Source organism: Dysgonomonas sp. 37-18 (genome assembly GCF_001899125.1).
Classification (GTDB): domain Bacteria; phylum Bacteroidota; class Bacteroidia; order Bacteroidales; family Dysgonomonadaceae; genus Dysgonomonas.
Genome location: NZ_MKVC01000004.1, coordinates 115343 through 207635, shown reverse-complemented (window position 1 = coordinate 207635; position 92293 = coordinate 115343). Strand labels below are relative to the sequence as shown.

Sequence of the window (92293 nt, the reverse complement as noted above, 5' to 3'; positions counted from 1 at the left end):
TGCTCCAAAGTCGAGCTTGCTTTGAGCCATCTTGTCTTTGTCGAGCATGACTTTCACTTGTCGGCTTTGTCCACCTACAATATTCACTTGTGCTACATCAGGTATTTTTTTTATCTCGTTGCCAACTACTTCTGCTACCTGGTGTATTTGGTAATCACCCATTTTATCACTCCAAAAAGTGAAAGCTAATGCAGGCACATCATCTATGGCTCGTGATTTTACCAATGGCATAGTAGCACCTTGTGGCATACGATCCATATTCTTCATCATTTCGTTGTAAAGTTTTACTAACGAACGTTCCACATCTTCGCCCACATAAAATTGTACGGTGAGCATACCCATACCATTCATAGACGTAGAATAAACATGCTCTACACCTTTGATATTCGATATGATTTTTTCGATAGGTTGTACAACACCCGATTCTACTTCCTGGGGTGTTGCTCCGGGATAACCAATCATGATGTCCGCCATAGGAACTTCAATCTGAGGTTCTTCTTCGCGGGGTATGAAATATATGCTGAACAGACCTAAGAGCATAAAAGCTAGCATGAGTAGGATACTCAATTTAGACTTGATAAACGCTCCGGCTATTTTTCCTGAAATTCCGTTTTCCATAATTTTATTTATTTACAGATACTTTTACTCCGTTATATAATTTGCCTTCGGCTTTGGATACAATTTTGTCGTTTTGGCTCAAGCCCGAAAGAATTTCTACCTGATTGCCGATTGTCTTGCCTAAACGTATCCAGCGAAGATTAGCTTGACTTTGGTCGTCTATCACATATACTCCCGTAAGCTGATCACGGTATACAATAGAGCTTTTGTCCAGCATAATTTTAGATGTAATATTCTCACCTGTTTTATTCGGTATCAATATATTTACATACATCCCCGGGCGTATATTTTCTTTATCTTTGGTGTCAATAGCCAACTTCATCGAGTATTGTCCTCCTGTGCGGAATGCCGACGGACTGAGTTCGGATACTTTTCCATCGATCGTTATCCCTAATGATTTCAATTCCATTTTGGCTACATCGCCTACTTTTACATACTGTATATAGTTTTCGGGGATAGATGCTATAACTTGCAATTCACCATTCTGCTCAATCGTCAAAATAGGCATTCCCGGATTTGCCATGCTCCCTTCGTCCACCATTTTTTGTGTTACGACTCCCGAAAATGGAGCACGTATATTGGTGTATGAAAGCATCGCATTCACTTCGTTCATCTGTTGACGAGCCATTTGTACTCTGACATTCATTGAAGTATTCTGCAAAGCCACATTTTCGAGTTCCTTATCAGATACGCTGTTTTGGTTGCGTAGTGTTTTGAAACGCTCATAATCACGTTGGGCATTTTTTGCTGCTGCTTCAGCTTCCGTGATCATAGCTTGTATCTGAGCCTTTTTTGCCAGAATATCATCACTGCTGATTGATACGAGAAGCTGTCCTGATGCTACCTTGTCACCTGGTTTTACATATATCTTGTTTATATAGCCCATCATTCGGGTGCTGATATTAGCTGTTTGCTTGGCTGTTATCTCACCGCTAAGGTAAAATCCTTCGTTTGTAGATTGGGCCGGAGAGTAAGCTTCTACTTTTACTATAGTCTTATCTTTATCCTCTAATTTATCAGAAGAAGAGCAGGAGTAAAGGGTTGATATTCCCACTATTCCTAAAAATGCATTTCTTAAAGTTTTCATATCTATTTATCGATTTTATTTGTTATTTAGTTTTTGATAAAAAATTGAGGTATGCATCTGTTATATTATACGACATAATAGATTGAGATAGCATAAGTTTTTGTTGAAAGAATTGAGCTTGTGCCATCAATAGATCTGTGGTACTCGCTAAACCTTCTCGGTGACGATTGGTTAGGATGCGTAATGCTTCATCAGCTTGTTCCACGCTGGCCTTTTGCTTGTTGATCTCGATTTGGGAATCGTTCAGATCACGTTTGGCTTTATTTAGCTCTAGTTCTTCTTTTTTGATATGCAGGTTGAGCTCTTCTTGCACTTTATCTCGTTGGAATTGTGCCGATTTCATCTTACTCCGATTTTGATTTCCTGAAAATATTGTCCAGCTTAGATTTATACCAACGAGGTAAGAATCATTCCCAAATTTGAAAGCCTTCGAATCATTTAAGCTATATGAACCAAAAGCATTGATACGTGGCAGAAATGCCATTTTTGAAGATTTTACCATCATATTTGTCGCATCTATAGCTTTGTTTAGCGCCATGATATCGGAACGATAAGACGAAAGCTCTCTATCTTGATACAGGCTTATCTCTTGCGACAATGAATCTGTTGTATATACATCGCTATTGGTTTCTAATCCCATCAGAAGACGCAGTCCGTCTGAGGCATTCTGTATATTACTTTCGGCTTTTGCCAATGCTGTTTCAATTGTATTGACTTGCACCTGAGCATTTAATACATCCGATTTTTGAACTAATCCTTGATTATAGAAATTGGAAACTGATTGATGTATTTGTTTTACATCTGCTAACGATTTTTGAAGGATGTTTCGAGCCTGATACGACATTTGTAATTGAGTATATGCTTTTCGCACTTCAAATTCGATGTATTCTTTGGCTCGTTCGGTTTTGTATTTGTAAACTTCCTCTTGTACTTTTGCTCCTTTGCGAGCATAGATCATATCCATATTCAGCAAAGGCATCTTGGCTTCTACCTGAGCACTATAGTTTTGTCTTGCTCCGGGGTTATTTAGTTTAGCAGGATCGAAGTCCATCGCAGTAACTGATTCTTGCTGCAATAGAAAGCCGAATGCATTTAATGGGTTATTTGTACTTAAAGCTGTATATCCAACCGTCACTTGTGGGAGAAAAACGGCATCCGTTTGATGATAATTTGCATTCGCTACTTTTTCATCCAATTCAGAGATCTTTACATTGTTGTTATTTTTCACTGCAATCTCTACAGCATCTTCCATTGAAATATGCCGGAGATTCTGCGCCTGCGTTAGGAAACTAACCAGAATAGCACTAATAAGAATAATAGCCTTTTTCATTTTATATATTTAATGTAATTTATTCCAATAAATGTCTATTGGATATAATATCCTGTGGAAATATATTGCAAAGTAAAATATAAATTTCCAAAGAAACAAATTTCCAGTGGAAAATATTCAATATTTATATATTTGAATCTTTAGTAGAATATACTATGTCTATGAGTAGAACTTTGTATTATATCTATTTTCTCTAACTGCTCGATATTCTGAAAAATCTTATTAGTTTTGTGTAGAAGATTTTTACCACTCTATATGTTTTTATGAGAGCTTTAATTTTTTTGCTTTGTTTTGTTCTGTCTTTGAACGCCTTTTCTGAAAATGAAATAGATTCTTTGTTAAAAGTACTGGACAGAACAACACAAAACCGTTCGATATATATAGCCGAAAAGGAAGCTAAAATCAAAAGATTAATTTCCCAATTGGATAGCCGGAAAACTTTGGGCGATGAATATAATATTAATGAAAGTATTATATCAGAATACAAATCCTTCCAGTGCGATTCTGCTATAAAGTATATAAATGAAAATATAATAATAGCCGAAAAATTAGGGAATAAAGACTATCTAAATCAGAATAAGCTGGATTTATCATTCATCTTGTGTATATCCGGATTATTTACTCAAGCTTTGGAAACACTTAAGGCAATTGAATATGATGAATTACCTACCTATCTTAAATTGTCGTATTGTTGGACATATATCAGGTATTACGAAAATTTAATAAAATACACAGATGATTCGCAATATGAGAGCCTTTATCTGAAAGAAAAGGAAAATTATCGAGAGAGACTTACTTCTCTATTAAGCGAAGGCTCGGATATGTATATCAAAGAAATGGCATTCAAACTTCAAGATGAAGGGCAATATAAAAAAACCTGTGAGATTCTTCTAAAAATATTTAACAAACAAGAACCTTCAACACATGGGTATGCTATGGATGCTATGAGCCTGGCTAAGATATATAAATATATGGGGAATAGCTTAATGGAAGAAAAATATATGATTCTGGCAGCTATAACCGATACCCAGTTAGCAGTCAAGGAGAATGAGGCTCTCCTTGCTTTGGCTATTTATTTGTATGACAAAGGAGATATGAATAGGGCATATAATTATATAAGGATTGCTTTGGATGATGCAAATTTTTTTAATTCTCGTTTTAGAAATACAATTATAGCACGTGTGTATCCTATCATTGAAGATACTTATTTATATCGTATTGAGCAGCAAAAGCAGAATCTCAGAATTTATTCTATTCTCACAAGTTGCTTTGTTGTTGTGTTGGGTATTGTTTTATATTTTATTTACCGACAAATTAAGATTGTATCAAGAGCAAAGAAAAATCTGAAAGCTGCGAATGAACAATTAGCGAGTGTAAATAAGAAGCTAGACGAAGTTAGTTTGATAAAAGAGAGGTATATCGGTATTTTCATGAATCAATGTGCTATTTACATCGATAAGTTGGATGATTTTAGAAAAAATGTAAATAGAAAGATAAAAGCCGGAAAGGTGGAAGAACTACTCAAGCAGACTTCATCTTCGCGCGATTTAGAAAAAGAGGTGGAAGATTTATACACAACCTTCGACAGAGCTTTTTTTAAGATATATCCCAATTTTGTAGAAGAGTTTAATAATCTGTTGAAAGAAGACGAACGTTACAGATTGGGAAAAAATCAGCTAAATACTGAATTACGTATTTTTGCACTTATCCGTCTTGGGATAAATGATATGGATCAAGTAGCTACATTTCTCCGTTACTCTATTCAAACCATCTACAATTATAAGAGTAAAGTAATAAGAAGTAAAGCGATCACGAGTGAAAATTTTGAAGATGAGGTGAAAAAAATAGGAAATTTATCATAAAAAAGCCTTCTAAAATACTTACCAAAACTCTATGTCTTTTTTTTTATATCTGTCTTATAAACAGTGTATACACGTTTTTATTCTGCCCAAAAGACCTACTTAAAAGCTTACTTACATAAACAAATAGGGTCTATCTGCTCATATATTTGCATATATAGTTTTTGAGGTATTTCATAACTATGAAAAATCTTTATTCTATATATGGCTAATAAGCCGCCATTAAAAGTTCAATCTATTTTTATTTTTAATCTAATACATGAAAATGAAAAATCTAATTCTATTTTATCTGCTCTTTTTGAGTGCATCCGTTACGATAGCTCAGGAAATAACTCCTTTCAAGAATGGCGACAGGGTTGTTTTTCTAGGTAATAGTATTACTGATGGAGGTCATTATCATTCATATATATGGCTTTATTATATGACACGCTTTCCTGAAATGAGATTAACTATTATGAATGCAGGAATAGGAGGGGATCAGGCTATAGACATGGTTCGGAGACTCGATGGAGACGTATTCAGTAAAAGACCAACCGTTCTCATTACAACTTTTGGTATGAATGATTCGGGATATCTTGAATACAATGGTGACCAGCCTGAAAAATTTGCAGATGAGAAAGTAAAAGCATCTTATGATGCTTATAAACAGATGGAGGCGAGATACAAGAATCTTGTTAATACTAAAATTGTATTGATGGGTAGCTCTCCTTACGATGAAACTGCAAAAATAGAAGGAAATACACCTTTTCGGAATAAAAATAAAGCGATGCTTCGAATTGTTGATTTTCAAAGAGAATCGGCAAAGGCTAATGGCTGGCAGTTTTTTGATCTTAATCAACCAATGACCGCACTTAATAGTCAGTTTCAGCAAAAAGATCCAACATTCACCCTTTGTGGAAAAGACCGTATTCATCCTGATAATGATGGACATATGGTTATGGCTTATCTGATATTGAAAGCTCAGGGATTTGCAGGTAAGGAAGTGGCTGAAATAAGTATAGATGCTTCCAATACTTCTATAATTTCTTCTTCAAATTGTGAAATAACAGATATTAAAAAGACTTCTACAGGTTTAAGTTTCAATTACCTAGCAAAAGCTTTACCATATCCTATGGACACGATTGCTCGGGGATGGGAACAGAAAAAGAGTCAGGCTGAAGCTATAAAAACAGTGCCTTTTATCGATGAGATGAATAAAGAGATGTTGACAGTGAAAGGGCTGAAGGGCAACTACTGTCTTCAGATAGACGGAGAAAATATAGGAACTTGGTCTTCTGCCGAATTTGCCAAAGGCATCAATCTGGCAACTCTTAATACACCACAGTATAAACAAGCGCTAAAGGTTATGTTTTTGAATGAAGAGCGATGGGAGATAGAAAAACGCTTCCGTGAATATGCGTGGGTACAATTCAATTTTTTCTTGCCAAAAGGTATAACAGATCCTAATACTGAGGAAGCTGTTAAAATTCTGGATGAAAATAAAAGCTCGAATGTCTGGATAAATATTAGGCGTGACCTGTATAGCAAAGCAAGATATCCTGAAGTAAGAAAGGTATGGCAAGATGAGATGGACTTGCTTCTATCTACTATATATAATATAAATACGCCTATTAAGAGAATAATAACCTTAGTGAAAGTTAAATAAGCGATTGTGTGATTATGTTGAAAACAGGCGTTGTTACTATCCTTGCAGTTTTTTCTTTTTATGGTAATCTTTTTTCGCAGCAGAAGGCATATTTTGTAGACGGCTATCATGGTGGAGTTTACGGGCATTATCCGGTTTGGGTTACTCAATTTATGGTCGATAAGCTTACCGAGCATCCCGACTGGCAGCTCGGACTCGAAATAGAACCTGAGACATGGGATACTGTAAAAGTAAAAGACCCCGTAGCCTATAATAATTTTAAAAATATTGCGACAGATAAAAGAGTCGAATTTACAAATCCGGCTTATGCTCAACCTTATTGTTACAATATATCAGGGGAAAGTATTATACGCCAGTTTGAATATGGTATAAAAAAGATACACCAACATTTTCCCGATGTTGCTTTCACTACTTATTCGGTAGAGGAACCTTGTTTCACAAGTAGCCTCCCTCAGATATTAAGATTGTTTGGTTTCAAATATGCAGTGTTGAAATGCCCTAATACCTGTTGGGGCGGATATACTGCCCCTTATGGAGGGCAGTTGGTGAACTGGATCGGTACTGATGGAACTGCTATACTCACAGTGCCTCGTTATGCCAGTGAAGAACTTGAAGATAATTCGACATGGCAGACCAAAGCATGGAATAATTCCGAAGCATATCTTGAGACTTCTTTCAATCAAGGCATAGAAAATCCAGTTGGGATGTGTTATCAGGATGCCGGATGGAAAAATGGTCCCTGGTTAGGCTATGGAGCAAATGTCAAAAATAAATCTATATATACTACTTGGAGAAATTATTTCGAGAATATTTCGGACAAAAAAACGAATAATAATTATTACTTCTCACAAGAAGATATACATGTAAATCTTATGTGGGGCAGTCAGGTGCTACAGAAAATTGCTCAAGAAGTTCGTGTTTCGGAGAATAAAATAATAATGGCTGAGAAAATGGCAGCTATGGCAAATCTTGATAATAAATATAATCCTGCTCAGGAGAGAATCGATGAAGCTTGGCGTACACTGATGATGGCACAGCATCATGATTCGTGGATAGTGCCTTACAACCGTCTGAAAAAAGATCGTACATGGGCTCAGGAAATCACTCTGTGGACAAATAATACGAATGAAATATCCGAAAAAGTGATTGACGAAGCTGTCGATTCTTACAATACAAGTATTAGTCGGAATACTGAAAATAGGGCATATATCAGAGTATATAATACTCTAGGTGTAAAACGTACTGAGCTCGTTAAAGCGCTAATTCCTTCTAATAAGGAAGGGGAAGTTGTGGTATATAATTCAAAAAATGAACTATTATCATCTTATTCTCAACAGATAGGAGATTCCTCTTACATATCCTTTCAGGCAGAAGTTCCGGCTTTCGGTTATGCTACATTTCTTGTTTCGCATAAAAAGGTTGTGATCAATAAGAAAACTTCTGTACACGTTGATACCGATGGAAATTATATCCTCGAAAGCAATATGTATAGGATAACTCTAAATCCTTCCAAAGGAGGTACAATCAAAAGCCTTATAGCAAAAATGGAAGATAGTAAAGAATATGTAGATAAAGATAACGAATTCAATTTTGGGGAACTCAGAGGACATTTCTATGACGAAAATAAATTTTATTCGACAACCGATGCTCGGGCAAAAATAACAGTATTAGAGGATAATTTCCTTCGCACAAGCGTCAAAATAGAAGGCGAAATAGCCTCACATCCTTTTGTTCAGATAATAACATTAACCAACGGGCAAAAGCGTATAGACTTTGATCTGACCGTTAATTGGAAAAATAATGTTGGGATAGGGGAGTACAAGCAGGGACTAAATTGGCGAGATAACAGACGAGCTTTTACTGACGACAGATTTAAGTTGAATGTACTGTTTCCTGTAGCCCTGTCTTTTTCCACTCTATATAAAAATGCCCCATTTGATGTATGTGAAAGTAAACTCGAAAATACTTTTTTCAATACATGGGACGGAATTAAACATAACATTATACTGAATTGGGTAGACCTTGTACAAAAAGATCAGAAATATGGATTTGCTATATTTTCTGACCATACCACTTCCTATTCACATGGAAAAGATTTTCCACTAGCACTCACAGCCCAATATTCGGGTATTGGTTTATGGGGACCCGATTATAAAATTACCCATCCTTTGAAGATGAAATATGCAATAGTTCCACACAGCGGAAAATGGGATCAAGCGAATATATCGATAGAAAATAATAAATGGAATGAACCTCTAATAACATCTTCTCATAAAAATATACCGTTGGCTGATAAATCATTTATAAATATAGACAAGTCCGGCTATGAAATAAGTGCTTTTAAAGTCAAGGATGACAATATTCTAATTCGTTTATTCAATGCAGAAGGAGACGGATCGATAAGAAGAATTGCATTCGGATTTCCGGTTGCTGATATAAAAGAAGTTGATTTAAACGGAAATGCTATTTCAAAAAAGGTAATAGATAAAAACAAAGTATCTATATCTATGCCTCGTTTCGGTCTAAAAACATTATTACTAAAGAAAGCAAACTAAATAATTAAAGAATATAACCACTTATTATGTATAGATCTATAATAGCCTCTATGGCCGGTTTGTGCCTGATAGTAGCAAGCTGTGCTTCAGATGTTAAACCCTTAGAAGATTTTGCCCCTTCCGATTATGTTAATCCTTTTATCGGTGCTAGTACCAGTGTCGGAGCAGCCGGAGTTTATCACGGCTTAGGAAAAACTTTTCCGGGAGCAACTACTCCTTATGGTATGGTTCAGGTCAGTCCGAATACAATTACCGGAGGAGACAACAGCCCCGGCTACAGTTACGAACACAAAACTATCGAAGGGTTTGCATTTACTCAAATGAGTGGTGTGGGATGGTATGGCGATTTAGGCAATTTTCTAGTTATGCCTACTATCGGCACATTAAAGACGATAGCCGGTAAGGAAGATGGAAGCATCAGAGGATATCGTTCTTCGTACAATAAAGATACAGAAACTGCTGAAGCCGGTTATTATTCGGCACAGCTTACCGATTATAATATAAAAGTAGAAGCTACAGCAGCTCCTCATAGCGGAATGTTAAGGTTCACATTTCCTGCAAATAAGCAATCTAGGATACAAATTGATTTGGCTCGCAGAGTAGGAGGAACGTCTGTATACCAATATGTAAAAGTTCTGAACGATAGCACTATCCAAGGATGGATGAGATGTACTCCCGATGGTGGAGGTTGGGGCAATGGAGAAGGTAATGCTGACTATACTGTATACTTTCATGCTCAATTTAGTAAACCACTAAATAATTATGGTTTTTGGAGTGCAGATATTCCTGATAACTGGAAGAGAAAAAGAGAAGAGGTTATCAGTATTCCCTATCTGCAAAGAGTCTCTGAAGCTCCGATTATCAGAGATAAGAAAGAAATAGAGGGAAAACACCTTGGTTTTTTTACCGAATTTGAAACTCATAAAGGAGAAGAAGTTACATTGAAGGTAGGAATTTCCTTTGTAGACATAGATGGTGCAGAAAAAAATCTCAAAGCGGACATAGGAAATAAAAACTTCGATAATATTCGTGCTGAAGCAAAAAAACTATGGAATAATGAACTGAGCCGTATAAAGATAGAAGGAGGGACTAAAGACGAGAAAATAATATTCTATACCTCGCTTTATCATACAATGATAGATCCACGCATCTTTACAGATGTAGATGGGCGATATATAGGAGGAGATAAAAAGATTCATCAAGCATCAGCCTTCAAAAAACGCACAATCTTCAGCGGTTGGGACGTATTTCGCAGTCAATTTCCACTTCAAACAATTATTAACCCCGCACTGGTCAATGATCAGCTAAACTCATTGATCACACTGGCCGACGAGAGCGGACGAGAGTATTACGAACGTTGGGAAATAATGAATGCATATTCAGGTTGTATGATCGGTAATCCGGCGTTGTCTGTTTTAACCGATGCTTACATGAAGGGTATTCGCAATTATGATATCGACAAAGCATATAAATACGCGATCAATACTTCACAAAAATTTGGTAACGATAAATTAGGTTATACAGGGCCTCCTTTAGGTATTTCTCAAACATTGGAATATGCATATACCGATTGGTGTATCTCTCGTTTGGCAAAAGAGTTAGGAAAAACTGAGGATGAAAAGATATTTTATCAAAAAGGACAAGCTTATAGGAATATTTTTGATAAAGAGAAAGGTTGGTTTCGCCCTAGACTTGAAGATGGATCATGGGAAAAATGGCCCGAAAATGCCCGTAGCAAAGAATGGTATGGATGTGTGGAATCTAATTCATATCAGCAGGGATGGTTTGTTCCGCATGACGTGCCGGGAATGGTAGAACTAATGGGTGGACGTGATAAAGTAGTGGCAGATCTTACTAGCTTTTTTGAAAAGACACCTGATAATCTCTTGTGGAATGATTATTACAATCATGCCAATGAGCCTGTACATCATGTTCCTTTTCTTTTCAACCGTTTAGGAGCACCATGGCTTACTCAAAAGTGGGTGCGTCATATTTGCAGCAATGCCTATGCAAACAAAGTAGAGGGCATTGTAGGAAACGAAGATGTTGGTCAAATGTCTGCTTGGTATGTGCTTGCGGCATCAGGTATACACCCGGTATGTCCGGGAGATACCCGCTTCGAAATCAGCAGTCCGGTATTTGATAAAATAGAGATTAAGCTCGATCAGGAATACTTCAAAGGAGATAAGTTTACAATCGTAACTCATAATAACTCTCCTAAGAATGTATATATACAGAAAGCTGTGCTGAATGGAACAAATTATAATAAATGTTATATCGACTTTAAAGACATTGAGAATGGTGGATTATTGGAACTTTATATGGGTGATAAACCCAATGAGAAATGGGGCATGTAGATAAATTATAAACCTACTTAATTTAATATCTTATGTATATGAAAAACATTTTCTATTCATTATTTATAATAATGATACTGTATGGAAATTTTTCCTGTAGCGACACCAGTTTCCTCGACGAAACTGTGACCACAGACCTTGATTACAATAAGGTTTTCTCTGACAGTGCGCTGACCGAGGGCTTTCTGAACGAAATCTATCGTGATATAGGATTCGATACCAGAGGCAATCGTTTCAGTAAAAACAATTCTACTCTAGGTGGTCTTCAAACAGCATCTGACGAAGCCGAGTTCAGAACCTCGTCCGAGGTAACGGCCGATTTGCAGTTTGCCATGGGGACTGTCAATCCTGTGGTTATAACTGATGATGCTTGGCGTATACCTTATCAGAACATCAGAAGGGTAAACTTATTCTTCAAAGGGCTAGAGCAAGCTCCTTTGCAAAATAGCAGAAAGTTGCGCCTTAAGGCAGAGGCTCGTTTCTTACGTGCATGGTATTACCATATTCTGATGAAGCATTATGGGGGGGTACCTCTGATTGGCGATACGATTTATGCAGAGGGTGACAAACCTAAAGACATACGTGATACATACGATGCCTGTTTGAAGTATATCGTTGAAGAGTGTAAAACGGCAGAAAAAGATCTGAATGTGAAACCTTCAGGTACATATTATGGACGTGCAGGGGGAGGTGCTTGTAAGGCTTTGATTGCACGTATGAAGATGTATGCAGCCAGCCCTTTATTCAACGGAAACAGTGACCTTGTTGCCGGAACCAATGTCCCGGCAGAGCTTATCGGTTATCCCGAATATGATAAGGAGCGTTGGAAGGAAGCGATGGATGCAGCTTATAGTTTTTTAGCACTAGGTAGATATCAATTGTATGTACTGAATACAGATCCTAAAAATAATAATGCAGCCGATCCCGGACATGGATTTTATGCTCTGTTTATGTCATCGGATGCTGCATACCGACCGGGATCTCTTGTCGAATCTATTTTCGAAGATCGTAGCTTAGGACGTGTAGCAAGAGAAACTTGGTTTCAACCACCATCACGAGGTGCGGCAAATAGCGGATTTATATATCAAAATCTGGTTGATGCATTTCCGATGAAGAATGGAAAACCCATTACCGATCCTACATCTGGTTACGACCCAAATGATCCTTATAAGGGACGTGACCCACGTTTTTACAATACAGTAGTTCATGATCAGACTGTTCTCATGATTGGAAACGACGCTTATGCTCCGGTAAATACCTATCTTAATGTAGATGGATCGTCTTCGGGTAAAGATGCTGTACATCAAGGAACACCTACCGGATATTATATCAATAAAATGGTAAATAGACATCTGGCAGCAAACTCTGTTCATGGAGGTCCCGAAGAAACACCTCTTATGCGATTTGCCGAAATATATATGGATTATGCCGAAGCCATGAACGAATATAAGATGGCAAACAGTGGTGAATCTGATCTAGTTCCTGCAAGCGAAGAAACATATACAATTCTGAAAGATATCAGAGCCAGAGGAGGAATTGATGCCGGAGAAGATGGGATGTATGGGTTGAAACCAAATATGACTCGCTTAGAGATGCGTGAAGCTCTTAGGAATGAGAGACGTATAGAGTTTGCAATCGAGGGGATGCGGTTCTTTGATGTGCGACGTTGGAAAATTGCAGAACAAACAGACAATCAGATGATGACGGGTATGGAGGTACAATTGAAAGCAGGAGGAGGTAAGACCTATAAACGTTTTGATGTAAGGCAACGCTCTTTCAGAAAGGCAATGTATTTCTGGCCGATACCATATTCGGAAACATCCAAATCTCCGAACTTGATACAGAATCCTAATTATTAGTAAAGAATACACTTTATTCTAATTCCGTAAACAAAGATTTATCATGAAAAAACTAGCTATAAAAAAGTATTTTATACTTTTTATTATGGTACAACTATTCATTTCCTGCGATAAGTTCAAAGACTCTACCGATTATACAGGGGATGAACCAGTTAAAGAAATTGCAGGCACTTGGTACATAACCAAGGCAACAAGAAATGGTTTGGACATAACCAAAATTATGGATTTCAGTAACTTTAGAATCAATCTAAAGGATGACAATACCTATACCATAGATAATTACCTTCCTTTCTTGGTGCGCCAAGGAGGTACTTGGGATGTAAATGATCCTCAATATCCTACAAAATTAATATTCAAGGAAGAAGCTTCAGCAGAATCGAATACCTCTGCATTCGAATATCAGACTGTAGGTGGAGAACGACAGATAACCCTTTCTTTCTCTCCGGGCTGCTACAGTAATATTTATTCTTATGTTCTTAAAAAAGTGCCTAATAATTAAAATTGAAAGCCATGAAACTAAAATTGAAGAACAGAATATTGATATATAAAATACTCGGCTGCCTGTTGGTTCTTGTTATATTTATTTCTTGTGGTATAGCATGGTATGAAAACCACGGAGATGTATTTAAGGATGAATATCAGGACAATAATTCGCCGATTATCTATAAAACAAATTCAGTGAAAGCTGGCGAATATGCCGAATATATCATGTATGTAAAATGTGCATCAAATTATGATAATGAAACTCATCGGCTAATTGTAGCTCTTAATGTGCCAAAAGCATGGACAGAAGCTAAGTCTGCAATATTGACATGGGAAAATAATGAAGATTTGGGCACCGAATATAAAATGTCACCAATACCCGAAGGTACTTCTCCGAAAAGCCAACCCGGTCTGACTTGGAGTCAAGCGCTTCTTAATGCTGTGGGGGGACGTAATCCGAATATTTTGGATGATACCCAATGGGTTGCATTTCAGGCTGATGATCCGTGGACAATTTTCAATGGATCAAATGCATACACCTTATTTGTAAAAGTAAGGATAAAAATAAAGACAGGATCTGACAATTTAAGAGCTAAAATAGGATTCTTTGTCAATTATGACGGAGACGGTATGGGAACAGATGAAGATCGTTGGAAGGTAATGTGGGGAGACTGCTTTGACGTAACCGACGGAGAAGGTGCTGAACCTATCGATTTTTGCCAATATCATTTTTATCAGGCAACGCCGGGTAATGCTACTCAAAACGATATTTTAACATTCAAGTATATCGGTGATTATTATAATAACCCTCTGATAGATGAAACAGATATATACCTCAATGCCAAAGCATATACAGCAGAAGGGAATATGTACACTGTGGATGAGATTTCCGATAAAACAAAATTGGTAAAAGACTCTCAATGGGGAGTTATGTGGAGCAGGACAGTATGGCCCGAAGGGTATTTTAGTGTTCTGTCCAACGAGACAATTACGCGTATCGAATACTATTTCACAAACAAAGATGGAAGCCTCTATGTGTCCAAATATGATGACAAGGTGGCGGGAGCTATGGAGCCGGGTTATGAGGAAGAGTTGGTACGTCCCAGAAGGCCGATAGAGCCATTCATATACTACTTTGTTTGCAAGTGAGATTAATGTATAAAATTAAAAACAAGAATTTATGTATAATTCAATATATAAAAAAGTAAGCAGGAGTTGCTTTCTGCTTATGGTAGTATTGTTGTTTTGCGGATATGAGGCTGTTTATGCCCAAGAGCCTGTGGCAGCGAATACCGGTACTTCAGGTTTTTCGGGCGTCGTAGTAGATTTATATGGGAAACCTGTGTCAGGCGTAGAAGTATCAGTTAAATCTAGTGTTGGAAAGGCAACTAGCGATGAAACCGGAACATTCACTATCAATGCCGGTACAGGTACTACGCTTATCCTTACACATCCGGCTTATCTGGTGAAAGAAATTAAAATTTCTAAGGATATGCCAAAAGATAAGGTACTAAAAATAGGCATGGAAGAAAAGAAATTGAAAAATCCTGAAAATTTGGATATTCCTTACGGAAAGACAGTTTCTAAACAAAGTTATCTGGGTGCAGCTTCTACTATATATACAGATGAGATAACACCTACATTATCCGCTAATATTTTAGGGGCATTAGCCGGAAGGCTTCCGGGATTGTATGTTTCTCAAACCAGAGGATATCGGAATACGTTTACCGATCCGAGTGTAATAACAAACAATTTCATAGGAGCTTTGGCTGATGATTCCAAAGTCGGATACAATGATAATACACAATACAGTTTTATTATGCGAGGAGCAAATTCTCCAGTTGTCATAGTAGATGGATTTCAGAGCGAATTATTTAATCTCGATATGGAGAGTGTCGAATCAGTATCTATACAGAAAGATGCTTTATCATCTATGTTTTTAGGAGGACGAAGTTCGCGTGGAGTATTATATGTGACAACGAAGAAACCAGTGGGTGATGGGTTTAAAATTTCATTTACGGGCAGATATGGTGTTCAGGAGCCGATAAAAACACTAAAACCCCTTCCATCTTACCAATGGGCATATCTGTTGAACGAAGCCCTTGTGAATGATGGAAAGAAAGGGCTTTACTTGGCAAGTGATATAGAATCTTTCCGTAATGGAAGCAATCCAACAGCATATCCAAACGTAAATTGGAACGACCAGATATTAAAGAGTAGTTCGAATATACAATCCTATAATCTGAATGCTACCGGAGGAAATAAAACAGCTCAGTATTTTGTCAGCTTAGGGTATTTTGGTGAGGATGGGTTACTTCGTGAAGATTCTAAAAACAGTTACAATACCAATCTTTCGTACGAACGTTATATGGTGACTTCCAAAATCAATGTGAATGTCTTGAATAACCTGAAAATGAGTGCTACCATAATAGGGCGTATAGAAGAAGGAAATCAGCCCGGAGCCGGATTGAGCAGCATAATGAATGATGTATACAGTCTTCCCGGTGGAGTTTACCCGATCTATAACCCGAACGGATCTTATGGCGGTAACAATAACTATCAGAATAATCTGATGACGAAAACCATAAGTTCAGGTTATATAAAAGATATGATGCGTGACGGATATGGTAATATTGTCATTGATCACGATATGTCTTGGCTTGCTGAAGGCTTATCGGCTACAGCCGTTGGAAATGTTTCTTCTCAAAGCCGTAGTGCTTTGTTTCGTAACAAGCAAGAACCGGTTTATCAATATATTCCATATTCCGACGGATCTGGAGGTGATTATGAACGTTTTGGTTCTATTGCAACTCAGAAAAATGACTTTGTAGGAGTATCTAATTTTCAACATTTTTTCGGTCAGGTTGCTCTCAATTATAAAAAGAAGATAAATACAGTGCACTCTATAGAGGGTAATGTATCAGCCGATATAAAACAAGTATTGGATAATTATCAATTACCCGAAGTACCTGCTAATATCAATGGTGAATTTAAATATAATTATGGAGATAAATATTTTGCTCAGGCAGCAATATCACAGAGTTACCTCAACAGGTATGCACCGGGTAAAAGATGGGGTACTTTCTATGCCTTTGGCCTAGGCTGGGATATTAGCAAGGAAACATTTATGGAATCTGTTGAATGGGTTAATAAACTAAAGCTACGTGGAGTATTCGGTGAAACCGGAAACAGTATAGGCCGTAGTAATTATTATACATGGAGGCAACAATATGACACTGACATAAATGCAGTAGCAAGTGCTTCTTATCCTCAAGGATCGAGCTATACTTCATGGTATTCAGATCCGGCACTTGGGCTTATCGAAACCAATAATAGTTTGGCTAATCCGAATCTGACATGGGAAAGAGCCTATAAATTGAATCTGGGACTGGATGCCAGCTTGTTTAATAACAAATTGCAGATTACGGGTGACTTTTATAGTGATAAGTATTTTGATTTATTGATGACCAGAGGAAAAAGTATTGAGCTGATAGGTTTGAACTATCCTAGCGAAAATATAGGAAAAGTCCGTTATCAGGGTGTCGATTTGTCTGTAACTTATCAGAATAACATCGGTGACTTCAATTATTATGTCACCGGAAATTGGAGTATTACTCAGTCCAAGATCCTATTTATGGACGAACAAAATGTTCCTTACGATTATATGCGCAGAACAGGCAATTCAGTGGGTACACGTTACGGACTTATTTCCGAGGGCTTTTTCCAAACACGTGAGGAAGTAGCGAATAGCCCTGTCATATCGGGGTATAAGATCGTTCCCGGCGACTTGAAATATAAAGACATGAATGGAGACGGAGAAATCAATGAATATGATCAGACTGTGATTGGCGGTAATAAACCTTTATCTTTTTTCGGATTGAATCTGGGATTCGAATATAAAGGATTTGAACTATCGGCTTTGTTTCAAGGTGCTTATAATCGCGAGATATATTTCCCGGACGCAGGATGGGAATATGCTACAGGCTTCATTGCTTGGGGTAATACTTATAGTCAGGCATATGAGCATACTCTGAGACGCTGGACTCCCGAAACGGCAGAAACAGCTCTTTTCCCAAGACTTTCTACCAGCCCTAATTATAATGTAGCTCCAAGTGGTATGAGTAATTCATTCTGGCTGAAGTCGGGAAATTATATACGATTAAAAAATCTGAATGTAGCCTACACTTTTCCTGATTCATTTTCGAGAAACTATCTGGGGGGAGTAAAAGTCAAAATCTTTGTCAGTGGACAAAATCTATGGACAAAATCGGCTTTCGGGTTGGTTGATCCTGAAGTTATCGACTTTAGAAGCTACCCTGCATTACGTGGCTTCAATACAGGAATTAATATTAAATTCTAATATTTTCTAAAAATGAAAGACATGAATATACGGATCAAAAACAAATTATATATTGTGCTGATAGGTCTATCGCTCACATTGTGGTCATGTAACGATTATGAGGATGTTCCTGTGGAAAAACTCACTCTCGAATATGTATTTTCTTCTACAGACTCATTGGGAGTAAATGCGAAGAAATATTTGAATGACGTTTATAGTGTTTTACGATATGGGCATAATGCCATCGAGGGAGACTATCTTGATGCTGCATCCGATGATGCTATTACGTCATCTTTTTCCGAAAATCAGATATACCAGTTGCAAATAGGGCGTTACTCGGCTTTTACTCGTCTTGCTGATATGGGATGGGCTAACTATTACAGAGGTATTCGTCGGGCAAATACATTTATCAACAATATAGATGTGGTACCTTTCCTACAAACATATAATAACCATGTAGCAACAAATGTACCATTAAACAGAGCCCTAAAGGCAGAAGCACGTTTTCTAAAAGCTTATTATTATTTCGAACTAGTAAAACGCTATGGAGGTGTGCCTTTGGTTGGTGATATACCATACGAATTGGGCGAACCGATGGAGTTGCCGAGAAATACGTTTGATGAGTGCATCGAATATATTGTAAGCGAACTTGATAATGTTAAGGATAGTTTACGTTCAGTTCCTATTGCCAATATTGGAGCCGATGGTCATGTGGTAACGGCAGGAGCAGCTATGGCTCTCAAGGCAAGGGTACTGTTGTATGCGGCTAGTCCATTATTTAACGAAGCTCCGGTTCAGGCTGCTAATCCATACGTAGGTTATGATACATATGATCCGGCTCGTTGGGCTAGAGCTGCGGAGGCTGCAGAAGATTTTATCAACGATTGGGGGCCTTCAGGACGTTATGGCGGATATGGGTTGATGGATAATTTCAAAGATGTGTTCCTTAATTATTACGGACCGGTAACAAACGAAGTCATCTTCCATGTGCAAGGAGCCCTTGATAAGCGAGATGTGGAGCAGAATAATGGACCTGTAGGATTTTCAAGCAATGCTAAAGGAAACGGTCGTACCAGTCCTACTCAAAATCTGGTGGACGCTTTCCCTATGAAAGATGGGAAACCAATAGGACAAAGTACTAAATACGTTTATTCTGAGCAGTGGATGTATGACAATCGTGATCCTCGCCTCGATTATACTGTGTTGCATAATGGCTCTCAGTGGCTGAGTACAACATTGCATACATATATCGGAGGGCGAAGCAATCCGACCGGATCAACCGATGCTACAACCAAAACGAGTTATTACCTGCGTAAATTTATGGGAAATTATGAGGATAAAACAGAATATACAGGGCTTCTTCGCAACTGGGTATTATTCCGTTATGCCGAAATACTTCTCAATTATGCCGAAGCAAAGAATGAATATGACCTTGCATCTTCAAAAACTACAGTTGATGCCAAAGTAATCGAATACATAAGGAGTATAAGAAAAAGAGCCGGTATTGATGGCGATGATGGTACTTATGGTATATCCGACAATGTAACTTGTTTGGAGATGAGAGAAATTATTCGTAACGAAAGAAGAATTGAAATGGCATTTGAAGAACACCGCTTTTATGATATTCGCCGTTGGAAAATAGCTGAAGATATATTTAATCAACCACTCAAAGGATTGGCCTTGGTGATGAAGGCAGGAAATATACTGACAGAACATATTAATGTTCTTGATGCTAAATTCGATCCTAAAAGGTATTTATATCCGATACCATATAGCGAAGTAAACAAAAACAGTAATATGGTTCAAAACCCGGGCTGGTAACAAAGCCGTGTTTATCAATTCTTAATACATAAATTGATATGAAAAGACTGACTTTATTATTTATAAGTATACAAATCTTTGCTTTTGCTTTTGGTCAACAACAGTTCCAATTGAAAGGTAAAGTATCATCAACAGACGGGGAGCTTTTGACAGGTGTTAGTGTTACTGTTGATGGAACAACAAATGGTACGATGACCGATGTAGACGGTAATTATATATTAACCGTGAAATCAGGTGATCAGGTATCGTTCTCTTTTATCGGATTCGCAAAAAGAGTAGTTAAGATAACGAATCAAAAGGTCGTTGATATCGTACTCGAATCAGATCAGAAAACTTTGGACGAAGTAGTGGTAGTTGGTTATGGTAAAGTAAAGAAAATTACGCTCACCGGATCGGTAAGTGCCGTGTCGGCTGACGAAATACGTGCCGTGCCAACATCGAGTGTGCAAAATGCTTTGACCGGTAAATTACCCGGCTTCTTTTCGCAGCAACGTTCCGGACAGCCGGGGAAAGATGCTTCTGACTTTTTTATCCGTGGAGCCAGCTCATTAAACTCGGATGGAAATCGTCCGTTGATTATTGTGGATGATGTACAATATACTTACGATCAGCTACAACAGATCAATGTAAATGAGATAGAGAGTATTTCTGTTCTGAAAGATGCTTCTACTACAGCTATTTACGGTATCAAAGGAGCCAATGGCGTTTTGGTTGTCAAAACCCGTCGGGGTGAAGAAGGACGTCCGCATATAAATGTACGAGCAGAGGGTGGATTAACCATGCCTATTCGTAAACCTAAATTCTTGAACGCATATCAGGCAGCATCATTGACGAATGAAGCTTTCGAAAACGATGGGCTTGGAAACAGTAAGCCTTTTACAGATGCCGATCTTGAACACTTCAGATTGGGAGACGATCCATACGGGCATCCGGATGTAGATTGGTATAAAACAATATTCAAAGATGTTGCAACACAGCAAAATGTGAATATGGATATTTCGGGAGGTTCAAAAAGGTTACGATACTTTGTTACAGGAGGTTTCTTTTCTCAAAACGGTTTAACCCGTAATTTCAAAGATCCGAAAGAAGAAGTGAACACCGATTATTTTTATCGCAGGTTTAACTTTCGTAGCAATCTTGACTTCGATGTTACTTCTACGACAAAAGTGCGGTTAGATATGTCATCACGGTTTATGAATATTAATGAACCGAATAGTCTGAACGCGGTGGGTGAAATCTATAATTTCCGCAAAATGACTCCGTTCTCAGCTCCTTTTATGAATCCGAATGGAACATATGCTTATCATAATTACTTCTTGACCGACAGTAAAGATCCTACATTGAATGCACGTCTGGCAAATGAAGGTTATACTCGGACTAGGCGCTTCGACTCAAATATACTGTTTGATATTTCACAAGATCTGAGTTTCATAACTAAAGGACTTTCTACAATGGCTCGCGTGGCATATTCGAGTATAGATGAGAACTACAGGGCTATGAGGAGAGATAGTAAGATGTATCCTACTTACCACTATAACAGTGCGACAGATACTTATACGATCAATCCGACAGCCAATTCGTATGCTTATGAAAATTATATACTCAATGCCGGAACAAACAAAGCCATTAGAAATTTGAATATACAGGCCTTTGTTAATTACGAACGTACCTTTAACGAAGATCATACAATTAAAGGGATGATATTATACAATAGGGAAAGTAGTACTACAGACAAAAATGGACTTGCTAGTGCCGAAGTGCCTGCAAAGTTTCAGGGATATACAGGACAGATCAACTATAATTATAAGAACCGGTATATGTTTGACTTTAATACGGCTTACAACGGAACTGACCGTTTTGGTCAAAACAATCGTTTCGGCTTCTTCCCTGCTGTTGCTTTGGGGTGGAATATTGGAGAAGAACCTTTTTTCCAGAAAAGATTTAACGATAAAATTGATATGTTGAAGATAAGAACTTCTTACGGACTTGTGGGATCTGATATAACACCCGGTAACCGTTATTTATACAAGCAAGTATATGAGCCGGGATATGGTTATTCCTTTGGAGAAACTCCGGTTGGAGTGGCATCATACAGAGAAGGTTCTTTAGGAAATGAATATGTAACATGGGAAAAAGCTCGTAAATTTGACGTAGGTATAGATGCCAGTATGTTCCGTAACAAATTATCATTTACAATAGATTATTTTTATGATTACCGTTACGACCAGTTAGTAGAAAGAAGCGACGTTTCGTTGCTGCTGGGTATAGGTTTGCCTCGTACAAATGTAGGAGAAACGACAAATCACGGTTTTGATGGACAAATCTCATACAATGATAAGTTTGGCGATTTTAATTTCTCTACCAACTTTGTATTCTCTTATGCGAAGAATAAGGTAAAATATAAAGCTGAGGCTCAGCAGAGATATTCATGGCTGTCGGAGACCGGTAAGCCTATTGGGCAACCATTCGGCTATACATGGGTAGGATATTATACACCGAGCGATATCTCAGAAATCAATGCAGGCAATCCGAATAAGATCCCTGTACCGAATATCCCTGTATCGGCCGGAGACCTTAAATATGCAGACTTGAATGATGATGGTATCATCGACGACTTTGACAAGGGAGCTATTGGCAAGCCTAACTTACCTACTACTACATTGGGTTGGACTATAGGCGGATCATACAAAGGATTCTCTATCAGTCTATTGTTTCAAGGATCATTCGATTACAGTTTCAGCGTAGTAGGAACAGGTATTGAATCTTTCAAGAGCCAGTTTCAGCCAATCCACGAGAAACGTTGGACTGCCGAAAAATATGAGAACGGAGGAGATATCCAATTCCCTCGTTTAACAACCAATCTTTCTACTATTAGTAGTAGTGAGGCGTATATGTCTAATTTCTGGTTGGTAAATGCATGGTATATTCGTCTCAAAACAATCGATTTAGGTTATGAATTACCAAAAAGTGTATTGCCTAAAGGAATACAAAGCACACGCTTTTATGTGAATGCGTATAATATGTTCACTAAAACAAATTATGATAAATATCAGCAAGACCCCGAAATACAAACAAACTCGGCCGGTGATGCTTATATGAATCAACGTGTTATCAATTTTGGTGTTTTGATGTCCTTTTAGGGATGGGTATCAAAAGAATAGCTTTTAGTATAAGCCGGGCTAAATAGTATTTTGATACTATAAGAAGCGAAGTTCTTGTCTCTCTTATTAATGGTTGGGAGTAGGCTAAAAAGAATCTTCGCTTCTCTCGGCGCTAAAAGGTAAATATTCAGTCTTGATTCGTTTTACTTATAAATACAATATAATATGAAAGTACGGAAAGCCTTATTTATTGCCGCTGCGCTATTGCAAACAATATCTATAGGAGCGCAATTAAAAGATTTGGTACAGTATGTGAATACACTACAGGGAACCGATTCTCATTTCGGTCTTAGTTATGGCAATACATATGCCACCACTGCTATGCCTTATGCGATGCATACGTGGTCGGCGCAGACCGGGGCCAATGGAGAAGGATGGAAGTACCAGTATTCTGTAGATAAAATACGTGGATTCCAACAGGCGCATCAGTGTAGCCCGTGGGTAAGCGATTATGCGGTATATTCATTTATGCCGATGGAAGGTGCATTGGAGGTGAATCAGGAAAAAAGAGCCTCGAAGTTTAGCCATAGTAATGAAATAGCCAAACCTCACTATTACAAAGTTACGTTGGATAATGGTATTACTACCGAGATGGCGCCAACCACACGAGGTGTACACCTCCGATTCTCATTTCCCGGAAACGGTGATGCTTATCTTGTACTTGATGGTTATACCGATATGAGTGAGGTTAAGATAGATCCGCAAAAAAGACAGATAACCGGCTGGGTAAATAATCAACGTTTTGTAAATCATGCTGAGAATTTCCGTAGTTATTTTGTCGTTCAATTCGATAAGCCTTTCGAAGCTTATGGAACATGGGAAAATCAGAATGATAAGACATTTCCTGCGGAAATTTACCGCCAAGGAAAAGGATCAGGTGCATATCTAAAGTTCAAAAAAGGAGCAAAGGTGCAGGCGAAAGCAGCTTCGTCTTACATCAGTCGACAACAAGCTATACTTACATTAAATAGGGAATTAGGAAGCGATAAGAACCTTGAACAGACAAAAGCTCGAGGAGCAGAAACTTGGAACAAATTATTAAACAGAGTAATTGTTGAAGGAGGAACCGACGAACAGATCAAGACATTTTACTCCTGTCTTTTCCGTGCAAACCTTTTTTCACGCAAATTTTACGAGCGTAATGAAAATAATGAGCCATACTATTACAGCCCTTACGATGGCAAGATATACAACGGCTATATGTATACCGACAATGGATTTTGGGATACTTTCCGCACTCAGTTCCCTCTGACCAATATCCTTCATCCTACCATGCAGGGGCGGTATATGAATGCTTTGCTTGATGCTCAAGATCAATGTGGTTGGTTACCATCGTGGTCGCAACCGGGAGAAACAGGTGGTATGATCGGCAATCATGCAATCTCGCTTCTTGTTGATGCATGGGCAAAAGGCATTCGCACTTTTGATCCTGATCGTGCGCTAAAAGCTTATGCGCATGAGGCAATGAATAAAGGCCCATGGGGAGGAGCTAACGGTCGTATTTTTTGGAAAGAATATTTTCAGTTGGGATATGTGCCTTATCCGGAGTCGTCGGGATCTACAGCACAAACATTGGAATATGCCTATGATGACTGGTGTGGGTATGAATTGGCACGAATGACAGGAAATAAATTCTATATGGATGTTTTTGAAAGACAGATGTACAACTATCGGAATGTCTTTGATCCTACAGTTGGTTTTATGAGAGGTAAAGACAAAGATGGTAAGTGGCAAGAACCATTCGATCCTTTTGTTTGGGGTGGTCCTTACTGCGAAGGGAATGCATGGCATTATACTTGGTCTGTTTTTCACGATGTGCAGGGACTGATCGACTTGTTTGGCGGTGCAGAAAATATGGTCTCGAAAATGGATTCGGTATTTACTGTACCTAATATTATAAAACCCGGTACATACGGTGGCATTATCCACGAAATGAAAGAGATGGAACTTGCAGGCATGGGACAATATGCACAAGGTAATCAGCCTATTCAGCATATGATCTATATGTATTCGTATGCAGGACAACCTTGGAAAACCCAATACTGGGCTCGCCAAATTATGGATAGACTATATAATTCTACAGAAAAAGGTTATCCGGGTGATGAGGATCAAGGAGGTATGGCTTCGTGGTATGTACTGAGCGCCCTTGGTATCTATTCTGTTTGTCCGGGTACGGATGAATATGTATTGGGTAGTCCGCTATTCAAAAAAGCTACAATTACGATGGAAGACGGAAAGAAGTTTGTTATAGAAGCAAATAATAACAATAAGGATAATATATATATCCAATCCGTTAAGCTCAATGGCAATTCGTTAAATAAGAATTACATTACTTACAAAGATATCGTAAATGGAGGAACTATTGAATATAGAATGGGAAGCCAGCCGAATAAAGGAAGAGGAATTACAAAAGACGCTGCTCCATTTTCCCTGTCTACAAACTAAACAGATATAAATCCAAATAATGAATAGAAATACGATAATATTAATTTTTGCTTGTTTTTTTATATTCAGTCAGCTTTTAAATGCTCAGGAGACTAAAATATCTCTTAATAGCGATGCGAATATTATTAATTGGAAGATTAAAGCTGAAGCTGAGGTTCAGGATCGCAAGCAAATGATGGCATCGGATTATGATGTCTCGAGTTGGGTTTCAGCAGTTGTTCCCGGAACTGTTTTCGGTTCGTATGTGGAAGCCGGCTTGGAGAAAGATCCCAATTTCGGGGATAATATCTACAAGGTAGATAAACCAAAATATGATAGAAATTTCTGGTATCGAGGCGAATTTGATACGCCAGTTTTGTCGGAAGGAGAACATTTGTGGCTCAATTTTGAAGGCATAAATAGGAAAGGTGAAATTTTTCTGAATGGGCATCGATTAGGTTTTCTCGATGGTTTTATGAACAGGGGGAAATTTGATATTACGGACTATTTGAATAAGAATGGAAAAAATGTGTTGGCTGTATTGGCTCATTGGGTAGGCTTGCCTGTTCCTAATTATGCGAGTCCAACTTATATTTCCAGTGCCAGCTGGGATTGGATGCCTTACGTACCAGGATTGCTGAGTGGTATTACTGATGATGTATTTCTAACAAGTTCGGGAGCTGTTACTATCGTAGATCCTTGGATTAGAACTAAAGTTCCGGACAACGATAAGGCCTTTTTGAAATTGCAGATTGAATTAAGTAATCATACGACAACAGAATGTACAGGGCTGTTGAAAGGCGTTATTCAACCCGGAAATATTGAATTTTCGAAAGAAATAGTTCTTGGTGCAGGTCAACAGAAACCATTTATATTCGATGCTAAGGATTTTAAACAATTAGAAATTAATAACCCTAAATTATGGTGGCCCAATGGATATGGCGAACCAAACTTGTATACATGTGATTTGACATATAGCATAAACGGAAAAGAATCAGACAGTAAAAGGATAACGTTCGGAATTAAAGAATACAGCTATGAGAAAGTAGACGATGTTTTTCGTATAAAAATAAATGGAGAACCTCTCTATATAAAAGGCGGAAACTGGGGCATGAGCGAATACATGCTGCGTTGCCGGGGTGAAGAGTATGACCTGAAAGTAAAACTTCATCAGGAGATGAATTATAATATGATCCGTAACTGGATAGGATCGGTAACCGATGAAGAATTTTATGAGGCATGTGATAAGTACGGCATCATGGTCTGGGATGATTTCTGGTTAAACTCTCATCCCAATCTGCCGGATGATGTACAGGCGTTTAATAATAATGCAATAGAGAAAATCAAACGATTACGAAATCATCCTTCTATTGCCGTATGGTGTGGCGATAATGAAGGAACACCACTTCCTCCGCTGAATGAATGGTTAGCAGGAAATGTGAAATATTTTGATGGCGGTGATCGCTGGTATCAGCCTATTTCCAATAATGATGGATTATCCGGTAGCGGGCCATGGGCAAATGCTCATCCAAGCTGGTATTTTACTAAATATCCTATGATGTTTGGATTTAAAGGAAAAGCAAGCTGGGGTTTCCGTACAGAGATAGGTACGGCAGTCTTCACTACATTCGAAAGTTTTAAGAAATTTATCCCTAAAGAATCCTGGTGGCCTCGTAACGAAATGTGGGATTTGCATTTCTTTGGATCTAAAGCAGCTAATGCCGCTCCTGACAAGTATTTTAACACTGTAGCTGAAAATTACGGAATGCCTAAGGGGATAGAAGACTTTTGTCGTAAAGCCCAATTACTCAATATGGAATCCAATAAAGCGATGTACGAAGGATGGCAACATCATATGTGGAATGATGCTACAGGAATAATGACGTGGATGAGCCAATCTGCATATCCTTCTTTTGTCTGGCAAACCTATGACTATTACTACGATCTTACAGGAGCATATTGGGGCATAAAAAAAGCATGTGAGCCTATTCATATACAATGGAGCTATGCCGATAATTCAGTAAAGGTTATAAATGCAACATTGAGCGATAAGGATAACCTTACCGCAAAGGCTACTATCTATAATCTGGATGGTAAAGAGATGTCTAGATATACTCAAATAAAGAAAATAGATGCGAAAGCGAATCAGACTACACATTCTTTTTATATGGATTTCACGAATGATAATATGGCCTACAATAAAAATGTGGTTGCGTCCTCCGTTTCGCATGATGCCGGAGATGCAAGCGCTGTAGCTGATGGAAGTGATGGTAGCCGTTGGGCGAGTAATTATACAGATAATGAATGGATATATGTTGATTTCGGAGAACCAAAAGAAGTAGGAAATATTACATTGAAATGGGAGAATGCTCATGCAAAATCTTACAAAATTCAGGTATCAGACGATGCTGCTAATTGGAAAGATATATATGAAGACAATAATTCTAAAGGCGGAAATGAAGAGATTAAAATTAAACCTGTAGTGACCCGTTATGTAAAGGTAGCAGGATTAAAGCGTGCGACCGAATGGGGATATTCTCTTTACGAAATTGAATTGTATGGCAAGAAGAAAGTAAAAACAGATCTTTCTCCTGTTCATTTTCTCAAATTGCAATTGACAGATGATAATGGAAATATACTTTCCGATAATTTTTATTGGAGATCAAACGTTTTGGGAGACTATACGGCATTAAATAAATTAGGTAAAGCAAAATTGAATGTTGCTTCACACATAGAGACAAAAGGGAATAAAAAGGTTATAAAAGCTACTATAAAAAATACAGGCTCATCTGTTGCTTTTGCTATACATGTGCAACCGTACAGAACTTCTGACGGCGAACGTATTTTGCCTATTATAATGAATGATAATTATTTTACCCTCAGACAAGGGGAAAGTAAGAATTTAGAAATAGAATTTGGAGCCTCACTTTTACCTGAAAATGTCTATAAACTGGAAGTAATTCCATATAATAATAAATAAACTGTATGAAAAATAGACTGTTGCTCTTATCCTTCTTTCTTATTATACCCTTTATTGTAAACTCTCAAACGACAGGAATAGATTATGCAAGTAGGGTGAACACCCTTATCGGAAACAAAGGTGTGGGGTTGGCATCCGGATATATGTATCCCGGAGCAACTTCCCCTTTTGGAATGGTGCAATTTACCCCAACTTATTTTTCCAAGCAATCCGGTTTTGTTATTAATCAATTAAGCGGTGGTGGATGCGAACACATGGGAAATTTCCCTACTTTTCCGGTAAAAGGAAAGTTGCGAATGTCACCTGATGATATTATCAGCTATAGGATAAACCTATCAGAAGAGAAAGGATATGCCGGTTATTATCAAGCTAAGGTGCAGGATGATATTAAGGCCGAACTTACTGTGACCGAGAGAACAGGAATGGCTCGTTATGAATACCAGTCGAATGAAAGCTTTGGTACTATTATAATAGGGGCAGGAGTGGCTGCTACAAATACAGAAAACGCAACAGTTGTAATTACCGGTGCGAATACTTGCGAAGGATATGCCCAAGGAGGTACTTTTTGTGGATATCCAACACCTTATAAAGTTTACTTTGTAGCCGAATTTGATACGAATGCTATTGAGGTAGGAACATGGAAAGATGATAAAATAAGAGAGAAGTCTGTTTTTGCAGAAGGTAAGAACTCAGGAGTATTCTTCACTTTCGATGTGAGTAAGAATAAAGTGATACAATATAAAATAGGTGTTTCGTATGTATCGGTTGAGAATGCAAGAGAAAATCTAAGGACTGAGAATTCAGCATGGAATTTTGATGCCATTAAGAATCAGGCCGAAACAAAATGGAATAAATATTTGGGTAAGATAGAAGTTGAGGGTACAAACCCCGAGCGCATTACTCAGTTTTACACGCATCTATATAGAGCTCTTATTCATCCCAATGTATGTAGTGATGCAAATGGAGAATATATGGGTGCTGACTTTAAGGTACATAAAAGTAAATCGAAGCATTATACATCTTTTAGCAACTGGGATACATACCGTACTCAGATACAGTTGCTTGCTGTGCTCGATCCCGATGTGGCATCCGATGTTGTGATTTCTCACCAGTTGTTTGCCGAACAAACAGGTGGCGAAGGTTTTCCCCGTTGGGTGATGGCAAATGTGGAAACCGGTATCATGCAAGGTGACCCTAGTCCTATACTAATTTCGAATGCTTGGGCTTTTGGTGCAAGGAATTATAACCCGAAGCCTATTTTTAAAATAATGCAGCATGGAGCAGAGGTTTCGGGCTCTATGTCTCAGAAGGTAAAAGTGCGTCCCGGATTGAAACAGTATCTTGATAAAGGATACTATAATGCATCGGAGCAACTGGAGTATACTTCTGCTGATTTTGCTATAGCCCGGTTTGCTCTATATGCCTGTGGTGATGAGTTTGCCAGTTGGCGGTATTTCCATTTTGCCGGTTCGTGGAAAAATCTATATAATCCTGCAACAGGGTGGTTGCAATCACGTAATGCAGACGGTTCGTGGAAGTCATTAGGGGATGATTTCCGTGAGTCTACATATAAAAACTATTTTTGGATGGTCCCGTATGATCTTGGTGGACTCGTAGAGTTGATAGGAGGGAAAACGAATGCTGTAGCTCGTCTCGATGATTTGTTTAGACGATTGGATGCAGGCTATAATGATGATTGGTTTGCTTCGGGCAACGAACCGAGTTTTCATATTCCTTGGATATACAACTGGGCCGGACGCCCTGACAAAACCCAGAAAGTAGTAAACCGTATTTTGAATGAGCAATACTTCAATCAGATAGATGGACTTCCCGGTAATGATGATTTGGGAACGATGGGGGCATGGTATGTTTTTGCATGTATAGGATTGTATCCGGAAATCCCAGGTGTTGGGGGCTTTTCAATTAATACGCCGATTTTTAAATCGATAAAAGTACACCTCAGAAAAGGAGATTTATTGATAAAAGGTGGTTCAGAAAAAGATATTTATATTCGTTCTTTGAACTTCGATGGTAAACCTTATGATAATACATGGATAAATTGGGATGATATATCTAACGGAGGTACACTTGAATATTCTACTTCGGATAAGCCCAATTTGCAATGGGGGACTAAGGTAGACGCTCCTTCGTTTCCATAGAGATTTGAGTCGTATATAGCGAAAAATAAGGTGACAGAGACCTTCGTATTGACTAAATATGATTGTAACTTTATTTCTTTTTATTTATCTATATAGTGCAGATAATAAGAGTTTTATGCTTAAAGGAAATAACAGTTTAAATATATGCTTTAAATCTGTCACTTTTGTCACCTTTTGGGGGTTATATGTTTGATTATGATGTTGATGTGTGCTTTTGGATGGTGTCACTTTTTAAGCGTATGTAAATCTCATATTTTTGATTCATGCAAATAGAAAAATAATTAAAATATAAATCAATGAAAAACAGTATTTTTAAAGTAATTCTCTTTGTAGCAGTGATTACATTGATCTCTTGTAAAGAGAAAAAATTTTCGGAAAAGGTTGTGGCGTTTCCTGATTGGGCATGGACTGATTTTCAGCGTCCTGAAGGTATTAATCCGATTATCTCACCTGATAGTACAACCCGTTTTTATTGTCCGATAACAAAAGACTCTGTTGATTGGGAATCGAATGATACCTTCAATCCCGCAGCAACTATCTACGATGGTAAAATAGTAGTACTTTACCGTGCAGAAGATAAGTCGGGGCAGAGAATAGGTGGACGTACATCCCGCTTAGGATATGCTTGGTCAGAAGATGGGCTTCATTTTCAACGAAAGTCTACACCTGTATTCTACCCTGACAATGATAGCCAAAAAGAGCTAGAGTGGCCCGGTGGTTGTGAAGATCCGCGTTTGGCAATGACTGAAGATGGTATGTATGTTATGTTTTATACGCAATGGAATAGAAAACAAGCTCGTTTAGCGGTGGCTACTACCCGAGATTTACATACATGGGAGAAACATGGACCGGTATTTACAAAAGCTTATAATGGGAGATTTAAAGATGATTTTTCGAAATCAGCATCAATTGTTACCAAACTAGTAAGCGGAAAACAGGTGATTGCTAAAATTGATGGAAAATATTGGATGTACTGGGGCGAGAAATTTGTAAATGTAGCAACATCTGAAGACCTGATAAACTGGACTCCTTTATTAACTGAAAGCGGAGATTTTCTGAAAGTAATAGAGACTCGTAAAGGAAAGTTCGATAGCTCGCTTACCGAATGTGGTCCACCGGCTGTAATGACAGACAAGGGAATCTTATTGCTATATAATGGTAAGAATGCAACAGGGATTGAAGGTGATACCTTGTATACTGCAAATTCTTATTGCGCAGGGCAAGCTTTATTTGATTCGAAAGATCCCACTAAGCTACTCGGGCAACTGGATAAGCCTTTCTATACACCCCAAGCCGATTTTGAAAAAAGCGGACAATATCCTGCCGGAACGGTGTTTATTGAAGGGTTAGTGTTTTATGGTAAAAAATGGTATTTATACTATGGATGTGCCGATTCGCGCGTGGCTGTAGCTGTATATGATCCCGAAAAGGAAAAAGAATAAATATTTTAATCATGGGAAAATCATACTATCATATTTTTTTGATAATTATATCGATGCTTATACACCCGATCTGTAATGCCCGCTCTTTGATAGGTATTACAGACCTGAGGTGTGAGAATCTGATAAATCCGAATGCTATAGATAATGTAAATCCTCATTTTAGTTGGAAGATAGTATATTCCAAAGGACAAATGCAACAACGGTTTTACGAAATACAAGTAGCATCGGACAGTATTGCTCTTTTGAATAATAAAGCTAATTTGTGGAATCAGGGAAAAGTGCGTTCCTCCTCGTCGGTAATGGTCTCTTATAATGGACGTCCTTTATCATCAAGATTGTTATGCTATTGGCGGGTTCGTATATGGAATGATAAAGGTGAGGTTTCTGATTGGAGCGGTATTGCAGGGTTTGGAATCGGAATAGTGGGTAATGATAAAATGCAAGGCAGCTATATCGGCTTGCCTGTGGGTGTAGGAAACACACAAACCCCTTTGTTAAGGAAAAAGTTCAGAATTGAGAATACAGGGACTTCGTTTTTACATATCAATTCATTAGGCTATCACGAAGTATATATCAATGGAACGAAAGTAAGTGATGATGTCCTTTCTCCCGCAGTTTCGCAATTGAATAAAAGATCACTTATTGTAACATACGATGTAAGCAACTATTTGAAGAAAGGAGAAAACGAATTGGTTATCTGGCTTGGTAGCGGCTGGTATAAGAAGACAACATTCGGCACCGATCATGATGGCCCGCTTGTAAAGGCTCAGTTGGATATTTTATATAACAAAAACTGGAATACCATATTGACTACAAATTCTTCGTGGCTAGGTTCTCAGAGTGGATATATGGATACAGGTACATGGCAAGCCTTACAATTCAAAGGCGAACGTCTGGATCGTAAACTTATTCCGATTGATTTATCACCAAGTACGCTCAATCGTATGACATGGTCTAAGGTAGTAGAAGTCGATTTGCCAGGACACAAGGCTTCGCCCGAAATGACTCAGCCAAACAAAATACAAGAAATATTCATACCTAAAAATATAAAGCAGCTGGGTGATAGTACATGGCTTGTGGATATGGGAAAAGCTTTGAACGGTTGGTTTGAAATTCATTTTCCAAAATTACCTGAAGGGCATGAAATTCTACTCGAATATACTGATTTTTTGGATAAAGGTGGCAATTTTCTAGATCAGGGACAAAGTGATATTTATATCGCTGCCGGTGAGGGTAAAGAAGTGTTCAAAAATAAATTTAATCATCATGCTTTTCAGTATGTAAGAGTTTCGCATTTGAGGGAAAAACCTGTAAAAGAAGATATAAAGGCATGTCTTATACATACCGACTATCGAGACAGGTCATCTTTTGAATGCTCCGATCCCGACCTGAATGCGATTCATAATATGATTAAATACACGATGCGTTGCCTTACTTTCTCTGGTTATATGGTGGATTGTCCCCATTTAGAGCGAGCCGGATATGGCGGGGACGGTAATTCGTCGTTGGAGACACTTCAAACAATGTATGATGTATCGCCTCTGTTTATGAACTGGCTGCAAGCTTGGGATGACTCTATGCGCGAAGGTGGAAGTCTGCCCCATGTTGCCCCTAATCCCGGAGCGGGTGGAGGTGGCCCGTATTGGTGTGGATTTTTTATCGTTGCACCGTGGAGAATTTACGTCAACTATAATGATTCCAGACTAATAGAGCAATATTACCCTGCGATGAAGGAATGGTTGAAATATGTAGAAAAATATACAGTAGATGGTCTACTGAAGCGTTGGCCGGATACACCTTACCGCGATTGGTTTTTAGGCGATTGGCTAGCTCCGATAGGTGTCGATTCGGGGTCGGAATTATCTATAAATCTCGTGAACAATTGTTTTGTAAGTGATTGCTTCGGTATAATGGAAAAAATAGCCACAGTGCTGAATAAACGTGATGAAGCAAAAGATTTTGCTCAGCGAAAAGTCATTTTAGATCAGCTACTGCATAAAACGTTTTTTAATGCTGATAAGAACATGTACTCTACAGGTTCACAGCTCGATATGTCGTATCCAATGCTTGTAGGAGTAACGCCTTCGGACGTTTATGATAAAGTGAAAGATCAACTGTTCAGAGAAACAAAAGAGAAATACAATGATCATATAGCAGTAGGATTGGTGGGTGTTTCTATTCTGACCAGATGGGCTATAGAAAACAAATCGGCAGACTTTATGTATTCCATGTTGAAAAAGCGTGACTACCCGGGCTATCTGCATATGATAGATAATGGAGCTTCTACCACATGGGAATACTGGAGCGGTGAGAGAAGCCGTATTCATAATTGTTATAACGCTATAGGTTCTTGGTTCTATCAGGCATTGGGCGGTATTCGTACTGATGAGAAAAATCCGGGTTACAAGCATGTATATATTGAACCTCAGATTCCTGAAGGTGTTACGTGGGCAAAAACATCAGTAGACTCACCGTATGGAAAAGTATCGGTTGATTGGTGGCTGGAAGGTGCTGTGTTGAAAATAAATGTTGCACTTCCTGTAGGATGCAGCGCAACGGTTATCGTACCAGCTAATGCTCATAAGAGTAAAGTAAATGGGCGTGATTTGGATAAAACAAAATCTTCTATTGAGATTGGAAATGGCGTGTCTGAACTAACCTTTTCTTTGATTTAGATTACGAATAAATACTTGTTAAGTTATTGTATAAGAGTTTATTTTGCTGTAAATAAAATTGTTGAGTTCAGAAGAAAACCTCAGTATACTTTATTGAGCTATACTGAGGTTTTACTTATAAAGGGGCTTTTATCTAGTGATCATGATCATGGTCATCATCTTCTCCGTCGTGACTTAATACAATATTACGTGCAACATACGATTCGTTTCCAGCGGCGTCTGTACAATATACCATCAAGTGATAATTACCAGGGGTTGCATTTTCCGGTATGATTATTTCATGATGATGTATTTTTGCTGTTTTTTGTCCGGCTACACTCCATGTTTTCTGAAAAGCAAATGCGGTAGTACCATCTTCGGCTTTTAACGATTTTGTATGGTTATGACCATCGAAGTTGTTATGTATCTCTACTTTATAGGAAGATAACATTTCATTGTCGGATAATTCCATGTCGAAATGAATATCTGATCCAATCTTTAATACAGCACCTTCTGCCGGAGCAGTTAGATTGATCGCAGGTGGAGTTGTATCTCCATCGTTATCATTACTACAAGAAGTAAATGATATAGATGTTATTATACTAATAATTGATAGGAATAGAATTTTAATAATTGTTCTCATTTTAATTTACTTTTAAAAGGTATTTTAATTGATAATTGAAAGTTGCGACCCGGTTCTGGAATCTCAACTTTTCTGTAAAAACTTAAGTGGTTATAATATTTAGTATTCAATAGATTCCGAAGTGATAAACTGATATCTATCATTGTGTTATATATCGGTATATTTATATTTCCTCCGAGATTAATTAAATTGGTTCCTGATGTTGTACTTTCGTTCTTTGACACTCTATTTTGATTGGCAATGCTATACAATTCAGCATGTATTTGGAATTGATTCTTTTTCCATGTTATTGTATTTCGCATAGATGCCGGCGGCGAGAAACTTAAAGGAGTATTTTCATCAAGATTGTAAGTATATACGTACTCACCTGTGAAAGAATACTCCAGATGTGGAAGCAAGTTTATACTGAAAGATATCTCAGTTCCTGCAAAAATAGCTTCAGCACCAGTATATCGGTATATCTGTCCCGCATGAGGAAGTACAGACCATTCGCCTGTTGGTTTCAGAAAAATGTAATTGCTAAACCAGCTAAAGAATGGAGTGAAGGAAAAAGAAATGCTCTTGTTTTCATACAAGTAAGATGCATCCAGCTGCCATCCTCTTTCCGAATTAAGAGATGGATCTCCTTGTTCGTGCCTGAACGTACCATGATGTACTCCATTTGCTGCTAATTCGTTTGCCCCGGGAAGCCGAAAGCTATGTCCTATATTTGCTTTTATAAGATGATATATATTCGGATTCCATATAATACCGAGCGATCCCGAAAAGTCTCCAAAGTTGCGGTTTACAGCATAGCTACGCCACTTATATTGCTTTATCAGTTCGTTGTCATATCCCATTTCTTGCAGATATGTTTCTAGGTAAGGATCACTATATGCTGATATGTCTACATTTCCATGATCATAGCGAATACCTCCAGTAAAGCTAAGCTGCTGTGATGGCCGCCATGTAGCAATACCAAATACTCCACCTATAAATCTATTGTATCTGGGTAAGAGAAATGAATATCCAGATATACGATTTTGTTGATATTGAATATCAAGTCCGGCATTATATTCCCATGTGGCTGAAGCTATTGTTTTCAGCTTAATAGAAGAACTATATGTATCGAGAGTGAAAGCCAATTCTTTATCCGGATCTTTGTTGGGAGGTGCTTGTGTTCCATAATGAGTATGGAATTTACTCCACTCTTCCCTGTGATTCTTCTGATATCCAACGTCCCAATATCCAATGAGTTTATCCCATACATATTGCTGTCGTGATGTTATTTTCAAATGATTCACTTTGCTATATGGCAATTCAATATTACGGTCATCTCCATCGTCCTGTACACGGGATATGTCAGGTATACCATGTGCTCCCGGAAAAAATCCTGTTTTTTGGTAAGCATTACTTATCGAATAATTTGAATAATACTTTCTGCTACGGTATTCGGTATATGAACTTATATTACGCTCAATACCGGCTGTGTTTTTTAACTTTCGGTTGTATATTGGAATTTTCTGAGTAAGATAAACAATTGTATCTGTCGGTATGCGATAATCTCCAAAACGCTGTTCGGAATATCGCAACTTTGTATACCATGCATTTTTTTTCAGACCTAATAATACAGAACCGCCGGATGTTTCATTTACACTTTTGCCTAGTACCACAGCTTCACCAAAAATCTGATTGTCGAAGGGTGGGGGATCTTGTGTTATTTCCACTACGCCTCCCATTGCATCGCTTCCATAGAGGAGTGAGGATGGCCCTTTGCGGACAGTGACTCGTTCGATATTAAACGCATCAATTTCAAATCCGTGATCGCTGCCCCATTGTTGGCCTTCCTGTTTTATTCCGTTTTCGGTTACAGAAATACGATTGAATCCCATTCCTCGTATCATGGGTTTGGAAAATCCGGAGCCGATATCCATAGAACGCACTCCCGGTATATACTCAAGCGCTTGTATAAGATTGCCTGTAAAGTGATTTCTTAAAAAATCCTTTTCTACTACTTCTACCGACAGAGCCGAGTTAAGTTTACTTGATGTCTTATAAGATGTTGCAGTTATAGTAATACTTTCTAACTCTACCTGTTTGATAGAATCTGTTTCTTGACTATACAAGGGCAATACAAATACGAGCAAGAGCATAATCCGAATTATTCGGATATACATATAAGTATTTGTTTTTATTAAAATAATTTACGAATAAAGTTGGGATAGAATTATCCCGGAGGAAAATGTGTTTTTAATAGAGGGTGGTGCTCGTAGATAATTGAGTTGAGGTATAGAATTATATCCATTCTCCAGATATAAGTAGTATATCCGGTTAGTATATACTACTTGTATTGTATCTGAAATACAAAAACTAGCTTCAGTAAATAAAGATAAAGTCTGTTTACAAACCTGACATGTATTGCTATTATGTTGCGGTTTATGTTTATCGTTAGCATGTGAACAATGCTCTTCATCGCACTCATATTTATAAATATGAACACCCTTAACTATAAGCGGAGTTATGAATATAGCCGCTAATAGCCATGCCAAGATAATTTTATTTACTTTATATTGTCTCACACCGAATATGAATTTTGACTAGGAGATTGCAAAGATATAAATTTTATTTAAATGCAACATTGTTTCAATATTTATATTTTATCAATTTGTGTAATGCCTGATTTTGTGGTACTTTTGTTTAGCTATAAAGATTGATAATATGAATGCAATAGATTTACTCAGAAGTAAGGGTTTAAAGAAAACAGCTCAGCGAGTTATGCTGATTAATATCTTGCAAAAGAAGAGTATTTCTTTAACCGAGGGTGATATAAAGATGGAGATGGGAGATCTTTACGATCGCATAACTTTTTATCGCACAGTACAAACATTATTGGAGACTGAAATTATACATAAAATTACAGTTGATAACATAACAAAATATGTACTCAATGATGTTCATCTTTCAGGCAATAAAAAAGATCATGCTCATTTTTATTGTAAAAGTTGTCATTCTATAACTTGTCTCGATAATATATCTTTAAAAAAGTATAACTTACCGGAAGGATTTAAATCTGACGAATGTGAGATATTAATAAAAGGGAGTTGTAATAAATGTAGTGAGCCTCTATAATTAGGTTCTTTCTTGGTATCTTGATTTCTCCAATTTAACTGTTTTGAGTAGATTTTCTTTTAACCTTCTCCCATATTCCGCTATTACTTCTTTTCTTTAAATAAGAATATGCCTTTATGACATTTAAGTTCATAAAAAGAAAATAATATGGAATAAACAGCACCTTATTTTTTATCTCCTTTTTAGCAAGTGTGTATCCTACAAAACCTAATAAGTAGAAAATAACTTGTAATATTAATAATATAGCAGGCAATGTACATGTAGGGTAGGTTTGTATGCAAAGTAATACATTAAGAGGTAATAGAGCAAAAAGAGCCAAAGGTGTTATGGTCCATCTCAACACGCGATGGGATATGTACTGAAAACTTAAAACTCCATACTTGAATATATTAAGTAGAGGACGTAATCTCCAAACTGCTTGTAGTCCTCCTGCTGCAATTCTTACTTTTCTTTTTTCTTCTTCTATCATCGAATCGGAGCTATATTCCATTGCATATGCTTCGGAACAATACGCTATGCGATAACCTTTTTCTGCTGTTTTTAGAGACAAGACGAAATCATCAAGAATTGTATCATTTGGAATATATGCAAATAAATCACGTCTTATCGCAAATAACTCGCCCGCAGCACCAACTACAGAGTATAGGCGAGAGTCTAAACTTTTTAATACAGATTCGTAACGCCAATAAAAACCTTCGCCACTAGACGAAGCGTTATCTTTTGATTCTATGTTTACTCTTTTTTCTCCTGTAACACAACCTACTTTACTGTCTGCAAATAGCGATACTATTTCGTTTATACTTTGAGTGTTTAGTATAGCATTTGCATCTGTAAATATAACAATAGGAGTATCTATGTAAGACATGCTTCTGTTTATGGCAGCAGTTTTTCCTTCACGTTCAGGTTTATGCAAGACTCTTATATTAGGATACGACTTTAGCATTTCTACTGTACTGTCTGTACTGCCATCAGTAACCCAGACAACGTGGAGCTTTTCCTTTGGATAATCTAATGACTCTATATTGGCCATTTTTTCTACCACAACATTTTCTTCGTTATAAGCTGCAATCAGCAAGGTCACATCGAGTAACTCTACATCTTGCAATTTATTCTTGCTTTGTGGTTTAAAAATTTCTTTGATTTTAACTAGAAACCAAATTAAGATGCCATACCCTAAGTAAGTATAGAAGATGATGAATACAAATAGGCAGAATATAATAATTAAAATCATAGAAACACTAATTCAAATCGTTTATTTACAAGTTGAAATAACCTTTTCCATCTGATTCTTCCATGAAAGATTATTGATAGAATTGCGTATTTCTATAGCAGGTATTGCTTTTACTTTTTCATAAAATGCGATCACGTCAAGAATATTTATTGGAGATTCATCAGCACTTACTTTCATAATGTAAGGTTTTTCTTCAAAATCATCATCTACTTCGGAGTAGATAAACGGGATACCTCTTGCTGCGTATTCGCGGTTTTTTAGAGTCTTTATATTGGTGATTCCACTTCGATGACGTCCCAGGCTGGCAATTCCTATTGATGCCTGATTAAACAAGTTATCTAAGCTTTCTCCATATTGTGGCCCGTGAAAGGTGACATAGTTCTCCAATTTATTCTGGATTATATAATTTTTTAGCTTCGAAATTTCATGTTCATCTCCGTACCCTACAATTTCATACCGAACTTCTAGATCTTGTTTCACTTTATAATATTCGGTTAAACCTTTTAGTAAACGGTCGAATCCATGCCATACATGAATTTCAGCTACGCTTATCAGCGTTATTATATTCGGATTACTATTTGTAGGCTCCTTTATTTTTATAGCATCAAAGTCTATACCATTCGATATATTAATTGTTTTTGCTCCAAAGATATTTGTTTCGTTTGAGAATGTAACGATTCTGAATATATTGAGGGCTAGCTTGCGACGATATAGCTTATCTGTAAGTAACTGTAAGCGAATCGGCAAAGAACTATTGATGTATTCGTTGTCGTATGGATATGTTGGGATTTCGAGCAATGTTTTCACCCCTATTTTAGCCGCTTGCTTCACGAAAGAAATTAAAAATGGATTTGCATTGTGATATGATCTTATATAGATAAGATTTATATTGTTAGTTTCTATGTATTTTAATATTTTAGAATAGTCAATCCATTTTTTTATTTTGCCTTTAATCCCATGTTCAAAGTTTTCTAGCTCTTGATCATCTATCATTCGTCTTTGATGCCCATCATTGTCAATATGAATATAGCATAGATGTGTTTCTACATCAGATTGCTTCAAAGCACTAACCTGATAGTGTATCTTTTTACTTATGCCGTTATATGCCTCAAACCCATGGAAAATCAGGTATAATAGTTTCATCTCAATTTATTTTTTAATTTTCTATAAATATCGAATTCTTTTGTTAGCTGTATATAAAGGCCGTATATAAGTATAAATATTAAACTTTTGAACAAAGCACTTATAAATATGTTTGATATTGTTATTAACTGAGATATAAATAGTAGAATTGAAAATAGAATGATACTAAGAATTATTGGAGATATGAATTGTTTGACAAAATTAATAATACTTGTCTTTAAAGTATATCGGTACATGATATAGTAACATTGAATAAAATTCATAGTAAATGTAATTGTAATGCACCATGCAACTGCAATAAGCGAATTAAATATAAATATTCCGATTAATATACCTGAAACATTTAATATAGAAGATAACAGTCCACTTATGAATAATAATTTTGTAGCATTAGCTGCTTGAAAAATAGCACCGGATGTAGATAATATGATTTGTATTCCGACTGATAAGGATAGAATCTGAAATACAGGTATAGAGTTTATCCATTGATCCCCAAATACTATTAATACAGCCTCTCTTGCTGTGAACCAAAGTAGTATAGACAAAGGAAATCCAATGAAAGCTAAAAGGCGGACAACTTTGAGATAAGAGGATGATAACTTTTTAAGGTCATTCTGAAAGTCTGAAAAAATAGGATGCATAACAGGTGTTATGGCATAGGTTATATTTTGTAATGGTAACATCATTAGACGGTATGATTTTTCATAATATCCGAGCAAAGACATTCCCATATATTTCCCGATCAGTAATTTGTCAAGATTCCGACTAAAGTAATTTATTAGATTGAACAGAAACTGATAAGAGGAGTAAGAAAGTATAATCTTCAATGAAGAAATGTTAAATATAATCTTCATCTTTTGAGGATAACGTAATATATTAACAATAAATAGAGTTGCACTTGAAAAGATAGGGTTAATAAGTAAAGCATATAATCCAGCTCCATTTAAGGCTGCAATTATAGATATAAGTCCTCCTAGAAATTGGACTGTAAATGTTCGAAAAGCAATAAATTTAAATTCTTTATTTCTGTACAACAAAGCGCTTGGAACAATATTAACTGTAACAAAGAATAAATTTATAGACAATATCTGACATATATTGGTGAGATCGCTCATTTGATAATAAGACGCTATAGCCCATGATGAAAAAAAGAATCCTAGAGAAATAATTATCCCCAGCCAAACAGTGAAGGTGAAGATATCGGATAAATTTTCTTTAGTTAAGCTCTTATTCTGTATTATTGCAGGAGCTAATCCTAAATCGCTTAAAATACTGAAAAAAGTAATGATAACCATAGCTACAGCTATTACACCAAAGTCCTCAGGAGTAATAAGTCTGGCTAATACAGCGGAAACAATCAATGATACAATTATACCACTGTATTTAGATATTGCATTATATGTGACACCTGTAAAAAAATCTTTTTTTAACGACACTTGGATTAATTATTATTTTGTATATGATTTTAGTTTTATTAGCCAAGGAAAAAGAAGGACGAGCCATGACTTGACAGATATATATCTACGATAGCGAAGGAAGCAAATTTTAGCAATACTAAAGCGTTCGTTCAATCTAAATATATTGGACATATATATAGCAGGATCAAAAAAGAACCGAATAGTTTTATTTATTGTCTTTTTTATATTTTCATTTTGACTACATGCAAATTTTATAAGTTCATCTACTACTATAAAATAGCTCTTAACATTAAAGATAGTATACTGTTTAGTCATAATAGAATCAGGACGAAATCGTCTATGAAAGAATGCTTCCGGGATATACGCTACTCTTTGTGCCTGAGTGTACAGTTTTGCTGTAAATAGTTGATCTTCATGCATTATTCCTGGTAAGAAATTTAAGGATAAAGAAGCTATATAATTATGTTTTATAAATAGAAGACAAACAGAGGCACTGTAACCGCGGGTTTCGATTAATTCATTAATCTTTTGAATGCCAGTATCGATTTGTGTATCCGTCTTGCCTATTCTATTGTAGGAAATAGATAGGATTATGTCACCATAACTAAAGCTTTCAGCATCAAAAAAAACAAAATCTAAATCTTCAGATGTACATTTATTGTAGCATATTTCTAGTGTATTCTGACTTATCATATCGTCACTATCCATAAAGTAAATATATTCCCCCTTTGCCATATTTAGCCCTAAATTACGGGCTATGGATTGTCCTTGATTTTCTTGAGAAATTTTTTTTATTCGAGAATCAGTATTTGCTAATCTTTCTATTACTTTAAGGCTATTATCTGTTGATCCATCATTTACAACAATCACTTCTATCTCTGTCAAAGTTTGATTAAGTACAGAGTTAATAGCTTCTTCAACAAATAACTCTGTATTGTAAACAGGTATTATAACACTTACTTTTGGCTTATTCATTTAATTTATATATTCATTATAGAGAACTGTATATCTGGACTAAATTCTTAGCAGTCCATTCCCACGAAAACGAATTTACTCTCAATCTTCCGTATTCAACTAATTTTTGATACATTTCTTTATCATTTTCGATAAGTAGCAGCTTATTGGCAACATCTTGTTCGTTATACGGATCTGTATATAAAGCTCCCTCGCCAGCGACTTCGGGGATAGCTGATGTATTGGATACAATAACAGGGGTTCCACAGCCCATCGACTCAAGTATTGGTAGTCCAAAGCTTTCTCTCAAAGATGGGTAAATAAAAACAAATGCACCATTGTATATATATGGCAGATCTGAATTATTTATATACCCGGGACAGTGTACAAACGGTTTTATGTGCTCTAAGCTTTCCTTCTTTAGGATTTCTTCAATAATAGATTTATTAATATCCAAAATCAATAAAGGTCTTTTATAATCTGATTTCTCGAGATATAAAGCATATGCTTTTATTGTTCGCAACGTGTTTTTTTTAGGATCTGTGTTTCCGAAGAATAAAATATAGTTATCCTCTTCTATATATTTTTTTGTAACATTATGATAGTTTGGTATATAATGAAACCGCTTGTTGTATCCATTGTGAATAGTGACTACTTGAGATGGTGGTATATTTGTCTTTTTGCAAATATTTTCGCGTTCAAAATCTGATACAGTAATAATTTTCTTACTTTTCGATAAAATATGAGGTACAACAAGTTTTCTATATATCCGTCCTAGGTTTTGGTATAGAGATTTATTAGAACTTTGTTTCTTTTCTAAAAATATTATATCATGTAATGTTACTATCAACGGTACATTTACAAATAGGGGAGCGGTATTGCTTGTACAGTGTAGCACATCGGGTTTTACTTTAGATACAGCACGAGGTAGTCCTATTTGCTCCCATAATATATAGGACGGACATTTTACTTCTACTATATGAAAGTTTGAGGTTTTTTCTAAACACTTGTCAGGTCCCGGAGCCACGAATATATAATACTGATTAAACGCATCTTGTACCTGTAATTCTCGCAAAGCTTCTAGAATAACAATATCCATTCCGTGTTTCTTCTTTCGAAATATACGCTGTGCTTCAATTGCAATTTTCATTTACTATTCTCAATATCAATGTTCTGTATGTATAAATTTCTTTTTTGCGCCTTTTATTCGGAATAGATTGATAACCATCAAAATAAATAGCTTTGGCAATTTTCTGAGTATTTTTATCAAGCGCTCATTAACCATCTCATCCGGGATAGCAATGGCTAAAGATAAGCACATAAACATTAGCAATATCCACCATTTTATAGACCAAAATATATTAATTAATAAGAATAAAACTGCAAGAACGAATATCAATCCCAATAAAATCAACCGAGGAAGCATAGCCCATTGTATAAGTTTATTACATAAATCGATATTACCTGTTGTCAAAGCTTCTGAAATATATTTCATCCCTTTTACCAGATTTTCGTATTGAGAAGCCATCCATCTTCGTCGTTGATTGTAAAAGACTTGTTGATTCTGTACTTTCTGATCATAGGCAAATACATCTTCCAAATAATCTATATATATACCCTGTCGTAATAATTGTAGTTCCAATTCTTTGTCTTCTCCTACAGATGATATATTATTAATATTTTTTTTGAACCATTTGTATTCGAAGGCCATCCCTGAACCACTGAGTGCAGATGATAGCCCTAACCGTATATGTCCGCTTCTGAAAAAAGAATTGTTCATCTCTTCGCTTGCAGCATCCAAAATAGCCATATCTGTTTCTGGATCTTTTGCTATACGGTGAACCTGTAGGGCTCTTATACCAAAGGAAAATGCCTTATTTATTTCATTTAGGAAGTTGGGGCTTACTGTATTGTCCGCATCTATTATTACCACAGCATCATAATCATCTTTACTTAAATTATCAAGCGCAAAAATTAAAGCTTTTGCTTTTGTGCTATCTTTGTAATTAGCAATCAGTAGATCAACAGGTAACTGAGATAGTTCTTCATTTGTTTTATCTTTCAGCTGATCTGAGATAACAACAACATCGAAATGACTTTTAGGATAATCCTGAGTGAGGAAGGATTTTACGGATGATACTATAACCTTATCTTCTTTGTATGCCGGGAAAAGAATAACATATTTGAGTTTGTTTTCTGTTTCAGGGTAATGTATCTTTCTCTTTTTTAGCGAAGCTATTGCAAATACAAGAAGGTACAAAACAGGAAATAACATCAATGCAAATAATACTGAATCAACTATATTAACTACGTTCATAAAGTTTTTTTCATATTAGTAAAACTCATCATTCCTCTAATAGAAGCTCCAACCAGATCGAAGCGCCCGTTGAGTATATAGGTAAATATACCTTTAGGATTGGCTATAAGAAATTGATACAGTATAGCAGCCAATCGAACCAAGCCTCTCCTATTTCTCCATGCATACAATAATCTATTACGTGTCATATAATAACATCGCAATGGACTATTTTGTCCTACACTCCGGCTCTCTTTATGAAATACTACAGCCTGAGGGGTATACCATAATTCAAATCCGTTCTTCTTTATTTGTTCGCACCAGTCTAACTCCTCGTAATATAAAAAATATATTTCAGGCATTAGACCTACTTTTTTTATAATATCTCGTCTAAGCATCATCGCTGCTCCATGCAGGAATGGAGATTTAGCCGGTGTATCATATTGACCTAAATCAGCCTCTCCAAAACCAATCAGACTATTTCTCAATGTGACTTGAGATAAATCTGTATAGCCAGCAAACTGAATAATATTGGAATCTGCAAATTTTATTTTAGGAGAAACTGCTCCCACAGTTGCGTTTGAATCTAAAAACTCTGCGAGATCTAATAATGAATCATCATTAATATATGTATCATTATTCAATAATAAGACGTATTTTCCCTTAGCCTGGATTATACCCAAATTATTGCCTCCTGCAAAACCTAAGTTCGAATCACTTCTTATACAATGTATGTTTTTATATTTTGCTTGTATCTCGGTGATCTCATCTTTTAAAGAAGCATTATCCACTATAATGATTTCATACGATACTTCAGATAGATATTGCATTAAGCTATCTATCATGTGGCATGTATCACTCATTCCATTATAGTTGACGGTTATTATAGATATATAGATATCATTCATATCCTTATGCTAAATCTTAATTAGATGTATATTCGTTTTCTGAAGATAACTTGCTGTTTTCGGCTTCTCTGTTTTCGATTTCCTTGTCAAAATACTGTCCCATCATAATAAATGTCATACATATATATAAAATAGGCCCGGTAGGAAACTGTTGTAGGACCTCATTTCCATAAGATGCAATTAAAATCCCGGAGAGGCCCGCTATTAGGGCACTCATTATGCCTTTAAGTTCTTTATTTTTGATACGAAACAATATATCATATATCCCTCTTCCTAGTACAAATAGAAAAATAGAAATAAAAAGAATAAGACCAACAATACCTGTTTCTATCCATACATATATAAGAGAAGAATCTGTGGCTAATCCATACATGTGATCCTTAGAATCTGTGTGTTTAGCCTTTCCTATACCAATTCCAAAAGGATGGTTAGGCATGAACTCCCGCATCTTTTTCTGATTTTCAATCCTTACATTGAAAGATGCATCTTCGGTACCTTGAAAAGCAGTTCTCATACGCCGTATATCTCCATTATTCTGTCCAATATCAGTGAAATTGAAAAAAAAGAACAGAGATAAGATAAGAAAAGTACCTCCAATAATAATTTTTATACGTTTTGATACTAAAATAAAAGTTGTATATCCTATAAATGGTATTCCTAATGCTGTTCGAGTTCCAGATATAAGCATGCCATATCCAGCTAAGATAGCTACAATAATGAAAAAAACTCTTAGCTTTTTACTCTTGATATATAATGCACTTATTGAGAATACAACCATAGATAGAGCCATGCTACACCCAAAATTAGCAGCATCAGTGAAAAATGAAAAATATCGTATGCCCGAATAAATAATATGTGTTTTTGCTCCGTCTTCAGCATAAAGCCAATGATTTTCAGCCCAATCAAATCCTATAAATTTTTGAATGACAGCCTTTAATATAGCAAAAATGGTGAGGATTCCCCATATGCATAGTATTTGTTTCAAATCTTTATAGCGTTTGAATAAAGCGGTAGTAACAACCACAAATAAGAATAAATAAAATCCGAGGCCCCTGACCGAAGTCATCCAAAGCTCAATCGTTGTATATGGATTTAAGATCTCGATAATACAGTAGATAAGCCAAAAAAGAGAAAGATATGTCAATGGATTATTAAATCTTTTCCAACAATCGACGGGAAAGAAAACTGTACGTACAATTAAGATAAATAATATTAATGCAAGTGAAGCATCCATCACTATCCCTCCCGCTAGGCCTGATATATACCTACAAATTCCCATTATTATATAATTGATTATGAATATTATAATTAGGAGAAAATGGGGACGTTTAAAAAGATAAAATATTATAACGCATGATATTGGAATGCATGCAAATAATATTCCGCTAATAAAATTTGTCGTATATATTGTTGTTGCTAATATTATTAGTAGTCCAAGAAAAAGCCCTAGATAAAAATATTTATCATAACATCTGGAATATATGTCTGATACTTTACTCATTACTGGTAATGTATTAATTATTGGCTTCGAACTTTTTTTTAAGAGGTTTTAGTCCTGTTATATTTTCTACAACACTATGACTTACATTTGTTAAAAGAATCATAATTGGAACATCTTTTGAAAGCTTTGTTATCTCATCAAAAATTGATTGATCACTTTCACCCCAGGCTTTTTTTGCATCTAATAACACTAGATTAAAGTTAGCTGTTTGGAGTAAATTCTTAGGTATTGGATTTTCTTTTATTGATGGATATTCAACAATCACAACATCATTATTAACTACATCTATATTCAGATCTGATAACTTATTGACTAATAGATGGCTTTTTGATGAGTTAGAAAAATCTTTATTCCAATCAATATTTTTTACGGATAAACCCATACTTTTCCAATAATCAGATAAAGCAGTTGCGATATATGTTTTTTGAACTCCTGAAGAAATACTGAAGAAGTTTATTATACTAGGCTTTTCAGATGCGAAGTAGTTCAATAAGTTATTACCTAATAACCGTATGCATGTTTCTTCATAAGATTTTCTGAAAATTCTTTTCCCCAATTTTCCTTCTTCTGGAAATACTCCTAATACTTTACCTAAAGTAATGTGTTCAACTCGCATTTTATCCAATAATCTCCTGTCAAATAATTCTTTTAATAAGAATATACCAAGGACAAATATAAAGCTAGCTGCATATGAACCTAATACGATGGCTTTCCTTTTTGTTGGCTTTGATAATAGTGGAAAGATGGGGGGATTAAGTACTTTTAATGAGGCTGAGTTCATTTCTAAACTTTTTAATCTTAATCGGGCCGTATTAAGACTTGATAAGATTGAAAGATAAGAACGCTCTAGAAAATCGATACTTCTTTCTTTCCGTTTTATTGTCGAGCCTATTGGTGAAAAATGAAGATATTCCTGATCTAACTCCGAACGTCTCCTCTCTAAAACAGCCAGTTCTGCAGATGCTTTTTCATTTTTCAAAACCTCGTCAAGCCATTGAGATACGAAATTGGATGTAGGGTAACCGTCCTTTGTATATTTTTGATTACTTAATGTATTCATAATTACATGTAGATCACCTTCTGCAGTCTTTAGGTCGGCCTTATACCGGTTAATCTGTCTTTGATTTGCTGGACTATACACAGAATCTTTATAGAATGGCTCTATCTCTGCAATTTTACTGCGTAATTGAGATATAGTATTGAGTTTGGCGACAAACTCAGAATTGTTTTTTATTGATGCTAAGTTTTCTGCTATCTTACTTTCAAGATGAGCGATTAATGCCTTAGAACTACTGTATCTAAGTAAGGCATCCTGATATATCAATTGGACATCCTTATCGTATGCTGCTACTTGTTTTGTCTGTTCATCATAATTGATAACACGATTTTCTATATTATAATTAGTAAGAGAATCTTCTCCATTTCTGAGTTCAGAGCTTACTTTTGCCAGTTCTTTTTCTAGGTATGTAATAACATTATTTGTCGTTCCGAACTGAATATCCTGATATTTTTTTTCATATGATTGATTGAGTATTACCAAAGTATTGTATGCTATGCCAGGATCATTTGCGGCATATGTTATTTGTAACATATCACTGTTACCCAATTTTTTAACAGAAATCTTACTTAGTGCTTCGTAACTATAGTGTGGATGTTTCCAATTTAATAATCCATATATAAAGTTCCTCCGATCTGATTTTTCATAAGCAAGAATATTTTCTAGAGTTTTTTCTTCTGATGTTTTATCTATAAGTTTTAGAACCTCATTCGGTGTTATACTTAGAAGTTCCTTATAATTTGAAGCTTTGATATAGATGTTATCTTTCTCCGGATCGCCATGTATCATGTCTTGTATGTATAGTCTTAAGGCTACATCTTTCAGCGTTTCTTTAGATGTTACAATGTTTATTATATTTTCTATAGTATTATTTAATATATTCCAGTTTTGAGTCGTGGGTTGTTCGGGATCTAGCCCATAACTGGATACAACTCCAGTATATATTGTGGTTTCTACATTATATTCTAGATTGAGATGTCGTGTACATAAAATAACTATACTAGATATTAGTAATGGTACAATCAATAACCACCATTTTATTTTATTGAAGAACCTATATATATAGTTTAATTGTTTCATATTTATTTATTTAGATATGATTTTCGTTTTTGCTAATATCTCAAGTTGAAGTAGAGATGAGTTTAAACTTGCTTTAGTATCTTCATATTCAGATATAGCTATTGTATATAACGATTTCTGTTTCCCGAGTTCTTGGATAGTAATATTACCATTAATAAAATCTGTTTCACTTAGTTTTAATTGAGCTTCTGTAAAGAGCAAAGCTTCTGATTTAATTTTTAGTAATGTTAAATCTCTCATTGCAAGACTGTATATTGTTGCTATACGGATTTTTTGTTCATCATACCATTTCTCTTGTTCAAACTCCGTTGCTTCCATATCCAACCTTTGTTTTCTTACCCTATTCTTTCTATCAAAAATGTCATCCAATGGTATAGATACCGAAGCTCCGAAATTATACCAACTCTGTTTGTTTCCTGAATATTGATAGAACATTGGAGTATTTGTATCCGAAAAAGTTGTATTGTTGCCTACTACCCCATATTGATAGTTGGTAACTAACTTGATGAAACTCAACCATCTTTTTTTCTCGGAATCCATCAAACTCTTATTTGCTTGCTTCTTTTTCTCATAATAGCTGAGAACAGGGCTAGCTTTGGCGTTTTCGTATAGCACAGATATTGGTGGTAGCTGAAAGTTGAGATAATCTTTCGGTTTTAACTCTGTTATATCTTGAGCTAGCAGAGAGATACAACTAGAAAATAGAAAAAATGTAACGATGACTAGTTTTAGTTTCATAAATGTAAAAACTTGCAAATGCCTAATAGATGTTAAGCATCTTCTTTTTGTATAAATGAGAAAAATGTTTTAAAAATAATTTTGCAATCAAGCCATATGGAGTAATTATGAGCATAATATATATCCAGCTGTTTTCTTTCTTCTGCTGACATCTTGCCCTCTCCTCCGCGTCTTTCAACTTGCCATAGCCCGGTTAATCCGGCCGGAGCTATAAACCGTTCAATATATTCATCTCCAGTCAATAGCTCTGCTTCATAAAGAGGTAAAGGTCTATTGCCCACTATTGACATATCTCCTTTTAATATATTTATCAATTGGGGGATTTCGTCGATACTATATTTTCTCATAAATCTACCCATTTTTGTGACTCTGGGGTCGTGTGCTATTTTAAAGAAGGTCGTATCTTTTTTCTCTTTTTTCTTATTTAGATATTCATGTTCTGATATTTCGTAATCGTCTGAAACTAGTACCGTATCATCATTGATAATATCAGAGTTTGTTGCGCTTACTTCCGATGTTTTTTCTTTCGATTCTTTGGTGTACTGATTCATTGATAGATAACTAGAGAGGCGCTCCTCGGCATCTATATACATAGATCGGAATTTCAAGAAATTGAAAATGTAAAAGTTGCTCCCAACTCTTTTAGACTTATATAAAATAGGTCCTCTACTTTCAAGCTTGATTAAGACCATTATTAAAATCAAAAAAGGAGATAGAACGATAAGAGCTGATAGTGAAATAATTATGTCAAATATACGTTTGCCTTTAGGTATTGTAAATACTTCATCAACCTTATTCTTTTCTTTTCTTTCTTTTTTATTTAGAATTTCATTTTTAGATATAAAATTAGTGATTGCTTTAAATACATCTGAGTCGGCATACGGAGAAATAGTATTATTTGCTCCTGCCTCTATATATATACTAGTTTCTTCTTTTCCTATTTTTTTTGTAACGAGAATTATATATAGATTTTTGAATTTCTTTTTCAGGTATGCAATATTAACCTTATCTACATCAGGGTTAATTTTTTCATATAAAAGAGGCTGGATTTTATTTGAGGGTAATTCTTTCAATATAATACCAGCCTCTTCTTTATTTTTGACTATAACTATATTTTCTTGTAATAACTCTTGAAAATGATTGATATATTCTTTATTACTACCTATATATATAATAAAAGTCATTTAAGGATTTTTTTTAGTCTAACTTTTAACTCCATCGGGTTAAAGGGTTTCAATATAAAATCTTCCGCTCCATTTTCTAATAATCGAATTCGATTGATACTGTTATCTTCACTAGAAAGGATAACCACGGGGATAGATTTAAAGAGCTCATTTTTTTTGATATATGCCAGAAACTCTTCCCCGGTCATGAAAGGCATTCTCAAATCCAGGATAATCAAATCCGGTATCGAATTTTGCTCTAACCATTGAATTGCTTTTAATGGATTCTCAAAATAAATACATTCATAGTCCTCTCTAAAATAGTTAGCTATAACTTTGGCTATAGCTTCTTTATCATCAATAATTAATATTCTTTGCATTATTTCCTTTTTTTATCAGGGATTCTTCGGATAAACAAATAAATATGAAAATAGAAATAGTTTGTTCCAAAATTCACGAATATCTCAATTTAATAAAATAATTTGAGATATTCGTATTATTTTCTATTGTTCTAATAAATATACTTTATTTGTTTCGTAAGTTTCATACCAATTAGGATAATTTTGCCCATTTGAGGATACCCATGATTTAAATTGAGGATATGCATCGATAATTCGAACCCACTCTAATGGATATTTCAAAGATAGTGGAACCCTTATTCCATATACTAAGTCGGATGTACTATAGTTTCTTCCAGAAGATACATCTGTCGATTTTTTTGTTGCTGCATAATTCCTTAAGTGAATTTCCTTCCTATTAGATGTATTATAACCACCGTTGACAATGAATACGTTTAGTATATCGATCAAAGAAACATTAGAAATATCTATAGGCTCGTTGAATGATATGCTAATAGTGATAGCTTTAGCTGGAAAATGAGTTTCTCCCGCTTTAGTATTTATTATCTGAGAAGTGTTAGCCCCAAACAATGCATGAGCATTATCTGTAAGCGGAATAACTGCATAATCTTGATCGTTTTCCAAACCATTACTCATAGAGAAAACGTCACCACTGAAGCTTGTATTTGAATTTGTTATACTTTTAATATTACCTTTCAATACGCCGTCTAGCTGAATAGCAGCAGCAAGTCTTTTTGTAGCACCAACAGCTCTTACTTTACTTTGAATGTCTATTTTTGAGACTTTATTAGCGGCCGATAATGTATATCCTAAATTTATATCTAGAACAAAGTCATTCATGTCATAATCGCCAATACTTGGGTAGTTGTCTTCAAAAGCATAAGTATAAGTTGTTCCTAATGTAGTACTTAGTGGATATGTTATAATAACGGGACCTCCTCTTTGAATAATATTTCCACCCTCGTTGCAGCTTGTTGCTTCAATGTTAACAGTAGACTCTCCTTTTCTTACAAAGTTAACATATTTAGTGTCTGAAGGAACGTCATACCCTGTTGAGCCTGAATTTGCAGGATAGTTTGATGACTCTATCTCTAAATAACCGGTAAATGCCGGGTGTCTCCATTCTGTGATTGAAAATTTCTCTAATTTTACTAAGGCTTTATTGCCAGAAGTAGGACCATTGATACTAGTTCCTGAGTTACTGAATTTAAGTTCATTGGTAACGTTCATTATAGCATAAGATCCAAGATTTATTTTATTATTAGCCTGAAGGTCTAAAATGTTACATTTTAACAATGTTTCAGCAGCTGTATTTAATGTTGTGCCCTGGAAAGTTCCTTTATCATTAATGATAAATTTACATCCATTTTCAATTGTAGCATCATTAACAGTTATATTCTGAGTTATAAATGCAGCATTGTTGTTGATGATTGAGTTCTGTAAGAATGTATTGCCATTAACTGTAAATTGACCTTTATTGATAAAATTCGCATTGTTGTTAATAGACAAGTTCTGAGCAGTCAAGGAACTTTCATTTATAACCTGTACATTACTCGTATTTGCTGATAATGTACCTGATGCAGACATTGTACCATAATTAAACAAACTTCTTATATTCGAAATGTTATTGATGTTGAATACAGTACTGTTGTTTACTATTTGTCCATTTTCATTATTCATATCCACATTAACCTCTTTCTTATCCGGATTGAATTGCCCTGTTGTAGCTACAACAATTTTAGCCGAACCATTTGCTTTTATGTTTGAAGAAGTCTGTGTTGGAATATATTTTCCTCCATCTTGAACAATTATTTTTAAATTATTCAATTCTGTATTAGTTGAAGTGTTTTTCCATGTTCCTTCCACATATACGTATGCATCGTACCAAGAGCTATTGTTTATTTGCCCTTCAAATGTTTGCCCTGCCGGTATCACATATTGATTGCTTGAATAGCTGATGCTATATGATGATCCGGATATAACGGTTGCATTAGATGGTGTTGTATATGTTCTTGTTGGCGCAGTATAATTTATGTCTAAACTTTTAGTTGATCCTGATTTTAGTGTTGCTACGCTAGCTGACTTTAATGCGTTAGAGGTATAAATTGCTCTTACTGATCTTTTTCCTGTTGGGTCAGTTTCTTGGACATACAAGATACTATCAGACTTAGCATATGTAACCTTAGCTTTAAATGGTTCATTTTTCTTAGCTAGGCCTTCTGCCAATAGTGATGCATTTGGTGAAATGATAGGGTTTTGATTAAAAACTTGTAATTTGTAATAATATGAACCATTGAATTGGTCATCCACATCCAAATTGAGACTAATATTGGAACTTGTAGTCCAGTCAAAACCGGAAGGAACGGTTAAGTCTGATAATTCATCAGGTATTACCTGAGAATTAGGGTCATAATAATCTTGTTCACTGCAACTAGTTAGTAAAGCTATGAACAGCAATGCTGTATACGCAAATTTGATTTTCATAATTAAATAAAAATGGGGTTTTCTGATTGTCCTCAATATAAACTATATATAGTATAAATGGTTTTATAAAAAACTGAGTAAAAGTATATATATTTTCTTTATTATTAGTCATTTATTTCCAAAAAATATTATTGAAATATCTTAAGGTCATAGCTATAACAAAAATAAATACGCTCAAGTTCATTAAGAGAAAAAATTAACACATTATGATTCTCTTGAATGATTCAGTTTGTAATGTCTTCAATGTCTATCTTATGTGAACATGCCTTTTTCTTTTAAAAATGTCCCGTTTCGTGAACTTCATAGGCACTTGTTTGTTGTATCTAATATCCAATAAAAAATTTTTATTAAAACTAACACCTAATTATTTAAAATGAAAATAAATCATTCCGATTATACAATATTAGTGGTAGATGATGTGATGACGAATGTATTACTCCTTCAAGTGTTATTGGATAAGGAGGGATTCAACGTTGTTACAGCAAATGAGGGACAAGCAGCCATTGAAATAATTCGGAATGATGCGCCTGATCTTATCCTTTTGGATATCAATATGCCTAATATGGATGGTTTTGAAGTGATAAGAGAGGTGAAAAAATACTCATTATATAGAGAGATTCCTGTCATATTTTTAACTGCGATGAATGATGTTGACAGTATTGTCAAGGGATTTAGATTAGGTGGGAGTGATTATATAACAAAGCCTTTTAATAAGGAAGAATTAATGGCCCGTATAATTCATCAACTCTCATTACTTGCCGCAAAACGTATAATTGTAAAACGAACCCATGTGCTTAAGAAGACGATTCTGGATAGGGACAAAATGTATTCGGTAATAGCACATGACCTACGTTCGCCAATGGCATCGATGATGATGATAATGAATTCAATAATGCATGACGTTGATAAAGATAAAGTCGATCCGGCAATATATGAGCTTTTGAAGCTTGCAAATAAAACAACCGAAGATATATTTTCCCTCCTAGATAACTTGTTGAAATGGACTAAATTGCAGATCGGTAAGCAATTGGCTATTCCTCAAAGTGTAGATCTTGTCCCTATTGTGAAAGGTACTACGGACGTTTTTATGAATGTTGCCAGTATCAAGAATATTAAAATAGAATTTAATACAGAGGTTAAATCTGCGAATATTTTTTCAGATATAGATATGTTGAAAAGTTGTACGCGGAACTTAATCAGCAATGCCATTAAGTTTAGTTATGATGGAGGAGTAATTAAAGTAGAAATAAAAGAAACTGATGATGAGTATATTGTATCTGTATCTGATAACGGATGTGGTATAAGTGAAGCAAATCAGCAAAAACTACTTAATGTCGGCACTCATTATACAAGCTATGGAACAGCTCAGGAAGAAGGTTCCGGTTTGGGAATGCTGTTGACATTGGAATTTGTTCAGAAGAATAATGGCAGACTATGGTTTGAATCGAAAGAAGGAGTGGGGTCTACATTTTTCTTTTCTCTTCCCAAAGAAATAAACAATTAATAGTTTAATACTAAATCCATGATAACGGGATTATGATCGCTATAAGCTTTTTTCGGTGAATCATATTTTATTCCTGTAATTTCTTTTGAATATAAGATATAATCAATCCGTAGCATATTTAATAAACCTTTATAAGTATGCCCAATGCCGTTTCCACATTCTTTAAATCCATCTTGTAGATCTTTTTTGATGGTCTTGTATGCATATGAGGTTGGGGTATCATTCATATCTCCACAAAATATAATAGGCATGGTACTTGAGCAAATTTCTTCTCTGATAAGATTAGCCTGAGATGCCCGTATTCTTTGGTTTACATTCATTTTACTTATCGTCTTATGCAATGAGTTTGGAGTGTTCCATATCGAACCTATTCTTTTCTGATTGAAGTTTGTCGTCTGTAGATGAGCACTGATTAATCGTATCGTTTTGTCTTCAACCAGCAAGTCTGTTGCAATAGCGCTGTTATTGCTATTGTTGAATAATATAGGCTTTATGTTTTGTATTGGATAGCGTGAAAAAATTGCTACTTTTAAATAATCACTTCCATTTTCGGAGAAGGTATAATATGGTAAAAAGCTAAGACATTTTCTCAGAGAGTCTCCTATTTCCTTGTTGTTAGGATATTCTTGAATACAAAAAATGTCTACGTTTTCTGTTTTTACAAACTCTACTATTTGGTGTAGATTGCCATAACTATCATTTTTTGCCTTATTTTCACTTATATTAAATGTCATTACCCGTATATTCTTTCCTCCTAGATTTACTTTTGGGGAAGAGTTAGGAAGTTTGTAGCCGGCTCCTAGAAAGCCTATACAGAAGGTGATGGCAATAATAGATGCAATGATAAATCTTTTAGTAATAAGTAGGTATAAGCAGCTTAGTACATTGAGGATTAAAATTACAGGTAATATTAGTCCTATAAAAGGAATAATACTATAATCTCTAGGGTCAAAGAATGGGGAGAGGACACCTACAATTGTAGTACCTGCAATGAGTAGACTAAAAATAACAATATAAAAGTTTACTAATTTTATTGCAGCAACTTTTCCCATTAAATTCAGATTTTTAAATGATATATTTATGAATAGTTTCTATTAATTTATCTTTGCAGATTGGCTTTGCTAAAAACTCATTACAACCTGAATCAATTGCTTTTTTTATGTCTTTTTCATAAGCTTTAGCACTAATTGCAATAATGATAATGTCAGGAGAAACTTGACGGATAATTTTTGTTGCTTCAAATCCATTAAGTGTTGGCATATTCAAGTCCATCAGGATCATATCAGGATTATATTCTTCAAACATTCTCACAGCCTCCACTCCATCTAGCCCTTGTAGCAAAGCATACTCTTCTCCTATCATTGCATCTATCAGTTGATAACTATTGTCATCATCATCTGCAACTAAGATCGTGCAATTCTGATCGAAAGAATAGGTCTTGACCGAATTGTCAGTATTATTTTTTTCTGCTTCCCCGTTTTTTGTAGGTTGATATGGTAAAGTAAATGTGAAGCAAGACCCTTTTTTTAATTCAGATGTAACCGATATTTCTCCACCAAGACGCTCTACTATAGAACGACAAATCGCTAAGCCCAATCCGGTTCCAATAGCATTGCTGTCAACTTGCATAAATCGTTCGAATATTTTATCTAATTGATCCTCTATTATTCCTATTCCGGTATCATTTACAAAAACTTTGATCTTATTGTCTATTACCTCAAATCCATACTTTATATATCCTTTTTTTGTGAATTTTTGAGCATTAATAATAAGGTTTGATAAAACTTGGTGTATTCTGTTTCTATCGGATCGTATCCATAACTCTGTTCCTATATTATTATAGATAAGTTCTGTTTCGGGATGGCATTGAGATGCGTATGTTTCATATATTTCCAGACATAACATGCCAAAATCAAAGTCTTCGGGTTCAAATTCTACAATGCCGGATTCTATTTTCGAAAAGTCTAAAATTTCATTCACTAAGGCTAATAACCGACCACTATTGGACTCGACGAAATTAAAATAATAATTTCGTTTTTCCTGATCATCGGTTTCTGCTATAATGCGAGAGAATCCTAATATCGCATTCAAAGGTGTGCGTATTTCATGACTCATATTAGATAGAAATGCAGATTTGAGTTTGTCTAATTGCTCTGCCTTCAACTTTGCTGTTGTAAGCTCTTTTTCTATTTTTTTGAGTTCTGTAATATCCCAACCTAAACCTATTACCAGAGATGAATTATCCGTTTCGCTGTTTAATCGTATTTTGAGTATATCAACATATCGGATATTTCCATCATCATCTACAAATTCTTGAAATACTCTTTGAGGAACTCCGGTTTCAAATACCCCTATGTCTTCAGCCCGATATCTCTCCGCTAATTCTTTGGGGAAAATATCAAAGTCCGTTTTATCGGAAAAATCATCATTTTGAACGAGGTAAAATTGTGTTGATATCTTATTCCAATATATATATCTATAGTCGTTCAAAGGGTTTTTAATGAATACAGAAATAGGCATATTATCTAAAACCGTATTCATGAGATTACGTGTGTTTTTACTTTCAATCTCAGCGTATTTCTGTTTCGTGGTATTTGACCAGTAACTCCATATAAATTTTGTACCGAAAGTATCTCTCGTCAAATACGAGATACAGTCAAAGTAAGAAGTCTTTTCAGTCTCACTATCTGTGTAAATTATGTTATACTTATAGCTTTCATTCGATTCCAGATTTTTTAGAATAAGCTCCCATTGTTCTGTGCTAAGTTGTTTGAGATCTGATATTTTATAATCGGAAATATCTCTATCTTTTGATATATTATTGTGAAGTAAAAATTGTTGATTGGCAAATATTAGTTGACCATCTTCCATAAAGACTCCAAAAACATGATCGCTTGTCACATTATTCATGAAGTTTACAGTTTCATATTCCCAACGATTTTTTATAACATCGTCTATATTCTGTACGTACCCTTCTATGATTGTTTCGCCTTTATATTCGTATACACTGGTAATTTGTGTTCTTATATAAGATACAATCGAGTAATTGTCTTTCGTATAAACTCGTCTATAGTCCAGGTATTTACCGTTGTAAATCCTGCCGTTCAGATAATCTATAAATGCTTCTTTGTCGGCCGGATGTATTTTAGAAGAATATTCATCAATAGATATAATCGCTTCCTCTTCAACTATAGAGAATATATTTCCAAATCCCGAATAATACAACATTCCTACTTGAGGATTATATTTCCAATGTCCTATTTTTGCTATTTTTTGCGTTTCTTTTAGCTTTCGGTTGGCGTTATCCAACCTCTTTTTCATCTGGCTACGCTGAGTTATATCACGATATTGACAAAGTACAAACTCCTTTTCATAAAGTTGTATGATACATTTGAAATATATGGTGTTTCTTTTTAAAGGAAGATCATAGTTGAGGCTTGAAGTTCCTCCATTTGTTACAACATCATCAAAATGAGCTTTAAAATTTAATGCCGTTTCTTCGGGGAGTATATCAAAAATATTCTGACCTACAATTTGTTCCGATTTTAGAAACCAGTGATTTGATTTTATAATGCAATCTACACAGGTTCCATCGTAGCGGAATAAAAAAAGCGAATCACAGGTTTTTAGTAATATTTCAAAGGCTCTTTCTCTATCATGCAACAGATTAACATTGGTCTCCTCCGTATTACTATAGGATACATTCCCTACATATTTGTTTATTAATTCTTTCTGTAATGCAAAATTGTCATATTCCAGATCTTTTATGCGCTGTATCAATTCATCTTTGGAATATTGTCTATACTTTATGTCCATTGTATATAGTGTATTAAAAAGAGGAAACTATATTTATAAATACTATCAAAAAAAGATGCTTATAACAACACCAATGAGGGTATAATGGTTTAGTGGTCTCAGCTGTTTTGCCACTATATATTTTATCCAAAACTGGTTTTGTAAATTTAAAATATCAATCAAATAACGTAGAGTATAGTATGATCAAAACTTTATTTAGCTTTTCTCATATGTTACTGATTTATATTTATTTTTTGTAAAAGTATAACAATGAAGTATAAAACTTTCTGTCTATTTAGGGCAAATTTTAGGCTTACTTCATGTTTATAATTATAAAAAAGAAACTGATTACTACGCTTAATCCTCGTTTCTCTGTTATAACTGTTTATAGGGGATATCAAAGGAGTTTCCTTCTTATATATTCCCTGTTTGGAGTCCTTTCTTCAACCAACGTATACGCTGGGCAGATATCCCGTGATTGGAGGTGTAGGGAACCGTGTATCCTTGCGATTGCATTTGCAAGCGGTCGTCTCCAATCTGCGAGGCAGCATTCAGTCCTTCTTCTATATCACCGTCTTCAAGCGAATTGAAGTTTTCATTATCGTGACAGGCCCATACTCCGGCATAAAATTCAGCTTGTAGTTCAAGCCTAACATTAAGCTCGTTACTTTCTTTTTCGGTCAACTGTTGTCCTTTTTGCAACGTACCGATCAAGTATTGTACGTGATGACTTACTTCGGGAACTATATATTTTAGTCCGTCCTCAGCAAATATGTCAGCCCATACATCTTCTGTATCGCCCAATATTGTTTTTGCAAAAGTAGCAGCAGATTCCTCTTGGGCAGATGACACATAGATTTTCTCCGGCGATATTATATCGGCTGCTTGCTGAGGCATAAACTCCATAGGGTTACCTCCTGTAAGCCGAATAATGAGAACAATTATGATTGTTCCGCCAATACCTAAAGAAATTTTACCCGAAGACCTTTTTCCTCGACGGTCATCTACATTCTCACTAGTCCTTCTGCCATCCAATCTCATATTTTGTATTCTTAGATGTTGCTCGAGTATACATTATAAATACAAACGTATAAAACAAAGAGATTGTTTAAATCTTCCTTTGTCTCTGTCTGTATCTCTTGCTGCTGCATCATGCGAAGAAAAAGTGTTATTGGATTAATCCAATTTCCTGAATGGCGGTTTTACTACCTCTGCTTTCAAATTCTTTTCTCGTACTTTAATAAAAATAGGAGTTCCCAGCTTAGCATATTCCGGTTTTACATAACCTAATCCTACCCCTATTTTTGAAGTTGGCGACATTGTACCCGAAGTGACTATTCCTATTTTTTCATTATTTTCGTTTACGATATCGTAGCCGTGACGTGGAATTCCTTTTTCAAGCATCTTGAATCCACACAATTTACGATTTACGCCTTTCTGCTTTTGCTTTTCAAGTATTTCGCGAGCAGTGAAATTCTTTCCTTCTGTAAATTTGGTAATCCAACCTAATCCGGCCTCGATAGGAGTAGTTGTATCATCCAGATCGTTTCCATAGAGGCAAAATCCCATCTCGAGACGAAGTGTATCGCGAGCACCCAGTCCTATCGGTTTAATGCCAAACTCTTCTCCTGCCTCAAAAATAGCATTCCATATATCTTCTCCGTATTCAGGGTAAAAGTATAACTCAAAACCTCCTGCTCCGGTATATCCTGTATTGGATATAATTACGCTCTCCAGCCCCGATCCCTTAAGACTACCAATAACAAAAGAATAATAAGGAATCATTGTTAGATCTATCTTGGTTAGCTTTTGAAGCGTCGCCAAAGCTTTAGGTCCCTGTATGGCTAATTGGGCTATCGTATCTGATGAGTTTTCAAGATCAGCCAATTCTTCATTATGATCTGTCAACCATTTCCAGTCTTTCTCTATGTTCGATGCATTTACTACTAACATGTATTTCTCGGGTTCGTAATGATATATGATTATATCATCTACTATTCCACCCTGATCGTTAATGATGGCAGTATACTGGGCTTTACCTATTTCAAGAGTGGCAACATCATTGCTTAACATTCTCTGTAAAAAAGGAAGAGCTCTGGATCCTTTTACCCATATCTCGCCCATATGAGATACATCAAATACTCCCACGCCTTTGCAGACGGTCATATGTTCATCTATAATACCTGAATATTCGATCGGCATGTTATAGCCCGCAAATTCATGCATCTTAGCGCCAAGAGCAATGTGGATGTCTGTAAATGGAGTTTTTTTCATTACTTATTATATATTTCGTTATTAGTGTTCAATATTACTAAAAAGTAACAAAAGTAACACATAATAATATAGGTTTTACTTGTTACTTTTTATTATTTATAGTGTATTTTCATATAATATAGATAATTTTATTCACATTAAAAAATGAATACACTTATCTATATAAACAGCAATTTATTTACTCGTTACCAATTCTGCAATTTTAACGATCACCTGTACAGCTTTTTCCATCGATTGGATAGGTATAAATTCGTAACGTCCGTGGAAGTTATGCCCACCTGCAAAGATATTCGGACAAGGCAACCCCATAAATGATAGACGTGCACCATCTGTTCCTCCCCGGATAGGTTTTACAATAGGGGTAACGCCTACAGCAGTCATTGCTTCGAAAGCTAAATCAACCACATGCTTTACCGGTTCAACCTTCTCGCGCATATTATAATATTGGTCTTTTATTTCTACAGTAGTACTATCGGGGTATAGTTTATTGATGAAAGCGATAGTGTCTAACATTATTTGTTTACGCTTTTCGAATATTTCACGATCGTGGTCACGTATTATATAACCTACGGTTGCAGCATCTACTGTTCCCGATATATTAGTCAAATGAAAGAAACCTTCATATCCGGTAGTATGCTCGGGACGTTCATTTGAGGGTAGGAGAGAGACTAGTTTGTTGGCTACTACCAATGCATTAACCATCTTGTCTTTCGCATATCCGGGATGTACGCTTCGTCCCTGTATATTAATTTTTACGCCGGCAGCATTAAAATTTTCGTATTCTAGTTCGCCAATAGGTCCACCATCCATCGTATAAGCCCATTCGCAGCCAAATTTTTCAACATCAAAATAGTCAGCTCCTGCACCAATTTCTTCATCTGGAGTAAATCCTATTCGGATTTTTCCATGCTTGATTTCTGGATGATCTTTCAAGTACTTGATTGCAGTCAATATTTCTGCTATGCCTGCTTTGTCATCCGCACCTAATAGTGTTTTACCATCAGTTACTATCAAATCCTGATCTACATAGTCTTGCATCTCAGGAAAATCGTTAGGAGATAAAACTATATTAAGGTCTTTATTTAATATAATATCTTTTCCGTCATAATTTTTTACAATCTGTGGATTTACATCTTTACCCGTTAAATCGGGGCTGGTATCCATGTGCGCAACGAACCCTATGGTTGGCACTTCTTTATCTGTATTAGCAGGAAGAGTTGCCATAATATAGCCTTTCTCATCCAAAGATATATCTTCTAAACCCATTTCATGCAACTCTTTTTCGAGTTCACGGGCTAGAACCATTTGTCCGGGAGTACTTGGTGTTGTACCTGTTTCAGTGCTTGATTCTGTGTCAAATTTCACATACTTCAAGAAACGATCTACTACTGTCATATTCTCTATTTATTTTTTATAATATTTTTATCGAAAAGTCAAATTTGTTAACGCTTTGATATCTAGCATTTTCTTTCTACAAAAGAGTTTCATACAAATGTAGTAAAAGGAAATCAAAGGAAAAAATTGAAATCATATTTTGTGAATATGAAAAATTTATCTACTTTTGTCGCGGGTAAGTCCTATACGGTCAGCTCCCGATTAATCCCCCAGGGTTTGATCGCAGCAAGGGCCGTCGGTTGTAGCGACGCGATATAGTAAGCTTACCCATCTGCCTCTTTAGCTCAGTTGGCCAGAGCACGTGATTTGTAATCTCGGGGTCGTTGGTTCGAATCCGACAAGAGGCTCAAAAAGACTATCCAATTTGGATAGTTTTTTTTGTTTATAGCTATTTTTTATCTTCAATATAATAAAACAGGGTTAGAATTTCTAACCCTGTTTTATTATATTGAAAGTATGTAAATTCTATTTTTGATATACTGAATTACCAACCTTTTACGGCTCCTCCTTTAAATACATTGGCCGCAACTTTTTCCACCTCTTCTGATTGATACGATTCTACAAACTTTTTGATTTTGTCACTATCTTTCTTTTCTTCTCGTGTCACAATCAGATTGACATAAGGAGACTCCTTATCTTCTGCAAAAACAGCGTCTTTAAGTAAGAGCCCTGCTTGTCCTGCAAAATTATTGTTGATGATAGATAAAGACACTTTTGCGTCATCTAAGACTCTAGGTAGTTGTGGTGCTTCTAGTTCTAATATCTCCAGATTTTTAGGATTTTCTATTATATCAACTAGTCGTGGAGAGGTTGCACCATCTTTGAGTTTTATCAATCCCGCCTTTTGTAATAATAGCAATGCTCTGCTATTGTTTGATGCATCATTCGGGATCACTACTACACTTCCATCTTTCAACTCATCCAAACTTTTTATTTTTTTTGAATATGCTGCCATTGGATATACAAACGTATTACCTACGATGACAAATTTATATCCACGGTTCGTAGTTTGTTCTTCTAAAAAAGGCTTTGTTTGAAATACATTGGCTTCTATATCCCCTTGATCTAATGCTGTGTTTGGCATTACATAATCACTGAATTGTACTAATTCTACTTCTAGTCCGTATTTTTCTTTCGCTACTTTTTTAGCCGCTTCGGCTATTGCGTATTCAGGGCCTGAAGATACCCCTACCTTAATATGATTTGGGTCGTTATTTTTTTTGTTTCCGCAAGATGTGAGTAGTATAAGGGATGCACATATAGTAATCAATCCATTTATTTTCTTCATACTGATATTATATTTTCTAAATTATTAAATAATGAGCAGGTTAGTATTATTTGTCTTCAATGATAAAATAATAACCTGCAAATTTTATCTAAGTTATAATAAGGAATTATTGTCGCATTTGCTCTTATCCATTTCTTTTAACACAGAGTAAAAAGAGTAACACGGAGTTTCTTGCAATACAACAAATAAGGCATTGTTTTTTACCAATTGCTTAATACAAAAGTAAAGAATCTTATTGTAATAAAAAACTTATGATTTATATAGTCTCTACAAAAGTATAAGGCTTCCATTTAATCATAAATACCATAAATGAGGTATTTATTGTATAAGCGATATCGTTAATTTTGTGGTTTGTAAAGAACGAAGGAGAATATTGAAGATATAATTTTATAAAATAGCTTGGATTGTGTACTTTTGGCAAAATAATTAAAAGAAACAATCTATATATTTAGATGATTGAAATAAAGAATGTAACAAAGATTTTTCAGGGAAAAAATGCGTCTTCTACTGCTCTGTCGAATATATCTCTTACTGTTCCTAAAGGTAAGATATTTGGTATAATAGGAGAGTCGGGTGCAGGCAAAAGTACGTTAATCCGCTGTGTAAACTTATTAGAACGTCCCACTTCAGGTGAAATATATATTGATGGACAGGATATGCTGACTTTGTCACCTTCAGAGCTTATTGCTACCCGAAGGAAGATCGGTATGATATTTCAACACTTCAACTTGCTATCCTCCACTACAGTATTTGAAAATATTGCATTTCCCCTAAAGCTGAATAAAACTCCTAAGGAATTAATTAGACAACGGGTTTTGGAGTTGTTGGCTCTTGTTGGTTTAGAAAAAAAAGCTGATGATTATCCTGCAAAACTTTCGGGGGGACAGAAACAGCGTGTTGCTATTGCGCGCGCTTTAGCTAATAATCCTCAAATCCTTTTGTGTGACGAAGCAACCAGTGCATTAGATCCGGCAACTACTTATTCGATTCTTTCGTTGTTGAAAGATATTAATAAGAAGATGAATATTACAATATTGTTGATCACACATGAAATGGAAGTTGTAAAAACGATTTGTGATGAAGTGGCTGTCCTCAACAAGGGAGAGTTGATAGAGCAAGGGCTGATCACTGAGATCTTTTCACATCCTAAAAATGAATTGACCAAATACTTTATTGATTCTTCTATAAGACTGCATATTCCTTCTAATTATTCAGATCGGTTGACAGAGCAATTTATGAATAATAAACATATGCTCATTCGATTGGAAATATCGGGACAATCTGAAGCAAATGCAGTACTATCGGATATTGCTAAGTTGTATGAGGTCAATAGTAATATTGTATGTGCTCAAATAGATCATATAAAAGGTGTTAAGTTTGGGGTTATGCTGATAGAATTACACGGCTTGCCAGAAAATGAAGTATTAGCTGTTCGGTATTTAAAGAGTAAGAATATAAACGTAAGTGTTTTAGGATATGTCTAGTGAGATGATTGATTTATTGTTAAAAGGTACAGGTGAAACAATCGTCATGACCCTTGTGTCAGGCTTTTTTAGTTTTTTGCTGGGGTTACCGCTTGGGGTTTGGCTGTATATAACACGTAAAGGGCAGATAAAAGAAAATATGATATTGCATAATATCCTATCAACATTCATAAATGTTTTTAGAGCCATTCCTTTTATTATTCTTATTGTATGGATGATTCCTTTCACTCGTGCATTGGTAGGAACATCAATAGGGGTTTTAGCCGCACTTGTTCCATTGAGTATTGGCGCTGCTCCTTTTGTTGCCCGAATGATAGAAAATAGCCTTATCGATGTGCCGAGTGGTTTGATAGAGGCTTCTCGATCGATGGGTGCAACTCCACTTCAGATTGTGAAAAAGGTTTTATTGCCAGAAGCATTACCGTCAATTGTTAATTGTGTGTCTATCACGTTAATAATGCTTGTCGGTTATTCTGCTATGGGTGGTGCTGTGGGAGCCGGAGGCTTGGGGCAAATTGGTTACCAATATGGCTATGTTGGTTATAATCTGGAAATAATGAATATAGTTTTAGCGCTGCTCGTAATATTAGTGTTTATAATCCAATATACAGGTAATTATATTTCTAAGAAGTTTGACCATAGATAATCACTTTGCTCTTTTGGAAATATAAATAATATTCACAATTTCAATTAGAAAATGAAACTATCTTATTTTTTATTTACAATTATTCTTAGTCTGCTATCTTTTTCTATTCATGCACAGATAGCGGATACAGATACATTAAGATCATTGGCTGTACGTAAAGGTACTGTGATTGTTGATGTGCGTACGGCAGAAGAGTACGATGAAGGGCATATCGAATCGTCTATAAATATTCCTTTGCAGACATTGGCTGATTCTATCGAGTGTTTAAAACATTATAAGAAAGTAATTGTGATCTGTCGAAGTGGCAGACGAAGTGCTAAAGCCAAAGCTGAGTTGGAAGAGGCTGGGTTTACGAATGTATATAATGGTGGTGGATGGGAACATCTAAAGACTATTTTAGAAGCACGGGAAGAAGAGTAGTACGGGACGTTTTCGTCCTTATAAAAAATAAGAATGAAGGCGTAAAAATAGTATTCTTATTTTTGGTCAGAGTTCAGAAAATATACTAATTTTACAACACCGATTGCGAAAGTAGCTCAGTTGGTAGAGCACAACCTTCCCAAGGTTGGGGTCGCGGGTTCGAGCCCCGTTTTTCGCTCGAAAAAATGCGCATGTAGCGTAATGGTAGCCGCGCTGTCTTCAGGTGGCAGTGACCTACGGTCGTGGGGGTTCGAGTCCCTTCATGCGCACTGATTAATTTTAAAACCCCTTTGATTTATCTACAAATAATCAAAGGGGTTTTTCCTTGTTCTTTATATATAGTTTTTAATCACTTCTTTTATTTCATTGGCATATTGGTATATATCATCTAAAGAAGATATATTGTGCCTTGTTTCCTTTTTTTCTTTATCAAAAGTTACAATGTATTTATTTGTAGGTGAGTTAAAATACAATCGGACTATAGGTTTTCGATTATTATTATCAAATATTATTGCAAAGTAAGTTTGAGCATCCCTATATGTTATTCTCGATACATTTACAACTTCTCGAAGTATAGCCTTAATCAACATGAAGCCTTCTAGTTCTTCTTCTGTAGTAACTATACCATTGTTTTTATCTTCAACAATTAGTGATTCTGGTTGTTCTGGTTGCTCTTCTTGGGCAACTTCTGTTTTTAAAGCCGTTTTCAGACGATCTGAAATAGTATCACTAATTAAACCTGAAATAGATTTTTTGACTAAAGATGTAAATTGTTCTAATAGCTTGGGGGTGATAACACCATCATAAACCTGTTTTGCAAATAATTTAACAAACTCAGGGCTCGGATTTGAGAATTCGTTGTTAATAACCATTTTCAACTGACTTGTGTATTTTAATTCACTTGCAGAGCTCAATATATTATCAACATCAAAATATGTTTTATGGAATTTTTTTAATTCCTCGACTGTGTTACTTTTGAGATCAAATAAATTGATTTCAAGAAATGGCTTCTCATCCATTTTATTAGGAGTTTCAAGGTCTGTATAGAACTTGTAGACTATTCCATTAGTCAATAATCCGAATTTAGCATTTGATACATGGAAGTAACGCAACAACTGATTGTCATGTAAGGTCAGGTCTTGCTTCCAGTGCTTGCACTCTACTAAAACTACAGGCTGATTATCTCTGAATATAGCATAATCTATCTTTTCTCCCTTCTTAGTTCCTATATCACAAGTAAACTCTGGCATTACTTCTAATGGATTGAACACATCATAACCCATTGCTTGAAGAAAAGGCATAATTAAAGCATTTTTAGTCGCTTCTTCTGTTTGAAGGCTGTCTTTTAGTTTTTCGGCTCTGTCTGAAAGCTGTTTGATTTGATCTTTGAAGTCCATGGTATCATTTGTTTAAAATTAATCTTCAAAATGAGCTATTAGATGTTTTGTTCTAAATTAAAATAGTTTCCTCATTTTGTTTAAGTCTATAATAAAATCAATATATTCTGAAAATAGATTTAAGGAATGTCAAGAAGTCTGATCCGAGTTCAAATCTTTGATTAATTATTTGCTTGATAAATTGAATTATCTACAAAAATAATTCAAATCAAATGGATTTTACCAATTAACCTTTCACTTATAAAGAATTAATTTTTTAGGATTAACAATGTCTTCATGTTTGGATCTTGATGATATAACCTTTTTATATCAAGGTGTTTAGTCCTTTTTCAAAAGTAGATAAAAGGAAAATATAAATCAAATAAATTTAAGAAAATTTATTTAAAATAAACATTTTGGTACTAGTACCCGAAACTAAAAAATATTCAGAGGGATTCTATAAATATTTATTTACAAAATCTGAAGTGAAAAAGGAGTAGCATAATTTCTTCGTGAAGTAAATAGAATAGACTTTAATAAAAGATTCAATGCTTTTTCCCTTTAAATAAATTATTTAAGATGCAATAAACTAGAAAGGCAAGGTAGGATACTACCACTACACTCAGCATAACCAAATTAACAGCATTAATATCCATAGCATAAATTGTTTTTGTTTAATCAAATGTATTATATGATTATTTCATTTCGATTAAAATTTTATTAAGTATTTGCTAAATAATTATTTATGAGGGAGCTGTGAATTTTACTTTCGCATGCAACTTTTTATAGAAGACAATCATCTATATATTATAAAGAGAAGTAGTAACCCTTATATATATTATAATGAAAAACATAAGTTCGTATTTTAAATTATGCCTTGTGCTGGTCTGTTTATTATTTGTAGCATGCTCGGATGATAACAGTATACAGAATTTTCCGGGTGGAACTTCTGCACAATTATTGCCGGTAAAAATCTCCGGAGAAAAGAATGGTGGTCAGAAAGTGTTCGTATACGACGATTACAATCGCCTTATAAGTTGTAGTTATTTTTCTAAATCAGATAAAAAGCTATCTAAGATCAGTGAACTTAAAATACAATACGATGCACTGGGGCGTGTAGATAAAGCTACACAGGAATCCTCAGAAGGCGAAAGTTATACTTATACAATAACTTATGACGAATTGCAGATAGTAGTTCAGGATAAATACAATACACGATACATTGACATTGATACACAAGGTAGGGTGTTGAAAATGAAGCAATATTATGCAAATAACAGAGATACATCGATAGAATATAATTACCAATACGATCAGAAGGGTAATTTGATAAAGAACGACTTTAACAACAATTATTATTCATACACCTATGATGTTCATAATGGTATATATAGCTCTGTGAATACACCTCAGTGGTTTTTGGTGACTATGCTGGACGCTACTCTTATTTATAATAATTATACTCAAATACAAGTATCTTACTTAAATGAGGAAGGAAAAGAGCAAACACCTACCACCTTTAAGATAACCCACACTTACAATGAAAATGGATATCCGGTTAAATATCATGTTCCTAATATGACGTTTTGTGGAACGCCACCCTTACCGGAAAGTGATTTTAGAGTGGAATACCAAGAAGCCAAGGTTATGGGGGTATATTTTTGATTTTAATTTATTCTTTAATTATACAAGGACAACATTTGTTGTCCTTTTTTATTAAGGGAATATCTTATATTGTTATAGAGAACGTTGTTTTAGTACTCCAGATGAATCTGATGACTGTTTCTCTTAAATAAATTGATACTTTTGTCTTGTTTAAATGAAAAATCTATGGATATTTTAAGGTCTGTTTTTATATTTATTCTTGCCGGTATATGCGAAATTGGCGGTGGATATCTTATTTGGTTATCAATAAGAGAAGACAAGCCTCTATGGTATGGAATTCTTGGTGGAGCTATCATGATCGCATACGGTATAGTTGCTACTTTTCAGGAGTCTAATTTCGCAAAGGTTTATGCAACGTATGGCGGCTTTTTCATCGTTTTGTCGCTTCTTTGGGCATTTGTGTTTGATAAATATATTCCTACTAAATATGATATTATCGGAGCACTGGTTGCATTGATCGGTGTTTGTATTATCTATTATTCTCCTCGCGAATAATAAATGCTAGTCGATTATTGTATTCTTTTTGTTGTTGGCTAAAAGAATACACGCTATTTAGATATAAAAGTAAAAATGATAACTATTCCGGGTCAGTATTAAACTTCCATTCTTTGTTTACAAAATCAAACACAATTGATAATTCCGATACAGAAGGGAGTTTTAGGAACTTATATTGAGTAATTATAGCTATTCTTGCTCCTTGTAATTTTGATACATTCTCATTCCACTCCGAAATTTTATTGAAATAGGTATTTATACTTTCAATATCGGAAGAGGATATCGCTTTGTTAATATCATTTACTAAACCTACGATATTAAGATTATTATAAGACTCGTTAAGTTTCTTATAATTTTCCATATAACTATCTTGAATTTCTTTTACGTCCATAGCATTGGGAGTTTTGTATATTAAACCTGTTATATGATATAAAGTTAAGTAAAAATAAATACAAATAGATAAGATAGAAGGTGGATATTTTACCTTGTTTTAAATGATTCTTTCAGCAAATGCTATTACATGCCCATCGGGATCTGCGAAATAACATGCTCTGTCTCCCCAATTTCTTTCAATAATGGGACTTATTAGTTTTGCTCCACTATTAATTGCATTTTCAAACTCCAATTGAATATCCTCAACATACAGATACAGTTCACATCTGGGGATTCCATTGCCATCCTGAGGGTGGGGGAGTTGATTTGCTAATATTCTGGCGATTCCGTTGTTAGGCATTAAGCCTAATTTGCAATGGTCGGATAAATTAAAATCTGTCATTCCGGGGACATTAAGATCCGGAGCTTGGCGAAATATCTTTTGATAAAATAAACTGCTTCTTTCTTGATTATCTACAAACAGAATTGTTTGAGCGAGTTTAATGTGCTTCATGATTTTGACTTTATATTGTCATTTTTTTTCTGGACGAGACAAATAATTAAAAAACCTCTGAAACTTTATAAGAGATCAGAGGCTTTTAAGTTTAATATCTATATTGTATTATTTCACTTCCCATACATCCTGTTTCATCAGGTAATCTGTAAGCTTACGAACCGGATTTTTAGCTTGTACTTCTTTTACTTGCTCTTCTATACCTTGGTCGTATGTCGGCTCTTCTACATCACGAATAACACCTAGTGCCAAAGGTAGGCCATTTTGAGGAGACATCAATCCTAGTTTTAGGTGTAATGTATCATCCTTCGTCGTAGCGTCATGCACCAAAACATCATCGATTGTATAACCATTCTGACCGATTATTACATCCTTAATTTGCCAGCCGTCAATTACCAATCCTTTATCTTTGTTTGCTCCGAACAACATCTTTTCTCCATGTTTCAACAAGATGGTACGTTCGGCTCTCCATGCTCTGTCTACAACATTATCGTGGATTGCATCGTTGAATATTACACAGTTTTGCAATATCTCTACAACAGAAGTGCCTTTATGCTTTGCCGATAAAGTCAAAACTTCAGTCGTGTTAGCTAAATCGACATCTATACAACGAGCAAAAAAGGTTCCACGTGCTCCCAGTGCTAATTCTACAGGGTGGAATGGATCTTCTACCGTCCCAAAAGGAGAAGACTTAGAAACAAATCCTCTGTCAGATGTTGGTGAAAATTGCCCCTTTGTTAAGCCGTAAATTTTATTGTTTAGTAGCAAAATGTTAATATCCACATTACGACGTACTGCATGTATAAAGTGGTTACCTCCAATAGCAAGACAGTCGCCATCACCTGTGGCAAGCCAAACGGATAACTCTGGTTTTGCTGTTTTAACACCCGTTGCAATGGCAGCCCCACGTCCGTGAATGGTATGGAACCCGTATGTGTTCATATAGTAAGGCAGGCGAGAAGAGCATCCGATACCTGATATAACAGCTGTTTTATGAGGCTCTATACCCAACTCAGCCATTGCTTTGTGCAAGCAATTGAGAAGAGCATGGTCTCCGCATCCCGGACACCAACGTACATACTGATCGCTTTTATAATCTTTAGCCTGATGAGAAGAGGCTATTTTTAAATTTACATCTATCATAATTTTACTCTCCTAACTTCTTTGTGAATGCTTCAATCAATTCGGAAACAGCGAATGGCTGTCCCTCCACTTTGTTGTAACGTGATACTTGCAATCCGGGGATTTTGTCCACCAAATAGCCGGCGAATTGACCGTTGTTTAACTCTGCAACAATAATATTTTTAAATTTACGGAGTATCGACTCTGTATTCTTAGGTAATGGACTAATAAATCGGAAATGAGCTAAAGCCACTTTATGTCCGAGGATATTCATTTTTTCAACAGCTTCTCGCAAATGTCCGTATGTTCCACCCCATCCGATAACCAGTAATTCTGCATCTTCTCCGCCAATTAGCTCCAGTTGAGGAATTATATCCGCCACTTTATCTACTTTTTGTTGTCTGACATCAGTCATTTTTTGATGGTTAGCTGCGTCGGTAGAGATGGCTCCGGTTTTAAAGTCTTTTTCAAGTCCACCAATACGGTGTGTATAACCTTCTAAGCCTGCTTCAGCCCAGTAGCGAACCATTGTTTCATCATTACGTAACGCACTATTCCATTCGTTGCCTGTGTATTGCGATATATCATGCGGAGTTATTGTCGGATATTGGTCTAAGTCTGGAATACGCCATGCCGAAGAACCGTTTGCTATATAACCATCTGTTAACAAGATCACAGGCATAACACGCTCTAATGCGATCTTAGATGCCCAATAGGCCATATCAAAGCAATCTGTAGGACTAGCTGCTGCCAGTACTACAATAGGACTTTCGCCATTGCGACCATATAGTGCTTGTCTGAGGTCGGTTTGTTCTGTTTTAGTTGGCAGGCCTGTCGATGGGCCTCCTCGTTGGACATCGATAACAATAAGTGGCAATTCAGCCATTACAGCCAATCCTATAGCTTCACCTTTGAGGGCTAAACCCGGTCCTGATGTAGATGTAACTGCTAAGTTACCTGCAAAACTGGCGCCTATAGCCGTACATACACCAGCTATTTCATCTTCCACCTGAATTGCTTTAACTCCTAGCTGTTTAAATTTAACAAGTTCTTGCAAAATATCTGTTGCCGGAGTAATTGGGTATGAGCCCAAGAACAGCGGTTTACCAGAATTTTCGGAAGCAGCGATCAATCCATATGCTGTTGCTGTATTTCCATTAATATCTATATAGTATCCTTTGTCAATATTTACAGTCTCTACCCTATATGAAGAGATAGACATATTGGTATTATGTCCGTAATTAAATCCATCGGCTAGTACTTTAAGGTTTGCTTCGACCAAAACCGGTTTCTTTGCAAATTTGTTAGAAAGTATATGGTTAGCTACATCCAATGGACGATTAAATAACCAACATACAAGTCCTAATGCAAACATATTTTTACTTCTGACACGAGATTTCATATCCATTTCCATACCTTCGAGGCTACTCTTCGTTAGAGTTGTTATCGGTACGGAGATTATCTGCTGTGTTGTCAGTCCTAATTCTGTAAATGGATCTTCGGTAGCAAATAGAGCTTTTTCCAAATCACGTTTTCCGAAAGAGTCTGTATCGATAATTATAACAGAATCTTTTTTCAATGATTTGGCGTTTACTTTCAAAGCAGCAGGATTCATTGCAACCAAAACATCAGACATATCGCCTGAGTTGTAAATTTGATTACCTAAATGTACTTGAAAGCCTGAAACTCCATACAGAGTACCTTGAGGTGCTCTGATTTCTGCAGGAAAATCGGGGAATGTAGCTATCTGATTTCCAAAGATAGCAGAGAGGTTTGAGAAAATGGTTCCGGTTAACTGCATACCATCTCCCGAATCGCCAGAAAAACGTACGACTATGTCTTTTACGTCCTTAATTTTTACTGTGTTTTGCATTACTTACTTTAATAACAGATAGTATTTATTTAATCTTAAACAAAGGAAAAAAGTATTCATGAATAAACAAACTTATTTATATGAAAAATATCAAAATAATACTACTTTATTGATAAAACTTTTCTATGTTCGGATAGGCTAAACTAATAGAGTTCTTATATTTAAAAATAAATTACGTTTTTCTATATTTTTTAGAGAAAAAGCATAGTTGGAATTTCTTTTTTATGTCATTCAACAAATTGAGAACAATATTCAACAGCCTTTTTTACATCTTCAATATTTTTGAAGTCAAAATTTGATTCCTTTAGTTGCTCTTTTATCTCAAGCTCGTGCTTTTTTAATATTTTTGCTAAAGAGTCAAAAGAGTTGAATTTCTGGAATTTTCCTTTTATTTTTAAAAAATATGAATTTTTCGGATGTTTTACAACGTCTTTACCTAATACCAAATCAGGGGTGTGACCATTGAAGTCTTGATTTATATTTTTCATTTCAGTAGAGGAGTTGTTGACAGACCTCATACCATAAGCTCCTGTTTTTCCTTTAGATATAAAACTAGAGTACCATTTTATATATAATGGTAAGGTTTCTGAATTAAGTTTTACTTTTTCATAAAACTCATCGTTTTTTATATGTTCAAAGACTCGGTCATTGATATTAATAAACGATATAAGGGAGGGGTTCGCTAGCTCCATAATGACGTTATTATCTCCCATAAATACCATTTTTCCTGTAAATATATTATAATTGAAGGAGGCTGTAGTTGTGCTTCCTTTCTTGTATATTACTTTTCCTTTCTCAAACTTTTCAAATAAAAATTTAGAATCCGAGTCATCTTGTGCATATGACAACATCGGCAGAAGTATCAGGCATAGAATTGTAAAATGTTTATTTTTCATCGATATGGCTGGTTTAAATTAATAATATGAATATTACACATCCTATATACATAATCAGTTCAGGATGTATACAAAGGTGATTGTCTCGAGAAAACTGTAAGCTCAGCTTTTTATTTCTTGTTCCTTCCACTCTTCATATCCTCCATCAATGCTATATACATCAGAGAATCCTTGTTGCGATAAAAAATCTGCCGCTAGTTGGCTACTGTTACCATGGTAACAAATAACTAATACCGGAGTATCTTTCTCTGTCTCGGATAGAAATTTTGGAAGCGATGATTGGGTAAGGTTTATTGCTTGGTCATCATGAGAAAGGCTAAAACTTAGCTCATCTCTGATATCTACAAGTACTGCGTGATTCTCAACCAATAATGCTTTAGCTTGAGAGGGATTGATATGTTTAAATGCCATAATAGTCTACTTCTTTAATTTTATATATACTATTATAACAAAACTATACGGATGTTGTTTGTTTATCCTGCTTCAGGCACAATAATCCAATAGCAGTTAGCAGCCCGTTAAGTAATAATATTTCATATCCTACTGTGTAAGAAAATAACCTTAGGGAAAGGAATTCAATGAGATAGCTTAATGCCGGTGCAAGTATGCATATGTATGGCACATACTTGTCTCGTATGCTAACTTTTGAGAAAAGACCGAAGAAAAATAATCCTAACAATGGTCCATAGGTATATGATGCTACTTTGTAAATAGTATCCAATACGTTTTCTTGATGAATAGAATTTATGATAAGAATTACCAGTAAAAATGCCAAACTCACAAGTTGATGTACTCTTTTTCTTATTTTCTTTGCTTGCTCTTCATTATCTCGTTTGATATTAAGGATATCTATACATACAGATGTTGTTAATGCAGTTAATGCCGAGTCTGCACTGGAGAAGGCGGCGGCAATTATACCGATCGTGAAAAATATAAGTACGGGAAAACCTAAATATTCGGTTGCCATAACAGGCAATATCTGATCGGAATGTTGGGGGAGGGTGATATTAAATTGGCTTGCAAACAATATAAGTAAGACACCCAAAGATAAAAATAACAGATTGATGGGGATAAAAGCAAATCCGTATGTTACCATGTTCTTTTGTGCATCTTTTAGACTCTTGCATGTTAAGTTCTTCTGCATCATATCCTGATCAAGCCCTGTCATTACAATTGTAATGAATACTCCGCTAAGGAATTGTTTGAAAAAGTTTTGACGGGAAGCCCAATCGTCAAAAACAAATATGCGGGAATGTTCGTTGTTGCTAATCACATTTATTGCTTGTGATATATCTAAGTCCATCTTTGATGCAACCTGCCATATTATGAGTATAACACCTAGTATCAGAGATGAAGTTTGTAGTGTGTCTGTCCATATGATGGTCTTGATGCCACTGCGGAATGTATACGCCCAGATGAGTAGGATGATACCGCTAACGGTAATGAAGAATGGTATATTCCATTGATCGAAAACAAGTGTTTGCAATATGATAGCTACTAGGTATAGGCGTGCGGCAGCCCCGATGATTTTAGATAAGATAAAAAAAGAAGCTCCCGTTTTATATGAATAAAAACCAAAGCGCTTCTCTAAATAACCATATATGGTCGTGAGATTTAGCTTGTAATAGAGGGGGAGTAATACGAAGGCTACGATGAAATATCCAATGGTGAAACCAAACACCATTTGCATGTATGTCATATCAAATTTGCCAACCATTCCCGGAACAGATACAAAAGTTACTCCGGAGATAGATGTGCCAACCATCGCTATGGCAACTACAAACCAGGGAGATTGCCTATTCCCTAAAAAGAATGCTTCATTATCACTGCTTTTTTTGCTTACAAAATGAGAAATAACCAATAGCGTCGTAAAATAGACTGCAATAATAACAAGTATGTATATCCCCATAAGATGATTAGCTATATATTCTTTATATATTCCTGTAAAACGATTCTATGTAGACAGTATTGCTTACAAAGCCAATGTCAGTCATCCTTATATTTGCCAATGTGGAAAAATATAATTGAAGTGACAATTTGGCATAGGTCTATGTCTGAATCAATTATTTAAGTATTGCTTAAAATAATTAAGCAGGGCTAAAGGTAAGAAATAAAGAAGTTGAAAATAATTCGTTGAATATATTTTTTCTTAAAAGGAGTATTTATAAACAAGTAAGTATGATAAAGGCTTATGTTATTATGTGCTGAGTATTTCCTGATTTAACCTCTTTCTCTAGACTTTCTTCAAAGTTAATGATATGCTATATTATTTGGAATAAAAAGGCACTGTTTGATTATAAATCAGACAAAAAGTCGGCCCCAATTGTTAAAATAATAATAAAGGATTTTTACTCGGTTAAAAGTGTTAAAAAATAATCTTATCTTGCATCAAGTGTACAGTTTTTGTATTTAAATTTGAAAATAAATTGAACGACAATAATCAGTTATTAAACAATTAAAGATACTTGCATATGAAAAAGATTTGGAAAAATATTTCAACCTATGCTTTGGTTGCATTAGTGAGTATAGGTGCTACTTATGGTATGTATACCTTTATGGATCATCGTAGAGGATATAGTTCAGCCGACTTTTATAATTATGGGGGAGAGTTTAATCAGAAAGGAGTTCATCTCGCCAGTTTGACCGCGGAAGGATACCCTGATTTTACGAAGGCGGCTGAGAATTCGGTACATGCTGTAGTGCATATAAAATCAACCGTAAAATCACAGGCTCCTGCGCAGGGGCGTCAAAGGGCAATTGATCCATTCGAATACTTTTTCGGATTTGGTGATAGAGGTCAGGATTTTGGTACTCCCCAACCGAGTGTAGGCTTTGGTTCTGGTGTTATTATCTCAAAGGATGGTTACATTGTTACTAACAATCATGTTATAGACAAGGCAAATGAGATAGAGGTTACATTGAATGACAATAGAAAGTTTACGGCTAAACTAATCGGTACAGATCCGCAGACAGATATCGCCTTGCTGAAAATAGAAGGGAATGAATTTGCATATATACCATTTGGTAATTCAGATAACCTGAAAGTAGGAGAATGGGTGTTGGCAGTAGGAAATCCTTTCAATCTGACATCTACAGTAACCGCCGGGATTGTAAGTGCTAAAGGTCGTGGTGGTATTGGTGCAAATAGTGGAGACATTCAGTCGTTTATACAGACCGATGCAGCTATTAACAGAGGAAACAGTGGAGGTGCGCTTGTGAATACAAACGGAGAACTAGTCGGTATCAACACTGCCATCTATTCACAAACTGGTGACTTTGCCGGATATGGTTTTGCTGTTCCTATCTCTATCGCAGGAAAAGTTGTAGCAGACATAAAAGAATACGGAACAGTGCAACGTGCTGTGTTGGGTGTTATGATTCAAGATATCTCTGTAGCGAAAGAGGCTAATCCGGACAAGACAAAAGGTCTTAAAGCAAATGAAGGTGCTTATGTTGGTGGTTTTGCAGAAATGAGTCCGGCCAAACAAGCAGGATTAGAAGAAGGAGATGTGATTACAGCTATCAATGGTGTGAAGGTTAAGGGAGTGAGTGAACTTCAAGATCAAGTAAACAGGTTCCGTCCGGGAGATAAGGTCAAAGTAGATGTAATCCGTGGAAGCTCTACTAAGACCTACGATGTTACACTCAAAAACAGTTCGGGCAATACATCTGTAGTCAAAAAAGGTGACGGTATAGCTGCTGTAGGTGCTGCGTTTAAAGAACTGTCGGCAGACAAGAAGAAAGACCTGGGCGTAAGCTATGGTGTTGAAGTAGCAGGTGTTGATAATGGTGGCAAATTCTATAAAGAAGGAATAAGCAAAGGTTTTATTATTCAGAAGATAAATAATCAACCTGTATCATCTCCAAGTCAGGTAGAAAACATTATCACATCAACAGCAGGCAGTCAGGATAAAGTATTGTTTATATCCGGAATAACCCCATCCGGTGCAAGGAAATATTATGCGGTAGATCTTAGCGAATAAGTATCATATTCGTATTAAAATATAAATAACGCTTAAGTTCAAAACAATAATGTTACTTAAGCGTTATTTATATGTATAAACTTTATAAAGTACAAAATAATTATTCTGTTTAATAAGTATTATTTAAGTCATTCAACAATAAAACCAGACTGTTGATGGTGGCTATCTAGTATTTTTTTACTATATTTGCAAACATTTTTGGGGTATTTTATTATACATATCTGTATATGAGGCAGTTAAAGATTACAAAGTCAATTACTAATCGCGAGAGCGCGTCATTAGACAAGTATTTACAAGAAATTGGTCGTGAAGATCTAATTACGGTTGAGGAGGAAGTAGAGTTAGCACAGGCTATTAAAAAAGGTGACCGTGCAGCACTCGAAAAACTTACTAGAGCCAATCTTAGATTCGTGGTATCTGTTGCAAAACAATACCAAAATCAAGGATTAAGTTTGCCCGACCTAATTAATGAGGGAAATTTGGGACTAATCAAAGCTGCGGAAAAATTCGACGAAACCAGAGGGTTTAAATTTATCAGTTATGCGGTATGGTGGATTCGCCAATCTATATTGCAAGCTTTAGCGGAACAATCGCGTATCGTACGCCTTCCGCTCAATCAGGTAGGCTCGCTGAATAAGATCAGCAAGGCATTCTCTAAGTTTGAGCAGGAAAACGAACGCAAGCCATCGGCAGAAGAGCTAGCAGAGCAATTAGATATACCGGTTGATAAAATCGCCGATTCGCTGAAAGTCTCAGGACGACACATTTCGATGGATGCTCCTTTTGTTGAAGGAGAGGACAACAGTCTGTTAGATGTACTTGTAAATGATGACGCCCCAATTGCAGACCGTAAGTTGATAAACGAATCGCTCCAGCAGGAGATCGAACGTGCATTATCAACATTGACAGAAAGAGAAAGTGAGATTATCAAAATGTTCTTCGGTATTGGGTATCAAGAAATGACCCTTGAAGAAATTGGTGATAAGTTTCAATTGACACGTGAGCGTGTACGTCAAATTAAGGAGAAAGCAATTAAGCGTTTAAGACAAAATTCGAGAAGCAAATTATTGAAAAGTTACCTGGGCTAAAAATAAATAGTCGGGTATTAAAAATTATAAAGGGAATTAGTTTTACTAATTCCCTTTTTTCTTTTTTGTCAAATCAAATTAGAATTTCTTTTTTAGAAATTCCATTTAAGTGGCTCGAAATAAGCCTGTGGGTGAAGGCAAGCAGGACATGTCTTGGGTGCCACCTTGCTTTTGATTACAAATCCACAGTTGCGGCATTGCCAGTCGATAGCTTCTTCGCGAGAGAAAACGCCATTGCTTTGTACACGAGCCAATAAAGCTTTGTAACGGTCTTCGTGCATGTTTTCTACTTTGGCTATCATTCGGTACATTACTGCAATTTCTTTGAATCCCTCTTTCTCTGCTATTTCAGCAAATGCAGGGTAATCAATAGCCCATTCTTCATGTTCTCCGGCTGCTGCTTCAATTAAATTTTCTTCGGTAGTACCAACTTTTCCGGCAGGATACATGGCTGTTATTTCAACCATACCGCCTTCTAGAAATTTAAACATACGTTTTGCATGTTCTTTTTCCTGATCTGCTGTTTCAAGGAATATTGCTGCTATTTGCTCATATCCTTCTTTCTTCGCAGTGCTTGCAAACATTGTGTAACGCATTCTTGCCTGTGATTCTCCGGCAAAAGATTTGAGTAGGCATTTTTCTGTTTCTGTGCCTTTAATACTTTTTTCCATAACCTTGATGATAGTTTAAAAAAAATGATTTTTACAAATTTAATATTTAAAATCCTTTTCGAAGAAAGAATTCAAATGATTTTATACCTTTGTGCCCTGAAAATTGAACTTCAGGACTTGTTATTACGTAATTGGAAGAAGCGAGTATAAGTGCTTCTAAATATTGTAATTTCAGAATATTAGATTTTTTATGTATTTTATAGCAAATAATAAATCACATTAATCCATTCCTCGTTTGTTATGAAAAAAGATTTCCTAAAAGACTTTACCCCTCAGTTATTTATTTCCTTAAAAACATATAGTAAAGAAAAATTTATAAACGACCTGATGTCAGGCCTTATAGTCGGGATTGTTGCCCTGCCTCTTGCTTTAGCTTTTGGTATAGCATCGGGTGTTACTCCCGAAAAGGGTATTATAACGGCCATTATTGCCGGATTTATTATATCGTTCATGGGAGGAAGCCGGGTACAGATTGGAGGTCCTACAGGAGCTTTTATCGTTATTGTATATGGAGTTGTTCAAACCCATGGTATCAAGGGGCTTATTATTGCAACTATTATCTCGGGGGTTATACTCGTTCTTTTAGGAGTGTTTAAGCTCGGGAAGATTATAAAATTCATACCATATCCTATTATTGTAGGTTTTACAAGTGGTATCGCCGTTACTATATTTACAACCCAGATAGCAGATGTTTTTGGATTGAACTTTGGCGGTGAAAAACTACCCGGAGATTTTATCGGAAAATGGATAATGTATTTTAAATATTTTGGAACGATCAACTGGTGGAATACACTTATCAGTATAGCCAGTATTTTTATAATTGTGATCACTCCCCGCATTGTGAAAAAGATACCGGGGTCACTCGTCGCAATTTTGATAATAACAGTAGTTGTATATCTATTAAAAACGTATGCCGGCATAGAAGTGATAGATACTATTGGGGATCGCTTCAGAATCAAGGCTGAGATTCCCGATGCAGAAATTCCGGTCATTAATATGGCTGCAATTATAGATTTGTTACCAGTTGCCATCACTATAGCAATGCTTGGTGCGATAGAATCCCTTTTGTCGGCAACGGTTGCAGATGGTGTGATCGGAGGGGAGAAGCATAATTCTAATACTGAACTTATAGCACAGGGGATGGCAAATATTGTAACACCTTTGTTTGGCGGTATACCTGCAACAGGAGCTATTGCCCGTACTATGACCAATATTAACAACGGAGGACGCACTCCTATTGCCGGGATCGTACATGCAGTCGTGTTGCTGCTTATTTTGCTTTTGTTTATGCCGTTGGCTCAATACATTCCTATGGCTTGTCTTGCTGGAATACTTGTTATTGTATCATACAATATGAGTGAGTGGCGTACATTTAAATCTCTTTTGAAAAATCAGAAATCCGATATTGCCGTATTATTGATAACATTCTTCCTGACGGTAATATTTGACCTTACAGTAGCGATAGAAGTTGGACTACTATTAGCTGTTGTCTTATTCTTGAAGCGAATAAATGAGGTTACGCAAGTGTCTGTTATAAAAGATCAACTAGACTTGACCGATGAAAGTGAGTTTACTCAAAATGAGGAGATCTTATCATTGCCCGAGGGCGTTGAAGTATATGAAATAGATGGGCCGTTTTTCTTTGGTATAGCCAATAAGTTTGATGAGAGTATGCGCGAGATTGGCGAAAGCTCCAAAATAAGAATTATTCGGATGCGTTTAGTTCCATTTATAGATTCTACAGGATTACATAACCTGACCAGTTTGTGCAGAAAATCGATGAAAGACGGAATACAAGTTGTATTGTCTGGAGTAAGGCCGGAAGTGCATGCTATGATAGAAAAGTCGGAAATTCCGAATATGATAGGAGAGATTAATATTTGCGATAACATAAACCTGGCTATTGCGAGAGCAAAAGAGATACTCGAAAATGAAGATTAGAGCATCCAAAGCTCAACGTATTATCAGAGGGTAAGGTATATTGTTTAATTGATTAAGTTACGCACGATGTATAAATGTATTATGAGTTAATCATAGTATCTTTACATAATGAAAGTATTACTGACCACGCTCAATGCTAAATATATACATACTTCGCTAGCTCTACGATGGTTGTATGTAGCCAACAAAGATAAATTCGATATCTCGTTTAAGGAATATGTAATAAAAGAAGAGGTAACTACAATTGTAGACGATCTTTTATTACAGAACCCTGATGTCATTGGTCTCAGCGTATATATCTGGAATGTGGAAAAGGTGAAACTTTTGATTGATTTGATCAAAGAAAAAAGTCCACAAACCATTGTAATCGTAGGAGGTCCGGAGGTTACTTATGAGCCTGATTATTTTGTGAAAAATTGGGATGTCGATTATCTGATTAGCGGAGAAGGTGAATTTGTACTAGGTGAATTACTTACGGCTATAAGCACTAAAAGTGAGCCTATTATAGATGGTGTGTCGAAAAGAGGATCGGTAAGTAAGATTGTTGCTAAAGCTGATTTGGAGAAACTAGCATCTTTACCCTCTCCATACCAACTGGAAGAAGATAAGGAAAATATGAAAAACAGATTACTGTATTTCGAAACATCTCGAGGTTGCCCTTATCAATGTCAATACTGCTTGTCTTCACTCGAAAAAGGAGTCCGTTATTTCCCAAAGCATCATATTGTAGATAATCTGTTTTATTTTATCCGGAGTAACGCCAAACAAATCAAGTTTCTTGATCGTACCTTTAATCTGAATAAGGAACATACACGATTTGTATTTGATTTTTTGATCGATCATTACCGCCCGGGTTTAAGCTGCCAGTTTGAAATATATGCGGACTTGCTGACTGACGAATCAATAAATTACCTCAATAAAAACTTACCGGAAAACTATTTCAGATTTGAGATTGGTATTCAATCTACTTACGAACCTACTAATATTGCAGTAAAACGTAAGCAGAATTTTGAATTGCTGGCAGGCAATATACAAAAGCTGATGGATGGCGGTAGAATAGATTTGCATTTAGACCTTATCGCCGGATTGCCTTACGAGACTTATGAGCGATTTGTAAAGTCGTTTAATGATGTATTTCGTTTGAAGGCGAAAGAATTGCAGCTTGGCTTTCTAAAGATGCTGAGAGGTACATCTCTTAGACGTAACGCCCATAAATATGGATACAAATACAGCATTATCGCTCCATACGAAATTGAGTCGAATAATGATATTACCCACGAAGAGCTGGAACGTATACATGATGCTGAGCATGCCCTTGAGAAATATTGGAATAGCGGGAAGTTTAGCCGTACCATGCAGGTATTGACCGATACGTATTATAAAGATCGATATTTCGAGCTATTTGATGAAATAGGGCAGTATTATAATTTGCACAACCTTCCGCATCATGGTTATCGGTTAGAAGATATATTTTTGTTTTTGCACAACTTCTTATTATCCCGAGGCATTGATTTGTTTACAGAGTTAAGAACAGACTATTACTGTAACTTTAAGATACGTCCGCACGGATTTTGGGACGATAAAATAGAAAAAAGAGAAAGAAAGCAGCTGCTGTATCAAATAGGGAATGACAAACCATTTTTACAAAAATACGGATTGAATAGAAAAATCATAGAAAAGCAAGCCGCTATTGATATTGTAGAAAATAGTGACAATGAATATTTATTGACTGTTTTTCTTGAGAAGGATAATAGTGTAGAGCATTTGTTTCTCTCCTATACTTTTAAAGAATAATATTATCTTATTGATAGATATTGTTCTTTGACATGATTATCTTTTCAGTAAGAAAAGTGACATTAAAAAAACTATATAAAAGTGTCACTTTTGTCACCTTTTGTTCGTAATTTGTTGTTTGTCAGCTTTATGAAAAAGTGACAGGTGTTGCCTTATTTATATAAAAGGAAGATACATAGTTGTTTTGCCATATCGGGTAATTGCTTTGCCCATTGTTTTACTGAGAGAGTTCTGATATACTCATTTTCACAAGTAATGTTCATTGCAATGCACAGTTTAGTGGAAGGCGTACAATGCTTGATAATATCTTCAACCAGCTTCTGATTACGGTAAGGAGTTTCTATAAATATCTGTGTCTGGTGCTCGTGATGTATTAGATTTTCAAGCTGTTTGATCTTCCTGATACGTTCTGCTCCATCGATAGGCAAATAACCGTGAAATGCAAATCCTTGTCCGTTAAATCCGGATGCCATAAGCGAAAGAAGAATAGACGATGGTCCTACTAACGGGACTACTTTATAATTCTTCTTCTGGGCAATCGCTACGATGTCGCTTCCTGGGTCGGCTATAGCCGGACAGCCTGCTTCGGATATAATACCCACATGAAATCCGTTTATCATAGGGTTGAGGTAATTCTCGATGTCCTCGGGCTTGGTATGCTTATTCAGCTCGTAGAAGGTAAGTTCATCTATATTGATGTTGCTCTCTACTTTTTTCAAGAAACGACGGGCAGAGCGGATATTCTCCACAATAAAGTATTTTATTTGTAAGATGATCTCTTTGTTGTATGTAGGCAATACCTGTTCGATAGAAGTTTCTCCTAGTGTTACGGGTATGAGATATAACGATGCTTGCATAGCATTTTAGTCTTTTAGTTTATATAAATAATAGGTTTTGAATTTATCTTCAATATATGTGTCTACTATCTTATAATTCTCATTCAAAGCCGGTAAGTTAAAGAAATAGTCGAAGTTGAGAGAGAATTGGGATAATATGATGAATTGGACTTCTTTATTTTCTATGTACTTCGTCTGCTCATCCCTCATTTCGGGATAGATAGAATGAGGTAGATTTGGTGAAATAAAGTATTTGACATTCGGTACAATATTCGCTTTTGTAAATACGCCACTACCGAGGTCTAAACCAAGATTGAGCAGTGTGGGGTTGCTTTCTTTCATTACAATGTTACTAAAAACAAAGGTCGGATTGTCAGGTTCTTCTTTTCTTAATAGTTCCGCTTTGGATAATGAAAAAAAGTTCTTTTCTCTTATTCCTATTCCAATAGCTAATACAAAGAAGAGGATATAAAAATACCATTTGGGTTGTAGTTTTACGAATTTTCGAATGATATCTACTATTGCAATCCCCCCTAACAGGCTGAAAATGTAATACGGAATAGTATAATAGTACATAAAGAGAAATGTCATAGATATCATAATATGTACAGCAAAGAAAGACAATATGATCGAGGCTTTGTATAGTGTATTACGAATATATTTTATAGGAAAGTAAAAAGAGCCTGTATAGATAAAGAAATAAGTGAGTGGTTCAAATCTTATACGTTGATAAAAGCGTACAATAACTAATTCTATCATCTCATTCGCATTAAATCTGGCATATTTGCTATTCAATACAATATATGTATTCCAAGCATCAGAAAGAGCATTATTGTATAAAAAATAAAAGATTATGGGCAAGAATAATATTAGTAGTCCTACAATATAGGCAAGAATATTCTGAAATAAGTTTTTATAATTTTTTCCTATGATAAGATTAATAAATATAGCTGCCAATGGAAAGAACCAAAAAACAACTAAATTGATTTTTATCAGTATGGTTGCAGCACACATAATACCATGAATAAGCATGATTAGAGGTTTATGTGTTTTGCTATTGTCTTTAAAATGTGATAAAAAGAAGAAGAGACTAATCGTTGCAAATACAAGTATCATTTCTTCTGCCGAACCTCCTTCCAATATATGTGGCAAGGTGAATAAAGGATAGATAAGAGCTACGATGAATGCATATATTTTATCTTCTATATATAGCTTGGCTGTAAAATATCCGGCACATATCATAAAAGCCCACATCAGCGCTTCAATGATATACATTCCAAAGAAGGTTGTGTTAGAAATAAGATACGCTATTCCATAAATGAAAAATATTAGTGGTCCCTTATGATCAAATAATTCAGAGTAAATAATTTTTCCATTAAAAATTCCTTTTCCAATTGTAAAATATAGATTTATATCATCCCATTCATTAAAAGGGTATAACGGTGACATTTTAGAACAAAAAAACAGTAAAAGAAAGGAGTAAACGAAAAGTATAATTAGTGTTTTTTTCTCTGAAATTATTTCTTTTCTTATCATTAATTTAAATTATTACTTTGAATCGAAAGTAAAAGTAAAGAATATTATTCAAAAGAATAAATAATTGTATTTATAATAGTTTTGCAAATTAATATAACTTTGTAGTAAATATATGATAATGGATTTATCTTCTGACTTTATTACCCGTACAAAAGCTCTTCTAGGGGAAGAATGGGATGCTTTTGTACAAGCACTAAACAGTCAATCTCCTACGAGCATTAGAATAAATAATCATAAGACCGAGAAACCGTTACTCGATAGAGTTCTGTGGTCTCAATCAGGATATTATTTGCCTCAAAGACCTTCATTTACTTTCGATCCGCTGTTTCATGCCGGATGTTACTATGTACAAGAGGCCTCTTCAATGTTTATAGAACAAGCTCTCAACCAGTATGTTGCAGGGGATAATGTGCGTATCCTTGATCTTTGCGCTGCTCCCGGCGGTAAATCGACTCTGATAGCTGATATAATGGGAGAGGGTAGTCTTTTAGTATCTAATGAGGTAATCCGCACCAGAGCGAATATATTGGCTGAGAATATAACAAAGTGGGGTAATCCTAATACGGTAGTGACTAACAACGATCCGCAACACATCGGAAAATTGGAAGGCTTCTTTGATTTTATATTAGTGGATGCTCCGTGCTCAGGGGAGGGTATGTTCCGAAAAGATGAGGGTGCAACATCGGAATGGTCGATAGACAATGTCAAGCTCTGCAAAGAGCGGCAGCAACGTATTTTGGCTGATATATGGCCTGCTCTCAAAACTGACGGCTTGTTATTATACAGTACATGTACATACAATGTAGATGAAAACGAAGACAATGTACAATGGATTTGTGAAGAGCTGGGAGCAGAGGTTTTACCAATCGAAGTTAAAGAAGAGTGGGAGGTAAGCCCCTCTTTAAGAGATGGTTTTCCTGCTTACCGATTCTTTCCTCATAAGACTAAAGGCGAAGGATTCTTCTGTGCTTTACTTAGAAAGACTTCTGAGGAAGGTTCTTTAAAGAGGAGGAAGGATAAAGATAAAACATCAAAAAGTATTATTCCATTTGATTGTAAAGACTATGTGAAAGATAATGAATTATTTACATTCTATTCTCAAAAGGATAGATGGTTTGCTTTTCCTTCACTTCTGTATAATGACCTTACTCTGATAAAGTCGTATCTGAATGTTATTTCAGAAGGAATTTGCTTGGGAGAGGTTAAAGGCAAGGATTTTATCCCGGATCAGTCTCTAGCATTAAGCACATGTTTCAATGTTGCGAATTTCACTACTTATGATGTGGACTGGAAAACCGCTATAGCTTATCTACGCAAAGAGACACTATTATTACAAGATCAGCCAAAAGGCTATATTTTAATTACCTACAAGAACAAACCATTGGGGTTTGTAAAGAATATAGGTAATCGTGCTAATAACCTTTATCCACAAGAATGGCGAATACGTTCAGCGAATATTCCTGAGGCTGAGGTGAATGTTATCTAATCAGTTTTTATAAAACCTAGGGTACGACCAATTTTAGCAAATACACGGAATCCGTTATATATCCATGTTTTAGATTTAATTATGTCAGTAACAAATCCATTCTGATCGAGATAATATAATCTTTTGAGTTTTTCTGTCAGTGAGGGACTAAGAAGTTCGTTGCATACTAGTAGCTTCTCTTTGTATATAATTTCTCCGCCAATTTTTGTGCTAAAGCCTTCCATATTATAAATGGAAATAAAAGTATCTACATATCTCACAGGTAAATGGTCGAGTGCAATTCCTTGGAAGAATAACTTCCAGTCGGACATAACTTTAAGGTCTTCACAGTATAGTCCGTATTTTTCGAAATTCGATCTGTGTATAAAGAAGGCCTGATGACATAAGAAGCCGGCAAACAAGTCATAGATAGCAAAACACCAATCACGATCTTTGTACGATGTATCTGCCTCTAACTTTCCTCCAACTTCCATATAAAAATTTCCGCAGATAAAAGGTTCGTGGGGATCATCATTGAATATATCATGAAGGACATTCTCATTGTATAATACATCGCCAGAATTGAGAAAATATAGATATTCGCCTTTAGCCTGTCGGATACCCTTATTCATAGCATTGTAAATACCAGTATCTTTTTCACTTACCCAGTAGCCGATCTTGCTTTTATATTGATCTATTACATCGATACTGCCATCTCTAGACTGACCGTCAATAATGATAAATTCATAGTCGAAGAAAGACTGTGAAATAACACTCTTTACGGTTTTTTCAAGACCGGTTTTATCATTTAAATTGACAGTTATAATTGATAGTTTCATGATTTACTTTCGCCTCGATTTTATTAAGAAAGGATTTAAGAATACCAGCTTCTGATAAAGTGATAAGACTGTTGCCGCTTTACGCAGGCTATAACCTTTTGCGTAATATATCTGTATTTTATACATTCTCTTTATCCGCTCAATGATTGTTCTCTTATAGCTACCGTTTGTATATGTATTAAACTCATGCAATAAATAAACCATCCAGGCTGTTTGATTTAGAGGTTTTAGAGTAGAAGACATTCCTCCGAGATGTTGCCTATAGACCGCCATATAATCAGGGAGAAATTTTATCTTACCCGATAGTGACACAATCAGTTGAAGAGCGTAATCTCCATTTTTTACAGTATAGTACCAGTCCGGTGTTTTATGTGCATCTTTACGAAAAATGATAGAGGTAGTAAGTAACCCCCAATCTTTTTGAATAATGTCTGTTGTAGTCAATACATCCCGTTCCATCTCTATATTTTCATCCAAATGTCCGCACATCAGAGTATGTACCTTATGAGAGCACATAGCAAAGTCGGGATTAGCCTCCATAAAATCAACTTGCTTCTGAAGTTTATAAGGGTCAGTCCAAAAATCATCGCCATCACACAGCGCTATATATTTTCCACGCCCGCTATTAATATTATTTATCCAGTTGAGCATCATTCCCTGATTGGTTTCAGGTAATCTTAATCGTATAATGTCGGGATACTTCTTCTGATATTCTATACAAATAGCACGGGTGTTGTCTGTACTGCAATCCTCACCGATTACCAATTCGAATGGAAAGTCGGTTTTCTGCATTACAACTCCTTCTATAGCTTCCGCTATAAACTTTTCATGATTATAAGTAATCATGGAGACAGATACGATTATGTTGTGCTCTTTGTTAATCATTGAATAATGGTGTTCAAACTCTTAAAAGGTGACAAAAGTAACAGGTTTATTATTCTTTTTGATTGTTATTTTAGCTTTCCCCAATAAAAACATTTTATAAAGATAATTTTTGTGTAAGAATATATGATCTAATTAATAGAGAATTAATTATAGATAAATATTTAGCTTCCAACCTATATTGTCTTTGTCTAAGAAACTTTCATAATACAAACCTATTGAAAAGTTATGGATATTTTCTGCGTATAATCGAAATCTTTTTGATAATGATATCTTATAGTCAAACTGTTTGTTATATATAAAATATTCAGAAGCAATGGTTATTTGAGCTTGAGAGAATGATTTGTCGGCATAAATAGTCCCTCCAACTTTCTTTTTTCGTCCTATTAGGTAATTAGCACCTAATCCCAAGCTTATATCTTTTATATTATAACGATAAAGAAGAGAGTGATTTTGCCATTTTATTTTGTTATCTATATATTTTAGTTTTCGTATTCTGTATCCGTATGATAAATAATCATTTGAGCTTTTCTTACTTTTTATAAATAGATTATTATAGCCTATAATTGTGCTAATATCATATGATCCTTTGCTATCGAACTGATGAGTCAAAGATAACCCTAGATTTGTCTTTATGTTGCTTATCCCTCCAAAATAGATTTTTGCTTCATAGCCTAACGGTAATCTTGTAGAACCTGAGTATCCAAAAGAATATAAGTCGTATAAGTAGCACATAACCAACATTCCTTCTGTCTTATAACATCCTGTCGCTGAAAATTTAGATTCAAACTTTCTTTTACTTTCTTCTAATTCTAAAATTCCAGATATCTTATTTATGAAATCACTAACTATGATAGCTTCTTTTAATGATCTATTAGTTTCAGGATTCCAATACTTCTTAAAGTGATATTCATCCTTATTTGTATATTCTATACAATAAGTTATGCCATCAGAACCTTGTTCCCATCCCTCAATCTCTCTATCTGTTTTTAATTCTAAGATTTTTGAATCGTTTATAATATTGTATATCTTAGCTATTTTAGTTTGGTTTATCTCTTGCTTTAAATATATAGTATCACTGTCTTTATTGGAATTTTTTTTCGTTTTAAATCTATAATTAGTCAATGTCCCTCCCATAAGCCCTTGATCCATCCATATGTCAATAATCTGACCATAATTTTTGAATCTAAAATAAAAATCATGTTTGGAGCTGAGGAGATCGGGTAAATCAAGTTTTTTATAAATTTTTTCATTCGTTTTTAAATACAAGGTATCGTCACATA

The 92293-nt window shown here is 35.6% G+C and carries 65 protein-coding genes and 3 tRNA genes (1 of these 68 only partly in view); 30 read left to right on the top strand and 38 right to left on the bottom strand.

Going from position 1 to position 92293, the window contains the following annotated elements:
• From BGO84_RS01870 to BGO84_RS01860, 3 genes are all read right to left on the bottom strand, one after another.
• Positions 1-618, bottom strand: a 618-nt coding sequence (locus BGO84_RS01870; protein WP_291027143.1) for an efflux RND transporter permease subunit, incomplete at its 3' end; no start/stop codon positions are given.
• Positions 619-622: 4 nt separating this feature from the next.
• Positions 623-1705 carry an efflux RND transporter periplasmic adaptor subunit gene (locus BGO84_RS01865; protein WP_291027142.1) on the bottom strand — a complete coding sequence of 361 codons (1083 nt, stop codon included), beginning with the start codon at positions 1703-1705 and terminating at the stop codon, positions 623-625.
• 22 nt (positions 1706-1727) lie between these two features.
• Positions 1728-3035, bottom strand: a complete 1308-nt coding sequence (locus BGO84_RS01860; protein ID WP_291027140.1) for a TolC family protein — start codon at positions 3033-3035, stop codon at positions 1728-1730.
• Positions 3036-3298: 263 nt separating this feature from the next.
• Between BGO84_RS01860 and BGO84_RS01855 the strand changes: the two genes are divergently transcribed.
• From BGO84_RS01855 to BGO84_RS01785, 15 genes are all read left to right on the top strand, one after another.
• Positions 3299-4897 (top strand): DUF6377 domain-containing protein, encoded by a 1599-nt coding sequence (locus BGO84_RS01855; RefSeq protein WP_291027138.1) that lies wholly within the window; start codon positions 3299-3301, stop codon positions 4895-4897.
• A 256-nt stretch (positions 4898-5153) separates the two neighbouring features.
• Positions 5154-6539 (top strand): SGNH/GDSL hydrolase family protein, encoded by a 1386-nt coding sequence (locus BGO84_RS01850; protein WP_291027136.1) that lies wholly within the window; start codon positions 5154-5156, stop codon positions 6537-6539.
• A gap of 14 nt (positions 6540-6553) precedes the next feature.
• Positions 6554-9094, top strand: coding sequence for a glycoside hydrolase family 38 C-terminal domain-containing protein (locus BGO84_RS01845; RefSeq protein WP_283687050.1), 2541 nt, complete (start codon positions 6554-6556; stop codon positions 9092-9094).
• A gap of 26 nt (positions 9095-9120) precedes the next feature.
• Positions 9121-11451 carry a GH92 family glycosyl hydrolase gene (locus BGO84_RS01840; protein WP_291027134.1) on the top strand — a complete coding sequence of 777 codons (2331 nt, stop codon included), beginning with the start codon at positions 9121-9123 and terminating at the stop codon, positions 11449-11451.
• Positions 11452-11489: 38 nt separating this feature from the next.
• Positions 11490-13310 carry a RagB/SusD family nutrient uptake outer membrane protein gene (locus BGO84_RS01835; protein WP_291027132.1) on the top strand — a complete coding sequence of 607 codons (1821 nt, stop codon included), beginning with the start codon at positions 11490-11492 and terminating at the stop codon, positions 13308-13310.
• Between the two features lie 43 nt (positions 13311-13353).
• Positions 13354-13809 (top strand): DUF5004 domain-containing protein, encoded by a 456-nt coding sequence (locus tag BGO84_RS01830; protein ID WP_291027129.1) that lies wholly within the window; start codon positions 13354-13356, stop codon positions 13807-13809.
• Positions 13810-13820: 11 nt separating this feature from the next.
• Positions 13821-14942: a DUF4961 domain-containing protein gene (locus tag BGO84_RS01825; protein ID WP_291027127.1), complete on the top strand. Its 1122-nt coding sequence runs from the start codon at positions 13821-13823 to the stop codon at positions 14940-14942.
• 31 nt (positions 14943-14973) lie between these two features.
• On the top strand, positions 14974-18153 hold the full coding sequence (locus BGO84_RS01820; RefSeq protein ID WP_291027125.1) for a SusC/RagA family TonB-linked outer membrane protein: 3180 nt from the start codon (positions 14974-14976) through the stop codon (positions 18151-18153).
• Positions 18154-18174: 21 nt separating this feature from the next.
• Positions 18175-19953 (top strand): RagB/SusD family nutrient uptake outer membrane protein, encoded by a 1779-nt coding sequence (locus BGO84_RS01815; RefSeq protein WP_291027123.1) that lies wholly within the window; start codon positions 18175-18177, stop codon positions 19951-19953.
• Positions 19954-19991: 38 nt separating this feature from the next.
• Positions 19992-23093 carry a TonB-dependent receptor gene (locus BGO84_RS01810; protein ID WP_291027121.1) on the top strand — a complete coding sequence of 1034 codons (3102 nt, stop codon included), beginning with the start codon at positions 19992-19994 and terminating at the stop codon, positions 23091-23093.
• A gap of 186 nt (positions 23094-23279) precedes the next feature.
• The gene (locus tag BGO84_RS01805) at positions 23280-25559 is read left to right on the top strand and encodes a GH92 family glycosyl hydrolase (protein ID WP_291027119.1); all 2280 of its coding nucleotides are present in this window, start codon (positions 23280-23282) and stop codon (positions 25557-25559) included.
• A 19-nt stretch (positions 25560-25578) separates the two neighbouring features.
• A complete protein-coding gene (locus BGO84_RS01800) occupies positions 25579-28518 on the top strand; it encodes a discoidin domain-containing protein (protein WP_291027117.1) in 2940 nt (979 codons plus the stop codon).
• Between the two features lie 5 nt (positions 28519-28523).
• Entirely contained in the window at positions 28524-30677 is a 2154-nt protein-coding gene (locus BGO84_RS01795; protein WP_291027115.1) for a GH92 family glycosyl hydrolase, read from the top strand.
• A 296-nt stretch (positions 30678-30973) separates the two neighbouring features.
• Positions 30974-32119 (top strand): glycoside hydrolase family 130 protein, encoded by a 1146-nt coding sequence (locus BGO84_RS01790; protein ID WP_291027113.1) that lies wholly within the window; start codon positions 30974-30976, stop codon positions 32117-32119.
• Between the two features lie 53 nt (positions 32120-32172).
• Positions 32173-34794 carry an alpha-L-rhamnosidase gene (locus BGO84_RS01785; RefSeq protein WP_291027157.1) on the top strand — a complete coding sequence of 874 codons (2622 nt, stop codon included), beginning with the start codon at positions 32173-32175 and terminating at the stop codon, positions 34792-34794.
• 133 nt (positions 34795-34927) lie between these two features.
• Here BGO84_RS01785 and BGO84_RS01780 read toward each other — a convergent pair whose 3' ends face one another.
• Positions 34928-35416 (bottom strand): DUF4625 domain-containing protein, encoded by a 489-nt coding sequence (locus BGO84_RS01780; RefSeq protein ID WP_006843580.1) that lies wholly within the window; start codon positions 35414-35416, stop codon positions 34928-34930.
• A complete protein-coding gene (locus BGO84_RS01775; RefSeq protein WP_291027111.1) occupies positions 35413-37572 on the bottom strand; it encodes a TonB-dependent receptor in 2160 nt (719 codons plus the stop codon). Before BGO84_RS01775 ends, BGO84_RS01780 begins: the two co-directional genes overlap by 4 nt.
• 541 nt (positions 37573-38113) lie before the next feature.
• On the opposite strand from BGO84_RS01775, the gene BGO84_RS01770 reads away from it, so the two are divergent.
• Positions 38114-38524, top strand: coding sequence for a transcriptional repressor (locus tag BGO84_RS01770; protein WP_291027110.1), 411 nt, complete (start codon positions 38114-38116; stop codon positions 38522-38524).
• 34 nt (positions 38525-38558) lie between these two features.
• On the opposite strand, the gene BGO84_RS01765 is transcribed toward BGO84_RS01770, so the two are convergent.
• The 13 genes from BGO84_RS01765 to BGO84_RS01705 form a co-directional block, all read right to left on the bottom strand.
• On the bottom strand, positions 38559-39755 hold the full coding sequence (locus BGO84_RS01765) for a glycosyltransferase family 2 protein (protein WP_291027108.1): 1197 nt from the start codon (positions 39753-39755) through the stop codon (positions 38559-38561).
• Positions 39756-39776: 21 nt separating this feature from the next.
• The gene (locus tag BGO84_RS01760; RefSeq protein WP_291027106.1) at positions 39777-40898 is read right to left on the bottom strand and encodes a glycosyltransferase; all 1122 of its coding nucleotides are present in this window, start codon (positions 40896-40898) and stop codon (positions 39777-39779) included.
• On the bottom strand, positions 40895-42340 hold the full coding sequence (locus BGO84_RS01755; protein WP_291027155.1) for a lipopolysaccharide biosynthesis protein: 1446 nt from the start codon (positions 42338-42340) through the stop codon (positions 40895-40897). Before BGO84_RS01755 ends, BGO84_RS01760 begins: the two co-directional genes overlap by 4 nt.
• A 6-nt stretch (positions 42341-42346) precedes the next feature.
• Complete coding sequence (locus BGO84_RS01750) at positions 42347-43291, bottom strand: glycosyltransferase (protein ID WP_291027104.1); 945 nt, start codon at positions 43289-43291, stop codon at positions 42347-42349.
• A 16-nt stretch (positions 43292-43307) separates the two neighbouring features.
• The gene (locus BGO84_RS01745) at positions 43308-44420 is read right to left on the bottom strand and encodes a glycosyltransferase family 1 protein (RefSeq protein ID WP_291027102.1); all 1113 of its coding nucleotides are present in this window, start codon (positions 44418-44420) and stop codon (positions 43308-43310) included.
• Between the two features lie 15 nt (positions 44421-44435).
• Positions 44436-45587 (bottom strand): glycosyltransferase family 2 protein, encoded by a 1152-nt coding sequence (locus BGO84_RS01740; RefSeq protein ID WP_291027100.1) that lies wholly within the window; start codon positions 45585-45587, stop codon positions 44436-44438.
• The gene (locus tag BGO84_RS01735; RefSeq protein WP_291027098.1) at positions 45584-46474 is read right to left on the bottom strand and encodes a glycosyltransferase family 2 protein; all 891 of its coding nucleotides are present in this window, start codon (positions 46472-46474) and stop codon (positions 45584-45586) included. The genes BGO84_RS01740 and BGO84_RS01735 overlap by 4 nt, the downstream gene beginning before the upstream one ends.
• A gap of 16 nt (positions 46475-46490) precedes the next feature.
• The gene (locus tag BGO84_RS01730; protein ID WP_291027096.1) at positions 46491-47753 is read right to left on the bottom strand and encodes an O-antigen ligase family protein; all 1263 of its coding nucleotides are present in this window, start codon (positions 47751-47753) and stop codon (positions 46491-46493) included.
• Between the two features lie 235 nt (positions 47754-47988).
• A complete protein-coding gene (locus BGO84_RS01725; RefSeq protein WP_291027094.1) occupies positions 47989-50112 on the bottom strand; it encodes a hypothetical protein in 2124 nt (707 codons plus the stop codon).
• 6 nt (positions 50113-50118) lie between these two features.
• Positions 50119-50850, bottom strand: coding sequence for a TolC family protein (locus tag BGO84_RS01720; protein WP_291027092.1), 732 nt, complete (start codon positions 50848-50850; stop codon positions 50119-50121).
• A gap of 32 nt (positions 50851-50882) precedes the next feature.
• Entirely contained in the window at positions 50883-52034 is a 1152-nt protein-coding gene (locus BGO84_RS01715; RefSeq protein WP_135104325.1) for a sugar transferase, read from the bottom strand.
• Positions 52031-52396 carry a response regulator transcription factor gene (locus tag BGO84_RS01710; protein ID WP_185146729.1) on the bottom strand — a complete coding sequence of 122 codons (366 nt, stop codon included), beginning with the start codon at positions 52394-52396 and terminating at the stop codon, positions 52031-52033. The genes BGO84_RS01715 and BGO84_RS01710 overlap by 4 nt, the downstream gene beginning before the upstream one ends.
• Positions 52397-52516: 120 nt before the next feature.
• On the bottom strand, positions 52517-54856 hold the full coding sequence (locus BGO84_RS01705; RefSeq protein WP_291027090.1) for an LruC domain-containing protein: 2340 nt from the start codon (positions 54854-54856) through the stop codon (positions 52517-52519).
• Between the two features lie 373 nt (positions 54857-55229).
• Here BGO84_RS01705 and BGO84_RS01700 point away from each other — a divergent pair, with 373 nt between their 5' ends.
• Positions 55230-56360, top strand: a complete 1131-nt coding sequence (locus BGO84_RS01700) for a hybrid sensor histidine kinase/response regulator (protein ID WP_291027088.1) — start codon at positions 55230-55232, stop codon at positions 56358-56360.
• Here the strand turns inward: BGO84_RS01700 and BGO84_RS01695 are convergent.
• The 5 genes from BGO84_RS01695 to pepT form a co-directional block, all read right to left on the bottom strand.
• On the bottom strand, positions 56357-57412 hold the full coding sequence (locus tag BGO84_RS01695; protein ID WP_291027086.1) for an endonuclease/exonuclease/phosphatase family protein: 1056 nt from the start codon (positions 57410-57412) through the stop codon (positions 56357-56359). The two genes, BGO84_RS01700 and BGO84_RS01695, sit on opposite strands and share 4 nt — an antisense overlap.
• A 13-nt stretch (positions 57413-57425) precedes the next feature.
• A complete protein-coding gene (locus tag BGO84_RS01690) occupies positions 57426-60176 on the bottom strand; it encodes an ATP-binding protein (RefSeq protein ID WP_291027084.1) in 2751 nt (916 codons plus the stop codon).
• A gap of 393 nt (positions 60177-60569) precedes the next feature.
• On the bottom strand, positions 60570-61196 hold the full coding sequence (locus BGO84_RS01685) for a neutral zinc metallopeptidase (RefSeq protein ID WP_291027082.1): 627 nt from the start codon (positions 61194-61196) through the stop codon (positions 60570-60572).
• Positions 61197-61331: 135 nt separating this feature from the next.
• Positions 61332-62429, bottom strand: a complete 1098-nt coding sequence (gcvT, locus tag BGO84_RS01680; protein ID WP_291027080.1) for a glycine cleavage system aminomethyltransferase GcvT — start codon at positions 62427-62429, stop codon at positions 61332-61334.
• A 174-nt stretch (positions 62430-62603) separates the two neighbouring features.
• Positions 62604-63824, bottom strand: a complete 1221-nt coding sequence (pepT, locus tag BGO84_RS01675; protein WP_291027078.1) for a peptidase T — start codon at positions 63822-63824, stop codon at positions 62604-62606.
• A 273-nt stretch (positions 63825-64097) separates the two neighbouring features.
• On the opposite strand from pepT, the gene BGO84_RS01670 reads away from it, so the two are divergent.
• Positions 64098-64171 (top strand) — tRNA-Thr (locus BGO84_RS01670).
• 137 nt (positions 64172-64308) lie between these two features.
• On the opposite strand, the gene metQ is transcribed toward BGO84_RS01670, so the two are convergent.
• Positions 64309-65112: a methionine ABC transporter substrate-binding lipoprotein MetQ gene (gene metQ, locus BGO84_RS01665; protein ID WP_291027076.1), complete on the bottom strand. Its 804-nt coding sequence runs from the start codon at positions 65110-65112 to the stop codon at positions 64309-64311.
• Between the two features lie 452 nt (positions 65113-65564).
• On the opposite strand from metQ, the gene metN reads away from it, so the two are divergent.
• The 5 genes from metN to BGO84_RS01640 all read left to right on the top strand — a co-directional run bounded on the left by metN (position 65565) and on the right by BGO84_RS01640 (position 67931).
• Positions 65565-66596 carry a methionine ABC transporter ATP-binding protein MetN gene (gene metN, locus BGO84_RS01660; protein ID WP_291027074.1) on the top strand — a complete coding sequence of 344 codons (1032 nt, stop codon included), beginning with the start codon at positions 65565-65567 and terminating at the stop codon, positions 66594-66596.
• Positions 66597-66600: 4 nt separating this feature from the next.
• Positions 66601-67242: a methionine ABC transporter permease MetI gene (gene metI, locus BGO84_RS01655; protein ID WP_291027072.1), complete on the top strand. Its 642-nt coding sequence runs from the start codon at positions 66601-66603 to the stop codon at positions 67240-67242.
• A 51-nt stretch (positions 67243-67293) separates the two neighbouring features.
• Positions 67294-67662 carry a rhodanese-like domain-containing protein gene (locus tag BGO84_RS01650; protein ID WP_291027070.1) on the top strand — a complete coding sequence of 123 codons (369 nt, stop codon included), beginning with the start codon at positions 67294-67296 and terminating at the stop codon, positions 67660-67662.
• A 105-nt stretch (positions 67663-67767) separates the two neighbouring features.
• Positions 67768-67840 (top strand) — tRNA-Gly (locus BGO84_RS01645).
• Positions 67841-67849: 9 nt separating this feature from the next.
• Positions 67850-67931 (top strand) — tRNA-Leu (locus BGO84_RS01640).
• 63 nt (positions 67932-67994) lie between these two features.
• Here the strand turns inward: BGO84_RS01640 and BGO84_RS01635 are convergent.
• Entirely contained in the window at positions 67995-69059 is a 1065-nt protein-coding gene (locus BGO84_RS01635; RefSeq protein ID WP_291027068.1) for a type I restriction endonuclease, read from the bottom strand.
• 822 nt (positions 69060-69881) lie between these two features.
• Here BGO84_RS01635 and BGO84_RS01630 point away from each other — a divergent pair.
• Positions 69882-70703, top strand: coding sequence for a hypothetical protein (locus BGO84_RS01630; protein ID WP_291027066.1), 822 nt, complete (start codon positions 69882-69884; stop codon positions 70701-70703).
• Positions 70704-70868: 165 nt separating this feature from the next.
• On the top strand, positions 70869-71198 hold the full coding sequence (locus BGO84_RS01625) for a YnfA family protein (RefSeq protein WP_291027064.1): 330 nt from the start codon (positions 70869-70871) through the stop codon (positions 71196-71198).
• Positions 71199-71280: 82 nt separating this feature from the next.
• Here the strand turns inward: BGO84_RS01625 and BGO84_RS01620 are convergent, their stop codons facing one another.
• The 7 genes from BGO84_RS01620 to BGO84_RS01590 form a co-directional block, all read right to left on the bottom strand.
• Positions 71281-71589 carry a hypothetical protein gene (locus BGO84_RS01620; protein ID WP_291027062.1) on the bottom strand — a complete coding sequence of 103 codons (309 nt, stop codon included), beginning with the start codon at positions 71587-71589 and terminating at the stop codon, positions 71281-71283.
• Between the two features lie 99 nt (positions 71590-71688).
• On the bottom strand, positions 71689-72084 hold the full coding sequence (locus BGO84_RS01615) for a VOC family protein (protein WP_291027060.1): 396 nt from the start codon (positions 72082-72084) through the stop codon (positions 71689-71691).
• A 108-nt stretch (positions 72085-72192) separates the two neighbouring features.
• Complete coding sequence (locus tag BGO84_RS01610; protein WP_291027058.1) at positions 72193-73227, bottom strand: 2-oxoacid:ferredoxin oxidoreductase subunit beta; 1035 nt, start codon at positions 73225-73227, stop codon at positions 72193-72195.
• A gap of 4 nt (positions 73228-73231) precedes the next feature.
• Positions 73232-75079 (bottom strand): 2-oxoacid:acceptor oxidoreductase subunit alpha, encoded by a 1848-nt coding sequence (locus tag BGO84_RS01605; protein WP_291027056.1) that lies wholly within the window; start codon positions 75077-75079, stop codon positions 73232-73234.
• Between the two features lie 227 nt (positions 75080-75306).
• Positions 75307-75975, bottom strand: coding sequence for a hypothetical protein (locus BGO84_RS01600; RefSeq protein WP_291027054.1), 669 nt, complete (start codon positions 75973-75975; stop codon positions 75307-75309).
• Positions 75976-76077: 102 nt separating this feature from the next.
• A complete protein-coding gene (glpE, locus tag BGO84_RS01595) occupies positions 76078-76386 on the bottom strand; it encodes a thiosulfate sulfurtransferase GlpE (RefSeq protein WP_135104346.1) in 309 nt (102 codons plus the stop codon).
• A 43-nt stretch (positions 76387-76429) separates the two neighbouring features.
• Positions 76430-77884 (bottom strand): sodium:solute symporter, encoded by a 1455-nt coding sequence (locus tag BGO84_RS01590; RefSeq protein ID WP_291027053.1) that lies wholly within the window; start codon positions 77882-77884, stop codon positions 76430-76432.
• 562 nt (positions 77885-78446) lie between these two features.
• On the opposite strand from BGO84_RS01590, the gene BGO84_RS01585 reads away from it, so the two are divergent.
• Together BGO84_RS01585 and BGO84_RS01580 are read left to right on the top strand one after the other, a co-directional pair.
• A complete protein-coding gene (locus tag BGO84_RS01585) occupies positions 78447-79958 on the top strand; it encodes a Do family serine endopeptidase (protein ID WP_291027051.1) in 1512 nt (503 codons plus the stop codon).
• 227 nt (positions 79959-80185) lie between these two features.
• Positions 80186-81046, top strand: coding sequence for an RNA polymerase sigma factor RpoD/SigA (locus BGO84_RS01580; RefSeq protein WP_006843542.1), 861 nt, complete (start codon positions 80186-80188; stop codon positions 81044-81046).
• 92 nt (positions 81047-81138) lie between these two features.
• Here BGO84_RS01580 and rbr read toward each other — a convergent pair whose 3' ends face one another.
• Positions 81139-81717 (bottom strand): rubrerythrin, encoded by a 579-nt coding sequence (gene rbr / locus BGO84_RS01575; protein WP_006843541.1) that lies wholly within the window; start codon positions 81715-81717, stop codon positions 81139-81141.
• A 240-nt stretch (positions 81718-81957) separates the two neighbouring features.
• Between rbr and BGO84_RS01570 the strand changes: the two genes are divergently transcribed.
• Together BGO84_RS01570 and BGO84_RS01565 are read left to right on the top strand one after the other, a co-directional pair.
• The gene (locus tag BGO84_RS01570) at positions 81958-83658 is read left to right on the top strand and encodes a SulP family inorganic anion transporter (RefSeq protein WP_291027049.1); all 1701 of its coding nucleotides are present in this window, start codon (positions 81958-81960) and stop codon (positions 83656-83658) included.
• Between the two features lie 108 nt (positions 83659-83766).
• Positions 83767-85452 carry a B12-binding domain-containing radical SAM protein gene (locus tag BGO84_RS01565; RefSeq protein WP_291027047.1) on the top strand — a complete coding sequence of 562 codons (1686 nt, stop codon included), beginning with the start codon at positions 83767-83769 and terminating at the stop codon, positions 85450-85452.
• Between the two features lie 152 nt (positions 85453-85604).
• On the opposite strand, the gene BGO84_RS01560 is transcribed toward BGO84_RS01565, so the two are convergent.
• Together BGO84_RS01560 and BGO84_RS01555 are read right to left on the bottom strand one after the other, a co-directional pair.
• Entirely contained in the window at positions 85605-86309 is a 705-nt protein-coding gene (locus tag BGO84_RS01560; protein WP_135104351.1) for an SAM-dependent methyltransferase, read from the bottom strand.
• Between the two features lie 6 nt (positions 86310-86315).
• Complete coding sequence (locus BGO84_RS01555) at positions 86316-87563, bottom strand: hypothetical protein (RefSeq protein WP_291027045.1); 1248 nt, start codon at positions 87561-87563, stop codon at positions 86316-86318.
• Between the two features lie 379 nt (positions 87564-87942).
• On the opposite strand from BGO84_RS01555, the gene BGO84_RS01550 reads away from it, so the two are divergent.
• Positions 87943-89310 carry an rRNA cytosine-C5-methyltransferase gene (locus tag BGO84_RS01550; protein ID WP_291027153.1) on the top strand — a complete coding sequence of 456 codons (1368 nt, stop codon included), beginning with the start codon at positions 87943-87945 and terminating at the stop codon, positions 89308-89310.
• On the opposite strand, the gene BGO84_RS01545 is transcribed toward BGO84_RS01550, so the two are convergent.
• The 3 genes from BGO84_RS01545 to BGO84_RS01535 form a co-directional block, all read right to left on the bottom strand.
• Positions 89307-90128 carry a glycosyltransferase family 2 protein gene (locus BGO84_RS01545; RefSeq protein WP_291027043.1) on the bottom strand — a complete coding sequence of 274 codons (822 nt, stop codon included), beginning with the start codon at positions 90126-90128 and terminating at the stop codon, positions 89307-89309. The genes BGO84_RS01550 and BGO84_RS01545 overlap by 4 nt on opposite strands.
• Positions 90129-90131: 3 nt before the next feature.
• On the bottom strand, positions 90132-91013 hold the full coding sequence (locus BGO84_RS01540; RefSeq protein WP_291027041.1) for a glycosyltransferase: 882 nt from the start codon (positions 91011-91013) through the stop codon (positions 90132-90134).
• A gap of 147 nt (positions 91014-91160) precedes the next feature.
• Positions 91161-92293, bottom strand: the 3' portion of a protein-coding gene (locus BGO84_RS01535; RefSeq protein WP_291027039.1) for a hypothetical protein. 73 nt of this gene lie beyond the right edge of the window; the window shows 1133 of its 1206 coding nt (coding positions 74-1206); its start codon lies off the right edge, out of view; the stop codon is at positions 91161-91163.

Coding starts and splice junctions, on each gene's coding strand:
- BGO84_RS01865 (WP_291027142.1), bottom strand. CDS start 1,705: ATGAAAACTTTAAGAAATGCATTTTTAGGAATAGTGGGAATATCAACC.
- BGO84_RS01860 (WP_291027140.1), bottom strand. CDS start 3,035: ATGAAAAAGGCTATTATTCTTATTAGTGCTATTCTGGTTAGTTTCCTA.
- BGO84_RS01855 (WP_291027138.1), top strand. CDS start 3,299: ATGAGAGCTTTAATTTTTTTGCTTTGTTTTGTTCTGTCTTTGAACGCC.
- BGO84_RS01850 (WP_291027136.1), top strand. CDS start 5,154: ATGAAAATGAAAAATCTAATTCTATTTTATCTGCTCTTTTTGAGTGCA.
- BGO84_RS01845 (WP_283687050.1), top strand. CDS start 6,554: ATGTTGAAAACAGGCGTTGTTACTATCCTTGCAGTTTTTTCTTTTTAT.
- BGO84_RS01840 (WP_291027134.1), top strand. CDS start 9,121: ATGTATAGATCTATAATAGCCTCTATGGCCGGTTTGTGCCTGATAGTA.
- BGO84_RS01835 (WP_291027132.1), top strand. CDS start 11,490: ATGAAAAACATTTTCTATTCATTATTTATAATAATGATACTGTATGGA.
- BGO84_RS01830 (WP_291027129.1), top strand. CDS start 13,354: ATGAAAAAACTAGCTATAAAAAAGTATTTTATACTTTTTATTATGGTA.
- BGO84_RS01825 (WP_291027127.1), top strand. CDS start 13,821: ATGAAACTAAAATTGAAGAACAGAATATTGATATATAAAATACTCGGC.
- BGO84_RS01820 (WP_291027125.1), top strand. CDS start 14,974: ATGTATAATTCAATATATAAAAAAGTAAGCAGGAGTTGCTTTCTGCTT.
- BGO84_RS01815 (WP_291027123.1), top strand. CDS start 18,175: ATGAATATACGGATCAAAAACAAATTATATATTGTGCTGATAGGTCTA.
- BGO84_RS01810 (WP_291027121.1), top strand. CDS start 19,992: ATGAAAAGACTGACTTTATTATTTATAAGTATACAAATCTTTGCTTTT.
- BGO84_RS01805 (WP_291027119.1), top strand. CDS start 23,280: ATGAAAGTACGGAAAGCCTTATTTATTGCCGCTGCGCTATTGCAAACA.
- BGO84_RS01800 (WP_291027117.1), top strand. CDS start 25,579: ATGAATAGAAATACGATAATATTAATTTTTGCTTGTTTTTTTATATTC.
- BGO84_RS01795 (WP_291027115.1), top strand. CDS start 28,524: ATGAAAAATAGACTGTTGCTCTTATCCTTCTTTCTTATTATACCCTTT.
- BGO84_RS01790 (WP_291027113.1), top strand. CDS start 30,974: ATGAAAAACAGTATTTTTAAAGTAATTCTCTTTGTAGCAGTGATTACA.
- BGO84_RS01785 (WP_291027157.1), top strand. CDS start 32,173: ATGCTTATACACCCGATCTGTAATGCCCGCTCTTTGATAGGTATTACA.
- BGO84_RS01780 (WP_006843580.1), bottom strand. CDS start 35,416: ATGAGAACAATTATTAAAATTCTATTCCTATCAATTATTAGTATAATA.
- BGO84_RS01775 (WP_291027111.1), bottom strand. CDS start 37,572: ATGTATATCCGAATAATTCGGATTATGCTCTTGCTCGTATTTGTATTG.
- BGO84_RS01770 (WP_291027110.1), top strand. CDS start 38,114: ATGAATGCAATAGATTTACTCAGAAGTAAGGGTTTAAAGAAAACAGCT.
- BGO84_RS01765 (WP_291027108.1), bottom strand. CDS start 39,755: ATGATTTTAATTATTATATTCTGCCTATTTGTATTCATCATCTTCTAT.
- BGO84_RS01760 (WP_291027106.1), bottom strand. CDS start 40,898: ATGAAACTATTATACCTGATTTTCCATGGGTTTGAGGCATATAACGGC.
- BGO84_RS01750 (WP_291027104.1), bottom strand. CDS start 43,291: ATGAATAAGCCAAAAGTAAGTGTTATAATACCTGTTTACAATACAGAG.
- BGO84_RS01745 (WP_291027102.1), bottom strand. CDS start 44,420: ATGAAAATTGCAATTGAAGCACAGCGTATATTTCGAAAGAAGAAACAC.
- BGO84_RS01740 (WP_291027100.1), bottom strand. CDS start 45,587: ATGAACGTAGTTAATATAGTTGATTCAGTATTATTTGCATTGATGTTA.
- BGO84_RS01735 (WP_291027098.1), bottom strand. CDS start 46,474: ATGAATGATATCTATATATCTATAATAACCGTCAACTATAATGGAATG.
- BGO84_RS01730 (WP_291027096.1), bottom strand. CDS start 47,753: ATGGGAATTTGTAGGTATATATCAGGCCTAGCGGGAGGGATAGTGATG.
- BGO84_RS01725 (WP_291027094.1), bottom strand. CDS start 50,112: ATGAAACAATTAAACTATATATATAGGTTCTTCAATAAAATAAAATGG.
- BGO84_RS01720 (WP_291027092.1), bottom strand. CDS start 50,850: ATGAAACTAAAACTAGTCATCGTTACATTTTTTCTATTTTCTAGTTGT.
- BGO84_RS01715 (WP_135104325.1), bottom strand. CDS start 52,034: ATGACTTTTATTATATATATAGGTAGTAATAAAGAATATATCAATCAT.
- BGO84_RS01705 (WP_291027090.1), bottom strand. CDS start 54,856: ATGAAAATCAAATTTGCGTATACAGCATTGCTGTTCATAGCTTTACTA.
- BGO84_RS01700 (WP_291027088.1), top strand. CDS start 55,230: ATGAAAATAAATCATTCCGATTATACAATATTAGTGGTAGATGATGTG.
- BGO84_RS01695 (WP_291027086.1), bottom strand. CDS start 57,412: ATGGGAAAAGTTGCTGCAATAAAATTAGTAAACTTTTATATTGTTATT.
- BGO84_RS01690 (WP_291027084.1), bottom strand. CDS start 60,176: ATGGACATAAAGTATAGACAATATTCCAAAGATGAATTGATACAGCGC.
- BGO84_RS01685 (WP_291027082.1), bottom strand. CDS start 61,196: ATGAGATTGGATGGCAGAAGGACTAGTGAGAATGTAGATGACCGTCGA.
- gcvT (WP_291027080.1), bottom strand. CDS start 62,429: ATGAAAAAAACTCCATTTACAGACATCCACATTGCTCTTGGCGCTAAG.
- pepT (WP_291027078.1), bottom strand. CDS start 63,824: ATGACAGTAGTAGATCGTTTCTTGAAGTATGTGAAATTTGACACAGAA.
- metQ (WP_291027076.1), bottom strand. CDS start 65,112: ATGAAGAAAATAAATGGATTGATTACTATATGTGCATCCCTTATACTA.
- metN (WP_291027074.1), top strand. CDS start 65,565: ATGATTGAAATAAAGAATGTAACAAAGATTTTTCAGGGAAAAAATGCG.
- metI (WP_291027072.1), top strand. CDS start 66,601: ATGATTGATTTATTGTTAAAAGGTACAGGTGAAACAATCGTCATGACC.
- BGO84_RS01650 (WP_291027070.1), top strand. CDS start 67,294: ATGAAACTATCTTATTTTTTATTTACAATTATTCTTAGTCTGCTATCT.
- BGO84_RS01635 (WP_291027068.1), bottom strand. CDS start 69,059: ATGGACTTCAAAGATCAAATCAAACAGCTTTCAGACAGAGCCGAAAAA.
- BGO84_RS01630 (WP_291027066.1), top strand. CDS start 69,882: ATGAAAAACATAAGTTCGTATTTTAAATTATGCCTTGTGCTGGTCTGT.
- BGO84_RS01625 (WP_291027064.1), top strand. CDS start 70,869: ATGGATATTTTAAGGTCTGTTTTTATATTTATTCTTGCCGGTATATGC.
- BGO84_RS01620 (WP_291027062.1), bottom strand. CDS start 71,589: ATGGACGTAAAAGAAATTCAAGATAGTTATATGGAAAATTATAAGAAA.
- BGO84_RS01615 (WP_291027060.1), bottom strand. CDS start 72,084: ATGAAGCACATTAAACTCGCTCAAACAATTCTGTTTGTAGATAATCAA.
- BGO84_RS01610 (WP_291027058.1), bottom strand. CDS start 73,227: ATGATAGATGTAAATTTAAAAATAGCCTCTTCTCATCAGGCTAAAGAT.
- BGO84_RS01605 (WP_291027056.1), bottom strand. CDS start 75,079: ATGCAAAACACAGTAAAAATTAAGGACGTAAAAGACATAGTCGTACGT.
- BGO84_RS01600 (WP_291027054.1), bottom strand. CDS start 75,975: ATGAAAAATAAACATTTTACAATTCTATGCCTGATACTTCTGCCGATG.
- glpE (WP_135104346.1), bottom strand. CDS start 76,386: ATGGCATTTAAACATATCAATCCCTCTCAAGCTAAAGCATTATTGGTT.
- BGO84_RS01590 (WP_291027053.1), bottom strand. CDS start 77,884: ATGGGGATATACATACTTGTTATTATTGCAGTCTATTTTACGACGCTA.
- BGO84_RS01585 (WP_291027051.1), top strand. CDS start 78,447: ATGAAAAAGATTTGGAAAAATATTTCAACCTATGCTTTGGTTGCATTA.
- BGO84_RS01580 (WP_006843542.1), top strand. CDS start 80,186: ATGAGGCAGTTAAAGATTACAAAGTCAATTACTAATCGCGAGAGCGCG.
- rbr (WP_006843541.1), bottom strand. CDS start 81,717: ATGGAAAAAAGTATTAAAGGCACAGAAACAGAAAAATGCCTACTCAAA.
- BGO84_RS01570 (WP_291027049.1), top strand. CDS start 81,958: ATGAAAAAAGATTTCCTAAAAGACTTTACCCCTCAGTTATTTATTTCC.
- BGO84_RS01565 (WP_291027047.1), top strand. CDS start 83,767: ATGAAAGTATTACTGACCACGCTCAATGCTAAATATATACATACTTCG.
- BGO84_RS01560 (WP_135104351.1), bottom strand. CDS start 86,309: ATGCAAGCATCGTTATATCTCATACCCGTAACACTAGGAGAAACTTCT.
- BGO84_RS01555 (WP_291027045.1), bottom strand. CDS start 87,563: ATGTATATCATTGAAGCGCTGATGTGGGCTTTTATGATATGTGCCGGA.
- BGO84_RS01550 (WP_291027153.1), top strand. CDS start 87,943: ATGGATTTATCTTCTGACTTTATTACCCGTACAAAAGCTCTTCTAGGG.
- BGO84_RS01545 (WP_291027043.1), bottom strand. CDS start 90,128: ATGAAACTATCAATTATAACTGTCAATTTAAATGATAAAACCGGTCTT.
- BGO84_RS01540 (WP_291027041.1), bottom strand. CDS start 91,013: ATGATTAACAAAGAGCACAACATAATCGTATCTGTCTCCATGATTACT.